Source organism: Proteiniborus sp. MB09-C3 (genome assembly GCF_030263895.1).
Lineage (GTDB): Bacteria > Bacillota > Clostridia > Tissierellales > Proteiniboraceae > Proteiniborus.
The window spans coordinates 1,038,089-1,153,431 of record NZ_CP127161.1; the positions used below are offsets into that span (position 1 = coordinate 1,038,089).

The window sequence follows — 115,343 nt, forward strand, 5'->3', positions numbered from 1 at the left end:
AAATCTTGGGCCTATGACATATGGTTCTGATGATGATGAAGTATTTATAGGCAGAGACCTAGCAAGGAGCAGAAATTATAGTGAAGAAGTTGCAGCAGCTATAGACAAAGAAATGAGAAGAATAATAGACAAAGCTTATAGCGATGCAGAGACTATTTTAAAAGAAAATATAGATAAGCTTCATAAAGTAGCAGAAGCATTACTTGAAAAAGAAACATTAGATGCAAAAGAATTTGAAGCATTATTTGAAGTTGCATAAATTAATATTAAAAGGTTCTTTGTAAATCACAAGGTAGGTGCTCTATAGAGTACCTACCTTATTATATATTTTTAATTATCTCTCTATCAAAGACTTCTTAGAAAATTAATATATATTTTGAAAAAATAATTTTACAAGCAAAATATTTCCTTGATTCATGAATTGCAATAATATCATTGATTTAATATTGCATCCGGCTTTTGGGGTGAAATACTTTGAAATATAATTATTGCAATTCATATATTTGATATAATCGAAGGTAATATTTTTTGTTTTAACTTTAACATTCAATACTATAAAAATCGTTATTAAAACATTTGTATGATACATAAACGTATCTCAATTTGATACATTTATGTATCGTGATGAAAAATGACTTATTTCATCCTTATATGTAAAATTTTAAAGCAGTTCTATTATTTTGATACTTTTTTGTATCGAGATAATGGACTGCTTTATTTTGTTGGTTGGGTTTAACAGTTGTACCAGCATTTTAAGCTATGGCATGGTTAATGCATTATACTTATCCATAAAAGAAATTTGGAATCCAAAATCATTATTTCAAAGTCTATATGTATTTAACAATCAGCTTATTAAACAAAAACAAATAGGAAGGGGATGTAAGAATAAAAGGCAGTAATAAGTATATTATTAAAACTAGCAACAATAACCAAAGATTAGATCATTTACTAATGAGAAAATCAGCTTAAAATTATAAATAAGCTACTAACGATGTCTGGAAAACGTTATCCCTAATTACATTAGACATTATTCAGAGCACTTTTATTGAAAAAGCAACACTTAATCTATTAGTTATATGAGTTATTTTTAATACCAAACTTTAAGGGAGGAAAATTTATGATAACTTTAATTAGTGCAGATAATATATGGGCACTTTGGGCAGTTTTAACAGCAATAGCAGCAATTAGCATTTGGTTAGAGCAAAAATACAAATGGGCAGGTAAAGTTACTGGATGTGTTTTAGCACTTATATTTGCAATGATATTATCTAATTTAAGAGTGATACCTGTTGATGCTCCGACTTATGATAATGTATGGAGTTATGTAGTACCTTTGGCAATTCCAATGCTACTTTTCAATGCTAATGTCAAAAAGATATGGAGAGAAAGTGGAAGGCTACTTGTAATTTATCTATTAAGCGGACTAGGAACTATTGCTGGAGCTTTTATTGCTTCAAGTCTTTTAAAAAACGTTATTCCTGAAATATACAAACCTGCTGCAATGATGACAGGAACATATACTGGTGGAAGTGTAAACCTTGTAGCAATGGCTGATGCTTTTGGTGCTACTGGAGACATAGTTACTGCTTCTGTTGTTGCAGATAACTTATTAATGGCATTATATTTCTTTGTTTTAATAGCAATTCCAACAATGAATTTCTTCTTAAAGAAATACCCTCATCCAATAATAGATCAAATTGAAAAAGAAGGAGTATCAGAAGAAGGCAAGACTCGTGCAGCACAATTCTGGTCCCCAAAGAATGTATCCCTTTTGAATATTGCATCTATTATTGCTATTTCATTCGTAATCGTAGCAGTTTCATCTGCTATAGCAGATTTCTTCTCAAAAGTAATACCTACAGGAAACTTAGGTTTGGATCTATTAAATGGACTTTTAGGCAATAAGTATATGATTATCACAACTATTACAATGTTATTGGCTACAAAGTTTTCTGGTTTCTTTGGTAAAATCGGCGGTGCTCAAGAAATTGGCACATTCTTAATTCATATATTCTTTGCAGTAATAGGTGTTCCAGCTTCAATTAGCCTTATAGTAACAAAATCACCTATACTTTTAGTATTCTGTGCAATAATTGTTTTTACAAATTTAGTTGTAACCTTATTATTTGGAAAGCTTTTGAAGTTTAACTTGGAAGAAATGATGCTAGCTGCCAATGCAAATGTAGGAGGACCTACAACATCTGCTGCAATGGCTATTGCAAAGGGGTGGGATAAATTAATAATTCCAACAATACTATGCGGTACCTTAGGATATGTCATTGGTAATTACTATGGAGTATTAGTGGGGAATATAATAAAAGGGTGGTAACATAAACCTATTTTCAATGATTAAGGAGGGTCTAATCCCTCCTTAATCATTGTTATATTTTTATTTAATTTATAATTAATTATTAATATGATAAAATATATAAAAAGAATGTAATGATAATGATTTTTGATGCGTTTGGAGATGCCTAGATAAATGTAATGTTTATGAGATAGAGTATTTGAAAGCTAATGCTGATTATAGTTAGAGACAATAAGACGTGGATTTAGTTAGAATATTTTGAAAATTATGGATATTAAAGACGTAAAAAACTAATATGGAACTTTTAATGAGAACAAAGATAATATTTAAAATTAAAGAAATTAGAAAAAACAATTAAATTATAGTATATTATTGTGCACTTGATTGATGTTTCTTACAAATAGAACCAACTGATATAGGGCTTAAATGTATTCTAATATTATTATCCTGATTATATAGATATAATAATGAGGGGGAACAGTTTGATGAATACACAAAATATTGAGAGCTCAGTTAGGAGTATTTTAGATAAAAATAATCAAGGACAGAAAGACAATGACAAGGATAAATATTTGAATGATATAGCAAAATCTATGCTTAATTCAATGCAAGACGGAATATATATAACAGATAAAAATGGCTATACACTTTTTGTCAATGAAGCCTATGAAAGAATTAGTGGTCTTAAAAGAGAACAGCTTATAGGAAAACATATGGTGGACTTAATAATGTTAGGGTATTTTGATGATTCGGCGAGCCTAAAAGTATTGAGAGAAAATAAACCTATGTCTATTATTGATAATTTTGAGGGTGGTAGAAGATGCTTAGTAACTAGCAGTCCAGTTTATGACAAGGAAGGAAATATCCTACTAATTATAACAAATTTAAGATATATGACAGAGCTTCATGACCTTCAGGCTAAGCTTGAAATGACAGAAGAATTAAATAGCAAATATTCCTGTGAAATAAACGAACTAAGAAAAGAAAACATAAATAGAGATAATATTATAGGAAATAGTAAATCGATGAAGTTAGTTTATGAGACCATAGATAGAATATCAGAAGTGGATACAACGGTACTGATATTGGGAGAAACAGGAGTAGGTAAAGAGGTAATAGCTAAGGAGATTCATAAAAGAAGTTTAAGAAAGAGCGGACCATTTATTAAGGTTAATTGTGCTTCAATCCCAGATACATTATTTGAATCAGAATTATTTGGCTACGAAAAAGGAGCATTTACTGGAGCAATGAATACTGGAAAGCCTGGCTTATTTGAATTGGCAGAAGAAGGAACTATTCTATTAGATGAAATCGGTGAAATTTCTTTAGCATCGCAGACAAAATTATTAAGAGTTTTACAGGAAAAACAAACACTGAGGCTTGGAGGGACTACTCCAAAGGAGATAGATGTTAGGATTATTGCAGCTACAAATAAAGATTTAAAAGATCTAGTGGATAAAGGTAAATTTAGAGAGGATTTATATTATAGATTAAATGTTATTCCAATAAGAGTACCATCACTTAGAGAAAGAAATGAGGATATAATATTTTTTGCTTTTCACTTTTTAGAAGAATTTAATTTAAAATATAAGAAGAATAAAAGCTTAAATTATAAGGCATATGAAATATTGAAGTCATATTATTGGCCAGGTAACGTAAGACAGCTAAAAAATTTAATAGAGAGAATAGTATTAATATGTCCGACAGAAGTAATTGATGAAACATATATTAATAACATACTTGGCAATAACAATTTAATTAACAATTATATCCTAGAAGACAATATCACATTGGAAGAGGCTGTATCAGATTTAGAAAAACAGCTTATATATAAGGCCCTAAGAAGTCATGGGAGTACTAGGAAAGCTGCTGAAGCTTTAGGTGTTAGCCAACCAACAGTAGTGAGAAAAGCTAAAAGATATAATATTAAAGCTAAGTGATACATTTCTGAAACGTTAAGATACATTTTTGAATAAAAATAATTAGGCTATAATGTCTAAATATAGCTTATAAGAAAAAAATACAGTAATTTGATTCATTAACAAATCAAATTACTGTATTTTTTTCTTAAAGTTCATCTTATAATCTAGCTTTATCCACCTTTTTATATTGGCATAGTAATTGCTTTATAAATTAGGGACATGAAATAGTAGCGGAGATACTTAAAACTAACTAATGTTAATCAAGCTGTCGGCATCAAATAAAGAGGGGAGGATGATGTTTTGCGTAACTTAAATAATTATGCTAAAGGTCATTACGGATAGTAGCTGAATAGAGGACATTATTTATTATCAATCTATATAAAAAGGGGGAGAATTTACATGGAATGTAATAATAATGTTGGGTCCTCGCTGAATCTGAAACATTCATTCATGAGAAACTTTTTAGTATTCTTAATAGGATCAGCGATAGGTATATTTATTTTCTTCGTTCCGGCATTCAATGGAAAAATGCCTTTTGAAATACTGCAAAAAACATTAGTAATAAATCCCTTAGGAGATAAAGTACCATATGTCATCATTGGTATAGTTGCATTTAACTTATTTGGCTATATTTACGGGAAAACGTTAGCAAGAGAAGGCAGTTACTTTAATAAAAAATTTGCTAATAATTCAAAAATAAAGGGTTTAAATTACTTCCTAGCATTTGTTTTTGTTATTATGGCTCTTACACAGAAAGGAATACCTTTTCTTTATCATGAGACAACAGTACCTTATATGATAAGAGAGATATTTCCATTTACCATCGGATGTTTAACAGTTGGTGGACTAGTTCTTCCTTTACTGACTTCCTATGGAATACTAGAACTAGCTGGAGTAATGCTTGAGCCTATTATGAGACCAGTTCTAAAGTTACCTGGTAAAGCAGCAATAGACTCTTTAGCTTCAATAGTAGGGGCAGCAGTAGTAGGAATTTTTTTAACAACATCACTTTATCATGACAATCAATATACAGATAAAGAAGCTTTAAGTATTGCATCTGGATTTAGCTTAAACTCAGTTGGATATTGTGCATTTTTAGTAAGTTATGTTGGTTTAAGTGCAAGATTTAACAGCATGTTTTTAATATATTTACTAATTGCATATATAATTGCAGCAATAATTGTTAGAATACCACCTATTTGTAGACATTCTGACACTTATGAAAACGGTGCCATACAGACAGAAGAAATGAGAAGAGAAAATAAAAAATTTACAAAAGGTCAATTTAGAAGAGGATTCGTAAAAGCTATCGAAAAGGCTGATACATCAGATAACGTAGTAAAGGACTTGATATTTGGTGCATTTAATGGATTTATGGTTGTTGTTGAAATAATACCTATGATGGTTGTAATAGGCGGACTAATGTTAGCGGTATATAATTTTACTCCAATAATACAGATTGCAAGCAGACCTTTAATACCGCTTATCTCTTTAGTAGGAGTTCCAGAAGCAGCATTAGCTGCAGAATCAATATTTTTAGGTGGGATCGAATTATTTATGCCATCAATAGCAGTAACAGCTGGGACTGCTAATGAAGCTGTTAGATATTTTGTAGTTATGGTTTCCATGGTACAAGTGCTATATATTACAGAAACTATGCTTCCACTTATTAGCTTTGGGTTGCCAGTGAAATTTTGGGAGCTAATTGTAATATGGCTAGAGAGGACTTTAATAGCCATACCTTTAGTAGCAATAGCTATGCATCTTGTATTTTAACTTATATAAAAGGAGGTTTTACAATGTTAGCAATTGTTAAAGACAAAAAAGGTCCAGGTTATGTTTTTAAAGAGGTAGAAATTCCTAAAATCAAGGATGATGAGGTATTGATTAGGGTGAAGGCTGTTGGTATCTGCGGAACAGATGTACCAATCCTAAAAGGAATTAGGGAAGTACCTATACCGCTAATTCCAGGTCATGAATTCGCAGGAGACATAGTTGAAGTAGGAAGCAAGGTTAAGGGCTTTAAAGTTGGCGATAGAGTTACTCCAGCAATTGTTATTGGCTGTGGACATTGCTATTACTGTAGAAACGGAATGGAAACACTATGTGACAATATTATAGAAACAGGTATTCATGTTGACGGAGCCTTTGCTGAGTATGTAAAAGTACCAGAGAAGGTTGTTCACAAGCTACCAGAAAATATGACATATGAGCAAGGGGCTTCTATAGACCCAATTGCTTCAGCTTATCACCCTGTCAAAAAAGCTTCTATAGGCAGTGAAGATATAGTAGTTGTTTTTGGACCTGGTCCAATAGGCTTGTATGCTACTCAAATTGCAAGAGCTGAAGGAGCAAAGAAGATTATAACTGTAGGAATAAAAGGTGATGAAGAAAGATTAAAATTAGCAAAAAAACTTGGTGCAGATGAAACAATTATTTCAGATGAAAACTTGTTAGCAAATATCAATAAGCTTACTGATGGAAGAATGGCAGATGTAGTAATTGAAGCTACTGGTCATCCAAGTGTGTTTGAGATGGCCCTTAGTTCAGTAAGAAAACATGGAACAGTAATTATGATTGGTATATTCCATGCACCAGCTACAGCAAATATAGCACAAATAGTTAGACGTGAAATTCAAATAAAGGGTAGCATATGTTATTCTTGGACAGACTATAAGGAATGTATTGATTTAGTTGAATCAGGAAAAGTTAAAATAGAGCCTATGATTTCTCATACATTTGATTTGAAAGATATGGACAAGGCATTGGAAGTAATAGATCAACGAAAAGCAATAAAGATAATACTGCATCCATAGAGATAAATAAAGCAGCAATAAAAAGGAAGAGCATCTCAAAAAAGATGTTCTTCCTAAAACCAACCAGAGCATAGTCAAAAGTGAGGAGGGTTAATATGAATAATAAGAAAAACATAGTCTATCCTTATATGCCTAATAGTGTAGAACACATAAAAAAAGAAATGATGGACGAGTTAGGAATAAAAAGTATTGAAGAACTATATTCGTATATACCAAAGCATTTAAGAGCACCAGAAAAAATGAATCTACCAGAACCATTACTTTCTGAAATTGAATTAAAAGAACATGTTGAAGGTATATTATCAAAGAACACATCCTGTAGTGAGAACATAAGCTTTCTAGGAGCAGGCTGCTACAGACACTATGTGCCTGTAATATGTGATGAAATAAATTCAAGAAGCGAATTTTTGACAGCATACTGTGGTGAAACCTATGCTGACCATGGTAAATGTCAGGCTATATTTGAATTTACAAGCTTAATGGGTGAGCTAGTTGATATGGATGTAGTTGGCTTAGCAACATATGATGGCGGACAAGCTACCTGTACATCACTACGTATGACAAATCGTATAACTGGCAGAAAAGAGCTGCTAGTGCCTAAAACAATGAACCCAGAGATTCTATTACAGTTGAGAAATTTCTGCGATTTTATGACTATAACAGAAGTTGACTATAATCCAAAGACAGGACAAATGGATTTAAATGACTTGAAGAATAAAATTTCAGATAATACAGCAGGAGTATTTATTGAAAATCCATCATATTTAGGCTTTATTGAAGAACATGGTGAAGAAATAGGAAGGATTGCCCATGAAAATGGTGCAGTATTTGTAGTATCTGCGGACCCTTCATCTCTAGGTATATTAGAAGCGCCAGTAAACTATGGAGCAGATGTAACCTGTGGAGACATACAATGTCTAGGTATGCACATGGGATACGGCAGTGGACAATCGGGATATATAGCGAGTAAGGATGATCCTAAGTTTATAATGAATTTTCCTAACCATTTTTATAGCTTATATGAAAATGATAGAGGAGAATTTGGATTTTCCCGTTCATTAAATCAGAGGACTAGCTATGGTGTTAGAGAAAAAGCTGTAGAGTATTTAGGAACAAATACTGGTCTATGGGCAATAACTGCTGCAGTATATCTATCTCTAATGGGACCAGAAGGCATGTATGAATTAGGGAAAAACATTATGTATAAAGCTAAATATGCATCAAAAGTATTATCAGAAGTAAAAGGTGTCAAAGTGGTGTTTAACGGCAGTACGAGCTTTAAAGAATTTATCCTAAACTTTGATGAATCAAATAAATCTGTAGAAAAGATAAATAAAGAGTTATTAAAAAAAGGCATCTTTGGTGGAAAGAACATATCTAAAGAGTTTAAAGAATTAGGAAACAGTGCACTATACTGTGTTACTGAACTTACTAAGAAATCTGATATAGACAGATTAGTTAAAGAATTATCAGATATATTAAAATGAAAATCTTTATTAATTAAATATGAATACATCAAAGAAAGGAATGGTGTAGATGAGTAAAGATGTAGAAGTCAGAGATTTCCATCAAGCAAAATGGGATGAGCCTATTATATTTGAATTAAGTACTTCTGGACAAAGGGGAATATTATTTCCAGAAGCAGATAATGAAATCAAGAACAAAGCTGGAGATATAGAAAAAATAGTACCAAAAAGTATTAAGAGAGGCAGAAAGCCTGCATTACCAGAACTAGCACAGCCACAAGTTCTTAGGCATTTTTTAAGATTATCACAAGAAACATTAGGTCAAGAGCTTAATATTGACATAGGTTTAGGGACTTGTACTATGAAATATAGTCCAAAAATAAATGAGCAATTTGTGAGAAATCCTAAATTTTCAGAGCTTCATCCACTACAAGATGAAAAGACTACACAAGGAACTCTTGAAATAATATACAAGATGGAAGAGTTTTTAAAGGCTATCTCTGGTATGGACGCTTTTACATTCCAGCCAGGTGGTGGAGCTCAAGCAGTATTTTCAAATGCTTCAATATTAAAGGCATATCATACTGATAGGGGAGAAGGAGAGCAGAGAAATGAAATAATAACTACCATATTATCTCATCCTGTAAATGCAGCTTCTCCACATACAAAAGGTTTTAAAGTAATTACTTTAATGCCAGATGAAAAAACTGGATATCCAAGCATAGAGGCTCTAAAAGCAGTTGTATCAGAAAGAACTGCTGGAATGTTCTTAACAAATCCAGAAGATACAGGCATATTTAATCCTCATGTTAAGGAAATGGTTGATATAGTACATGAAGCAGGAGGACTATGTATTGCAGATATAGCAGATGCTAATGGATTGTTTGGGATCTCAAGATCAAAAGAAGTAGGCTATGATATGTGTCATTATAACTTGCACAAAGCCTTCTCATCACCTCATGGCTCAATGGGACCATGCTGTGGAGCTCAGGGAGTAAAAGATTTCTTAGCTAAATATTTACCAGTGCCAGTAGTTAAATTAAATGGCAAGAAGTACTATTTAGACTATGATAGGCCAGATAGCATCGGTAAAATAAGAAAATTTTACGGAGTAATAGCTGCAGTTCTAAGGGCATATTCCTGGATAATGGCTATTGGTGCTGATGGATTAAAGGAAGTATCTGAGTTATCTATACTAAACAATAATTATTTGATGAAGAGACTTCTTTCTGAGGTTAAGGGTATATCTGCACCGTGGGTCGAAGGACAGTTTAGAATGGAGCAAGTGCGATACAGCTGGGAAAAATTAAAAGAAGATACAGGTGTAGGAACTGATGACGTAGATAGAAGATGTAGTGACTATGGCTTGCAGGGATATTTCCAAAGCCACCATCCATGGATAATACCAGAACCATTTACTCCAGAACCAAACGAAACCTATTCAAAAATGGAAATTGATGAATATGCAAATATATTTAAAAAAATCTCAGAAGAAGCTTATGAAAATCCAGAGCTAGTAAAAACTGCTCCACATAATACTCCAATATCATTAATATCTAAAGAAGCAATAACAGATCCTAAGGATTTAATTGTAACCTGGAGAGCTTATAAAAGAAAAAGAGCATCAAAATAACTGAGGTGAATACATGATAAAAAGACTTGGTCTTATCGTAAATCCAATTGCAGGAATGGGTGGAAGAGTAGGCTTAAAGGGAACAGACGGAGAAGATACCTTAAAGAAAGCACTATTTCTTGGGGCTAAAAGAGAAGCACCAAGAAAAGTGAATAAGGCTTTAGATTATATTAAAAAAAATGCCCCTGAGATAGAGATAATAACCTATCCTGGGGATATGGGTGAAGAAGAATGTATTGACTCAGGGATTATCCCAACAGTTATAGGAGACATTGATGGTAAAATAACCACCTATAAAGACACAGAAGAAGCTGCTTTAAAAATGGTAGAAAGTAAAGTGGACTTGCTCCTATTTGCAGGAGGAGATGGAACAGCTAGAAATGTTTATAACTCAATAGGAGATAAAATACCTGTAATAGGGATACCTGCTGGGGTTAAAATACATTCAGCTGTATTTGCTACGAACCCATTAAATGCTGGAAAAGTTGTTGAGAATTTTTTGAAAAGCAAGAGCATTGAGCTAAGAGAATCAGAAGTTATGGATATAGATGAGGAACGCTTCAGAGAAGGAAAGGTAGTAGCCAAATTATATGGATATATGAAAGTTCCTTATGAAAAGGAGTATGTCCAATCTCTAAAGGCTGGTGGAATATACAGCGACAATATCTGCTTAGAAGGTATAGCGGATTATGTTATTGACAGCATGGAAAAGGATTATATTTATCTCATAGGCTCTGGGACAACTACAAGAAAAATACTAGAACGAATGAATCTGCCATGCACATTGCTCGGAGTAGATATTTTAAAAAACAAGCAGTTAATATTAAACGATGCGAACGAAGAAGACGCATTGAAGATAACGAAGGATAAAAAATTTAAAATAGTGATATCGCCTATAGGAGGCCAAGGCTATATATTTGGAAGAGGTAACCAGCAGCTAAGTCCCAAAATAATAAATGCAGCAGGAAGAGAAAACATAACAGTTATTTCAACTCCAAGTAAAATCATTGATTTAAAAGGTAGACCCTTATTAGTTGATACTGGAGATGAGGAAACTGATAGAATGCTAAAAGGTTATTTTAAGGTAATAGTTGGCTACGACGAAACTTATGTGTATAAATGTGGTTGTTAGTATACTGTGTAATAATAGATGATTTGAGAGCCTCTGTTCATACAGAGGTTCCCTATTTTCTAATGGCTAATAGTTCTAATACTCTCTTTTAAAAAACAATCTGAGTTAGAACTGTCAGTATAGGATCATCAGCTTAAGTTAAAGCATTTACTCAATAAGATCCTGTTTATTCGATAACTATTAGTTTGGAGGTGTAAGAACAGTGCTGGAAGAAAGAATAAGATGTAAAGAGCTTAGAGATAAAATAATTACAGCAGATGAAGCAGCTCTGCTATTTAAAACTGGGATGAGAGTTGGGACAAGCGGATTTACTCCTGCTGGGTATCCAAAGGCAGTACCTTTAGCTTTGGCAAAGAGGGCTGAACATGGGGATAAAATAGAGATTACATTGATGACAGGAGCATCCGTGGGAGATGAGCTAGATGGTGTCTTATGTAGGGCAGGGGTAATAAAAAGGAGATATCCGTATCAGACTAATTCTTCTTTAAGAAATAGTATAAATAATAGAGAGATAGAATATAGTGATATGCATCTGAGCAATTTCCCTCAATGGGTGAAATATGGATTTTTTGGAGATGTGGATATAGCTTTAATTGAGGCTATAGCTATAACAGAGGATGGAGGAATAGTACCATCAACATCTATAGGTAATTCCAATGTTTATGTTGAGAAGGCTCATAAGGTAATAGTAGAATTGAATACTAGTCAGCCTTTAGAGCTAGAAGGATTGCATGATATCTATAGTCCTGTTAATCCACCATTTAGGAAGTCAATTCCTATTCTTAAAACTGGCGACAGGATTGGGACTAGTTATATACCCTGTGATCCTGATAGAATAGCTGGCATTGTAGTTACAGATATAAAAGATGCTGATAAAGAATTGGCATCAATTGACGATGTTTCAAAAAGAATGGCAATGAATCTAATAGACTTCTTAGATAATGAAGTAAAACATAATAGACTGCCTGAAAACCTTCTTCCGTTGCAATCAGGAGTAGGTAGTGTTGCCAATGCAGTTTTAGCTGGATTAGTAAATTCTAAATACGAAGATTTGACAGTATATTCAGAAGTGCTGCAGGATTCTGTTCTTGACCTAATTGACTGTGGCAAGGTCACTGTGGCTTCAGCTACTTCACTTACATTATCAAAGGATAGATTAAATGATTTTTATAAAAACATAGAAAAGTATAGAGGCAAGATAGTATTGAGACCACAAGAAATAAGTAACAATCCTGAAGTCATTAGACGATTGGGGGTAATTGGTATAAATACCGCAATAGAAGTGGACCTGTATGGGAATGTAAATTCCAGCAACATAATGGGAAGTAGGATTATGAATGGAATAGGAGGTTCAGGAGACTTTGCCAGAAATTCATATATATCAATATTTGTGACACAAACGACGGCAAAAAATGGAGATATATCTTGTATAGTACCAATGGTATCTCATTGTGATCACACAGAGCACGATGTTCAAGTAATAGTAACTGAACAAGGAGTTGCAGATTTAAGAGGATTAAGTCCGAAAGAGAGAGCAAAAACTATTATAGAAAATTGTGCTTCCGGAGAATATAAGAACATGCTAAAGGACTATTATAGTAAGGCCCTAGTAGAAAGTAAATATAGGCATATACCACTCTTAATTGGAGAAGCATTGTCATGGCATAAAAGATTTTCGGAAATAGGTACGATGAAAATAAAATCAAAGAGAAAAGTAATATAGGTCTATAGATAATCATAAAATTGTTAGCGTGATAAAGTTGATATATTTTAAGATTTACTTTTTGATTTGTTAAATAATTATGACTAGTATAGTAGAATTAGCTAGATTTTTGTTTACAAATCCTATTGCTTATCAATATAAAATATATGTATAGACAGCATATAGAACTATAAAAATGCTGTTCTTAGGATATTGAGGTAAAAGAAGGATATAGAACCCGTATATTTGTGATATATTGACATATACAAAAAATCAAATTTTGTATAATAAAAGCGATATTTCCCGGGCAATGAAAATATATGTAATACAAATCGTAAAAAAACAATAAGTCTAGTAGAATTTGAAATAATATGTCAGGTAAAGAATATTAATATAGAATAATCTTTATAATGAAATATTTACTTCATAATAATTAACATTATGAAAAAAATATTGCAAAAAGCTGTTACATGTAATAGTCTATAATTGGATGCATACATGTAAATTAAAGGCGTTTATAAATATTCTATACAAATCTACTTTGACCCAAAATAAGTAAACGCTTTCATGTATCGCAACATTTTCTAGACTATTCGGAATGTGACGGAATTGAGTAATATTTATGACTAAACGTTCGAAAAGCTACTTGAATCTATTAAGATGAGGGGGTCAAAAATGTTTGATAATGAGAGCTTAAACCAAATTAAACAATCAAGAAATGAATGGGAAGAAACTCAACTAAAGAAAACACTTGCTAAATTTCCTGAAAGAAAAGAAGAATTTACAACAGTTTCAGGTGAAGTAGTAAATCCACTTTATACTCCAGAGGACATTGAATGGCTGGATTATAATAAGGATTTAGGATACCCAGGAGAATATCCTTTTACTAGAGGCGTTCAGCCTACCATGTATAGAGGAAAGCTTTGGACTATGAGAATGTACGCTGGATTTGCTACTGCGGAGGAATCAAATAATAGATATAAATACTTACTGGAACAAGGACAGACAGGATTAAGTGTGGCCTTTGATTTGCCTACACAAATTGGCTATGATTCAGATCATCCGTTAGCGGAGGGTGAAGTTGGGAAAGTTGGAGTAGCCATAGACTCCTTGGAAGATATGGAAACACTTTTTGAGGGTATTCCACTTGATAAAGTAAGTACTTCTATGACAATAAATGCACCAGCTTCAGTTCTGCTTGCCATGTATATGGCAGTAGCTGAAAAGCAAGGTGTTACACCTGATAAATTAAGAGGTACTATCCAAAATGATATATTAAAAGAATATATAGCTCGTGGAACATATATTTTCCCAGTTGAACCATCCATGAGGCTAATTACAAATATATTTGAGTATTGCTCAAAGTATGTACCAAAATGGAATACAATAAGTATTTCAGGATACCACATTAGAGAAGCAGGCTGTACAGCTGCTCAAGAAGTAGGTTTTACACTTGCTGATGGTATTGCATACGTAGAGTCAGCAATAAAAGCTGGACTTGATGTAGATGATTTTGCGCCTAGATTGTCATTCTTCTTTAATGCTCACAATGACTTGTTAGAAGAAGTTTCAAAATACAGAGCAGCTAGAAGATTATGGGCTAGAATAATGAAGGAAAGATTTGGAGCAAAAAAACCAAAATCAATGATGCTAAAATTCCACACTCAAACTGGAGGCTCTACACTAACTGCACAGCAGCCTGACAATAATATAGTACGTGTTGCTATACAAACCTTAGCTGCGGTGCTTGGTGGTACACAGTCCCTTCACACTAATTCACGAGATGAGGCACTTGCTCTTCCAACTGAGGATTCAGTTAGAATAGCTCTTAGAACACAGCAAATAGTAGGCTATGAAAGTGGAGTAACAGATACAGTTGACCCACTTGCAGGCTCATACTATATAGAAGCTAAGACTAAAGAAATAGAAGACAAGGCAATGGAATATATAAATAAGATTGATGAGCTTGGTGGAGCACCAAGAGCCATAGACATGGGATATATTCAACAGCAAATAATGGATGCAGCATATAAATATCAAAGAGAAGTAGAAACAGGTGCTAGAATAGTAGTAGGTATGAATAAATTCCAAGTAGAAGAAGAATCTCCTAAAGGACTTCTAAAAGTTGACCCTGCTGTGGGAAATCTTCAGAAGCATAAAATTTCTGACTTAAAAACAAGAAGAAACAATGAGCTAGTAAAAGAAAAGCTTGAGGCATTAAGAAGCGCTTGTGAAAGCGATGAAAATGTAATGCCACATATTCTTGAGGCGGTCAAAACATATGCAACTTTAGGAGAAATTTGTGGAGTAATGAGAGAAGTTTTCGGCGAATATCAACAATCTGTGATTATATAAAAAACTTAAAATTATAGAATTGGTGTAAAGGGAGGAATACTAAGTGAATAGTAGACCAATTAGAGTTTTAATAGCAAAACCAGGACTTGATGGACATGATAGAGGAGCAAAAGTAATTGCCAGAGCCTTAAGAGATGCGGGTATGGAAGTCATATATACAGGACTTAGACAGACACCTGAGCAAATAGTATCAGCTGCCATACAAGAGGACGTAGATGTAGTGGCTATGAGTATATTGTCAGGGGCTCACAACTACTTACTTCCTAGAGTGGTAGAACTACTAAAACAAGAAGATGCAGATGACATGCTTGTTCTAGGAGGAGGAGTAATACCAGATGAAGATATTCCAGGTCTTAAAGAAGCGGGAATAAAGGAAATATTTACTCCGGGAACACCTACAACAGCAGTTGTTGATTATATAAATGAAAATGTTAACAGACAATAGCATATTCAGGCGGTGTTAATATTGGAATATATAGATAAGCTTCTAAATGGAGACAAGAGAACCTGTGCTCGTCTAATCTCTATAGTAGAAAATAATGAAGAAGAAGCGAAAAATATAATTAAAAATATATATAAGTATACAGGTAAAGCTCATGTAATAGGTATAACAGGCCCCCCTGGCGGGGGCAAAAGTACCCTCACTGATAAGCTTGCAAAAGAGCTTAGAAACAAGGGCAAAACTGTTGGAATAATAGCTATAGACCCTACAAGTCCATTTACTGGTGGAGCTATACTTGGTGATAGGATAAGAATGCAGGATTTGGCTACAGACCCAGGTGTATTTATTAGGAGCATGGGTACTAGGGGATATTTAGGTGGATTATCAAAGGCTACCCAAAGTGCAGTGAAGATACTAGATGTATATGGAGCTGATTACATAATTATAGAAACAGTAGGGGTAGGTCAATCTGAGATAGATATAGTGAAAAATGCAGATACTGTTGTTATGGTTATGGTGCCAGGCCTTGGAGATGATATTCAGGCAATAAAAGCTGGAGTAATGGAAATCGGAGATATATTTGCAATAAATAAAAGCGATTTAGACGGAGCAGCTAGAACAGCTGCCGAAGTAAAAGCAATGCTTGATATGGGGCCTCGAAAGGATAGAAGGCCTCCTATAGTACAAGTTGTAGCTAGTTTAAACAAAGGAATAGATGGCTTGCTTGATGAGATAATGAATCATATGGAGTATTTAATAGACTCAGGAGAACTTAAGAATAGAAGAGAAGATAACATTAGAATGGAAATTATAAAGCTAATTGAAACAGAGATTATGAGGATAGTTCTACAAAAATCTCAAACAGACCGAGCCTTAGAAAAAGCAACCTCAGAAGTAGTAGATAGAAAAACAGATCCTTTTAGTGCCTCTGAATCCATAATGAAATTATTTTCAAAAAATGTATAGAAAATATTTAGGAGGGGAAGAGATGGTAAAAAAGGTAGATCATATAGGTATAGCAGTTAGTAATCTTGATGAAGCTTTAAAGTTTTATGAGGAAGTATTAGGTATGAAGCTTCAAGGAATAGAAGTAGTGGAGGAGCAAAAAGTAAAGGTTGCATTTCTTCCAATAGGAGATACAGAAATAGAATTATTAGAGTCAACTGATAAGGAGGGACCTATTGCAAAATTTATAGAAAAAAAAGGCGAAGGAATACAACATATTGCATATAGAGTAGATGACATAGAAAAAGAATTAGAAGAAATGAGACTAAAAGGTATAAGACTAATAGATGAAAAACCTAGGTATGGAGCTGGGGGAGCTAAGATAGCTTTTCTACATCCCAAAAGTACAAATGGTGTACTAATAGAGCTTTGTCAAAGGGATTAATTTAATTAATATTAAAATATATCTAAAATACGATTGCACAGTCAATCAGGGTAAGGAGGGTCTTTAAATGTCAACCATCAAGTTAGACCAGCTACGTTTAGCTAAAGAAAAAATAGCTGAAGGAGGCGGTAAAGACAGAATTGAAAAGCAACACGAAAAAGGTAAATTAACAGCAAGAGAAAGATTAAATCTATTATTCGATGAAGGAAGCTTCATAGAAATAGATGCGTTTGTAGAACACAGATGTACAAACTTTGGTATGGAAAAGACAAAGGCACCAGGAGAAGGAGTAGTATCAGGCTACGGAACAGTAAATGGAAGACTAGCATATGCATATGCTCAGGACTTTACAGTAATAGGTGGTTCACTAGGAGAAATGCACGCAGCTAAGATTTGTAAAGTACAAGACATGGCATTAAAAATGGGAGCACCATTAATAGGATTTAACGATTCAGGAGGAGCAAGAATACAAGAAGGAGTAGACGCACTAGCAGGCTACGGAAACATATTCTACAGAAATACAATAGCATCAGGAGTAATCCCACAAATATCAGTAATCATGGGACCATGTGCAGGAGGAGCAGTATACTCACCAGCCCTAACAGACTTCATATTCATGACAGACAAAACAAGCATGATGTTCATAACAGGACCACAAGTAATAAAAACAGTAACAGGAGAAAACGTAACACAAGAAGAACTAGGTGGAGCAATGACACACAATAGCACAAGCGGAGTAGCACATTTTATAGATAGGACAGAACAAGAAACAATAGAAAGAGTCAAACTACTTTTAAGCTACTTACCATCAAACAACCTAGAAGATGCTCCAGCATTTGATACAGGAGATGACCTAAATAGATTAGAAGAAAAGCTAAATGACATAATACCAGACAATCCAAACAAACCATATGATATGAAAGAAATAATAGCATCATTAGCAGACAATGGAAACTTCCTTGAAGTACAACCATACTATGCACAAAACATATTAACAGGATATATAAGACTAAATGGAAAGTCAATAGGAGTAATAGCAAGCCAACCAAAAGTATTAGCAGGCTGCTTAGATATAAACGCATCAGACAAAGCAGCAAGATTCATAAGAACATGTGATGCATTTAACATACCATTACTAACACTAGTAGACGTACCAGGATTTTTACCAGGAACAGACCAAGAATACGGAGGAATAATCAGACACGGAGCAAAAATGTTATATGCATACAGCGAAGCAACAGTACCAAAAGTAACAGTAATAACAAGAAAAGCATATGGCGGAGCATATATAGCAATGTGCTCAAGACACCTAAATGCAGATATGGTATTAGCATGGCCAACAGCAGAAATAGCAGTAATGGGGCCAGAAGGAGCAGCAAATATAATATTTAAAAACGATATAGAAAAAGCAAAAGACCCAGCAGCAATGAGAGCAGAAAAGATAAAAGAATATAGAGACACAGTATCCAACCCATATATAGCAGCAGCAAGAGGATACGTAGACGACGTAATAGAGCCACAAACAACAAGACAGAGAATAATAAGCGCATTTGATATGCTAGCAAGCAAGCGTCAAAGCTTACCATCAAAAAAACACGGCAATATGCCTTTATAAAGAGGTGATATGAATGGTTTTTCCAGAGATAATAACATTAAATGACTCATTAGTCATAACAGCATTTAGTATGCTATTAGTATTTGCTGCTTTAATAGCATTATCATATACAATAGATGGATTCAGAGTACTTGCACATAGCTTAGAAAAAAAAAATAGAAATGTAGCAGAACCTGCAAGAGAAGCAAACAAACAAGTAGTTAGCCCTGTAGTAGAGAAAACAACAAACCAAGAAGATGATTTAGAACTAGTAGCAGTAATAACAGCAAGTATAGCAGCCATGCTATCAAGACCAGCAAATAGCATAGTAGTTAGAAACATAGTAAGAGTACCTCAGACCACACCAGTATGGGGCAGTGTATCAAGACAAGAAATGATAAATAAATAATTATATACAAAACAAATTATTAAGAGATATAAGGAGGCATTATAATGAAGAAATTTATAGTAAATGTGAACGGAAAAAGCTACGAAGTAGAAGTAGAAGAAATAGGCGGACAAGTACAACAAACAACACCAAGCCCAGCACCAGCAGCACAACCAGTACCACAAGCAGCACCACAACCAAAAGCAGAAACAAAACCAGCACAAGCAGTACCACAAGGAGCAGAAGTAGTAGAAGCACCAATGCCAGGAACAATACTAGACATAAAAGTTAATCAAGGAGACACAGTTAAAAAAGGACAAGTACTACTAATACTAGAAGCAATGAAAATGGAAAACGAAATAATGGCACCTAGAGATGGAAAAGTTACAGCAGTAAACACATCAAAAGGATCATCAGTTAACGTAGGAGATCCGCTAGTTTCATTAGAATAAGCAAAAAACATGTCCGAAAGAGAGGTTTTTTAGATGTTTTTAGAAATGTTGAAAGGTTTCTGGGCAAGCACAGGCTTCGCCGCTTTGACACCAGGTCATCTAATAATGCTTACAATTTCGTTAGTATTAATTTACCTAGCGATTAGAAAAGGATTTGAGCCACTACTACTATTGCCAATAGCATTCGGAATGCTACTAGCAAACTTACCACTAGGTGGACTTACAGATGGACCAATAGTAGAGATAATAAGAGATCCAAATACAGGAGAATTAGTTTCACAAACTAAGCAAGTAGGAGGACTACTATACTACTTATACCAAGGAGTAAAGCTAGGAATATATCCACCACTAATATTCTTAGGAGTAGGAGCAATGACAGACTTCGGCCCACTAATAGCAAACCCAAGAAGCATACTATTAGGAGCAGCAGCACAATTTGGAATATTCTTCACATTCGTAGGAGCAATAGTACTAGGCTTCACAGGACCAGAAGCAGCCTCCATAGGAATAATAGGAGGAGCAGACGGACCAACAGCATTATATCTAACAAGTAAGCTAGCACCACACTTACTAGGACCAATAGCCGTAGCAGCATACTCATATATGGCATTAGTACCAATAATACAACCACCAATAATGAGAGCATTAACAACCAAAAAAGAAAGACAAGTTAAGATGGAACAACTAAGACCAGTATCAAAAACAGAAAGAATACTATTCCCAATAGTAGTAACAATGCTAGTATCACTACTACTACCATCAGCAGCAGCACTAGTAGGCTTTCTAATGCTAGGAAACCTAATAAGAGAAAGTGGAGTAGTAGAAAGACTATCAAAAACAGCCCAAAACGAATTAATGAACATAATAGTAATATTCCTAGGAATAACAGTAGGAGCAACAGCAACAGCAGAAGCATTCTGGAACTTAGGAACATTAAAAATAATAGCACTAGGACTAATAGCATTCTCAATAGGAACAGCAGCAGGAGTAATATTTGGAAAGATAATGTACAAGCTAACAGGAGGAAAAGTAAACCCACTAATAGGAGCAGCAGGAGTATCAGCAGTACCAATGGCAGCCAGAGTAGCACAAAAAGTAGGACAAGAAGAAAACCCATCAAACTTCCTACTAATGCATGCAATGGGACCAAACGTAGCAGGAGTAATAGGGTCAGCAGTAGCAGCAGGAGCACTTTTGATGTTTTTCGGTGGCTAAAATGCAGGGACGCCCATTGGGCGTCCTTAACTATTTTTTGAATAACTAATGATTTTATTATAAAATTGTTTTATTATATATGTAGGAAGCGATGTCACATTGCTCTGAATATCGTAGAGTGGAACGCCACATCAAACTGTGTGAAAGCTGTAATACTGAGATGGTAGTATAGGCTTCATTTACGAAGAGCTATCCATGAAGGAACTTTAATGGAAAATGATTTTCACACAATCTGCTGTTGCTCAACAAGCATAGAAAGGCGGTTACAAATTGAAAGAAAAAATACTAAAACTACTTAAGGACAACAAAAACGAATTTGTCTCTGGTCAAGAGATTAGTGAGCAATTAAACGTAAGCAGAACTGCTATTTGGAAATATATTAATGGTTTAAAAGAAGAAGGCTATGAGATAGAGTCTGTATCCAGAAAAGGACACATGCTTTTGTCAACGCCTGATATTCTTAATTACGAAGAAATATCTGAGTATTTGAGTACTCAACATATTGGCAGAGAAATATTTTATTATGATTCAATAGATTCTACAAACATAAAAGCTAAAGAACTTGTCTATAACAATGAAGGTCATGGAACTGTAGTCATAGCTGAAGAACAAACTCATGGAAGAGGAAGGCTTGGAAGAGACTGGTCATCTCCTAATAGGAAAGGCATATGGATGTCTATTATTCTCAAGCCACAAATAGAGCCGCAAGATGCAGCTAAAATCACTCAGATTGCTGCTGCTGCAGTATGGAAGGCAATTAATCAAATAGGAGTGATAACACAAATAAAATGGCCTAATGATATAGTTCTCAATGGCAAAAAAGTCTGTGGTATATTGACCGAAATGAGCGGAGAATTAAATAGATTAAATTATTTAGTAGTAGGCATTGGAATCAATGCTAATATAGACAATGATGAATTTCCAAAGAAAATCCTAAATATGGCTACATCACTAAAAAATGAAACAGGTAAGGAGATTAATAGAAGAGAATTAGTGGCTCTCATACTAAATAATTTTGAAGCTTTATATAATAAACTTATTAATGACAATAGCACAGAAGAAGCAATAAAAATATGTAAGGAAAACTCAGCTCTTATTGGGAAAAATGTTAGATTGATCATAAAGGGAGAGGAAAAAGAAGCCAAGGCCATAGATATTAACGAAGATGGCGAGCTAATAGTTAAAGACAAGGAAGGCAATATATCTAAAGTAATTTCTGGAGAAGTATCAGTGAGAGGACTATACGGATATATTTAAAATATGAAAAAAAATATATATTATTGCACATATGTATAAAAGTTGCTAAAATGAAATTGTAATGTAGCCAGTATCCTCTAGGAATTGGACTACATTGCTGTAAATATAATTTATAATAATTCGACTGGTATCCTTTAAGGAACTAGAGCGGGAGGCGATTTTAATGTCAAATGTTTTTGCAAAGTCATCTTTTAATGTTAGGAAGATGGCCATCGTGGGGGTGCTTGGCGCCATTTCAGCAGTGTTAGGTATGACTCCAATAGGATTTATACCAGTAGGGCCTACAAATGCAACTATAATGCACATACCAGTAATTATTGGGGCCATAGTAGAAGGCCCAATAGTAGGTATGCTTGTTGGGCTCATATTTGGTGTTTTTAGCTTAATTAGAGCTATTACTACACCAACAGTCATATCACCAGTGTTTTATAATCCATTAGTATCTATACTACCAAGAGTGTTGATAGGACTAGTATCCTATTATACATTTGTAGCTGTTAGAAAGATGAATAAAAAAACTTCCGTGTTTATCTTGATTAGTATCTGGACAGCAGTGCTAGCTTATTTATCTTTCTCATTTGTAAAGAACATAGGAGTATATTCATCAGGAAGCATTAGTCTAGGAAGGCTGATATTTAGCGGGGCTTTGGTGCTTTTTACCTTATTTATTGGTGTGATATCCTATAAAAAGCTAAATTACAATGCACTAGATGTAATGCTAAGTACTATATTAGGAACTCTTACTAATACAGTAGGGGTTTTAGGTATGATATATGTGTTCTATGGCAGATGGTTTGTGGAGATGATGGGTGGAGACCCTGATTTAGCAGGAAAGGTGATTTTAGGAGTTGGAATAGCCAACGGAATACCAGAGATTATAATTGCCGTCATAATAGTTACAAGTGTAATATTAGGAATGAGAAAACAATCAAAGTAAGAATGATATAAAACAACTTCGGATTCTCGAAGATTATATTTTACAAAAGTAGGTGGGACAATGATTTTAGTATGTGATGTAGGAAACACTAATGCGGTTCTTGGGGTTTTTCAGGGAGAAAAGCTACTTAAGGACTGGAGAATATCAACTGATAAAGATAAGACCTCAGATGAATATGGGATTATTATTGACCAGCTGTTTAAATATAATGGGTTAAATATAGAGGATGTAGAGGGTGTAATAATATCATCTGTTGTCCCTAATCTAATGCATACACTACAAGCAGTGAGTATAAAATACCTCAATAAAGAAGCCCTAATAGTGGGACCGGGAATAAAAACTGGTGTAAACATTAAATATGATAATCCTAGAGAAGTCGGAGCAGATAGAATAGTAAATGCAGTTGCAGCCTATGAAAAATATGGCGGGCCAATAATTATAGTAGATTTTGGAACAGCGACAACCTTTTGTGCTATATCGAAAGATGGAGAATACGAAGGTGGTATTATATCTCCTGGTATAATAATCTCAAGTGAAGCATTGTTCCAAAAAACTGCGAAGCTTCCTAAAATAGAAATAGTGAAGCCAGAAAAAGTAATCAATAAAAATACGGTAAGTAGCTTGCAGTCAGGGATTATATATGGATATGTGGGATTAGTAGACTATATAGTCAAGAGAATGAAAGCAGAGATGAGTGACGAAGTAAAAGCTGTAATAGCAACAGGAGGACTATCAACCTTAATTGCAAGCGAATCAGAAACCATAACTAATATAGATAGAATGCTTACTCTTGAAGGACTGAGAATGATATACGAAAAAAACAAGTAGCTTAAGCTACTTGTTTTTTTATGACCTAACCCAATTTTCTGAATGTTTCTATCAGCAAATAAATTTGTGTTGCGGGATTAATGTATTAATATGGATATAATAAAGAAAGAAAAAGGAATATAATGAGTTATAGAATTATTCATGTCCGAAATCGTGAGCATTTATTTCATTATACTTTAGATGCTGGTGACAATATACAGGGAGTGATAAGTTGAAAATAGGTAATATTGAGATAAAAAATAGAGTTTTTCTAGCTCCTATGGCTGGGGTTACAGATGTGATTTTCAGAGTAATATGCAAACAAATGGGGGCAGGACTTGTATATAGTGAAATGGTAAGTGCAAAAGGACTTTATTATAAGGATAAAAAAACAGAAGAGCTAATGATTATAGATGAAAGAGAAAGACCTTCAGTTTTACAGATATTTGGCTCTGATGTAGAAGTCATGAAAAGCGTTGTATATAATAACCTAAATAAAAGAAATGATATAGATATTGTAGACATCAACATGGGTTGTCCAACTCCTAAAATAGTGAAAAATGGAGATGGAAGCGCATTGATGAAAGAACCTAAATTAATTGGAAAAATTGTAAAAGAAGTTACGGAGGTCTCTAATAAACCTATTACAGTAAAAATTAGAGCGGGTTGGGATGATTCGAGTATAAATGCAGTGGATATTGCTAAAATTATAGAAGATAGTGGAGCCAGTGCAATAGCAGTTCATGGCAGAACTAGAGAACAGTTTTATTCTGGGGCTGCCGACTGGAATATAATAAAGAAAGTAAAAGAAAGTACAACAATACCTATTATAGGAAATGGAGATATTTGCTTACCTGAAGATGGGCTTAGGATGATAGAACAGACAGGCTGCGATGCAATAATGATAGGTAGAGGCAGTAGGGGTAATCCTTGGCTATTTAAGAGAACTGTAGCTCTATTAGAAAATGGAACTCATATTCCATTGCCTTTACCGTCAGAGCGACTAGATGTGTGTTTAGAACATTTAAGGGCATTATGTAAATTAAAAGGGGATAGAATAGGGATTAAAGAAATGAGAAAGCATATTGCATGGTATATTAAAGGTATGAGAGATTCAGCAGAAGTAAAAAATAAAATAAATACAATAGCTGATAGAGAACAGATGGAAAGGGAGCTTTTAAACTATAAAGAACTAATAAGGGAAAATTAGTCAGGGGAGGTATTGGGATGAAGAGAGTAGTTAGTATTAGTATCGGTTCATCTAGAAGAAATCACAGGGTAGAGACTAATATACTGGGTCAGGACATAATAATTGAAAGAATAGGCACAGACGGAGATAAGAAGAAGGCAATACAGCTTATCAAGGATATGGACGGAAAAGTAGATGCCTTTGGATTAGGTGGAATAGATATTTATCTAAGATGTAAAGATAAAAGATATATAATTAAGGATTCGATTCCACTAAAACAAGCTGCTTCTAAAACACCAATTTTAGATGGAACTTTTTTAAAAGATACTCTGGAAAGAAGAATAATAAGACTCATAAATAGAGAAGATATTGTAAGTTTAAAGAATAAAAAAGTTTTAATTACATCAGCACTAGATAGATATGGTATGGCCAATGCTTTTGAGGAACATGGAAGCTGTATTATATACGGAGACATAATATTTGCCTTAGGAATACCTTTAGAGATTAAGTCATATAATACCTTATACAATATCGCAAGAATCATAGCCCCACTAATACTAAAGCTGCCTTTTCATATGTTGTATCCTACTGGAAAGAGCCAAGATGCTGTTCCTAACAATAAGTTCAACAGGTTTTTTCAAGAAGCAGATATTATAGCAGGAGACTATTTGTATATAAAAAAATATATGCCAGAAACTATGGAAGGAAAAATAATTATTACAAATACAATTACATCAAGCGATATTGAAGATTTAGCAAAAAGAGGAGTAAAGCTTTTAGTCACTACCACACCTGAATTCAATGGAAGATCCTTTGGAACAAATGTAATAGAGGCGGCAATAGTGGCGTTATCTGGGAGAAATCCCGAGAATATGGAGAGCAAGGATTTTGAAAAGCTGCTAGATGAATTAGAGTTTAGACCTAGAATAGAGTATCTTAGTGGGAGAAATAATACTTCTTCATCGAATAATATAATATTGGAAGGGGATAGGAGGGTGTCAGGGTAAATTTATATATGTTTTAGAACCAAATGACTATAACAATTATTTGAGAAAAGGAATATTGAAGCACATACCTGATAACATTTTTTTATTGTTTCAGAAGAGAATAAAACCTAAAATAGTGTGTAATATTGAGAGAGATAAAGGAAATACTGTTTGTGGGTATGCAGCTGGAATTTTTATAACATATAAAAATTTATCTAAGTCAGAATATTTATCAAGGCTCATTAGTGCATTAAACCTAATTAAAACAGAAGATGCAGAAAATTTAATAATAGAAAGGATGCAAACTCTTTCTCAGGAAGATATTAAAGAGATAGAAGATAAATGTGGACTAAAGGTTCTAAAAGGCAGAAGTGAGATTATAAACTGTATTTTATATGTATTGAAAGAAATATGCAAATTAAGAAACCAATTATTAAATGATAAAGAAATGTTAATAATTAGTGATGATACAATTTTAACTGAAAAACTAGCTATTGATAGTGCAAAAGATTTAAGGTTTTTGACTATTATGAGTAAGGATATGGCTTTTGGCGAGAAATTAGGGAAAAAAGTATTAATTGAAACAGGACTATCGCTTCAATTGATAGGAAAAATAGATAAAGGAGTTCAAAATTTTGATATAATTATTAACATGGTTTCTGACGCAAAATTAGATACATATAATATTAAAAGAGGTACAATTATAATTGATGTTAGCGTAGGAAGAATACTTGAGTCTATAAATAGCAATAGAAAAGATTTAATAGTAATAACAGATTTATTATTTAGAAATAGTGGAATACTTAAAAGTAATCCTGAAACTTTTTCATTTGGAGAAAAAGTTTCTTCATATATCTATGAAGGCATAAAAAACCAGGATTATATTAATCCAATAGAACTTAGAGCCAATGGAAAGAATTATAAAATCAAAGAGCTTGTGGATATTTATTATGGTAGAAAGCGTAACAAATCCGTATTTTTATCAAAGTAAATATATGTTTTGATATACTCTTGACAATGAATGATTACTAAATTATAATAGTCATCATAAATAAAGGGTAGGCACTGTAAGATACTTACGGTGCTTCTTGTTTAACGTGGATTAAAGCGGTACTACTAGATATAATTGTTTTATAAAAATATATATTGCGATAAACATGATTGAAATTATATTGATAAATTAATTAGGAAAATGTTTCTATAACAAATCTTTTATAAAGGAGAGAGGGAAATGACAGAAAAAGAAATCTTTTTAACTGCTGAGGGGCTAAAAAAGATAGAGGAAGAATATGATGAGCTGAGAACAATTAGGAGAAAAGAAGTAGCTGATAGGATAAAGCAAGCGCTAGCTTTTGGAGATATAAGCGAGAACTCAGAATATGATGAAGCTAAAAATGAACAGGCTCGTTTAGAAGAACGTATTGCTAAACTTGAAAGGACATTAAGAAATGCTAGAGTAATAGACGATGAAGATATATCAGCTGAGATAGTGAGTATTGGCTCAAGAGTAACTGTTAAAGATATTGAATTTAATGAGGAAATCCAATATACAATAGTTGGTTCTGCAGAGGCAGATCCATATGAAGAAAGAATTTCTAATGAATCTCCAGTAGGAAGGGCCTTGATTGGAAGAAAAGCTGGTGATATAGTAGAAGTACAAGTTCCAGATGGAGTAATAAAGTACGAAATAGTATCTATTAGCAGATAACTATAGTACAAGGAATGTACTAGGAGGGGTTCAAATGATTAATGAGGAAAATAACCTTAATGAATTGCTACTTATTAGAAGAGAAAAACTAAAGAATTTAAGGGAAATAGGCAAAGACCCGTTTCTAATAGAAAAGTATAGCGTAACAGATTATAGCAGCAAAATCAAAGAGAATTTTGATGAAATGGAAGGTAAAGAAGTATCCGTGGCTGGAAGGATTATGACAAAAAGAGGCCATGGTAAGGCTAGCTTTGCAGATATACAAGACAGTGAAGGCAGGATACAGATATTTTTAAAGGTAGATATTGTAGGACAGGAAGACTATGAACTGTTTAGCACCTATGACATAGGGGACATAGTTGGAGTAAAAGGAGAAGTATTTAAGACGAAGACTGGAGAGATTTCCATAAAGGCTGCGGAAGTCGTTTTATTATCAAAATCTCTACAAATTTTACCAGAAAAATTTCATGGATTGAAAGATCCTGATTTAAGATATAGGCAAAGATATGTTGACCTAATAATGAATCCAGAGGTAAAACAAACATTCATAAAGAGAAATAGAATAATTAAAGCCATAAGAAGATTTTTAGATGATAGAGGATATTTAGAGGTGGAGACACCGATACTTACTACAGTTGCTGGTGGAGCAGCAGCCAAGCCCTTCCTTACTCATCATAATACCTTAGATTTAGATATGCAGTTAAGGATAGCAAATGAGCTCTATCTAAAAAGGCTTATAGTAGGTGGCTTTGATAAGGTCTACGAAATGGGAAAAATGTTTAGAAATGAAGGTATATCTATTAAACATAATCCGGAATTTACAAATATAGAATTATATTCAGCCTATGAAGATTATGAAGGTATGATGAAAATAACAGAAGAGCTAGTTGCATATTGTGCAGAAGAAGTAAATGGCACTACTGTAGTAAACTATCAAGGAACAGAAATAGATTTTAAACCACCTTGGAAGAGAGCATCTATGCACGACCTAGTTAAAGAGAAAACTGGTGTGGATTTTTATACTTTAGAAAGTGATGAAGAAGCTAGGAAGGTTGCAAAGGAACAACTGCATCTAGAAGTTGAAAGTCATATGACAAAGGGACATCTTGTAAATTTAGCATTTGAAGAGTTTTGCGAAAAAGATTTGATGCAGCCAACCTTTATATTGCACCATCCTGTAGAAGTTTCGCCATTAGCAAAGAGAAACCCAGACAATCCTTTAATTACAAATAGATTTGAAGCTTTTGCTAATACATGGGAGATAGCTAATGCTTTCTCAGAATTAAATGATCCAATTGATCAAAAAGAAAGATTCGAAGAACAGCTTAGACAACGTGAATCAGGTGATGAAGAAGCACATCCAATGGACGAAGACTTCATCAATGCTTTAGAGGTAGGGCTTCCACCTACAGGCGGGCTGGGAATAGGCGTAGATAGATTAATAATGCTTCTTACTAACGCAGCATCTATTAGAGATATAATATTGTTCCCTACAATGAAGCCAATAGATAAGTAGTGAATGAAAGTACCCTTATGGGTCTGAAATTAAAATTTAATAGGTGAAACTATAGTTACTTTGTTTAAAACACATGTGATGTAGAAAAGCATCATATGTGTTTTTGTTTTTCTGATCATTTTTATATTAAAATTGGTTGTTGACATAGTATAAATTACATGGTATATTAGTAATTGCCCTAAAAAACAGGGAGAAAATAAAAAGCAAAAAAGTAGTTGACTAAGAATAAAAAATGTGTTATATTAATAAAGTCGTCACCAAACGACAGAGTAAAAAACACAAAAAAAGTTTTTAAAAAAGTGTTGACAAATAAGATTGAAAATGCTAAACTATAAAAGTTGTCTCTAGTAAATCTTCTCAAAGAGGATCTTAACGAAGGATGACAAAATTGGTCCTAATGGACACTCATAACAATAGCCCTAACGGGCGAAATAATAGTTGGTCTTTGAAAACTGAACAGTGAGAAGTCACAAGCAAACATCCAAAATTTCAAATTTTGAGATACGCTTAAAAATACATGTCAACGTCATAACGAGTGACAGGAAAACAAAAGCTTTTATATGAGAGTTTGATCCTGGCTCAGGATGAACGCTGGCGGCGTGCTTAACACATGCAAGTCGAACGAACTATATTAATGGAAGTCTTCGGATTGAAATTAATATAGTTAGTGGCGGACGGGTGAGTAACGCGTGGGAAACCTGCCCTATACAGGGGGATAGCCTCGGGAAACCGGGATTAATACCCCATGAAGCTCAAGTATCGCATGATACGTGAGTCAAAGATTTATCGGTATGGGATGGTCCCGCGTCTGATTAGCTAGTTGGTGAGGTAACGGCTCACCAAGGCGACGATCAGTAGCCGGCCTGAGAGGGTGAACGGCCACACTGGAACTGAGACACGGTCCAGACTCCTACGGGAGGCAGCAGTGGGGAATATTGCACAATGGGGGAAACCCTGATGCAGCGACGCCGCGTGAGCGAAGAAGGCCTTCGGGTCGTAAAGCTCTGTCCTAAGGGAAGAAACGGACGGTACCTTAGGAGGAAGCCCCGGCTAACTACGTGCCAGCAGCCGCGGTAATACGTAGGGGGCGAGCGTTATCCGGAATTACTGGGCGTAAAGGGTGCGTAGGCGGCCTTTTAAGTCAGATGTGAAAGGCTACGGCTTAACCGTAGTTAGCATTTGAAACTAAAGGGCTTGAGTGCAGGAGAGGAGAGTGGAATTCCTAGTGTAGCGGTGAAATGCGTAGATATTAGGAGGAACACCAGTGGCGAAGGCGACTCTCTGGACTGCAACTGACGCTGATGCACGAAAGCGTGGGTAGCGAACAGGATTAGATACCCTGGTAGTCCACGCCGTAAACGATGAGTGCTAGGTGTTGGTGGAGACATCCATCAGTGCCGCAGCTAACGCATTAAGCACTCCGCCTGGGGAGTACGGTCGCAAGACTGAAACTCAAAGGAATTGACGGGGACCCGCACAAGCAGCGGAGCATGTGGTTTAATTCGACGCAACGCGAAGAACCTTACCAGGGCTTGACATCCCTCTGATCGGATTAGAGATAATCCTTTATCTTCGGATACAGAGGAGACAGGTGGTGCATGGTTGTCGTCAGCTCGTGTCGTGAGATGTTGGGTTAAGTCCCGCAACGAGCGCAACCCTTGCCTTTAGTTGATAACAGGTAAAGCTGATAACTCTAGAGGGACTGCCGGTGACAAACCGGAGGAAGGTGGGGATGACGTCAAATCATCATGCCCCTTATGTCCTGGGCTACACACGTGCTACAATGGTCGGTACAACGGGAAGCAAGACTGTGAAGTTAAGCAAATCCCAATAAGCCGATCCCAGTTCGGATTGTAGGCTGCAACTCGCCTACATGAAGTCGGAGTTGCTAGTAATCGCGAATCAGCACGTCGCGGTGAATGCGTTCCCGGGTCTTGTACACACCGCCCGTCACACCATGAGAGTCGGTAACACCCGAAGCCAGTGAGCTAACCGAAAGGAGGCAGCTGTCGAAGGTGGGATCGATGATTGGGGTGAAGTCGTAACAAGGTAGCCGTATCGGAAGGTGCGGCTGGATCACCTCCTTTCTAAGGAGAAGTACCTTTTCACTGTTCAGTTTTGAGAGGCTAACAAAGTCTTTCAACTTAATTGACAACACAGGTTGTCAACTTGTACCTTGAAAACTACACAGCGTAAGAAAGTTTTAAAATCAAGACAGAATTGATAAATAAAGCTACAATTTTTAACTGGTCAAGATACTAAGAGCATAGGGTGAATGCCTTGGCACTAGGAGCCGAAGAAGGACGGGATAAGCACCGAAATGCTACGGGGAGTCGCAAGTAGACATAGATCCGTAGATATCCGAATGGGGAAACCCACCTAAGGAGAACCTTAGGAATCATCTACTGAATCCATAGGTAGATAGAAGGCAGACCAGGGGAACTGAAACATCTAAGTACCCTGAGGAAGAGAAAGAAACATCGATTCCCTAAGTAGCGGCGAGCGAACGGGGAAGAGCCCAAACCAGTAGAGGTAACTTTACTGGGGTTGCGGACCAGCATAACGGTAGGGAAAATCTATAGTAGAAGAGGTCTGGAAAGGCCCACCACAGAAGGTGAAAGTCCAGTATACGAAATAGATAACCCACCAGCTGAGATCCAGAGTACCACGAGACACGAGAAACCTTGTGGGAAGCAGGGGGGCCCACCCCCCAAGGCTAAATACTACCTAGTGACCGATAGAGAATAGTACCGTGAGGGAAAGGTGAAAAGAACCCCGGAGGGGAGTGAAAAAGAACCTGAAACCCTATGTTTACAAGCAGTGGAAGTTCTATATATGAACGACCGCGTACTTTTTGTAGAACGGGCCAACGAGTTACGATATGCAGCAAGGTTAAGTACTTAAGGTATGGAGCCGTAGGGAAACCGAGTCTAAATAGGGCGATTAAGTTGCATGTCGTAGACCCGAAACCGGGTGACCTACCCATGGGCAGGTTGAAGTTGAGGTAAAACTCAATGGAGGACCGAACCGCTTAGCGTTTAAAAGCTATCGGATGACCTGTGGGTAGCGGTGAAATTCCAATCGAACCCGGATATAGCTGGTTCTCCTCGAAATAGCTTTAGGGCTAGCCTCAAGGAAAGTGACGTGGAGGTAGAGCACTGACTGGTCTAGGGGCGCGCATGCGTTACCAAAACCTATCAAACTCCGAATGCCACAGTCATATACTTGGGAGTCAGACTATGTGAGATAAGTTTCATAGTCAAAAGGGAAACAGCCCAGACCACCATCTAAGGTCCCAAAGTACAAGTTAAGTGGGAAAGGATGTAAGACTACACAGACAACCAGGATGTTGGCTTAGAAGCAGCCACACATTCAAAGAGTGCGTAATAGCTCACTGGTCGAGTGGTCTTGCGCCGAAGATTACCGGGGCTCAAACTAGTCACCGAAGATGTGGGATACGTAAGTATCGGTAGAGGAGCATTGTATACAGGTAGAAGCTATACCGAAAGGAGTAGTGGACAGTATACAAGAGAGAATGTTGGCATGAGTAGCGAGAGGTGAGTGAGAATCTCACCCATCGAAAGCCTAAGGTTTCCTGAGGAAGGCTCGTCCACTCAGGGTTAGTCGGGACCTAAGCCCAGGCCAAAAGGCGTAGGCGATGGACAACAGGTTGAAATTCCTGTACTACCAGAAGGCGCTAAAAGAGAAGGAGTGACGCAGGAGGATAGGTTAAGCACACCGTTGGTTGAGTGTGCCTAAGCAAGTAGGGAGTATCTAAAGGCAAATCCGTAGATACAATATCCTGAGAAGTGATGGGGAGCGAAATACAAGTAGCGAACTAACTGAATCCACACTGCCAAGAAAAGCTTCTATCAAGCCTAAAGGTACCCGTACCGCAAACCGACACAGGTAGGCGAGGAGAGAATCCTAAGATGAGCGGAAGAACTCTTGTTAAGGAACTCGGCAAATTAACCCCGTAACTTCGGGAGAAGGGGTGCCGAGGGAGGTGAAGTGCAAGCCACATAAGCCTCCTTCGGCCGCAGTGAATAGGCCCAGGCGACTGTTTACCAAAAACACAGGTCTCTGCTAAATCGAAAGATGAAGTATAGGGGCTGACACCTGCCCGGTGCTGGAAGGTTAAGGGGAATGCTTAGCGCAAGCGAAGGTAAGAACTTAAGCCCCAGTAAACGGCGGCCGTAACTATAACGGTCCTAAGGTAGCGAAATTCCTTGTCGGGTAAGTTCCGACCCGCACGAAAGGTGTAACGATCTGGGCACTGTCTCAACAAGAGATCCGGTGAAATTGTAGTACTCGTGAAGATGCGAGTTACCCGCGACTAGACGGAAAGACCCCGTGGAGCTTTACTGCAAGCTGACATTGGATTTTGGTATCCTATGTACAGAATAGGTGGGAGACAGAGAAATCAGTGCGCCAGCATTGGTGGAGTCGTCGTTGGGATACCACCCTTATGATACTGAAGTTCTAACCATAGGCCATGAAACTGGTTTTGGGACACTGTCAGTTGGGCAGTTTGACTGGGGCGGTCGCCTCCTAAAAAGTAACGGAGGCGCTCAAAGGTTCCCTCAGCACGGTCGGAAATCGTGCGAAGAGTGTAAAGGCAGAAGGGAGCTTGACTGCGAGACCTACAAGTCGAGCAGGAACGAAAGTTGGACTTAGTGATCCGGTGGCGCCGAGTGGAAGGGCCATCGCTCAACGGATAAAAGCTACCCCGGGGATAACAGGCTTATCTCCCCCAAGAGTCCACATCGACGGGGAGGTTTGGCACCTCGATGTCGGCTCGTCTCATCCTGGAGCTGTAGCAGGTTCCAAGGGTTGGGCTGTTCGCCCATTAAAGAGGCACGCGAGCTGGGTTCAGAACGTCGTGAGACAGTTCGGTCCCTATCTGTCGTGGGCGTAGGAAATTTGAAAGGAGCTGTTCCTAGTACGAGAGGACCGGAATGGACAGACCACTAGTGTATCAGTTGTCCTGCCAAGGGCATGGCTGAGTAGCCAAGTCTGGTAGGGATAAGCGCTGAAGGCATCTAAGCGCGAAGCCCCCCTTAAGAAAAGATTTCCCATCTGGTAAACAGAGTAAGACCCCAGAAAGACTAACTGGTTGATAGGTCGTAGGTGTAAGAGCAGCAATGCTTTAAGCTAAACGATACTAATAGGTCGAGGGCTTGACCAGAAATATGGACGCTGTGTAGTTTTTAAGGTATAAGCCTTAAATTAAATATATGAAGCCTTATTAAATTAGGGCATAAATCCAGTGACAATAGCGAAGGGGTCACACCTGTTCCCATACCGAACACAGAAGTTAAGCCCTTCAGCGCTGATGGTACTTGGTGGGAGACCGCCTGGGAGAGTAGGACGTTGCTGGATTTATTGTTTTTTGGGAAATTAAAACTATGTACAGCCAGTAATATACTCGTGCTGGATTTTTTTATTTTTTGAACATTTTCTCTTTATTCCACATAATACTAGTTGATTTTAAAATAATATGTATTATAATTTAATAAAAAAAGAAATACAATTTAGCAGGATAGTTTTTATATATCATGGTTTTTTATATATTATAAGGGGGGAATATAAGTGAATGGTTTTGAACTATTTTCTGTAGGCATGTCATTTGATGAGTTTGTAAATACCGATACCAGTACTTATAAAGAAAAGACCTTAGAGATTCTTAATTCCATCAGCTTTGAGGATGAATACATAGAAAGAATTAAATCTATTGATAAGGTTATAAACATACTCGTATGTGCTGAAATGTGGTGTCCTGATTGCATGATAAATGTACCTGTATTAGAAAAAATGAAAGAGCTAAATCCAAATATTAATATTTCTATCGTTAAAAAAGATGGAAATGAAGGCTTTTTCAGCAGATATACTCATAATGGAATTGTTAAAGTACCTACTTTTGTTTTTTATGATGAAAACTTTAAAGAATTAGGCAGTTTTGTTGAACATCCAAAAAAAGTAACGGAAGTAGTATCTAAAGGAAATCAACCTAATATAATAGTAACCATGAGGAAATACAGAAAAGGTGAATATGCACAGGAAACTTTAAAAGATATTCTTGAAATAATCTAAAGGAGCAAAAGCTCCTTTTTTGTTTACTAAACATGCTTCCTGAGTAAGTACTCTATTTAATTCATGAGCATCATTAAAGGACGCTTAATCCTATATTAAAAAAACCTGCCTTTACGATTATCAACCGGTAAATGGTATGTATTCAGTTCCAGATAAGCCTGGAATTAGGCAGGAATTAAGTCAAACAAATACTTAATTCAGAGGTATTTTTATAGAGGGTAACTGAAATAATATGAAATAAAATACTCTTCTTATGTAGGGGCTAGCGGAATTAATTTATATTGTTACTTTAGTCTCGTTTTTTTATTATAAGTCAACAACTTTGCTTAAATTATTGAAAAATACATACTTGTATTCAGGACATCTACCAAAATTATGTATTGCTGTCATTGACACTAAAAACATGAGATGGTACAATATCTAGTATATAAACATAACAATTACACTAAATGTAGTTTGCGGAGGTGGCTTAATGCAATTAGGTGAAAATGCAATTAAGGTATTAGAGAGACGATATCTAACTAAAGATATAGAGGGTAATGTAATAGAAACTCCTGAAGATATGTTTAAGAGAGTTGCAAAGCACATTGCTCAGGCAGATAAAATATATGATGAAAGTGCAGATATAGAAGATACAGAGAATGTTTTTCTTGATATGATGACTAATCTAGAATTTATACCAAATTCACCAACTCTTATGAATGCAGGAAGAGAATTAGGACAGTTATCAGCATGCTTTGTATTACCTATTGAAGATTCCATGGAAGGTATATTTGATGCCATAAAAAATGCGGCATTAATACATAAAAGTGGCGGAGGAACAGGCTTTAGTTTTACAAGATTAAGACCTAGAGGCTCATCAGTTAAGTCAACTGGAGGAGTAGCTTCAGGACCAATTAGTTTTATGAAGGTTTTTAATTCAGCAACTGAGGCAGTAAAACAAGGAGGAACACGAAGAGGAGCCAATATGGGAATCCTTAGAGTAGACCATCCTGACATAATGGAATTTATTAAATGTAAACAAGATACAAGTGAAATTACTAACTTTAACATAAGCGTTGGATTAACCGAAAAATTTATGGAAGCTGTAGAAAAAGGCGAAAGTTATGAATTAATAGATCCGCATACTAAGCAGCCAGTGAGTTCACTAAATGCAAAAGAAGTATTTGATAATATAGTTAGTATGGCTTGGAATAATGGAGAACCTGGAATAATATTTTTAGACAGAATAAATAAAGCTAATCCAACACCTGGATTAGGGGAGATGGAAAGTACTAATCCCTGTGGAGAGCAGCCATTACTTCCTTATGAATCTTGTAACTTAGGTTCAATTAATTTAGTTAAGATGATTAAGAAAAATGGCTTAAAATATGAACTAGATTATGCAAGACTTGGAGAAACAGTAGATAAAGCTGTACATTTTTTAGACAATGTAATTGATGTAAATAAATATCCACTAGAAGAAATAGATAATATGACTAAATCCACTAGAAAAATAGGCCTAGGAATAATGGGCTTTGCAGATATATTATTTTATTTAGGACTGCCATATAATTCAGATGAAGCTGTAGAATTAGCAGAAAAAATCATGGAGTTTATAGATAAAAGATCAAAGAAGAAGTCGTCTGAACTAGCTGCTCAGAGGGGGACTTTTCCTGCACACGAAAAAAGCATATTTAAGGCAAATGGTATTGAGCTAAGAAACTCCACTACTACTACAATTGCACCAACTGGAACTATAAGCATCATAGCAGGAGCTAGCAGCGGAATAGAACCATTATTTGCAATTTCATTTGTACGTAATGTAATGGATAATGACAAGCTTGTAGAGGTACATCCTTATTTTGAAGAAGTAGCAAAGGAGAGGGGATTTTATTCAGATGAGCTAATGGAGAGAATAGCTTCTGAGGGTACATTAGCACATATAGATGAGATTCCGGAGGATGTAAAGAATGTTTTTGTAACAGCACATGACATATCTCCTATATGGCATATAAAGATGCAGGCTGCCTTCCAAAACCATGTAGATAATGCTGTATCAAAAACCGTAAACTTTAAGCATGAAGCAACAAAAGAAGATGTTGAGGAAGTATATACTTTAGCATATAAGCTTGGCTGTAAAGGCGTTACTATCTATAGAGATGGCAGTAGACAAGATCAAGTGCTAAGTACGGCAAAAAAAGAAGAGTCAAAGAAAGATAAGGAACAGAATAATGAAAATGCCATAAAGCCTAGAATGAGACCTGCAATAACTCAAGGCATGACTGAAAAGGTTAGAATAGGCTGTGGCAACCTATATATTACTGTTAACTACGATGAAAACGGAATATGTGAAGTATTTACTAATGTAGGTAGAGCAGGAGGGTGTCCAAGTCAAAGTGAAGCCACAAGTAGATTAGTTTCAATAGCACTTAGATCAGGAATGGATGTTAAATCAGTGGTGGAACAATTAAAAGGTATTAGATGTCATTCAACTCTACGCCAAAGGGGTACTAATAAGGATATCAAGGTTCTTTCATGTCCTGATGCTATAGGTAAAGCACTAGAGAGAGTAATGAACACCTATGTAGATGAAGAGCATCCAACTGTAAATGATATAGCAATGGAGATTGAAAGAGAGACAAAGAATATTTCAGACTCATGCTGCTGTGCTCCTAATAATGAAATATTAGGAGAAGGTGAGATTTCAGTAAGCCTTGAAACAAAACCTCAATCAAAAGGCAACACATGTCCTGAATGCGGCAATGGTCTTGAACACGAAGGTGGATGTGTAATCTGCCGCAGCTGTGGGTTTTCTAAATGCGGTTAGAACTATAATGCTTGAAACTAGTATACAAAATAAAACCTGTTTTTAAAGTTAATTCTTAATAATAAGTATTATAAGCCATCTAAGAATATAGATATGAACTCTAATTCTAGATGGCTTTTTTATTGAAAAAGCATAATTATACAAAGAGAATTATGCTAAGGTACTAATGATAAAGTTCTATATATACTTCACTAATAAATCATTTAATTCTGCCATTATCTTTTTATTATTCAATTTTGCTGCTATAGGTGAAAATATATCTAACATTTGCTTTGCCTTATTTTTCTATGGCTTTCATTCATAAATTCAATTTTTTCATGTTATGAAGTTTCAAGGCTTTGTATTTTTACCAATTATTATCTTGACGTATAGAAATTATTTGATATAGTATAATTATGGTAATGAAAGAGAGGTATAATCTAATGTTTATTTACTAATCTATATTAGCATAACTGCTAAAGGGGCAAATAAAAGTCTTTGAAAGTGGCACTAAAAAGTAACCATTGATTTTGTTGCACATTTTGCTCTATGGATTAGTAATATTATACGTTTTAAGGTGTATAGTCGCTATTTTAGTGATAATATAGACATGTATTTTATTACGCAATCCATCCGAAAAAAGGAGGGATTTTTTTATTTTAGAGGCATGTTGCCTAGCTCATGATTTGTATGTTATGATGTCACTTTAATAAATATGATAAAAATGAGAGGTAATACATGGCTAAGAACTAAGGAAAAGGACATAATTCCTTATTAGACTATATTTAATATATACAAGACACAAATAATTAAATATAATAAATCTAAGGTTGTAAATATGGATTAGTCACAAAGATTTAATAGGAGGTTATACATGTCAAAGCAATTAAAAGCAGATATAGCACTATTACTCGTAACTATAGGATGGGGAGCCTCTTTTTTATTGATTAAAAGCTCATTGTCTGAATTAAGTACATTTAATTTTCTTGCTCTTAGATTTTCTATAGCTTTTATTTTATCCTTAATTGTTTTCTTCAAGAAAATAATTAAGGCTGATAAAAAAACTCTCAAACATGGAATAGTCTTAGGTATTGTAGTATATGCCACATATGGACTTCAAACAATAGGCCTTAATTATACTACAGCTTCAAAATCAGCATTTATAACAGGATTCAATGTAATATTAGTTCCAATATTTTCAACACTACTCATGAAAAAGCTTCCTGATAAAAAAGTATTTTTTAGTGTATTCATAGCATTTATAGGATTAGGGTTATTGACTTTAAATAAAAATGTATCAGGAATAAATATTGGCGATATATATACTTTTATATGTGCAATAACATGTGCAGTTCATATATTACTTATAGGAAAATATACAAAGGAATGTGATTCCGTTGCACTTGCAATTATTCAAATAGGAGTTTGTGCTATACTGAGTTTAATAACATCATTAACCTTTGAAAGTCCTATAATTCCATCAAACTATGATGTATGGATAAATATAATAATACTAAGCGTAGTCTGTACCTTGGGAGTTTTTATTGTTCAAAGTGTGGCACAAAAATATACTAGCCCTACCCATGCAGCATTAATATTTACGGGTGAGCCTGTATTTGCAGCTGTATTCGGATATATCATATTGGGAGAAGTACTGAGCAGTCAAGGCTTTATTGGAGCTATATTGATACTAATTGGGATGGTAATAACTGAAATAGATTTCAAAGTAGCTTTTAAGGAAGTCGCATAAGTTGTTTTATGAACAATGAGAATGGAAAATTAATAGTATAGCGTTAAGGGGGCCAAACATGTTAACTACAGAAAGATTAAAACTCATTCCTTTAACTGCTGATAATCTTAAGCTTTGCATAGAAAACAAATCCGAAATGGAAAAGAAATTAGGATTAGCTGTAACTGGAAAGCAGCTTACTGAAATGATGAAGGGGATATATCAAATAAAGATTGGCTGTATACGCAGAGATAGGGAGAATTTATTGTATTATACCTATTGGCAGATTGTGCCTAAGGATAAGAACTATATAGTTGGTGAAATTGGATTTAAGGATGCACCTAATAGCTTTGGAGAAATTGAAGTAGGCTATGGATTAGACCAAGAGCATAGGGGTAATGGATATATGACAGAAGCACTAATTGAACTTACAAAATGGGCATTTTCACAGACCGATATTAGTGCTATAATAGCAGTGACTCTAAATAATAATATTCCTTCTCATAGGGTCCTGACAAGAGCCGGTTTTATGATGCAGGGCTGTGATTATAAATATATCTATTGGAGATTAGAAAACAATAATAAATTTTCCCACAGATAAACAGGAGGTTTTGAAATGACTAAAAACGCTTTAGCAAGAGAATTGCTGTCTTGGATAAAAAGCATAGGGATTGCGTTTGTTTTAGCCTTGCTTATAAATGTATTTATTTTTGAAATGACTGGAGTAGATGGACCGTCTATGAATCCTACTCTAGAGCATGGAGATAGACTATTCGCAGTAAAAATCAATCAAATATTTAAAAATGTTCCTAAACGAGGATCCATAGTAATAGTAGACGGCAATACTATGAGAGATAGGACCTTAATGGATGAAGTTAAAGACAGTGCCATAGTAAGTACAATTTTAAGACGAAAAAATAGAGACTTACTTATAAAAAGAGTTATTGGTGTGCCTGGAGATGTATTGGAATTCAGAGATAATAGATTGTATAGAAATGGGGAATTATTAGAAGAAGATTATATACTGGAAGAGATGATTGTGGAAAATAAAAGTATAAAAGTTCCAGAGGATCATGTGTTTGTCATGGGTGACAATAGAAATAATAGTAGAGATAGTAGGTCTATAGGGCCTATTCCTTTGAAAAATGTAAGGGCAAAAGTAATTGTTAGATTATTTCCCTTTAATAAAATAGGCTTACTATAGAATAAAACCTGAATCTTAAGAGGTGAAATTACAGTGAAATATAAGGATTATTATGAATTGTTAGGAGTATCAAAAAGCGCAACTAATAGCGAAATAAAGAAGGCTTATAAAAAGCTAGCTAAAAAATATCATCCTGATTTAAATCCTGGAGATAAATCTGCAGAAGAAAAGTTTAAAGAAATAAATGAAGCCCATGAGGTTTTGGGCGATGAAGGAAAGAGAAAAAAATATGATACATTTGGCCAAAACTATAATTTTCAAAATGGAGCAGATTTTGATCCCTCTCAATATGGTTTTGGCAATGGTGGGTATCAATACTATTCAACAGGCAATGCTTCTGATTTTAGTGATTTTTTTAATATGTTTTTTGGAGGACATGGAGGAAGCAGAGCTTCAGGATTTGATTTAGGAAGCATGTTCTCAAATAGAAAAAGCAAAAGTGTCAAGGGTGAAGATGTTGAATCTGAAATAGAGATAAATCTATTAGAAGCATACGAAGGTGCAAGCAAGACTATAAGCATTAATGCGTTAGGAGAAGCCAAGACGATTTCAGTGAAAATACCTGCTGGCATACTTCCAGGGAAAAAGATAAAGATAAGAGAACAAGGCGGCAAAGGCTCAAAGGGTGGTAAAAATGGAGACTTATTATTAAAAATCAAAATTCAAGATGAGAAGGATTTAAAACTAGAAGGAATTGATTTGATAAAAGAACTATCGCTTACGCCGTGGGAAGCTGCTCTAGGCTGTGATGTGCTGGTAAAAGGGCTAAAAGATAAAGTAAGGATAAAAGTTCCAGTGGGAATACAAACTGATGAGAAAATCAAGCTTAAAGGCTTAGGATACAAGGATATGAATGGAAATAAGGGTGATATGTACGTAAGGATAAAAATCGTAAATCCACCACATCTAACTGATGAAGAAAAAGGGTTATATCAACGACTACAGGAGATTTCCACATTCAAACCTAGGGGATAGAAGCATTTTCTATCTCCTTGTTTTCATTTAAGCCGATTTTCTGAATGCTTCTATCAGAAATAAATTTGTGTTGCGAGACTGCGACTTTTTACATCGAAATGATAAATATGAAAAATAAGTAATTTATGATAAAATAATTTGTATACTGTAAATATATAACTGTTTTAAATACAACTGTATGTGAGGGATGTTCTAATGAATGATGAAAGATATGGAGCTATGACTGTTACCCAGATGCTAGATAGGTCTGTTTATTTGCATAAGAAAAATATAGGTGCATCTGCCCTGTATTTATTTGTTATGAGTATATTAATTTTAGTAATTGGATTTATTTTTTCTTTCATAATTTTATTGCCCTTTGGTGTTATGACGGTGCTGAATAATAACACATTTGAATTAGGATTTTTTATATCGATTTTTATGTTTGCATTAATCATAGCAGTACTATATTATTCCTTAGATGCAATTAGACAGAGCGGAATTATAGCCATAGGTTCAAATAGCTTTTTAGGTAAAAAAGTAGATGTGTCTGATGCTATTATGAGCGCTTTCAAAAATATTCTTAGGGTATTAAGTGTTGTAGTAGCTGGAGGCTTAATGTTTTCACCTGTTTTTTTAATCTGTGGAGGAGCTATTACTTCACTTTTATTGAATTATAAATATGGTACATGGGGACTTAATGCTGTAATTATTCTAATATCAATCATATTCATAGCTGCATTTATTTATTTTATGACAGTTCATGCATTTTCTGTTCAGATAGCAATTATTGAGAAAGCTTATTTTTTCAAGGCATTAAAAAAGAGCAGGAAGCTTGTAAAGGGCAGGTTCTGGAAGATTCTTGGCTGCTTTATATCAGCTACTCTATCTGTATTATTTATAAACCTTTCAATTTACGCTGTTTTTGCATTAATTGGCGGAATAATCTATGCTGTATTAGGGTCTTCAAATCTTAATGACGATTTGTCAGCCGTACTCTTAATGCTAGGAAACATAGTGAGAACACCGCTTCAGATACTAGTCTCTCTTTTTGTATCTCCTATAATTGGGATTTTTATGACAATCTTATACTATAACATGCGCTTTGAGAAAGAAGGCTATGATATAGAGCTTAATATTTCAAGACTTAAAAATTTGCAGTGAAGCAGAGAGGAAGAAAAACATGAACTTCATTTACTATATAAATGCTATGATTAGGAAAGATGAATTTGACAGGATAGTGAATCAAGTATTCAAAAAGCCAGAATATAGACGTTTGCGCGGTGACTATATAGATATAGCAGATAGAATAAGAAGTATAATAACAAAATGGGTAGAGGCTTGGCTCGAAAAGCTTTTTGATGCAGGAGATAAGCTAGGAACATCTGCGTTTGGAATATCTAACGTTATAGTTATTATAGGGTCTATAATTCTTGTAATCTTTGTAATTATATTGTTTTTATCTATAAGAAAAATTTTAGGAAAGAATAAAAAAGTTAAAACGATATATGGAGAAGAAATTAATTCAACAACTACAGCTGAGGGCCTAAGAATTAAGGCAGGAGAATATAAAAAGCATGGTGATTATAGAGAGGCTATTAGGATTGGATTTATTTCATTGTTATTGAAAATGAGCGAAAAAAGCCTTTTATATTTAGATGAGACAAGGACTAATAGTGAAATAACTGAAATACTAAAAAATATAGGCTTTAAATATACAGGACTTTTTCAAAGCCTAACATACTTATTTAATGAGGTATGGTTTGGTCACAAGAAAATCTATGAAGATGAGTATATCTTGTGGGAAAAAAAGATGGATGAGCTGTGGAATGGGGTGTTGTGTATTGAAAACAAAGGATAAAAGAAACTTAATCATTTTGTTCATACTCCTTCCAGTATTTCTGTGGTTGACCTTAACCTTTACAGATGATAATGAGAAGACTTTTAAGCCCTATTCAATATTGAACAAGGGCAAGGAAGGAGCCAGTATAATATATGAAGTACTTACGGAACTGGGATATACTACCGATCTTGTTCTAACAGAGGTTAATTCTCAAGACATAAATACAGCACAAATAGTCATAGAGCCTAAGAGTCCTTATAGGCTGGAATTAGATCAGGACAGCATAAAGAATTGGATTGGAAGTGGTGGAACCCTTATATATCTAACACCTACATGGGGGGAATTAGAGCTTGACTATGGAGAAGAGATAGATAGTTATGATTCAAATGAGTTAAGTCATGCCAAAACCTATTCTTATAATAAGGGGTCATTAATCATAGGAGATCCAAAGATTCTAAGCAATAAAACATTAATGACTGATACTGATGGGGCGTACTGGATTATCACACAATTAGAAAATAAAAATATAGATGGCATTTGTTTTAATGAGTACTACCATTATTTTGAGGGACATAGGCCTTCATTGTGGAGAGATATACCAACAGGGATTAAAATTGTTATATATCAGATTATTTTAGTTATAGCAATTATTATTTATTATTATGGGAAACGATTTGGAAAAGTAGTTCCTCTTTATGATGAAGTTGAAAGAATTGAAAATGAATATATATATTCAGCAGCATCTCTTTTTAAAAAGAGAGAATTAAGAGAAGATGTAATTTTAAGTTTTTATAATGATTTTTTGTATTCATTCCAAGATGGCATTGGATATAAAAACATAGGAGGAGCTGAAAATTGGGTTGAAGTTTGGGAGCAGGAAAAGCTGTCAAATGTCGAAGCTGCAAAAAAATTATATGGATTTATTGATACTATGAAGGATGCAAAAAAAATAAGTTCAAAGGAGATGCTTGAAATCATAGGCATAATTGAGCAACTGAAAAAAATTGCTGTTAAAGGGAGAGAAGTTCATTGGAAAGAGCAGAAAAAGGATATACAAAGTATATAGTAGATAAAATTAAAAATGAAATAGCCAAGGTAATAGTTGAGCAGGAAGAAATGCTTAAATTTTGTATGGTTGGGCTTTTTTGTGGAGGTCACGTACTTTTAGAGGGAGTACCAGGCCTTGCAAAAACTCTAATGGTTAGGACACTGGCTAAGACAATGAGTGTAGATTTTAAAAGAATCCAGTTTACACCGGATTTAATGCCTTCTGATGTTACAGGAACTAAGATATTCAACATGCAGACTAGGGAATTTGAGCTAAAGAAGGGACCTATATTTACTAATTTTCTACTGGCTGATGAAATCAATCGTACTCCTCCAAAGACACAGGCAGGTCTATTAGAAGCCATGGAGGAGCAGGCAGTGACAATAGATGGAGAAAATATTCACCTACCATCCCCGTATATGGTTTTCGCTACACAAAACCCACTGGAATATGAGGGAACCTATCCACTGCCAGAGGCATTACTGGATAGATTTTTAATGAAGATTTTAATAGACTACCCGTCTTCTCAGGCTGAAAAAGCAGTATTAGAAAGATATCATGAAGGCTTTAATAGCATAGATTTAGATAACTCGGGAGTAGAGGCAGTTTGCAGCGGAGAGGATATATTAAGATGCAGGGAAGAAATCAAAAAGGTCCAAGTAGACAATAGTATTTTTGACTATATAATACAAATTGTCAGAGAAACTAGAAGCTATTCCTCTATTGAAGTGGGAAGTAGTCCAAGAGGCTCTATTGCATTATTACAGTCTGCGAAGGCCTATGCAGTAATAGAAGGAAGAGATTATGTGATACCTGAAGATATAAAGACAGTAGCATACCCTGTACTTAGGCATCGTATAGCCCTAAGACCAGAGCTTACTATCGAGGGAATAAAGGAAGATAAGATTATAGATAATATTTTAATACAAATTAAGGTGCCAAGATAATTTTAACTATAGTTAGACACATCCATAAGGTAATTATAATCAGGATTTTTAAAAAATACTAAAGGAACATTTGCAGAATATGAAACAGCCTGTCATTCTGAACGTAGTGAAGAATCTAATAAGAGATACGTTCGCTTCGCTCAGTATGACATAATGGCACTTTATTTCAGTCCTGTATACCAGAAAGGAAGGTGAACCATATGACAATCACAAAGCGTTTCATACTACTAATAGGTCTTGGGATTATATTAACTTTTATTGCTTATTTCTTTGGCTTAGCACTAACTACATTTATACTATACAATATAATCTGCTTTTCCTTATTAATCATTGACTACATGATTTCACCTTCTCCAGATTCATTTGAAATAGAGAGATTAAACGGTGAAAAGCTATCTCTGTTTGAAAATGAAAAGATAGGGATAAGCGTATACAATAAAAGCGATAAAAAAATATATGCTGAAATAAAGGATGAAGTGCCTGATTTTCATTTTGACATTCAAAACTCAGCCATAGACAAATATATAGCTCCCCATGGAAAAGAAGTATTTGAATATGAGATTGTACCTAAAAAAAGAGGAGCATTTAAATTTGGTAAACTCCATATGAGATATGATGGGCAGCTTAAGCTGTGTAGGAAACAGTTCAGCTCAAATATAGAAAAAGAATATAAGGTATATCCGAATCTTAAGGATCTAAGAAAGCATAAGTTAGCAGCTTATAACAGTTTAATATATAAAGATGGTAGAAAGAGGCTTAGAATTTTAGGTAAAGGTACTGAGTTTGAAAGTCTAAGGGAGTACGTTTCTGGAGACGAATATAGGAAAATCAACTGGAATGCTACTGCGAGAGAAAATAAACCTATAGTAAATCAGTACGAGCCTGAAAAAAATCAGCATGTATATGTGCTAATAGATGCTGGAAGGCCTATGAGCTATTCTATAAGAGGCCACAGCAAACTTGACATTGCCATCAACACAGGACTTATTCTATGTGATATAGTAAATCAAAATGGTGATCAATCAGGTCTAATGGCGTTTAACACAGACATAGAGGCTTTCATTCCTCCAGGAAAGGGGAGCGGCCATAGAAATAGGCTCATGGAGGCACTCTACCATATAGAGCATAGTAAATCTACATCTAATTATGAGGAAGCCTTTTACTTTTTTAAAGAAAAAGAAAGGCGAAGAAGCCTGATATGTTTGTTTACAGACTTTGATACTATAGAAGAAGCTGAGGATATGATTAGAGTTCTTCCAGCAATATTAAAAAACAATATAGTAATTATAGTACTTATCAATGATGAGAAGCTTGAAAAGATTGTCTCAAAAACTGTGAAAAAGGAAGAGGAGGCATATATAAAATCTATTGCTATTGAAATGCTTAAGGATAGGAAAAAATTGATAAGTCTTCTTAATACTAAAGGGATAATGTGTATTGAATGTGAGCCCGAAAAGATTACATCTGATGTGATAAATAAATATATATATGCAAAAAATCGGATGCACTTCTAGAAGTCTAATGAGAGAGCTTGTTCCGTTATACTGAGCATTGGCGAAGGATCTCAAACCGAGATTCTTCGCTTGCCCAGAATGACAATTTTAATAATAACACCTTTTTAGCCTTCTAAACCTTTGATATTTGCTCTTAAATACGGTATTGCAAAATAAGCAATGATCATTATCAAAGTAAGACCTGCAAATATTAGCTTATAAACAGGAGAGATATTTATAGGAGTAAAGAAGCCTTCAATAATTCCAGCAATTATAAGAAAGATTATTACGCCCAGCATTAGGCTTATAGCTTCTTTAGCACCCTTTATAATGGAATGCCTTCTAGAATATTCCCTTGGAATTAAAATAGAGCGAGCTAGCATGAATCCAGCACCTCCAGCTATAAAAATGGCTGTAAGCTCTAATATTCCATGAGGTAGTATTAAAGACCAATATCCTATTGGGTTCCCATTATGATATACTAAGCCTGTAAGAGCACCTAGCAGTGCACCATTTGAGAAGAGAATATAAAAGGTTCCTATACCTAGAGTAATGCCTAATACAAAAGCCTTAAAGGCTACGGAGATATTATTTGTCATTATATAGCTCGACATGACTGGATAATCCCATTGATTAGATGCATCCATGTTCCAATTAACGCCTTCTATCATTTCTTTAGGCATAAAATAGGCCGCGTTTTGAGGATTATTAGCTACTAGCAGCCAGCTAAGAGCAAAGCTAAATAAGAAAATTGCTGTAGCAATCAATATATAATTTTTATATTTCTTAATATTATAAGGAAGGTCAAAGCTGAAAAAACTACCTACCTCAGAAAAATCATATTTTTTAACAGAATATATATGATTATGTGAATTAGCAACTAATGAATTAATATATGGTATTACTTCACTGCCAGGGTAGTGGGTCCTTGCATAAGCCAATTGATGACTTGATTGCCGGAAAAGGTATAGATAATGTTTAAGCTGCTTAGAATCAAGATGTTTAATACCTTTTTTGTCTATTAGTTCAGTAAGATTTTTAAATTCTGTCCACAATGGGGAATTTTTCGCAATAAATTGTTCAATATTCAATATTTTTCACCTCTAAAGCTATTGTATCAGATAAAAGAGATTACAGAAAGGAGCGAAATAATGAAAACCATTAAAGTCACTACACCAGAGAATATAGAAGTGGAGTATACACTTGCGGCATTGGGCTCACGTACTGCTGCTGCTGGTATTGATGTTTTAATTCAGATGGTTTTAATAGGAGCAATATTGATTACAGTGCTACTTATGGGACTTACGCCAGCTGAGCTTTATGATAGATACAAAAGCTGGGTAATAGCAATATCCTTGCTTTTAATATTCATAATTAACTATGGATATTTCATAATCTTTGAGATGATTATGAATGGAAAAACACCTGGGAAAAAGATATTTGGTCTGCGTACCATAAGGACTAACGGGCAGCCCATAGCATTTAAGCACTCGGTTATAAGAAATTTATTTCGCATTATAGTAGATATATATGGTGTAGGTGTAATATTAATCTTCTTTACAGAGTCTCATAAAAGATTAGGGGATTATCTAGCATCTACCATAGTAGTTGCAGAAGAAAAAAGAGAAGCCATATATGATATTAAGCTAGAAAATGAAAAAGTGAATTATAAGTATTCTCTATCTCATGAAGAATACCAGCTTCTAAGAGAATATTTCAAAAGAAGGGATTCTCTAGGAGAAAAGAGTAATAGAATAGAAAAAGAACTGGGAGAATACTTTGTAGATAAATATAAAATTGAGTGGCCTGACTACAGCTATAATAAGCTGTTGGTTGAATTACTTAATGGAATTGTGTAAGAAGTACAATAGGAATATTAATTGCACTTCTAAGACTTAAAATAAATCTAATTGCGAGGGAGAGAAGTATGGATAAAGAGCCTATTATAACAATAAAAGATTTAAGAATGAATTATGGAGATGGTGAAGATATTTTGAAAGGGATAAATCTAGAGGTTTATCCAGGACAGATAATAGGATATATAGGTCCCAATGGAGCAGGAAAAAGTACAACAGTTAAAATACTACTGGGGATAATAAATCAATATAGAGGAGAAGTAAAAATATTTGGAAATAATATATTAGAGGATAGAGTGGAGTATAAAAAAAGAATTGGTTATGTTCCTGAAACAGCAGAAATATATGAAAATCTAACTGCTCATGAATATTTGACATTTCTAGGAGAAATATATGATATGGATAATGAAAAGGTAAATGAAAAGGCACAAAGGCTTATGGAGCTGTTTGGGATAAAAGAGCATTATTATTCCAGAATATCTTCCTATTCAAAAGGAATGAAACAAAAGCTATTGATAATTGCCAGCATGATTCACAACCCAGATATATTATTTTTAGATGAACCTTTAGGTGGACTTGATGCTAACAGCGTTATGATATTTAAAGAGGTTCTGGCATTATTAGCTGAGCAGGGTAAAACCATATTCTATTCATCTCATATCATGGAGATAGTAGAAAAGATAAGCGATAGAATACTCCTTATAAATAATGGGCAAATAGTTGCAGATGGTACTTTTGAGGAATTGAAGGAAAAGAGCATGGAAGGCTCTCTTGAGCAGATATTTAATCAGCTTACTGGATTTACTAAGCACAAAGAAATAGCTAATGAGTTTGTATCTCTTCTAGAGGAGGTATAAAATGAGGAAGTTTAAATCTTTAAAAATTCTTGATAAATTTAGCTTTTTATTTGAAAAAATGGGAGTAAATTATAAGGTCATGCGTTCGATTCTGGAGATCAAGCTGACCATGGATGAAAGAAGAGTACCAGTGGCATTAGGAAATACTAATAATAAGGATAAAGATGACAACTTATTTAAAAAATCCTTGATTTCTTATGGAATAATGGGTTTATTCATAATGTTTTTCATAATTGTTCCTATTCCAATATATGCAGGTATGAGTATAAGCTTTGGAATGCTGATGTTTATGCTGCTAACCACAATGATAGCAGACTTTTCATCAGTTTTGCTGGATATCAAGAGTAAAAACATTCTTTTATCGAGGCCAATAGACGAGAAGACCTATAATATGTCAAAAATAGTTCATATATTCATATACATGTTTACAATTACAGTAGTAATGGCAGGACCTTCTCTAATTGCGGGAACCATAAAACATGGAATACTATTTTTCCTAATATATTTTATAGAGCTAATACTTATTGCTGGATTAGTAGTTTTCTTAACATCATTGCTATATAGCCTTATTCTTAAATATTTTGACGGTGAAAAGCTAAAGGATATTATAAATTATTTTCAAATAATCCTTTCCATAATAATGATTGTAGGATATCAGTTAATAGGGCGAATGTTTAACTTGATAGATGTAAAAATCGTTGCAAATCCTAAATGGTGGAATTTTTTGATTCCTCCTGCGTGGTTTGCAGCACCATTTGAAGTCTTTATAAACAGCAATTATAAAGGATGGTATGTGTACTTAAGCCTAGTGGCTCTAATAATACCTATACTTTCCTTATTAATTCATTCAAAAGTGGTAATGCCAAGTTTTGAAAGCAATCTTTTAAAGCTAAATAGCAGCGGTGAAAAAGGCAGCTCTTCTGCAGAGAGAAAACAAAAACTTCACAAAAAAATCGCAGGCTTCTTTTGCTTTAATAAAACAGAGAGAACTTTTTTTAGATTTTCACAAAACCTATTATCAAATGAGAGAAAGCTTAAGCTTAAGGTATATCCAACATTAGCTTTTGCTGCTGTTTTTCCCTTCTTAACCTTACTTAACTATGTTAGAAGAGGAACCACATTTGCAGAAATACTTTCTTCATTAAGTCAAGGGAAAGCATATCTTGGGTTATATCTAAGCATATTTATGTTAAGTAGCACTGTTATGCTCATAGAGTTAAGTGAGAATTATAAAGGAGCTTGGATATATAAAGCTTTACCAATAGAATCACCAGAATTTATCTACAAGGGAGCTATTAAGGGATATATTTTTAAATATTGCGTAGGTATTTTGTCATTTGTCAGTTTGATATTTCTAATTTTATATAAATTTAGTATAATACTTGATGTAGTGCTAATGTTTATCAATATGATGCTTATAATAGCCATAATGTTTAAAAGTGGGAGAAAAAGACTTCCCTTTAGTGAGAATATAGATAAAATAGAAAAGCAAAACACGGGCTCCTTCTTATTATTGCTGCTGATTATTGGAGTAACCGCTGGACTTCATTTTCTTACGAGGATCAATACATTAATATTTTATGCTTATATAGTAGCAGCGTTAATAGCTACAATAATTATGTGGAGAAAAGTTTTTAAGGTTAATTGGGAAGCATTTAATTAACTTAAACTTAACCTTAAATTGAGGTGATTTAATGAGTAAATTAGCTGGAAAAGGCTGTGAGACAGTAATACCGTCTTCAGATAGAAAACCATTAGAAGAGATAGAAAGAAGTATAATAAAAAAATATAGAAAGCAAATATGGTCAAAGTTCATTAAAGCCGTAAAGGATTATAGCTTAGTAAATGAAGGAGATAGAGTTGCAGTTGCCATATCTGGAGGAAAGGACAGCCTTCTAATGGCAAAGCTGTTTCAAGAGCTTAAAATGCATGGAAATGTTCAATTTGAAGTGGAATATATAGCAATGGATCCAGGCTATCATTCTGACATTAAGGAGCTTTTAATAGAGAATTGTAAGTATTTAAATATACCTATTCATATTTTTGAATCTGGCATATTTGAAATAGCCGACAAAATGGCACAGGACTATCCTTGCTATATGTGTGCAAGGATGAGAAGGGGAGCATTATATAATAAGACTAAGGAATTAGGCTGCAATAAACTAGCACTAGGGCATCACTTTAATGATGTAATAGAAACCACATTACTGAATGTACTATATGCAGGTAATTTTAAGACTATGCTTCCAAAGCTTAAGGCAGCCAATTTTGAGGGTATAGAGCTTATCAGGCCGCTGTACTATATTGAAGAAGCTAGTATTAGACGCTTCATCGAATATAGCGGTATCTGGCCTTTAAATTGCGCATGTATGGTAGCTGCTGAGAGGATAGGAAATAAACGATATGAGATTAAGGATTTAATAGAAGAGCTTAAAAAGAATTTTGCTAATGTAGATAAGTCTATATTCAAGGCAGCAGAAAATGTAAACATGAACTCCATACTAGGCTGGGAAAAAGATGGAGAAAAACATTCATATTTAGATTTTTTTGAGTAATTGATGGTCTCAGACTACTCTCTGTTACATCATGTTACCTGTAGATTACTTTAAGGGGGAATGAAGTATGGATAAAAATACAATGTTTGTTATTGATGAAAGAGTTAAAAGGACCATTGCAAATTTAGAAAAAAATGACATGAACGGATATTATGTCCAAACAGAAGAAGAGGCTCTTGAAAAAGTGAAGGAGCTAATATCAGAAGGAGATACAGTATCTGTTGGTGGTTCAATGACACTCTTTGAAACAGGTGTTATTGAGTTGCTTAGAAGTGGTAAATACCAATTTCTTGATAGATACAAGGAGGGTCTAAGCCCTTCTGAAATAAAAGAAGTATTTAGGAAGAGCTTTTTTGCAGATGCATATTTTACGGGAACAAATGCAATTACTGAAAATGGTGAGCTCTATAATGTAGATGGCACTGGTAATAGAGTAGCAGCCATGTTATATGGACCAGAAAAAGTAATAGTAATAGCAGGCAGAAATAAAATAGTAAAGGATTTAGACCAAGCTATCCTAAGGGTTAAGGAGACAGCTGCTCCTGCAAATAATGTAAGACTCAATAAGAATAATCCTTGTACTAAGACCGGATATTGTATGGACTGCAAGCAGGAAAGCAGAATATGCAATGAATACACAGTAATCAAAAGACAAAGCGATAAAAATAGGATTCATGTAATCATTATCAATAAAGAATTAGGATATTAAAAAATCTTTAAAAATAAAAAGTCTGCAAAATTGTTTTTTACAAAATTGCAGACTTTTTTGTATAGATAGCTTTTTAAAATTATTTTAAAGCATTGGTAAGATTTATTTAAAAGCTTGGCTTCTCTATCCTATTTCCAGCTACATATCTTTCAACTATATTCCTATCATCGCCTAGATAAATGAATCTTTGTAGACGTTCCTCAAGAGTTAGGTTATCACCAAGAAAGCTAGAATCATCTATTACAAGAGCATCAAACTCGTATCCCTCTTCAAAGCTTCCTACTTTACCAAAGAATTTGCCTCCACCCTTAGTACCTAGATAGAATACCTCTGAGGTTGTGAGAGGGGCAAGCTCCTTGTTAGTTTCGAGCCATTTAATTTTAGAAATTTGAGCAGCAATTGCCATTACACTTGGAATAGACATTTTATGTCCACCACTTATATCTGAGCCTAACCCAACATTTACACCTTTATCAAGAAAGTGTCTAACAGGCATTATTCCACTAGACAGATTTAAATTAGAATATGGACAATGTGCAGCATAAACCTCATTATTCCTCATTAGGATAACTTCTTCTTCAGTATTGTATATACAGTGAGCCATTATAGTAGGCTTTTGACCAAACAGACTATAACAGTCATATACATCTGCATAATTTCCATGCTCTGGATGCAGCTCTTTAACCCATTCAACCTCACCCATGTTTTCAGAAAGGTGGGACTGTATAGGTACATCAAATTCATTTGCCATTTTACCAAGTTCTTCGAGTATTCCTGCAGAGCAAGTAGGTACAAATCTAGGAGTGATAATTGGTTTAACATGCTCTGATTTATTTACATGTGTCTCTAAGTATTCTCTTGTATCTTTTAATGATTGCTGAGTATCCTCTATTATGATATCAGGACAATTTCTGTCCATATTTACTTTACCTACATAAGCACCTAGTCCTGCTTTTACAAGTAAATCAAATAATAGGGCTGTGGCTTCCTTATGAACACTTGCAAAGATAACTGCACGCGTAGTTCCATTTTTCCAAAGCTCCTCTACAACTCGGGAATAAACCTTTTTTGCATAGCCTGTATCCTTGTACTTTGCTTCTTCTGGGAAAGTGTATTCTTCAAGCCAAGGAAGCAGCTCTTTATCAAGGCCTAATCCAGCGTTAGGAAATTGCGGCGCATGCAAATGTAGATCAACAAATCCAGGAATGATTATTCTATTGCCAAAATCTTTAACTGAAATGTTTTTATATTCATCAGGTATTTTCGATACTACCTTCTTCACTATGTTATTTTCAACGATTATGAAACCATTTTCCACTGTATTGAATCTCTCAGGTGATTCTGTAAAGATTACATGTCCTTTATAGATTTTAATACTGTCTTCCTTTAGCTTTTGGTTCATAAAACCAGCTCCTTACTAATAATAATTTTATTTATTATTATGTTTCTAGCTTAATTATACCCTATTTAATATGGATGATTCAAGAAATGGAGTTATATATGCCAAGGCATTGAAAACACACGTATAGGATCACCTTTTTCCTAAATATTCATTATATATAGATAATAGACAAAAAAATTCAAAAAAAACTAGTGAAATACTTACAAATAGCCTTGTTGCCTATTATAAGCCTTTTAGCCAGAATTTATTATTTTATTCATGAGATTATCTTTGAAGGAATATAGCAAAAGTTGTAGAATTTATACTAAACGTAACCTCGTAGCAACTGTTATTAGCCAGTATAGTAGATAAATTAGATCATATGTTTTATTCAGCTATTTAAAGCTCTAGATGAGGTGAAAACCTCCTCGGATAAGACATAACTTAGTGCATAAGGGGGGAAAAAGTTGGGAGACATAATAATACAAAAAGTTGTCACAAAAAAGCATGAAAAAAATTTCATCAGATTTCTTTGGGAAATTTATGCTGATGATGAATGTTGGGTACCACAATTAATATCTGATTACAAAAAAACTATAAGAGGTAAAAACAACTCATTAGTACAAAGTGGCCCGTTTGAACATATAATTGCCTATAGAAATCATGAAATCTGTGGTAGGCTATGCGTAGGCATCAATGAGGAACTAAATAATGCCAAAAATTATAAGGAAGGATATATTTCTTTATTTGAGTGCATCGATGACTATAAAGTTGCTAAGGAAATGTTTAACTACGCTAGCAATTGGCTTAGTGAAAGGGGAATGGAGAGAATTATTGGACCAATATCACTTCCAAATGGTGATGACAATAGAGGACTTATAATAGATAATTTTACTGATCCGACACTTGTAATGAATACATATAATAAAAGCTATTATAGAGAGTTTTTTGAGAAGTATGGGTTTTATAAATATTGGGATTGCTATGCATATCGTTATGATATAGAAGATGAAATAGAAGATAGATATAGAAAATATGTGCCCTATGCAATGGAAAAATATAAGTTTAGAGTAGATAAAATAGACTTGAAAAATATAGAGAAAGAGATGAAGGATGTAAAGCAAATAATAGATGAGGCTATGCCAAAGGAATGGGATGATTTTATACCTCCCACAGATGAAGAAATAGAGATTATAGGGAAAAGCTTAGTACCCGTAGCAGACCCAGACCTAATTTACATAGCTAGAACAGAAGAAGGAAAGCCAATAGGCTTTAATATAGCTTTACCTGACTATAATCAAGTGCTGAAAAAAATGAATGGAAGGCTTTTTCCAATAGGGTTTATAAAGTTTCTTTATTATAAGAAAAAAATAGACAGGGCAAGACTGTTTGTATTATTCGTTATACCAGAGTATAGAAGAAAGGGAGTACCTTCAGCTATTTATTTGAATTTATTTGATTCAGCTAAAAAGAAAGGCTATAAATATGGTGAAGGCTCTACTGTATGGGAATATAACAAGATTATGCAGAGAGACATAGAAAAGTTTGGGGGTAAGATATATAAGACCTATAGAATTTATAAAAAGGACTTATAGATGTTCAATTGGCGTATTATTTATATACAATACTGTTAAAATATGTGTCTGATTTTAAGACAGTGTACAAATTGTAAACAAAATTTAATCCCCAATAATTTAGAATGAGGTTACATGATATTATTGCAATGAGCTTATAATTAAGGCTACTATAATATTTTTTAACAAAGTGTACTATTATTTGCACACTTATATTAAGTTGTTAAATTGAAAATCAGAATTCAGCAATTTATCCTTGGAATTGTGTATAAAATGCTAAATAAATAAAGTTATAACTGAATCAGTATTGTCATTTTGTTAATGATAATACTGATTTTCTACATATATTGACAAATAAAGACAAAATAATAAATATATCCTCACCTATTTAGAAAAATGGCATGGAAATTGCTTTGATTTTTTACAAGGCTCTAGACTATAAAGTAAAAAATAAAAAACGAAAAGAAAAATAGGGAGGTTTTTATTTTGAAAAAAGCATTATCTTTGTTACTTGTGATAACGTTTTCATTATCACTGTTCCTAGCTGGTTGTACAGGTAATACAAATAAGCCAGCTCAAACACCACCGACAAATGAGGAGAATGGAGCAAATGGAGGGACAGAATCAAAGGATCCAATTATAATTGGAGCTCTTACATCCTTAAGTGGAGCTTTACAAGATTATGGCAAGCAAAATAAACAGGGCTTTATGCTAGGACTAGAGTATGCTACTAATGGAACTATGGAAGTAGCAGGCAGACCAATTGAAGTTATATGGGAAGATACTACTAACGTACCTGATGTAGCAAGAGAAAGGGCACTAAAACTACTAGACAAAGACAAAGTTGATATATTAATGGGTTGTGCTTCATCCTCAGATGCAGCAGCTATATTAGACCTTGCAAAAGAATTTAAGACTATTTACGTAATTGAGCCTGCAGCAGCAGACTTTTTAACTGGAGATAGCTGGAACAAGTACATATTCCGTACAGGGAGAAACTCTGCACAGGACGCAGCTGCTATGGCAGATGTAATTATAAATAGCAAGGCTGGTGCAAGGGTTGCTACATTAGCACCAGACAGTGCATTTGGCCGTTCTATGGTTGATCCAATTGTTAATGAATTAATTGAACGTGGAGGAGAACTAGTACATCAAGAGTTTCCACCAGCAGAAACAACAGACTTTTCTCCATATATTATGAGAATTAGAGAAGCTAAACCTGACTATTTATATGTTATTTGGGCAGGAGCCAATAATCCTTGGTCACAATTAATGGAATTTAAACTTGAAAGCTATGGAATTAAAGTAACTACAGGTGCACCAGAAATAGCTGCTTTAAAGAGTATGACTCCAATGATAGGAATGCAAGGATTTAGCGTATATCACCATACTCTTCCTCAAAACAATCCAGCTAATGAGTGGCTGATTAAGGAAATGAAGGCAAGATATGATGAAGTTCCAGATTTATTTACACCAGGTGGTATGTCTGCCGCTATAGCAATTGTTACAGCTCTAGAGAAAACAGGCGGAAATACTGACTCAGAGGTATTAATTGAAACAATGGAGGACATGGAATATGAAAGCCCAACTGGAAAGAGATATTTCCGTAAGGAAGACCATCAATCAATACAACCACTATATGAAATAATACTTAGAGAAGTAGAGGGTGTAGATTATCCAGTGCCAGAATTTGTTCGTGAGATTCCAGCAGAAGATATTGCACCTCCTATAACAGCACCAGGTAGATAAAAGTACAAGCCAATATTAAAAGATATATACGGTCAATTATAGAAAGGATGTATATAATGGGTGAAACATTAATTAAAACTGAAAAATTAGGCATAAGTTTCGGAGCCCATAAAGCAGTATACAACGTGGATCTCGAATTAGAGAAAAATGTGTTTACTACCATCCTCGGTCCAAATGGAGCAGGTAAGACAACCTTATTTAATTTAATAAGTGGTCTTTTAAAACCAACAGATGGGAAAATATATTTTAAAGGGACGGACATCACTAGTCTGTCCCCTATTGACCGAGTTAAGATGGGCATGGGTCGATCATTTCAATTGACAAATGTTTTTCCAAGTCTAACAGCATATGAGAATGTTAGATTATCTATGCAAGCACGTGAAAACATTGGTTACAAGATTTTTACTGACCATAGAAAATTTAAGCAGTTGAATAAGAAAACAGATGAGATACTAGAGAGAATATTGTTAATAGACAAAAAAGACTTTAGAGCAAGTGAATTAAGTCATGGTGAGCAAAGAAAACTGGAGTTGGGCATGGTTTTAGCTCTTGAACCAGAAGTTTTATTATTAGATGAACCTACTGCTGGTATGGCCATAGAAGAAGTGCCAACAATGATAGATATTCTTCAGGATACGAAGAAACAAGGAACTACTATAATTCTAATTGAGCATAAAATGGATATGGTGAAGACGTTATCGGATAAATTGATTATCATAGTAAATGGCATGAAGCTAATAGAGGGAGACCCAGAGACTGTTTCAAAGGACCCTGAAGTACTAAAAGCATATTTGGGAGGAGGGGTTCTAAATGACATCAATTCTTAAAGTAGAGGATTTAGTTTCGTATATTGGACTATATACAATACTTCAAGGAGTAAATGTAGAGGTTGAAAAAGGAGAGGCTATTGCAATACTGGGGAGAAATGGTGCAGGAAAAACCACTTTTCTAAAATCTATTATGGGATTAGTAAATACAAGAAGTGGATCAATTTTGCTAGAAAATGAATCCTTAGTAGGTATGCCAACTTATAATATAGCCAAGAAGGGAATAGGATATGTTCCTGAAGACTACGGAGTATTTGATGAATTGACTATAGAGGAAAATCTGAGATTGTCCGTTCGAAAGGATACTAATGATGGGAAGGACAGGATAGCTAAAGTATTTGATTTATTTCCAGACTTAAAAATTGCTTATAAGAGATTAGCCAAGACTCTTAGTGGCGGTCAGCGACAAATGTTATCTATATCAAGATCATTAGTCAATGATAACAAGATAATCTTAATTGATGAGCCTAGTAAAGGGCTAGCACCTGTTATCATTGAAAGCCTTGGTCTGGCTCTAAGAGAAATTAGCAAGGAGAGTACAATTCTATTAGTGGAGCAAAACTTTTCTTTGGCTTGTGCTGTAGCATCCAGGTACTACATTATTGATGAAGGAAAAACAGTGCTTAATGGAACTATTAAAGACTTAATCAAGGATAAAGAGCTACAAGCAAAGCACCTTGGTATTTAGAGGGAGAGGATACTATGGATATTTTCTTAACACTTATAATCAACGGTTTGTCAGAGGGAGCATTGATTTTTTTAATGGCCTCAGGTTTATCTATTATTTGTGGTTTAATGGGAGTTGTAAATTTCTCTCATGGTACCTTGTTCATATGGGGTGGATATACCTTTGTATGGATTTATAAGATGACCAATAGCTTTGTATTAGGGATACTAGTAGCTGTTATCTCTGTATTCCTGTTAGGAATAATTTTTGAAAGGTTTTTTGTCAATAAAGTGTATGGAAATGCACCGGCACAGATACTGATAACACTAGGACTCCAGATTATATTCACAGATTTAGTGCGTTTATTCTGGGGAGCTACACCAATTGCAGTAGGCAGACCAGCATATTTGGCAGGGACTACTATAATCGGCGGAGTTACTATAGTTCATTATAGGATATTTCTAATTGTTGTAGGGCTAATAGTGGCATTTGCTGTTGGCTATATATTAAATAATAGTAAGGCTGGTATGGTAATAAGAGCAGGAGTTCAAAGGCCAGATATGGTTCAGGCATTGGGAATTAATATAAAGCTATACTTTACATTAGTATTTGCAGCAGGAGCTGCATTAGCAGGACTAGGAGGTGCTCTTTATGCTCCTTTAGTAGGAAATGTAGTATCTACAGCAGGAGCTTATAATCAGATATTAGCCTTTATTGTGGTAGTTATAGGAGGACTAGGAAACTTTGTTGGTACAGCAAAAGGGTGTATTTTCCTAGGTATAATGGGATCCTTTGTTGCCTGGTTCGCTCCGCCTCTAGCTGTTGTAGCTAATGTTGGTTTGATGGCAGTAGTATTAGCCCTTAAACCAGAAGGATTATTTGGAACGGCGGTGAAGAAATGAAAACATTGGGAAAAGACATAGATAGAAGAGGTTCAATAGCTTTAATCGTTTTATTTATTATTTTGTTAATAGTTCCAAAGTTTTCTTCATATACTTCTTTAAATCTTTTTACAAGAATATATATTTTGTCAGTGTATGCTATGAGTTATGATATACTAAGAGGGTATACAGGTTTTATAAACTTAGGACATGCTGCTTTCTTCGGAGGAGGAGCATACATAGGAGGAATACTCTTTAAACAACTTCAACCAACCTTCCCAGTATTTTTACTAGCAATTATAGTGACGGTAATATATTCATCATTAGGTGCCTATCTTATGGGAAAAATCTCATTAAGAAAGGGTGGTAGTGTACTTACTGCTACGATGATAACGTTAGCACTAGGAGAAATAGTAAGAAATACTGCAGAAAAATGGAGAAGTGTTACAAATGGAGCAGATGGGCTTACATTTGAAATTCCAGGTTTTTTTCAAAATAGGTTTGCATACTATTATGTTGCCTTAATATTTTTAGTTGTAATGGCAATAGCTTTGAGAAAATTTATTATGTCTCCTGCTGGAAGAGTATTGCTTGCTATTCGTGAAAATGAGCAAAGAGTAGAATTTTTAGGATATAATGTTGAAAAATATAAATTGATTTCCTTGCAAGTTGCAGCTATTGCTGGAGGACTTGCAGGGATAATGTTTGGAATATTCAATAGATTTGCTAATACAGAGCTATTGAGCACAAATCAAACAATAAATGCATTATTATATACATTAGTTGGTGGCACTGGAACACTATATGGTGGAATTGTCGGCAGCACAGTAGTAAATCTATTCCAGAACTTTTTATTAAATCTTCGTCATATACATCCTATTTTTGAAAGATGGTTAATATTTTCAGGTGCTTTATATGTTGTAGTAGTTTTATTTATGCCAAAGGGTATAGTTGGTCTATGGCTTCAATATTTTGAAAACAAGACTAGAAAAAAACGAAAAGTACTAGAGTTAGAAAAAAGTTCTAGTAAACAATCTGTCTGAAAATACAAAATGAGGTGATTTTATGAGAGAGGTAGTAATAGTTGGTGCTGCAAGAACACCAATAGGAAGCTTTGGCGGCAGTTTAGCTTCGCTATCTGCAATTGACCTAGGAGTTATTGCAGCTAAAGAAGCAATTAAGAGGGCAGGCATAAAGCCTGAAATCATTGATGAGGTCATCATTGGTAACGTTTTATCAGCAGGATTAGGTCAAAACCCAGCAAGACAAGTTGCTATAGGAGCAGGACTTCCAGATGCTATACCTGCAACCACAATAAACAAAGTATGTGGCTCAGGGCTAAGAACAGTAAGTATGGCAGCTCAGTTCATTATGCTAGGAGATGCAGATGTAATACTGGCAGGAGGAACAGAAAGCATGTCAAATGCACCTTATTTGATCCCAGGAGCAAGATGGGGACAGAGAATGGGAGATGGGAAAATAGTAGACTACATGGTTCATGATGGATTAACAGACATATTCAACAACTATCACATGGGAATCACAGCAGAAAATATAGCAGAACAGTGGAATATTACCAGAGAGGATCAAGATAAGTTCTCATTAGAAAGCCAAATCAGAGCAGAAAGAGCACAAAAAGAAGGAAAGTTCAAAGACGAAATAGTCCCAGTAGAAGTACCACAAAGAAAAGGAGATCCAATAATTGTAGCAGACGATGAGTATCCAAAGCATGGCACTACAATAGAAAATCTAGCAAAATTAAGACCAGCATTTAAAAAAGATGGAACAGTAACAGCAGGAAATGCATCAGGAATAAACGACGGAGCAGCAATTCTAATAATCATGTCAAAAGAAAAAGCAGAAGAATTAGGATTAAAACCATTAGTTACAATAAAATCCTACGCATCAGCAGGAGTAGATCCAAAGATAATGGGATATGGTCCAGTACCAGCAACTAAAAAAGCACTAGAAAGAGCAGGACTTACAGTAGAAGATTTAGACTTAATAGAAGCAAACGAAGCGTTTGCAGCACAATCAGTATCAGTAGTAAAGGATTTAGGATTAAATCCTGAGAAAGTAAACGTAAATGGTGGAGCAATAGCATTAGGTCACCCAATAGGGGCCTCAGGAGCAAGAATCCTAATATCCCTAATATATGAAATGAACAGAAGAGAAGCAAAAACAGGTTTAGCAACACTTTGTATAGGTGGAGGACAAGGAACAGCTGTTATAGTGGAAAGATAGCACGAGACCGTTAGGCTTGTGACTATTATATATAAAATTATCAAATAATGAGTTGAGAAATAGCATGAGACTGCAAAAGGCTTGTGACTATTTCTCAACTCAAAAAAGTTTAAAAATACAGGGAGGGTTTTATATGAGATTAAAAGATAAGGTTGCTGTAATAACAGGAGGAGCAAGAGGATTAGGGGGAGCAATGGCAGAGCTGTTTGCTAAAGAAGGTGCAAAGGTAGTAGCAGTAGATATGGGTGAGCTTTCCTATTCAAATCCTAATGTAGAAGGATACGTATTAAATGTTACTGACACAGAAAAATGCAAAGAATTTTTTGACTATGTTACAAAGAAGTATGGAAAAATTGATGTATTAGTTAATAATGCAGGAATCACAAGAGATACATTGACAAGAAAAATGACAGATGAACAATGGGATATGGTAATAGACGTAAATCTAAAAGGTGTATTTAATCTAACTAGATACATTGGACCACATATGCAGGCAAATGGAGGAGGCTCTATTATAAATATTTCTTCTGTTGTAGGAGAATATGGAAACATAGGTCAAGCAAACTATGCTGCTACAAAAGCTGGTATTATAGGTCTTACTAAGACATGGGCAAAGGAATTTGCTATGAAGGGTGGAAATGTTAGAGTTAATGCAATTGCACCAGGTTATACAATGACAGATATATTGAAAACTGTTCCACAAGATTTATTAGATAAGTTTGCAGCACAGACTATGCTTGGAAGATTAGCACAGCCAGAAGAAATTGCATACCCAGCACTATTCCTTGCTTCAGATGAAGCTTCATATGTAACAGGCCATGTACTTAGCGTAAATGGTGGAATGAGACTATAAAGCAGTCTCGCAACTCAAATTTATTTGTTTGCTATCGCTCACATAAATTTGGTTCTAACGGACACTCCTATCATAAACCTACAACAGGGTTGGCGTTCGTTGCGTTTGACCTACCTACGATTTTTCGATAGAGGCATTCGAAAAAATCGGGTTAGGTCATAAAAAGAGTTAAACTTGCTTTTAAGTAAAAAAGCCTGCTTGATATAATAAAGTGTCAAGCAGGCTTTTTCAATATTACTTTTATTTTCCAAGAACCTCTATAAGCTTTTCGATAAATAATCTATTTTCATCCATAGTCCCTATACTAACTCTTATCCAATCTCCAGCCATAGGTCTTATGATAACTCCCCTTTTTTGAAGCTCGACAAATACTTCGTTTCCATTTCTTTCAACATTAACGAATATGTGATTTGTCTCAGATGGAGCGTATTTTAGATTTAATTTATTAAACTCTTCATAGAGATAGTTTTTACCTTCCACATTCATTTCGTAGGTTTTCTTTAGAAAATCTTCGTCTTCTAAGGCTGCGATTGCAGCGACTTGTGCTAATGTATTTACATTAAAGGGTCCCCTTACCTTATTTATATTTGAAATTATTTCTTCACTTGCCATAGTATATCCTACTCTCAATGCGGCAAGTCCATAAATTTTTGAAAACGTTTTCAAGATAATGATATTCGGATACTTGTCTAGCAATGGGAGACTATTTCTAGGATAATCATCTCTAGTTACGAATTCATTGTACGCTTCATCATAAACTACAATTATGTTTTCAGGTACCTTATCTAAGAAATCGACTAATTCTCTTTTGGTAAACATTGTTCCAGTAGGGTTATTTGGATTGCATAGCCAAATAAGCTTTGTCTTTTCTGTTATGGCATCTAACATGCCCTTAAGGTCATAAGTCCAGTCTACTAAAGGTACTATGACAGGCTTTGCTCCCATCATCATAGTAGTAGATATGTATCTTGGAAAAGTTACGTCAGCCATTATTACTTCGTTATCCTTCTTAAAGAAGGTTTTAGCAAGAAGATCCATCATTTCATCTAAACCACTGCTTAGTATAATTTTATTGACACTAAGATTTAATTTTTTGGAAAGAGCTTCTTTCAATAATGTACAGTTTCCATCTGGATATAAGGCCAGCTTATCTAAGGCATTCTTAATTGCCTCTATTGCTTTAGGTGAACAACCAAGTGGATTTTCATTTGATGCAAGCTTTATTACATCTTGCAATCCATATTCCCTTTTTACATCGTCTATTGGTTTACCTGGCTTGTAAGGACTTAAATTAGCAAGCTCTTCTCTAAACTGAATTGACAAATATAACGCCCCCTTATATTTAAAATTAAAAGTTGTAATTTAATATAATTATAGCATAATTCTGAATAGTTCTTTTAGATATTTCATTTTATTAACAAATAAACAGTAAAAAATATGTTTTAGAATAAAAATGCAGAAAATGGGGATATTTTCTATATGGAAATAATAATAAGATAGTGACATTAAAATAATAAAAAAGAAGGTATTTAAAAATATGTGTAGAATTATAAATATTAACAATTGTCTGAAAAAGTCAAAATTATAATCATGCAAGGGGGAAGTTAGATGAAGGAATATCAAACTGACAAAATAAGAAACGTAGCTTTTTTAGGTCATGGAAGTTGTGGTAAAACTACATTAACAGAAGCCATATTATTTGCAGCAGGATTAGCAAAAAGAAAGGGTAGAGTAGAAGATGGAAATACTACTTCCGACTATGACAAAGAGGAGATTGCAAGACAATTTTCTATAGGAACTTCTATAATCCCAGTGGAGTGGAGGGATATAAAATATAATATTTTAGATACTCCAGGATATTTTGATTTTGTAGGTGAAGTAAATAGTGCTTTAAGAGTGGCGGCAGGAGCAGTACTAATCGAAGATGCTTCAGCAGGAATAGAAGTAGGCTTTGAGAAGGCTTGGAGCTACACAGAAAAAGCAAGGAAGCCAAAGATAATTTTTCTAAACAAGATGGATAAAGAAAACATTAACTATGATAAGCTCATTAACGAACTTAGAGACAAGTTTGGCAATAAAATAGTACCTTTTGCAGTTCCTATAGGTGAATCTGAATCCTTTAAAGGATTTGTTAATATAGTTGATATGGTTGGTAGGGTATACAACGGAAAAGACTGTACAGATGCGCCTGTGCCAGAGGGCATGGAAAGTACAATAGAGCCTCTTAGAGAAATGCTTATGGAATCAGTAGCAGAAGCTGATGAAGCACTTATGGAAAAATATTTTGAAGGTGAAGCCTTTACAGTAGAAGAAATTCGTACTGGACTTAGAAAAGGCGTGTTAAATTGTGACTTAGTTCCAGTGGTTATAGGCTCTGCTCAAAATAATATTGGAATTCATACTCTTCTTGACGTGATAAATGCTTACTTGCCCTCACCAAGTGATATTGGCGCTTATGAGGGAATTAAGCCTGACACAACAGACAAAGTACAAAGAAAAATAAGCAAGAGCGAACCGTTTTCCGCGTTCGTATTTAAGACTATAGTAGACCCATTTGTAGGTAAAATCTCATTATTTAATGTATGTTCGGGAAAATTAGCAAAAGATATGGACGTATTAAATACAAATAAGGATGAAACTGAAAGAATAGGCAGCTTGTTCCTATTGAGAGGAAAAAATCAAATAGAAGTTAGTGAACTAGTTGCAGGAGATATAGGTGCCACAGCTAAGCTTCAGTTTACAGAAACAGGAGATACTATCTGTGATAAAAATGCTCCTGTACAATATGAGAAAATAAAATATCCAGAACCATGCCTATTTTTAGCTGTAGAACCAAAGACTAAAGGCGATGAGGAAAAGATAGGCTCTTCTCTTACTAGAATGACTGAGGAGGACCCAACCTTCATTGTTCAAAGAAATGCAGAGACAAAACAGTTGTTAATAGGTGGTCAGGGCAATATGCAGCTTGCTGTTATCACTAATAAGCTAAAGAATATATTTGGTGTAGAGGTAGAGCTTAAGGATCCAAGAGTTCCTTACAGAGAGACTATAAAAGGCATATCAAGCGTTCAAGGAAAGCATAAGAAACAATCTGGTGGTGCAGGACAGTACGGTGATGTTCATATAAGATTTGAACCTTCACAATCAGATTTTGAATTTGATGAAGAGATATTCGGTGGAGCAGTACCTAGACAATATATTCCGGCAGTAGAAAAAGGCTTGAGGGAATCTATTGAAAAGGGAGTATTAGCTGGATATCCTGTAGTTAACATGAAGGCTGTATTATTTGATGGCTCATATCACCCTGTTGACTCAAATGAAATGGCATTTAAGATTGCTGCTTCACTTGCATTCAAGAAAGGAATGGAGCAAGCTAAACCAGTATTGCTAGAGCCTATTGTGAAAGTTGAGATACTTATCCCTGAGGATTATATGGGAGATATAATGGGAGATATGAATAAGAGAAGAGGTAGAATATTAGGAATGGAGCAGCAAGAAGATGGGAATCAGCTTGTAATTGCAGAAGCTCCACAAACAGAAATGTTCAAATACGCAATAGACTTAAGATCAATGACTCAAGCAAGAGGCAGCTTCAGAATGGAATTTGCCAGATACGATGAAGTACCTCAAAATATCAGCGAAAAAATAATTGCTGAATCAAAGGCTGAATAAAAATAATATATAAAGATAAGGGAGCACTAGAAAATGGTGCTCCCTTTTTATGACCTAACCCGATTTTCTGAATGCTTCTATCAGAAAATCGATGGTAGGTCAAACGTAACGAGCGCCAAATTTATGTGAGCGATAGCGAGCAAATAAATTTGTGCAGCGAGACTACGGAAAATGACCTAACCCGATTTTCTGAATGCTTCTATCAGAAAATCGATGGTAGGTCAAACGTAACGAGACTGGGATTTTTAAATTTTATGATGAATAATTAAAATAATTCTTGAAAAAAATTATAAAAGATATAAAATATTAGTAAGGGCAAAGAAAGTCAAAGTCAGAAAAGGAGTGAAATAATGTCAAAGCTAAGTAACCTTATAGAAGACTTTATTAAAAAACTATTAGAGGATGCTAATAATGGGGTTATTGAGATACAAAGAAATGAACTGGCACAATATTTTGACTGCGCACCATCTCAAATAAACTATGTATTGACTACGAGATTTTCTTCAGATAGAGGCTATTATATTGAGAGTAGAAGAGGTGGAGGTGGGTATATTAAGATAATAAAGGTAAATATTAATAGGGATAAATATATCCAAGATCTCATATTAAACATAATAGGAGATTCTATAACTAAATCAAAGGCATACGGAATAATAGAAAGTTTTTTTGAGGAGGATATTGTTACTGAAAGAGAGTATAGCCTTATGAAGGTTGCACTTTCTGATAGAACCTTGAGTAGTGTAAATTGTGAAAAAAATATAATTAGAGCAGATATTTTAAAGAATATGCTGCTTGTATTATTAAAATAAGGTATTGGAGGGGAAGAATATGCTCTGTGAGGAATGCGGGAAAAATCAAGCTACTGTTCATATGAAAAAAATAATAAACAATCATGCAACAGAATCATACTTATGTGAGGAATGTGCTAAGAAAAACAACAGCTTCGGATTAGATACATCATTTTCTATACAAAATATTTTAGCTGGGCTTATTGATAGCTCTTATGATGGACCTGTAAAAGTTGAACATATAAAAGCATTAACCTGCGATAATTGTGGGTTAACCTATGGTAAGTTCAGACAGACAGGCAAGTTTGGCTGTAGCAATTGTTATGATTCTTTTAGAGAAAAGCTAATTCCTCTGTTCAAGAAAATACACGGTCACGATTCTCATGTTGGAAAAATACCTAGAAAAGCAGGCCAAAATATAAGTACAAAGAGAGTGATTGATAAACTTAAAGAAGAACTAGATTTAGCTGTTGGCAAAGAAGAGTTCGAAAAAGCTGCTCAATTAAGAGATAAAATAAGAGATCTTCAAAGAGCATCTGAAAGGGGCAGTGAGCAATATGATTAGTTGGCTAGAGGGAGAGGGTAAAGAAAAAGATATTGTATTGAGCAGTAGAATAAGGCTTGCTAGAAATATAGAAAATATTAAATTACCATATTTAATGACTGTACCAGAAGCAAAGAAAGTAATAAAGATTGTTGAAGAAGCAATAATTACTAACAATAAATCTACAGACAATAAATTTGAAATATATGAAATAGAGAAGCTATCTCCATTAGAAAGAAATATCTTTGTTGAAAAACATATAATTAGTCCGAGTTTACTGGAGAAACCTAATCTAAGTGCTTTTTTACTTAGAAATGATGAGAAGGTTACAATAATGGTAAATGAGGAGGATCACATAAGGATACAAGTATTGCTTCCGGGGTTTAATATTGAAGAAGGATGGAAGATAGGCAGTGAAATAGATGATTTGTTAGAATCTAATACTATATATGCTTTTGATGAAAGGTTTGGATATATGACATGCTGTCCTACTAACGCAGGAACTGGCTTGAGGGCTTCTGTTATGGTACATCTGCCGGGTCTTGTATTGACAGGCTATATTAACCAGGTTCTTCAAGCAGTAAACCAAATTGGTTTAACAGTGAGAGGGCTTTATGGTGAAGGCAGCAGTGCTCTTGGAAATCTTTTTCAAATATCTAACCAGACTACATTAGGAGAAAGTGAAGAAGATATAATGGGTAAGCTTAGAAGCATAGTTCTGCAGATAATTACAAAAGAAAGGTATGCAATGCTGAGCCTTTTAAATAGTAGAAAAGTCGAAATCGAAGATAAGGTATTTAGGTCTCTTGGAATATTACAAAATTCAAGGATAATCTCTTCAAAAGAGAGTATGGAGCTATTATCTAACGTAAGAATGGGAATAAACATGAATATGCTGAAAAGCATAAATTTAAACACTATAAATAATCTAATGATAGAGACTCAGCCTGCAAACATACAAAATCAATCGGAGCATGAATTGACAGTCACCGAGAGAGATATAAAAAGATCTGAAATAATAAGAGATAAAATTAAGATATAGGAGGGACATACATGTCTATGTTTGGTAGATTTACTGAAAGAGCTCAAAAAGCTATTTATCTAGCTCAAGAAGAAGCAAAACAATTGATGCACAATTATGTAGGAACAGAGCATTTGTTACTAGGACTAATAAGAGAAAAAGATGGAATTGCTGCAAATGTTCTTATAAATATGGGAGCAGACCTGGATTCTGTAAGGAATTTTGTTATAAATATAATTGGATATGGTGATGAAGGCGGAGAAGTGCAAGGCTACACTCCTAGAACGAAGAGAGTTTTTGAGCTGAGCTTTGTAGAAGCAAGGAACTTAGGGCATAATTATATAGGAACAGAGCATCTTCTTTTAGGACTTATGAGAGAATCAGAAGGTGTTGCCGCAGTTATACTCAAGGGAATGGGTATAGAGCTAGATAAAGTAAGGGAAGAAGTAATCGATCTGTTAAAGGGTAATCATAGCAGACAGGGGCAGGGAAGTAGTCCTAACAAAGCAGGTAATACCCCTACCTTGAATAAGTTTGGCAGGGATCTTACTGCTCTAGCTAGTGAAGAAAAGCTAGATCCTGTAATAGGCAGAGATAAGGAAATAGAGAGATTAATACAGGTATTAAGCAGGCGAACTAAGAATAATCCATGCCTAATAGGAGAACCAGGAGTAGGAAAGACTGCTGTTGCAGAAGGATTAGCTCAGCTGATTAATAGCGGAGATGTTCCTGAGCTGTTGAAAGATAAGAGGGTAGTTAGCCTAGATTTAGCCTCAATGGTTGCAGGAGCAAAATATAGAGGTGAATTTGAGGAAAGACTGAAGAAGGTTATGGAAGAAATAAGAGAAGCTAAAAATATAATATTATTCATTGATGAGATGCACACAATAATTGGTGCTGGTGGAGCAGAGGGTGCCATTGATGCTTCAAATATACTTAAGCCTGCACTAGCAAGAGGCGAAATTCAAGCAATAGGCGCAACAACTATTGATGAATATAGAAAACATATCGAAAAAGATACAGCACTAGAAAGAAGATTTCAACCGATTATGGTTGAAGAACCTACTGTTGAGGATACAATAAAGATTTTAGAGGGCTTAAGGGATAAATATGAAGCACATCACAGAGTTAAGATAACTGATGAAGCTATAAAGGCAGCTGCAGAGCTTTCAGCTAGGTATATTACTGATAGATTCCTGCCCGATAAGGCAATAGACCTTATTGACGAAGCAGCCTCAAGAGTTAGAATTAAAACAGTAACAGCTCCGCCAGATTTAAATCAATTAGAGTCAAAGCTAGAAGAGCTATCTCAAGAGAAGGAAGCAGCTATTAGTTCACAGGATTATGAGAAAGCTGCTAAAATAAGAGATGAAGAAAAAAGAATAAAAGGAGAGCTTAAGGAAAAGCAGGATGGATGGAAGCAACAGAAGCAGTCGGCTTCAAGTGAAGTTGGTTATGAGGAAATTGCCTATGTAGTATCTATATGGACTGGAATTCCTGTTAAGAAGATGTCCATAGAGGAATCAGAAAAGCTTCTAAATCTTGAAGAAATTCTACACAAAAGAGTAATAGGCCAAGAGCAGGCTGTGACAGCTTTATCTAGCGCTGTTAGAAGAGCTAGAGTAGGGCTAAAAGACCCAGGTAAGCCTATAGGTTCATTTATATTTGTAGGACCAACAGGAGTAGGAAAGACTTATCTTGCAAAATCCTTAGCAGAAGCTTTATTTGGTGATGAAGAAGCAGTTATTAGGATCGATATGTCGGAATATATGGAGAAACATTCTGTATCCAAGCTAATAGGTTCACCTCCTGGTTATGTAGGCTATGATGAGGGAGGGCAGCTTACAGAAAAGGTGAGAAGAAGGCCTTATTCAGTCATATTATTTGATGAGATAGAAAAGGCTCACCCAGATGTATTCAATATCTTACTTCAGCTTCTTGATGACGGAAGACTAACTGACTCTAAGGGAAGGGTTGTGGATTTTAAGAATACAGTAGTCATAATGACATCAAATGTAGGAGCTACAACTTTAAGGAAGCAAAAAACTCTTGGATTTGCTGCACCTTCAGATGCAGAAAAGGCCGAGTATGAAAAGATGAAGGATAATATTACTGAAGAGCTTAGGAGAACATTTAGACCTGAGTTTCTCAATAGAGTAGATGAAGTCATTGTATTCCATCCTCTTGGTGAAGAGCATATCAAGAGAATAGTCGATATAATGGTTAAGGATTTAGAGAGAAGACTTGAAAGACTCAACCTACACCTTGATATAACTGAAGGAGCAAGGGATTATATAGGAAAAGAAGGCTTCGATCCTTCCTTTGGCGCCAGACCACTTGAGAGAGCTATTAGAAAGCTAGTAGAGGATCAGATTTCTGAGGAAATGCTAAAGGGTAACATTAGTAGAGACGATACTATATTAATTGGCTTTAATGGTGATAAGTTGACATTCAATAAAAAATAGTGAGGACTTTGTCCTTACTATTTTTTATTGAAACCGATCTTTGCTCTGTTTTAAAGCTATGGCAAAAAAATTAGAAATCTGATAATATTTTCATAGAATATAAAGCGGAAGGGGAGAGCAGATGAAAAAGATACTTGTTGATAATATGGAGCTCTTGGTAGAGAACTATAATAGAGATTATATAAAAAGCAAAAAAATTGCGTATGCATAAATACATTATCTATAATAAAATGTAAAAAGTGGTATAATACAAATGAGCTTAACAGATAAGTTAATCTGTTGTGCTAGTTAAATACGAGGGGGATGGGTATGGCAAAGCTTAAGGTCAAATATATATGCCAGGAATGTGGATATGAGGCTTATAAATGGTTGGGAAAGTGTCCATCCTGTAATGAATGGAACTCCTTTGTAGAAGAGGTATTTGATAAAGCTTCTAAGGTGCCTAGCATAAATGTAGAAGCTAAAATAGAGAAGATTGTAGATATTAAAACCGATGAAGAGTTTAGGACTACAACAGGACTTGAAGAGCTGGATAGAGTCTTAGGCGGAGGGTTAGTTAAAGGCTCACTCATTCTTGTAGGTGGAGATCCCGGAATAGGAAAATCAACACTTCTTATACAAGTTGCAAATAATATTTCTAGAATGGGTCTTAAGGTACTATATGTATCGGCGGAAGAGTCTGCAAGGCAGATTAAATTAAGATCGGATAGACTTAGCGTACAGGCAAAGGAATTATATTTATTATCCGAAACTAATATGGATATTGTGACGAATGCAATTGACAGTTTAAATCCTGATTTATTAGTGATTGACTCAATACAGACTGTATATAGTCCTAGCTTGGAGTCAGCACCAGGAAGTGTAAGTCAGGTTAGAGAAACTACAGCTACATTGATGAGGCTAGCCAAAACTAGAGATATGGCAACATTTATTGTAGGTCATGTTACAAAGGAAGGCTCAATAGCAGGACCAAGGGTTCTTGAGCATATGGTAGATACTGTTTTATATTTTGAGGGAGAAAGACACCATACCTACAGAGTCTTAAGAGGAGTTAAAAACAGATTTGGGTCAACTAATGAAATAGGAATATTTGAGATGAGAGACATAGGCCTTATTCAGGTTGAAAATCCTTCTGAGATGCTTCTGGCAGGCAGACCGCTCCATACAGCAGGGACCATAGTAGTTCCTAGTATGGAAGGTACACGTCCTATGCTAGTGGAGGTTCAGGCATTAGTAAGCCATACCGCATTTGGAATGCCAAGAAGAGTAGCTACAGGAATAGATTATAATAGAGTAGTTCTTATGCTTGCAGTATTAGAAAAAAAAGCTGGACTAGAAATGCAGAGCTACGATGCCTATATCAATATAGTAGGGGGAATTCAGATAAAAGAGCCTGCTATAGATTTAGGAATAGTATGTGCACTAGCATCTAGCTTTAAGGATAGAGAAATAGATTCTAAAACCATAGCAATAGGAGAAGTAGGACTAACAGGAGAATTGAGGACCGTAAGCTTTATAGAGCAAAGATTAAAGGAAGCTAGTAAGCTTGGTTTTAAAACAGCAGTTGTTCCAAAATCTAATCTTAAAGGATTAGGCAATATCGGAGATATAAATGTGATAGGAGTAACAAACATTATCGATGCCTTAGATAATGTATTAGGAGGATAGCACTATAGATGAGAGATGAAGTTATTAAAAAAGATATGATGACAGAATCGTTGAAAATTGTTGCACCTGGAACTACCCTTAGAGATGGGCTAGAGAATATTGTAAGAGCAAAAACAGGGGCCTTAATAGTTGTTGGTGACAAGGAGGGAGTGATGAATATTGTTGATGGAGGCTTCAAAATCAACACTGAAATTACACCTGCAAATTTATATGAGCTTGCAAAAATGGATGGAGCAATTGTATTAAGTAATGATACAAAAAGAATCCTTATAGCAAATGCACAGCTTGTACCAGATCCATCTATTTCTTCTAAAGAGACAGGAACAAGACATAGAACTGCTGAAAGAGTGGCTAAACAAACTGGTGAACTAGTGATTTCGATTTCTCAAAGAAGGAATGTGATTTCACTTTACAAAGGCAATTATAAATATGTTTTAAAGGATGTAAACGAGATACTAAATAAGGCAAATCAAGCTATACAGACTCTCGAAAAATACAAGGTAGTATTGAATCAAGCAATGATTAATCTAAGTGCATTAGAATTTGAAAATTTAGCCACGGTATTTGATGCTACAAAGGTTTTACAAAGAACGGAAATGGTCATGAGAATTGGAGTAGAGGTTGAAAGATATATTCTAGAGCTAGGTAATGAAGGCAGACTTATTCAAATGCAGCTAGAAGAGCTGACCAATGGTGTAGAGGATGATGGAATCAATATTATTAAGGATTATTATATAGATAAGGCTAATAATAGTCTTGAATCTATAATAAATCAGCTTAGAGCATTAAACTCAGAAGAACTGTTGGATTTGTCTATAATAGCAAAGCTTCTAGGATATGATGAGGGAATGAATGCTTTAGATTTAACAGTTTCTCCTAAGGGATACAGGATACTCAGTAAAATTCCTAGGATACCTTCCTCTGTATTAGAAAATACAATACAGATGTTTAGTTCCCTAGAGCAAGTATTGAAGGCATCTATTTCTCAGTTGGATGCAGTTGAGGGAATAGGCGAAGTCAGGGCACGATCTATTAAGGAGGGGCTTAGAAGACTACAGGAGCAATCTATGGTAGATAGGCATATCTAATAAACAAACCACATTCAAAACTATAAGAATGTGGTTTGCATTTTTATAACAAACTATAAATACCTAAGGTTTTCAGCTTATTCATTTCCCTTGAGGTAATTTCACCTAAATTTAAATCAAATGAATTGCATAACGAAGCTATGTAAAACATATGGTTTCCTATTTCCTCTTCTATTTTTTCTCTGCAGTTATCACATAGCTCTCCTTCTATATGATTTTTCAAAGAATCTTTAATTTCTACAAAAGAGCCCTGGCTATAATCCTGTTTGGTGGCATTTATTGATATACAGCCGCAGGATGTTGCAGATTTAACTATAGCTCTATTAATTCTAGAGTTTGATTCCTCGAGTTTGGTTATTATATCTAAAATACTCTTATGTCTTATTAAAACATTGGAAACTGTTTTTTGAAGACTATTACAAACATTATCACTATCCATCAAATCACCTCTATTTTATGTGCATTTCTATTACTCTAATTATACTTTTATAAGTATGATTTTGTCAATTCAAAATTAAGTTGACAACCTTTCAAGGAATGTGGTAAAATAAATGATTTGACATTCTATGGGGAATATTGTATACTATAAATTAGGACGTTATGGTTTTTCGTTAAGCTTAACTAGCTAAAGGATAAAATATCATCCCATCCTAGCTAAGTTCCACTTCATTTTGGGAGGTGTGCTTTATGTTCAATATAGGCGATAAAATAGTTTACCCAATGCATGGGGCAGGGATAATAATTGCAATAGAGGAAAAAGAGATACTAGGTAAAAAAAGAAAATATTATATAATGAAGATGCCCATGGGAGACATGAAGGTAATGGTTCCCATAGATAGTATTGAAGACATTGGAATAAGAGAAGTAATAAATGACGAAGAAATCGAACAGGTTCTCGCAGTATTGGGTGATCATAAAACTAAAATGCCGCAGAATTGGAACAGAAGATATAGAGCTAATATGGATAAGATTAAAAGTGGAGACATCTACGAGATTGCAAGTGTGGTGAGGAATCTTATAATCAGAGATAGAGAAAAAGGCTTATCTACTGGAGAGAGAAAGATGCTTAATAATGCAAAGCAAATGCTAATAAGTGAAATTGTACTTGCAAAAGATATAGAACAATTCGAAGCCGAAGACCTAATTGAAAATATTGTAAGGTAGGCGTCTTATTAATAGACGCTTGTTTTTTTATAATGAAAAGAAGTATAATCTCATCTAACATAAACATGACTTTAAGCGCATTTCAAAAAAATCTCACTTGATTTAAAATGTTTATATATGTTTCTTAATGTATATAGATTTTTTAAGACACTTGTCCGAATAATATTACATTTTTATGACAAAAAACGAAATAATGCATTTACTAATGCAATTTGTGGTAAATTAGTTATAGTATATTGATATTGTGGTAATAACTATAGTAGGAGGTGAAATGTAAATGGCAGATAAAGCAAAAATAGTGAGTAGAATAATAAGAGTTATTTTAACAATTCTTGGTATATCACTAGGAATAGGCATAATGGCTTTACTAGAGTCCATAAAATTGCTTGATTTTTTAGAGAACCTAAGGATAAGGCCGCATAGTTATGTGGGAGTAGGTTTGATTTTCGGTATTATATTTTTTATTCTTTCTCCTAAGATAATGAAATTTGGAAAAAAGGTAGTCTCTGTTATAGAAAATGAGATACAAAAAATACCCGCATCTGATATAATTCTTGGAGTAGTAGGATTGGTTTCAGGATTATTAATCGCTAATCTTGTAAGTCCCTTGTTTCATATGATTCCTTTTGTTGGTCCTGTATTATCAATACTTTTTTATATCATTTTTGGATATTTTGGAGTGATTGTTCCAACAAGGAAGAAGGATGATTTTACTAATGCGTTAAACTCCTTAAAGAGGAGTGGAAGTAAGGAAAAGTCACCTAAAGGAGCAAGTCCAGTATTGCCTAAAATATTAGATACTAGTGTTATTATTGATGGAAGAATAGCAGATATATGCAAAACAGGTTTTGTAGAGGGACCATTAGTCATACCTGAATTTGTATTGGAAGAGCTCCAAAGAATAGCTGATTCTTCAGACTCCCTTAAGAGAAATAGGGGACGACGAGGACTTGATATTTTAAATAAGATACAAAAGGAACTAGATATAGAGGTTGTTATACATGAAAAGGATTTTGACGATATTGCAGAAGTAGATACTAAACTATTAAAATTAGCACAATTTATTAAAGGAAAGGTAGTTACTAACGATTACAATCTCAATAAAGTAGCAGAATTTCATGGAGTTGAAGTGCTAAATATAAATGAATTGGCAAATGCTATTAAACCAGTTGTTCTTCCTGGGGAAGAAATGATTGTTCAAGTCATAAAAGACGGGAAGGAATCAGGTCAAGGCGTAGCATATTTAGATGATGGCACTATGATAGTAGTAGATGGAGGAAAAAAACATATTGGTGACACTATAGGAGTGCTAGTAACAAGTGTTTTGCAAACTGCAGCAGGTAGGATGATATTTGCAAAGCCTAAGTCAGCTACTGACAAAGCGGTATAGTGAAGTAAATATATAAACATTTCGGAATTAAAAACCCAGCCTATGCTGGGTTTTTGAGATGTTTAGAAGATATATCCTCTTAATATTCTATTGTATTTTAATATATTATGTTATAATGTCATGGAGGTGATATTATTGTCTTATAATGGGAAATACATATCTGTAGTTATAGTAGCAGCTGGAATGGGAAAAAGAATGAATTCAAACATTAATAAACAGTATCTTCTTTTAAAAGAAAAACCTATTTTAGCTTATACTATAGAAAAATTTGATAATAATGAGTATATAGACGAACTAATTATAGTGACAAGAGAAGAAGAAAAAGAATATTGCCTTAATGAAGTAGTAAAAAAATATGGCTTTAAGAAAGTGGCTAATATAGTAGGTGGAGGAGCTGAAAGGCAGGACTCTGTTTATAAAGGACTTTTGGCAGTGAAGGATTTATGTAACATTATCATTATACACGATGGGGTAAGGCCTTTTATAAGAGATGAGGATATCATAAATAGTGTTGATGGAGTAATTAAATATGGGGCTTGCGTAATGGGAACTCCTGTAAAAGATACAATAAAGACAGTTAGCGTTGAAGGAGATATTATAAACACACCTGATCGGAATACCCTATGGGCAATACAGACTCCTCAATCTTTTTCTTATGAGATTATACTAAAAGCATACCGAGAGGCCATAGAAGGTAAAGTCACTGCTACTGACGATAGTATGCTAGTTGAAAAATTGGGGTATAAGGTAAAGGTCATAGAGGGCTCATATTCTAATATAAAAATCACTACACCAGAAGACTTAAAGCTAGCTGAGTTGTTACTATAATAGCTATAGAGAATGATTTACTTGTAGTTTCATTATGCAAAAACTAAACGGGAGAAGGGGAGATGACACTTATGGAAAGAACGTTTGTAATTATTAAGCCAGATGGTGTTGAAAGAGGATTGATTGGAGAGGTTATTAGTAGATATGAAAGAAAGGGCTTAAAAGTCATAGAATGTAAAATGCTGCGTGCTGATAGGGCTACATTGGAAAGACACTACATAGAGCATAAAGAAAAGCCATTTTATGAAGAATTAATCTCTTATATGCTGCAGGGAAATATTTTAGCAATGATAGTGGAAGGTAATAATGCTATAAAACTAGTTAGAAATATAAATGGGAAAACTAATCCTGTAGAAGCAGAACCAGGAACCATAAGAGGAGATTATGCAAATACAATGACTGAAAACATTGTTCATGCTTCAGATTCTACAGAATCAGCTGAGAGGGAGATTTCCATATGGTTTTAATCTATAAGGAGTGAAATATAGTGAGAATAGGTATAGGATATGATGTACACAAAATGGCTGAGGGAAGAAAGCTAATAATTGGCGGAGTAGAGATACCACACGAAAAGGGCCTGCTAGGTCATTCCGATGCTGATGTTTTAGTACATGCAATAATGGATAGTATTTTAGGTGCATTAGCATCAGGAGATATAGGAAAGCATTTCCCAGATACAGATGAAGCTTATAAAGATATAAATAGTATGAAACTACTTGAAAAAACATATGATTTAATGTTAGAATCTGGGTATGTGGTCGGCAATATTGATTGTGTAGTTGCTGCTCAGAGACCTAAGCTAGCCCCTTATATAAATATTATGAGAGAGAAGATTGCCAGAGTGCTTAACACCTCTATAAATAATATAAATGTAAAGGCCACCACAACTGAAAAATTAGGCTTTGAAGGGCGAGAAGAAGGAATATCATCGCAAGTAGTATGTCTACTAGTAAAAAACTAAAAAATAGAGGAAATTAGGATTGGGGGGAAAAAATTGATACAAGTTAAAAATTTAACTAAGAAATACAAAGAGGTAGAGGCAGTTAAAGGAGTATCTTTTACAGTTGAGGAAGGAACTGTTTTTGGGTTACTTGGTGAAAATGGAGCTGGCAAAACTACTACATTAAGAATGCTAGCCACTATGATTAAGCCAACATCAGGTACAGCATTAATTAATGAACTTGATTTAGTAGATGAACCTGATAATGTAAGAGGCAGAATAGGAATATTATTTGGCGGAGATACTGGTCTTTATGACAGACTAACTGCTAGAGAAAATATCGAATATTTTGGACTTCTCAATGGAATGAGCAAATCAGATATATCCAAAAGAGTTGATGAGTTATCTAAAAAGCTAGACATGGAGGAGTATATAGATAGGAGAGTAGGTAAATTTTCAAAGGGTATGAAACAGAAGGTATCTATAGCGAGAAGTATAGTTCATGACCCAAATATAATGCTGCTTGACGAGCCTACGACTGGTCTAGATGTAACATCGGTGAGGATAGTGCATGAATTCATATTGGATCAGAAAAATGAGGGAAAAACCATTATTTTTTCTAGTCATTCAATGAGTGAAGTAGAAAAATTATGTGATGTAGTAGGAATAATAAATAAAGGAAAACTAATCGAAATATCTACTTTAGATGGTTTAAAAAATAAATTTAATAATAATAACCTAGAAGATATATTTGTTGAATTGGTAGGTGAGAAAAGTGAATATTAAGTATGCTATGATTGTATTAAAAAAAGAGCTTAAGGATACCTTTAGGGACAAGAAGACAATATTTTCAAGTATTATTATACCAATATTAATCTTTCCTATTATGGCATTCGCTTTAGGCTTTGGAACGTCTGAAATAATAAATGATGAGCAGAAACCCGTAGACATAGCATTAATAAGCAATGGAGAGACAAAACTAGAAACGTATTTCAAGGAGTCAGGTCAGATAAACATAGTAGACATTGATGATCCTGATAAAGCCTTAGAAGATTTGACTGTGAAAGCCATAGTTAAAATTGAGGAAGGCTTTGATGCTAAAATTGAAAGCGGAACTATGGGAAATGTGGAGGTTATCTATGATCAATCAAGTCAAAAGTCGGATATGGCCACTTCAAGACTTAATCGTATTATAGAAAGCTACTCTCAGGCTATTACAAATGAAAGGCTAAAGGCTATTGGTGTAGATTTAGATGCTTTAAAGGCAGTAGCTATAAATACTACCTCTGTTTCTAAAGATGGTGGAATGGGACTAATGATATTTTCTATGGTTTTCCCTATGCTAATAACAATATATTCTGCAATAAGTGGTTTGGCAACTGCTACAGATTTAGGAGCAGGAGAAAAGGAAAGACAAACCCTTGAGCCCTTGCTAACTACTAAAGCAAGCAGGCTATCTATACTTGGTGGAAAATTCTTTGCAGTATTCATATCAGGAGTAATTGGAACTGCTGCATCCTTATTAGGCTTCTTTATAGCTTCAAAAATGAATCCAGATTTCTTGGGAACTGGTGTAGCATTACCTCTAACTCCTATACTAGTAATAGGATTATTCTGTGCAGGACTTAACTTAGTATTCAGTGGACTAGAGCTTACAATAAGCTTCTATGCAAGGAATTTTAAAGAAGCACAGACATATTTAGCACCATTATCGGTAATACTATTGATACCTGCTTATATGACAATGTATTTAGATGGAAAGGCAATACCAGAAGTATATTTCCATATTCCAATAATAAATACAATAGCAATTATTAAAGAGGCTTTAGTTCAAATAATAGACCCTGTTCATATACTAATAGTATTAGTATGGACTTTAGTATATATATTTGGTTCATTATTCTTGACAGTAAGCATGTTCAAAAAAGAATCAGTGATATTCAGAGCGTAGGTGGTAAGGGAAGACAGACAAGAAAACTGTCAACCTAAGACGAGTAGGATAAACTGACACGCACTTTGTCATACTGAGACGGGCAGGATGAGTTTTACTAACGAAGGATCTACTAATAAAGGATTTCAATAAAAATAATTGACAAACCAATTATTTTTTAGTAATATAAGCTTTAATCATTATAAGTAAATATTAAAAGCACAGAAGGGAAATAGTAGATATTTAAGGTCTACAGAGAAGAAATCCTAGGCTGAAAGATTTCTAACCCAATGAATATTGAACCCATCCCAGAGCTTCTAGACAGAATATAGTAAGTCTAGACGGTCTTTACCGTTATTTATTTCGAGTGGACTATTATTTTAATTTAAATAGTCTATTAGGGTGGTACCACGGATTATAACCTTCGTCCCTTTCTGGGATGAAGGTTTTTTTTATGACCTAACCCGATTGTTTCGGATGCTTTTCCGAAAGAATCGCTGGTAGGTCAAATGCAACGAGAACCAAATTTGCACGACCGAAGGGAGTAAGCAAATTTGAGTTGCGAGACTGCTTATGACCTAACCCGATTGTTTCGGATGCTTTTCCGAAAGAATCGCTGGTAGGTCAAACGCAATGAGAACCAAATTTGTACGACCGAATGGGAGTAAGCAAATTTGTGTTTCGAAACTGCGGAAAATGACCTAACCCGATTTACTCACTGGGCACCAGATTTATTTTAAATGGAGAGTGATATATATGAAAATGTCAAAGCTTTATATGCCAACATTAAGAGAAGTACCTTCAGAGGCAGAGCTTCCAAGTCATCAGCTTTTATTGAGAGCAGGAATGATTAGGAAACTAGTATCAGGAGTATATTCTTATTTACCTCTTGGAATTAGAGTACTAAAAAAGGTTGAAAAAATCGTTAGAGAAGAAATGGATGCAATAGACTCTCAAGAAGTCCTTATGTCTGCAATACAACCTGCTGAGCTTTGGAAGGAGTCAGGCAGATGGGATGATTTTGGTCCTGAGATGTTTAGGCTATATGATAGAAATCAAAGAGAGTTTTGTCTAGGACCTACACATGAAGAAATATTCACAGACCTTATTAGACATGAGGTAAAATCCTATAAGCAGCTTCCACTTAGTCTTTACCAAATACAAACCAAGTATAGAGATGAAAAAAGACCTAGATTTGGTCTTATGAGAGCAAGGGAATTTATAATGAAGGATGCTTATACCTTTGATATTGATGAAGAGGGCATGAGGAAATCTTATGAGGATATGTGGAAAGCTTATGAAAAAATATTCACAAGATGTGGATTAAATTTTAAAGTTGTTGAAGGTGATTCAGGAGCCATGGGAGGAAGTGACTCTCATGAATTTATGGCAATGTCAGAGTATGGAGAAAGTGCTATAGCTTATTGTGATAGCTGCGATTATGCTGCCACAGATGAAAAAGCAAACTGTCTATATGAAGTGGAAGGTGCTTCTTCAGAAAAACTCCAGCTCGAGAAAGCTCATACACCAAATGCTAAAACTATAGAGGAAGTATCGAAGTTCTTTAATACATCTGCTGAAAGCTTTGTAAAGACTTTGTTATACATGGCTAAAGACAAAGTAGTAGCGGTATTGATACCAGGAAACAGAGAATTAAATGAAATAAAACTAGTTAAAGTATTAGAAATACCAGAGCATGAGCTAATAATGGCAGATGCAGAAACTGTAAAGGCAGTCACAGGAGCAGAGGTAGGATTTGCTGGTCCAATTAATTTAAAGAAAGATATTAGAGTTATAGTTGATTCTAGAGTTACAAAGATGAGCAATTTTATAGTAGGAGCTAACGAAACCGACTATCATATTAAGAATGTAAACTACGGCAGAGACTTTGAAGGAGAAGTAGTAGAGGATCTTTTACTAGTTCAAGAGGGGGATAAATGTCCGAAGTGTGGTGCACCACTTAAAACTGATAGAGGAATAGAGGTAGGCAATATATTTCAGCTAGGACTAAAATATAGTAGTGCACTAAATGCAACATTCTTAGATGAAAATGGCAAGGAGAAAAAAATATACATGGGTTCCCATGGCGTAGGAGTATCTAGAACAGCTGCTGCTGTAATAGAACAATGCCATGATGAAAATGGAATCATATGGCCACTAGCATTAGCTCCATATCATGCTATCATTACAGTAGTAAATGTAAAAAGCGAAGAGCAAACTGCTTTAGGAGAAAGCCTATATAGCCAGCTTTCAAAGTTAGGATTAGAAGTATTAATCGACGATAGAAACGAAAGAGCAGGAGTTAAGTTCAAGGATGCAGATTTAATTGGTATACCAATAAGAATTACAGTTGGGAAAAGGGCAAATGAGGAGATAGTAGAGTTTTCTTTAAGAAGAGATGGAGAAAAGACTGAAATAAATGTAAATGAAATAATGGATAAGATAAAAGCAGAATTTAGTTACCAAGGATTAGAGCTTTAAAAAAGAAGGCTACCGTTAATGGCGGTAGCTTTTGCTATTTTTAATAATAGTCATCTATAAATAAACCTATTCCTATGGTAAAATAATCCTAGGGTGATTAGTCGTGTAAAAATCATATAAGGGGGATAAGTATATGTATATTGGAGTAGATATAGGTGGAACAAATGTTACTGCTGGATTAGTTTCTATTGACGGTGAGATATTATTTCAGAACAGCTGTCCTACTTTACCTTCTAGGGGATGGGATATGGTTATACAGGATATTATTAATCTAATCAGAGAAATTATTAACCAAGCTTCGAATAACAAAAATGTATTGGGAATAGGTATTGGGGTACCGGGAGTAGCCGATCCCAATACAGGAAATGTTGTTCATTGCGTTAATCTGGGATGGGAAAATGTGCCGCTGGGGAAGACCTTAGAAAAGGAATTCAATAAGCCTGTTTACATAGACAACGATGCTTCAGTAGCTGCACTGGCTGAGTTTGAAAATGGAGCGCTTAAGGGTACTCAAAACTCTATTCTCATCACTCTTGGTACTGGAATAGGTGGAGGATTTATAATCAACGGAAGGCTTTATAGCGGAACAAGCAATATTGGATCAGAAATAGGTCATACAGTAATCGGTGAAAACTTTTATGATTGTAACTGCGGGAAAAATGGTTGCTTTGAGACCTTTTCCTCTGCTACTGCATTGATAAGGTATACAAAAAAACTAATGGAAGAAGCGAGAGAAAATACTGTCATAGGAAATTATATTGATAATGATTTGGATAAACTCAATGCCAAAGTAATATTTGATTGTGCTAAAGCAGGTGATAAACTGGCCTTAAGCTCAGTCAATAGATTGGTGGACTATCTAATAATTGGTATCACTAATTTAATAAATCTTCTTGATCCAGAAATAATTGCTATAGGCGGCGGAATATCAAAGGCTGGAGATTATTTGCTAGAGCTAATTAGCCATAGAATACATGAAAAGATATTATTTAAGGATATGCCTTATAGCAAAATTGCCATAGCCAAGCACGGCAACGATGCAGGTATAATTGGTTCAGCAATGTTATGTAAACACAGCTAAAATTTTTTAATTGATATTAATAAATGTATTTTGTTTAACTTTTCAGTCACTTTTTCACTATCTATAGAATTTTTAGAATATACATCCTCCATTTTGTAAAACCTAGCATTATCTATATGTTATTAGGAGGAGAAAAATGGAGAGAAATAGAAGAAGAACAGATTATAAAGGCAGATTTACATTCTTATCATTAGGGTGGTGGATATTACATATCGCTTTATTGCTGCTGGTTTTTTACCTTATTAGAAGATTTTAAGGCAGGATTATTTCTTGATACTGCAAGGTTAGTATTATATAATATACAGATATGAAGAGGAAAATTTTTTAGGAGGTTTTAAGATGTCTGAGGTGAGAGTCAGATTTGCACCTAGTCCTACAGGGTATTTACATATTGGTAGTCTAAGAACAGCTCTTTATGATTATCTGTATGCAAAAAATAAAGGTGGGAAATATATACTTAGAATTGAGGATACAGATCAGTCAAGATATGTAGATGATTCTATAGAGAAGATGATTAAGTCTTTAACATGGTCTGGAGTAATTCATGATGAGGGAGTTTTTATTGAAGATGGCAAATTAGTTCAAAAAGGTGAATATGGGCCATATATTCAATCAGAGAGACTTGATATATACAAAAAATATATAGAGGAATTATTGGAAAAAGGACATGCTTATTATTGCTTTTGTAACAAGGAAAGACTTGAGAAAATTAGAGAAGAGCAAAAAGAAAAAGGATTAATGCTTGGATATGATGGGCATTGTAGAGATATAAGCATTGAGGAAGCGAAAAAAAGAATTGAAGCAGGAGAAGAATATGTAATCCGACTTAAGCTTCCTAAAAATAGGGATATAGTATTTAATGATATCATAAGAGGTAAGATTACAATAAATACAAAAGATTTAGATGATCAGGTTCTTATTAAATCTGATGGATTTCCTACTTACCATTTTGCTGTGGTAGTAGATGATTATCTCATGAAGATAACTCATATAGTAAGAGGGGAAGAATGGTTGCCATCAGCGCCAAAGCATGCATATTTATTTGAAGCATTTGGATGGAAAGCACCAGAATTTGTCCACTTGCCAACAGTGCTAAACAAAGAAAAGAAAAAGCTTAGTAAAAGACATGGAGATGTTTCAGTAGAAGATTTTAGAGCTAAAGGGTATTTGCCAGAAGGACTCGTCAATTACCTTGCATTAGTAGGATGGAGTCCAGAGAGCAATCAAGAATTCTTTACAATGGATGAACTAATTGAACAATTTTCATTTGATAGAGTCTCAAATACTGGCGGAGTTTTTGATAAAGATAAGCTTGATTGGATAAATGGACATTATATAAGAAATGCAAATGTAGATGAAATTACAAAATTAGCTATACCACATCTTTTAAGTGCAGGTTATATTTCTGAAGAGGATGTAAACAATAGATATGATTGGATAAAGCTTTTAGTTTCAACTCTTCAAGAAAGAATATCATATGTGGCAGAGATAGTAGAAAAGGCGCAGTTTTATTTTGATAATGAAGTAAAGCCAGAAAATGAGGAAGTAAGTGAGACACTAAAAGGAGAGCAAGTACCTTCCTTACTTGAAGCATTTAAAGCAGAACTTTCACAAATAGATGAGGTAGACGAAGAATTCTCTACTACAGTAATGAAAAAAATACAGAAAAGCACAGGAGTAAAGGGTAAAAACTTATTTATGCCAATAAGGTCTACATTAACTGGACAGCTTCATGGCCCAGATTTAGATAAAATTATTCTGATTTTAGGGAAACAAAATATACTTAGACGCATAGAATATGTAGAAAAACATATCAAATAATTTTTGCTGACTTTATCATGTAAAATAGCTAAATAGGTATTGAAAAATATATTGACATCTAGTAATATATATAACAACATTATTATATTTAATTAATGTTAAAGGTTATGATAAGGTAAAGTAAATCTAATACACTTACAGAGAGAGGTTTTTATAAGCTGAGAGAAGCCTTATGTCAATATTAGATTGAAGTGCACCTTTGAACCGTTGCCTGAAGTCATAAGTAGGGTTAACCGGTAGCACCGTTATAGCTTTTACGAGGTGGGGCATATATGCCCAATTAGAGTGGACCCGCGGAATAAAACCGTCTCTTTACGAATAGTATTGAGGCGGTTATTTTTTATGACCTAACCCAATTGTTTCGGATGCTTTTCCGAAAGAATTGATGGTAGGTCAAACGCACCAAGCACCAAATTTATGTGAGCGATAGCGAGCGAATAAATTTGTGTTGCTTGACTGCGAAATGCCTAACCCAATTGTTTCGAATGCTTTTCCGAAAGAATTGATGGTAGGTCAAATGCAACGAGCACCAACCTTATTGTAGGTTTATGATAGGAGTGTCCGTTAGGACCAAATTTATGTAAGCGATAGCGAGCGAATAAATTTGTGTTGCTTGACTGCCTATGACCTAATGTAAAAATATAAATTAGATTAAGTAATAGAAAGGAAAGAGGGAATTTATGTTCAAACATTTGAAAGCAGATGTCAGAGCAGTGAGAGAAAGAGACCCAGCAGCTAAAAGCTTACCAGAGGTACTATTTTGTTATCCAGGACTTCATGCCATAATGTTTCATAGAGTTTCCCATTGGCTCTATGAAAGAAAGCTCTTTTTCATAGCCAGATTTATATCAACAATAGCTAGATTTTTAACTGCAATAGACATACATCCAGGGGCTAAAATAGGAGAAGGAGTTTTTATTGACCACGGAATAGGTGTAGTAATAGGCGAAACTGCAGAAGTAGGAAATGACGTAACTATATATCAAGGAGTAACCCTCGGAGGAACAGGAAAGGATACAGGCAAAAGACATCCTACTATAGGAAACAATGTAATGGTGAGCAGTGGTGCCAAAGTGCTTGGACCCTTTAAAGTAGGAGATAATTCTAAAATAGGCGCAGGCTCTGTAGTGCTGAAGGAGGTGCCGCCAAACTGTACTGTAGTCGGAGTTCCAGGTAGAATTGTGGTAAAGGAAAATAAAATCAGTTCATTAGAAGAAAGGTGCATCGATCTTGATCAGATAAAGCTTCCTGACCCTGTAGCACAAGAGCTAGAAAGCTTAAGAAAAAGAATAGTTGAGCTGGAGAACCGCGTTTATAATTTAATTGGGAGGGATAATAATGAGGTTTTATAATACACTGACGAGAAAAAAGGAAGAGTTTAAGCCAATTAAACAAGACAAAGTTACTATTTATGTGTGTGGGCCTACTGTATATAATTATATTCATGTAGGAAATGCACGACCCCTAGTAGTTTTTGACGTATTACGAAGATATTTAGAATATAAAAATTTTACTGTAGATTATTTAGTGAATTTTACAGATATTGATGATAAACTTATAAATAAAGCTAATGAAGATGGAACTACTGTAAAAGAGATTGCAGAAAAATTTATTGAAGAGTATCTAAATGATGCAAGAGGACTTATGCTCAAGGAAGAATCTACAAACCATCCAAAGGCTACTGAGCATATAACAGATATAGTGAACTTTATTCAGGAGCTTGTAGAGAAAGGATATGCTTATAGTGCTAATGGTGATGTGTATTTTGACATAGCTAAGCTGGACGACTATGGAAAATTATCAAAGAAAAATATTGAGGATTTAGTATCGGGAGCTAGAGTAGAAGTAAATGAATTAAAAAGAAATCCTATGGACTTTACTCTATGGAAAAGCGCAAAGCCAGGAGAACCTTCATGGGATAGTCCTTGGGGCATGGGCAGGCCAGGATGGCATATAGAATGCTCTGTAATGGCAAGAAGGTATTTAGGAGATACTATTGACATACATGCCGGTGGGGAAGATTTACAATTTCCCCACCATGAGAATGAAATAGCACAAAGCGAAAGCCTTACAGGGAAGCCTTTTGCAAACTATTGGCTTCATAATGCTATGATTAATGTGGAAAATCAAAAAATGTCAAAATCCTTAATGAATTTCTTTACAGTCAGAGAAATAAGTAAGGAGTTTGATTTAGAAGTATTAAGATTCTTTATACTTTCAGCTCATTATAGAAAGCCTGTGAACTTTAGCAGAGAATTTGTAGAGCAGGCTAAAAATGGCCTTGATAGATTGTATAATGGTAAGAAAAACCTTGAATATTTGATCAATAATACTGAGGAAAAAACATTAATAGATAAGGACAATGAAATAAAAGAGGAAATAATTGAACTAAAGAAAAAGTTTATAGACAGTATGGAGGATGACATAAATACTGCTGATGCAATATCATCTCTATTTGAAATAGTAAAGGTAGGCAATTCTAAATTAAATCAAGATTCACCTAAAGAACTAGCAGTATTTGCTTATGATATTTTGATGGAGCTTAGCGGAATTTTGGGTATATTGAATAAAGAAGATGAACTATTAGATGAAGAAATTGCTGAACTCATAGATAAAAGGGCAGAGGCTAGAAAGAATAAAGATTTTAAACTAGCTGATCAAATAAGAGATAATTTAAAAGAAAAAGGAATAATACTTGAAGACACAAAAGATGGAGTAAAGTGGAAGAGGGTTAGATAGCACAATGGAGAAAGATTTATTTGATGGATTTAAAAGCATATGTAAAGACTGGGGAGTAGACCTTAAAATGTTATCTCCCCTGCAGCTTGCTTATATAGGAGATGCAGTATATGAGCTTTTCATAAGAACATTTTTAATAGGTAAGAAAAACATATCTGTTAACGAGCTTCATAAAGAAGCCATAGAATATGTAAATGCTAAAGCTCAGGCAGATATAACCCATTATTTAGAGGATAAGCTCACAGAAGAAGAATGGCAAATGGTTAAGAGAGGCAGAAATGCAAAATCAGGCTCTGCGCCTAAAAATGCAAACCTTTTGGACTATAGATATGCAACTGGTTTTGAAACCCTAATAGGTTTTTTGTATCTTAACGGAAAGTACGAAAGAATTTTGGAGATTTTTGGTATGATAATAAACGAGAATGGGTGCGAATAATAAGGGGGAAATAATAATGCTTAAGGTAAGCTTACTAAGATATACTCAAGATGCAGAAAAACTCATAGCTGCTGCGGCAAAGCTATGCTATTCATCAGTAGGAGTAGCAGACATTGAAGAAAAGCTTGATGATGAAAAGACTCAAAGCTTTATAGAAATGCTTATGGAACTAGGACATGAATCGCCAATCGAGCATGTTTCATTTACCTTTGGAGTTGAAGGAGTAAGTAGAGTCTTAACTCATCAATTAGTAAGACATAGAATTGGAGCTTCTTATTCTCAGCAATCTCAAAGATATGTGAAGCTTCAACAATTTGATTATATAATTCCACCATCAATAGAAGCTATACCAGAAGCTAAGGTAATGTTTATCGAGGCTATGGAGCAGGATCAAAAATACTATAATGAATTGACAGATATACTGTTTACAAAGCATTATGAAAGACTTAGACAAGCAGGAAGCAGCGAGAACAAGGCTAGAAAAGATGCAGAAAAAATGGCTATTGAAGATGCTAGATATGTATTTCCTAACGCATGTGAAACAAAGATTGTATTTACAATGAATGCGAGGGCACTATTTAACTTTTTTAATAAAAGATGCTGTAATAGAGCACAATGGGAAATAAGAGAGCTAGCTACAGAGATGTTAAGGCTCGTAAAAGAAGTTGCACCATCACTTTTCAAATATTCAGGCCCAGGCTGTATAAACGGACAATGCCCAGAAGGAAAAATGACTTGTGGAAAGATTAAAGAAGTAAGAGAAAAATTTGGGAACTTGTAGATAAGGAAAACTTAAACAAAATACACACTCACGGTTTCGGTCACGAATAATTCTATAGCTCATTCCGGTAAAAAATCCTACAACTTGCAAACTCGCTACGCTCAAACAGTGCAAGTTGCTTAACGGATTTTTTAACTGCATTCGCTAAGAATTATAGTCGTGCCCTGCAAATGTTCGCTTAGTATTTTGTTTAAGTTTTCAACATGCGGGTGCTAAATTACTAAATTTTATCAAAATAAAGGTAAGAGGTGGAAACATATGAGAGAAGAAGGCTATGTAGAAGGACGTAATCCAGTAATAGAAGCCATAAAAGGCGAAAGAGAAATAGATAAGATACTAATTGCAAAAGGCTCAGAGCAAGGCTCAATACAAAAAATAATAGGAATGGCAAAGGATAAAAAAATTGTAATACAATACGTAGAAAAAGCAAAGCTAGATGCAATGTCAGAAACTAAAGCTCATCAAGGAGTAATAGCATTAGTTACACCATATTCATACAAAACAGTAGATGACATAATGAAAACAGCAGAAGATAAAAATGAAGATCCTTTTATAATAATATTAGATGAAATAGAAGACCCTCATAATCTTGGTGCAATTATCCGAACAGCAGAATGTGCAGGAGCTCATGGTGTAATAATACCTAAAAGAAGAGCCGTAGGACTAACTCCTGTAGTTATAAAAGCCTCAGCAGGAGCAGTAGAGCATATGAATATTGCAAAGGTGTCTAATATTGCTTCTACAATTGAAGAGCTTAAAGAAAGAGGAGTATGGATATATGGGGCAGATATGGGAGGAGAACAAGATTATTTCCAAAGAGATCTAACTGGTCCTATAGCAATAGTAGTTGGAAGTGAAGGAAAAGGAATAGGCAGATTAATAAAAGAAAAGTGCGATTTTCTAATTAAAATACCTATGGCAGGAAAAGTAGCTTCACTAAATGCTTCAGTTGCTGCTTCTGTAATGATGTATGAAGTATTGAGACAAAGAGGTTTAAAAGAATGACATGAGAAGCAATGCTAAAGAGTACCTGTTTGTTGATGGGTACAATATCATAAACAATTGGAGCAACCTAAGAGAATTGTCAAAGCAGAGCCTAGAGATTTCTAGGAATGAATTGATTGAGATATTGGCTGAGTATCAATCATATACAGGAATAAAGGTTGTTATAGTCTTTGATGCACATTTTGTAAAAGGAAGTATGGAGAAAAAAGAGACCTTTAAAGGCGTTGACATTGTCTATACAAAGGAGAAGGAAAGTGCGGATCATTATATTGAACGAACATTAGATGCCATTGGAAGGACAAAAAAAGTAAGAGTAGCTACATCAGACTGGATCGAACAACAGGTGGTAATGGGCAGGGGAGGAACTAGGATTTCAGCTAGGGAGCTAAAGCTTGAAGTAGAGCATTATAAAGATATGATTAGGAAAAAAAATAAAGTAACTAACGAAACAAACGATCTTTTAATAGGGCGATTAGATAAAGCAACTTTAGAAAAGCTTGAAAAGCTTAGAAAGAATAAGTAAATGCCTTGACTATAATATTAAATATATATATAATGATTGTATGCATGGAACGTTTCAACATTTTGCTGGAGGGGATGCTAGTGGGATTAAGTATATATAAAGATTTATCGGCAGATGAATATGATGCTATGGATGACGAAAAGATAATTGATGATGCTAGAGATGGTGACCCTGAGGCGCTAGAATATCTTATAAAGAAGTACAAAAATTTTGTACGGGCTAAGGCAAGATCATATTTTCTAATTGGGGCAGATAAAGAGGACATCATTCAAGAGGGGATGATAGGTCTTTATAAAGCAATACGCGACTATAATCAGGACAAGCTTACCTCTTTTAGAGCTTTTGCTGAGCTGTGTATAACTCGACAAATAATAACTGCTATTAAAACTGCAACTAGACAAAAACATATACCTTTAAATTCATATGTATCATTAAATAAGCCTATTTATGATGAAGAATCAGACAGAACTCTTCTTGATGTACTTACAGGAGCTAAGATAACAGATCCAGAAGAATTGATAATAAGTAGAGAAGAGCTGCAAAGTATTGAGAGCAAAATAGGCGAGATTCTAAGTGATCTTGAATGGGAAGTATTGATGTCATATCTTCAAGGTAAGTCTTACCAAGAGATAGCAGTAGATTTAAATAGACATGTTAAATCAATTGACAATGCTCTTCAAAGAGTAAAGAGAAAACTAGAAAGATATTTAGAAATTAAAGATGCCTAATTTTTATTCAATATTTTGACTATTGACATAAAATCAGGCTAATAGTAAACTTATCTAAGTGATGGCTATAAATGCCCATGTAGCTCAGGAGGTAGAGCACTTGCATGGTAAGCAAGAGGTCAGCGGTTCGAGTCCGCTCGTGGGCTCCACTAAAGATAAGTAATTGACACCTTTACAGGTGTTTTTTTATTTTTTGAATTAGCTTAATAATATGATAAAAAATACATACATAGCTAACACGTAGCTAACAAATTACTTAACCTTCTAAACCTTTAATTATAATTTTTCCATAGTTATAATATTACTAACAATAGTTGTTGATCCAGCAATAAAAATACCTAATGGCCATATTTCTTTTTTCATTAATAATCCAATACATCCACTTGCTATAAGTATAGTCCCAATACCTAGTCCAACTAAACAACCCTTATATTTAACTTCTGATGGTATCTTAGATATTTTTTCTGCTCTTTCAATTGCTTTTTCTGTTTTAGATAGTGCTTTTTTGTTATCTGTAAAAGTTTTTCATTAATAGTATTCATTTTTATAGCCATTCCTTTCGCTTCGCTCAAGGCACAAAACGTAATGAAAAAGTGCTTTTGAGCGTTATTTGTTTTATAATTAACCCCATAGGGATTTCGGTAAACTACAAATCACGGGGAGGTGAGTGGGCTGTCTGACTTGTCAGATGACCGTATTTTTATATGTGTAGAACGCCTTTTCAAGCACAAATAAGTGTACCTTAGAGTACGTAACCTTATCTTTGTTTAAACAATCTCGTTTAAATGCCAGGCGTTCAGTCAATGCCGTATCTCCCTATAATTCTTATGAACTTTCTAGTTCAGAAAGGAGTCCCTATGGCTTTAAAAATCGTGTACAAAATCTGCTGCGGAATTGATGTTCACAAAACTTTTGTTGTAGCCTGCATCGCTTCCACCGATAAACAAGGTGTTACCACCTACAAGAGCCATCGCTTTTCCACCTACACCAAAGGTCTGAAAGAGCTGTTACAATGGCTGCTTGAATCTAATTGTAAGGATGTCTGCATGGAATCTACAGGTAAATACTGGATTCCCGTGTACAACGTCTTGGAAAAAGACTGTTCTATTGTGCTTGCACATCCTAAATACGTTAAGGCTATTCGTGGTAAAAACTGACAAGAAAGATGCTAAATGGATTGCTGACCTGTTTAAGCATGATCTTGTTGCCGGTAGCTTTATGCCCCCTGCTGATATTCGCCAGCTACGCGACCTTATGCGCTATCGTTACAAACTAACCTGCTTTATGTCCAGTGAAAAGAACCGTCTTCAAAACTGTCTCACGGTTTCCAACATTCAATTGTCTTCCGTTGTCTCCGACACTTTTGGTAAAAGTGCTCAAAAGATTCTGAATAAGATTCTTGAAAATCCTCTAGATACTTCATTCGATATTGAACCTTTAATTCACGGCTCTATGAAGGGTAAAATTCCTGAATTACAGCTCGCCGTTGATGGGCATATCTCCCCGCAACAGGCTGGTAAATTAAAGATTATCAAGAAGCACTTTGAAGATTTGGAATCCCGGAAATCAGAGTTAGAAGAACTGATTCTTGTGCTCGCCAGCCCCTATCAACAAGAACTCGACCTAATCCTAACCGCTCCATCTTTTAAAAACATCTTCTCTGCAATCACAATCATTTCAGAGATTGGTGTTAATATGGAGGCTTTTCCTTCGGCGAAACACTTGTGTTCATGGGCAGGGCTTACACCTACCAACAATGAAAGTGCAGGGAAGAAAAAATCTGTCCGGGTTTCCAAAGCTGGATGCTATATTAAACCACTTCTTGTTCAATGTGCCAACTCTGTGGTTAAAAGTGAAAAGCATCCAGAAATCCGTAACCGCTACCTTCGTTTAAGAAAGCGTCGTGGTCACAAGAAGGCAATCATTGCAATAGCAAGAATGCTTCTAACAGCATTATACAACATGTTGAAGAAAAATGAACCATACAATGCTGAACTTTACAGAAACTCTGACGTTATTCCTGTCAATCGCGAGATTACTGTAGAGCAGGCTATACAATTAGCAAAATTCCAAGGTTACAGAATTAAGTCAGCTACTGAATAACCTTAATTTTGTCTATATATTCAATTTTTTGAAGCCACCGCAAGATGGCTTGTTTGCTATGCCCTTAAGTGAAGTGCCAATCCCTAGTTTTCTTTTTCAACCTTATCCTCCATTATATATGAATGTTTTTCTAAAATCTGTTTAATGAGTTTATCACTTATAATATCAACTCCAAGTTGTTTCATTAATATTTGTAAGAACTTTAATCTATTTAATGTTTCAGAAATAGTGCGATTAAATAACACCGGGTTTATCCAAATATTAATAAGTAACATGAATATCTCAGCACATTCATTTGGAAACTCCGTATTAATAGAACCATCTTCTATTCCTTCGTGTATTATTTCACTTAAAATAGGTGCATCATTGTTAATTTTTGTTTTAATGCCAAAAACTACAAATTGTGAGTTTTTGATTTGACTAATTACCTAAGTTTCGTACAAACGAAACAGCTTTGGTTTCAATAATATTCCATATGCATTCTTCCAAAAAATAACTAAAGGATAATACCAAGCCTTGAAGTATAATTTTCTTACTAGAGAAAAATTAAAGAAAGGCAGGTATTATCCTATGAATAATGTTACCTTTTCTCAGGCTAAATGTAAAGAAGAAACTACTTCCACATGGCTTGCTGCTGTTATGAATTTTGGCATAAAAATCAACTTTTTTAAACCTTTAGAGGGTTTTAAGTTGAAAATGAAAAAAGTAAATTACTCAGTTTATCAGAAACTTATTACAATAATTATGTCTATAGCCATAGGATGCGAATACGTGAAAGATATTAATGAGAAACTCGCCCCAGAGACTTTAGTAGCAAATATGTTTGGCATGGATAAAATTCCAGACCAATCTCAAATTAATGAACTTTTAACTCGTATGAATGATGATAACATCAAACAACTTAAAGATATTCATCACAAAACATTTATTAATAACAGTGGTTCTATCTCCTCCGCAAAAATGGTGGTCGTAGATATCGACCAATCAGGTTTAATAGCTAACGGTAAAACCTATGAACTTGCTGATAAAGGTTTTTTTGCCAAGAAAAAAATCAAAGAGGCTATCAGTTATCTGCTGCTTTCACGGGTGAAACCTCAGAAACTATTGCTATGAAGCTTGATTCCGACAATACCCATTGCACAGAGCATTATGATGAACTAATAAATGATATTTTATCAAAATATCAAGATCAACTTCATACCGGTAATTTACCTTAAGAACCGATAGTGGTTTTGGCTCTATGGAGAATATCGAAAAATTAATGAGTATTAAAGGATTAAAGTTTATTACAAAAGGATATTCTACGAAATCCGCAGCAAACTTGGCAAAGAATATACCATATTCCGAGTATACTCAAGCCGATAATTCAGTTTGGGTATATGAATTGCCCGGAGAAACAGGGTTACGAAAGATTATTGTTCAAACCCTTTCTAAAAGCGGTAAAATCACATACTCCTTACTCATAACTAATATATCAAAAAGCCAAATGAGTGCAATAAAGGCATTTCACTTTTACAATGAACGTCAAACCATTGAAGCCTTCTTTAAAATGGCTAAGAATGTATACCATATAAAAAATCTTAGAACCACAAAGTTTCATGGTATTTATGCATTTCTTTGGCTAGTGTTTATAACTCATAACTTGATAAGTTGCTTCAAATTAACTGTTCTAGCAGGTACAGAACTAGAAAATGTAGGTGTAGGGGTTATAATAAAAAAAGTTGGGAACATTAGAGGATTTGTAAAAAGGACCTCTAAAAGAATAGAGGTTCAAATCCCAACAATTAGTCATTTAGCAAGACTTATTACCGATGCATTAAGTGAACCCCGGTATATACAATTAAGTTTCCTATGATAACTTTTACCATAGTATCTAAAATAGAATAGTTTTCCTTATATGGTAAAGTGGCATTTACCTTTTATTTTGATACGCATTTTCGGTTTTCCATGTTCTTACAACAACCTAAACTCGAATTTTAAGCTGCTCTATGGAGTATTATACCAGAATTTCACTGTTATATTTTTGAAAAAACTAGTTTTTCATTTGTACAAAATCTAGATAATTACTAAATGTCAATAACATTTTTTAAATTTGTTCTTTAAAGGCGAATATAAGGATTGAAAATAATGAATACTGGGGAGTAATCCTCGGCTTTTGCTTTTGATTAAAGCGAAATCTGGTATTTTGATTGACTTTATAGAAGTTAAGCTATAAAATAAAAATATGGTAAAGTTGCTAAATTATAAGAATTGGGAATATATAATAGATGAAAAAGCAAATTATAATATTTAAAAAATATATTTCTATTTTAGATGAATTAAAGCATAAGCTTTCATATTTACAATAAAAGAAAAGTGATGTTAGTATAATATTATAGACACGATTTTCCGAATACTATAAAATATAGAAAAGGAAGGAAGTGTCTAGAATGTCAAAAAGATATACAGAAGAATATAAAAACACCATTGTAGAACTTTATAATTCCGGTAAAACACTTGCTGAGCTTAATAGTGAATATGGCCTACCTAAATCTACAATATTAACATGGGTAAAGAAAGCTGAACCCATAGCAGTAGATAACAATAAAACAATTACACAAGCTGATTATCAAGCCATGCTTAAGAAGATGGCTAGAATAGAAGAGGAAAACGAAATATTAAAAAAAGCCATGGCCATATTTGCAAAGAAGTAAGCTCAATATATAAGTTCATTACTGACAATAAAGATATTCATGATATAAAACTAATGTGTGAAGTGTTAAAAGTATCTAGAAGTTCATATTACAAGAACCTCAATAAAAAAGAAAGCAAAAGAAGTATTGAAAATAGATTTCTAGAAAATGAAATTCTAAATATATATAAAGCTAGTAAATCCCGGTATGGAGCTCCAAAGATATATGAAAGATTAAGGGCTAATGGTGTATTTATAAGTCTTAAGAGAACTCAAAGGCTTATGAACAAGCTAGGCATAAAATCAATAGTATGTAAGAAATTCAGACCATTTTCATCAAAAAACAAAGTTGAAAATAGAGAAAATATAATCAAGAGAGACTTCTCTACAACTGGTATCAATCAGAAATAGGTAACTGATATTACATATATTCATACAATTAAAGATGGCTGGTGCTATCTTGCTTCTGTTATGGATCTTGGCAGTAGGAAGATAGTTGGATACTCTATGTCTAAAAATATAGATACTACATTGGCTATAAAAGCTTTAGATAATGCATATAAGCTTCAGAAACCTGCTGAAGGTATAATTTCTTCATAGTGATTTAGGAAGTCCATATACAAGTTATTAATTTGAAAAATATGTTAAAGAGCACAAACTAATTCACTCCTTTAGCAGTAAGGGAAACCCCTATGATAATGCTTGTATAGAATCCTTTCACTCAGTATTGAAGAAAGAAGAAGTTAATCTAGTTAAATATTTCGATTTTGATGTTGCTAGACTTGCAATATTTGAGTATATAGAGTCATGGTATAACAGAGAAAGAATACATAGCTCTCTAGGCTATATCACTCCCCAAGAATGGGAAGATAAATCTAAGAGGGTTGCATAAAATTTATTCGAGAAAATGTGTCTACTATATTGACATAGGTCCAAAGAATGTTGTGATTGTTAGTGATTTATGCGAGGATTTCGCGATGCTAATTTCAAAAATTATACGAAATAAAATTTTCGAAGTTATTAGGATAGATATATAATAAATTTAAATTTTCAAGTGGATATAGGAGAAAAATTAAATAGTAATTTAAGTATGCTATATATAAAAATAACTACTAGAATATTATAATAGAGAAAGCTGAATGTAACAAAATAACTTTGGCTATACCCCTAAGGACTCATGATAAACCAATAAATATTAAAGAAAGGTTTGTAGTTTGTTTTTTATACTTACTTTGAATATAATGTATTATGACATACAGTTCAGCTGATTATTAAAATTAGAAATCAGTCATCAAATATAAACTTTTATATTGGTTTTAGTATATAATCATAGGAAATAGTATATATTCATTTTGCATACACGATATTAAGATATTTTAAGATGAATATTTATTGTCTATTATATAGACAAAATACAGTTCATTATATTAAAGGGGGATATTTAATGAAAAGGATATTATTTTCGACAGCTTCAAAATGTTTAAGTGGTTGCTCTTATTGTTTTGCACAATGGGAATCATATGACTCACAGCCGCTATTTATTGAATCAAACGGCCAAGAAGACTACGAAATAATTTATCCATGTTGTGACGGAGAATTTTTTAAAGACTCAGAAAATATAGAAGGATTAGAACACTATGTTTTTAATAAAAATTCTCCTATAATAATTAGTTTTTCGACTAAGAATGACATAAGTAATCTTACTTTAAAAAGGATTTCAAAACTTAACGAAAGACTTGTTGCTCAAAATAAAGGTTTTATAAAAATAAGCACATCAATAACAAACATTTCCATGATAAGTGAACTTGAGCCCTTCACAATTTCATATATAAAGAGAATTGAACTTTTAAAGAAAATTTATGAGAATGGAATTCCTACATCTTTAGTATTGAAGCCAATATTACCATTTATATGTGAAGAAGAATATCATAAAATAATTGACGATTCGTTAAAATATACGAGGCTAATATTAATAGGAGATTTATATGTTAACAAAAATACAGACTTTTACGATAAATATGTTAGGCACTACAGTTATGAGCAAAGATTGGTGAATTGGTTAGATTCTAGACCTGTATGGAACGTTATTGAATCAAGTAAAATAAAACATAATTTAATAAGTTATATAGAAAGTAAATCTGCATTAAGTTTTGAAAACGATATAGACCTTTTAAAATATATACATAATGTTCAAATACTGAATCAAGAAGGGGCATAAACAATGGAGATCAACTTAAATATGATTATTTTATTTATATTAAGTTTGACAACACTTAGGGATATAGTCGCCATGACAGGATGGATTTCCTTTAATAGTAAGTTTGCTCCATTAGTTTATGGAAGATATGATAAAGAAATAATTAAAAAATGTTTGCAGGAATTAGGATTTTCGCCATCAAAATCTAACGAAATATGTATAGCATTAGAAATTATTTCTAGAGAAAATCGGGTAGAAGATAGTTTATGTGAGGATAAAGTAAACTTATATAAGTTAATTGAACTAATATCTAAATATATAGTATGCTTTGATAATTATATACAGTATGGAAAGATTACACCTACAAGCAGTAAATATTATGTTAGTACAATGGAAGCATCAAAAAATGATGAAGATTTAATGAAAATGGCTTATATAATCAGTCATTTAATTAATACAGATTTCATCAAGCAGAAAATAGATAGAACACCTGACTTTATACTAACTCCGAAAAGTGGAAATCCGTTATTAGGAAGTAAAGTTGCTGAAATAAATAAGTATATTTCGGTATTTAGGAAATCACCTGAAGACGAATCATCGTCTAGAATCTCTCGTAAAGAATATTATAAAGAACTAATGACAAATTATGAGGGGACTTGGGAATTATTAGAGAAGTCTAGCAAAAGCGATAAAAAACTTTTTGGTGTTGCGATTGATTGTAATTTATCGGGTGGAAAACAAATAATAAATATGATGGAACATTTTAATAATATAATTGAAAATGAAAAATTAAATATAGACAAAGTTAAGAATGCATACGTATTATTTAGAGCTGATAGCGATGGAGAAGATATTAAAGAAAAATTTAATGCCTATGGATTTACTATTTCCAAATATTTTGATTTGGATGAAAACGTTAAAAAGTTATTATATGAATATAAAAATAAAAGCACGAATGGCAATTATCTCAATATGTTTATTGGAGAAGACAAAGAAAAGATTGAAGAAATAATAGGGCGCCTTAAGCATGTAAACGTATGTAAAATGGTGGTATAGACTATAGATAATAAGGTAGCAACTAGCGCTACCTTATTTGTTATAATATAACATATAAATTATTTTATAAATAGTTGAAATATATTTGTCCAAATAGTATAATATACCCATATGGCATGTTTACAAAGCTAACCAAGCAGCCTGCAAGCCGCATAAATACACATCAGACCTCTGCATGGTGAGCAAGAGGTCAGCGGTTCGAGTCCGTTCGTGGGCTCCATTTAGCATAAATATCACGAAACACCCGGATGTGTTTACTATGACCTATATTAGTTTATGACATAATAGATGCTAAGAATACACTTTTTATTTACTGATGCTAATACATATTAGCTATATTTTAAATCTTTATATTAAGGAGGAATAGAAAATGGCAAAAGCAAAATATGAAAGAAATAAACCACACGTTAATATTGGAACAATAGGACACGTTGACCATGGTAAAACAACATTAACAGCAGCAATAACAGCAGTATTAAACAAAAGATATGGCACAGGCGAATTCATTGACTATGCAAACATAGACAAAGCACCAGAAGAAAGAGAAAGAGGAATTACAATATCAACGTCACACGTAGAGTATGAAACACCAAATAGACACTACGCACACGTTGACTGTCCAGGCCATGCTGACTACGTTAAGAACATGATAACAGGAGCAGCACAAATGGACGGAGCAATACTAGTATGTTCAGCAGCAGATGGCCCAATGCCACAAACAAGAGAGCATATACTACTATCAAGACAAGTTGGAGTACCAACAATAGTAGTATTCCTAAACAAAGCTGACATGGTAGATGACGAAGAACTAATCGAACTAGTAGAAATGGAAGTAAGAGAATTACTTTCAGAATATGAATTTGATGGAGACAATGCACCAATAATAGTAGGATCAGCATTAAAAGCATTAGAAGACCCAGACGGAAAATGGGGAGACAAAATATTGGAATTAATGGAAGCGGTAGACGCAACAATCCCAACTCCAGTAAGAGCAACAGATAAGCCATTCCTAATGCCAGTAGAAGACGTATTTACAATCACAGGAAGAGGAACAGTAGCAACAGGAAGAGTAGAAAGAGGAATATTAAAAGTACAAGACCAAGTACAAATAGTAGGCTTAACAGACGAACCAAGAACAGTAGTATGTACAGGAGTAGAAATGTTCAGAAAGATGTTAGACGAAGCACAAGCAGGAGATAACATAGGAGCATTACTAAGAGGAGTACAAAGAAGTGAAATAGAAAGAGGTCAAGTACTAGCAAAGCCAGGAAGTATAATACCACATACAAAATTCAAAGCAGAGGTATACGTACTAACAAAAGAAGAGGGTGGAAGACATACACCATTCTTTGATGGCTATAGACCACAATTCTACTTCAGAACAACAGACGTAACAGGATCAATCAAGCTACCAGAAGGCGTAGAGATGGTAATGCCAGGAGATAACGCAACATTTACAATAGAACTAATAACACCAATCGCAATGGAAGAAGGATTAAAATTCTCAATTCGTGAAGGTGGAAGAACAGTAGGAGCTGGAGTCGTAGCTGAGATAGCAAAATAATTATAGAGACTAGGTCTTTTAGACCTAGTCTTTTTAAGGAAATGAACGATAATATTAGGTATTGATTACAGTATTGTGGAAATACTAAAGGCTGAATATATTATACGTTTATAAGTTGCCTATAATTGTATTTTTTTATTGACAGACTATTTAATTTATGATAGTTTATATAAAGTAATAATGTAGCTATTATTGGGTAACTATGCCCCAATATAATAATTATATTTGTATAGACTTAACTGGGTTAAGCGTGGGAGGTGTGTTTGATGAGAGTTAAAGTTGTTATGGCATGCACAGAATGTAAGCAAAGAAACTATAATACAATAAAAAATAAAAAAACTAATACTGAAAGAATTGAGCTAAAAAAATACTGCAAATTCTGTCATACTCATACAGTCCATAAAGAGACTAAATAGTTTTTTGAAAAACTTTTTAATAAGGATGTGAAGTGGATGGCGGCTCAAACGGGTGCTGAAAAGGGAACAAAAAGATTAAGCAACTACTTCAAGGGAGTAAGAGCTGAATTAAAGAAAGTTAGTTGGCCTAGTAGAAAGGAGCTAATTAACTATACTATAGTAGTATTAGTTATCTGTACAATTATTTCTTTAGCAGTATGGCTAATTGACTCAGGCTTACATCAAATATTAAAATTTATAATTGGATAAAAGATGAAGGAGGGAAGGACCTAGCATTAGGGTCCCCGTAAGCTATGACAGATAAGTCGGATAAAGGAAAATGGTACGTAGCCCATACCTATTCGGGTCACGAAAATAAGGTTAAAGCCAATATTGAGAAGCTAGTAGAAAATAGAGGAATGCAAGACGTAATTTTCGAAGTAAGAGTTCCGGTTGAAGAATATATTGAAACTAAAAATGGCAAGAAAAAAGTCAAAGAAAGAAAGATGTTTCCGGGATATGTAATGGTTAAAATGATAATGACAGATGAATCCTGGTATTTAGTGAGGAATACAAGAGGAGTTACTGGTTTTGTCGGACCAGGATCTAAACCTGTACCACTTACTAATGAAGAAGTAAAACTATTGGGAGTACAAGAGCCATTGCCTGAAGTTAACGTCAATATTGGAGAGGTTATAAAAATAACATCAGGTTACTTTGAAAACTTTATTGGAACAGTTGAAAACGTAAATATAGAGAAGAGAAAGCTCAAAGTTTTTGTATCTATGTTTGGAAGAGAAACACTTGTAGAGTTGGACTTTGATCAGATTGAAAGGCTATAGTATTGGTAACAAAGCATATGCTTTATTATAGATAGATTATTAGACACATATGGATTAGCCTTTAGGCTTTTCCGACATAGTAAGGAGGTGTAAAAATGGCAAAAAAGGTTATAGCTATGGTTAAATTACAAATTCCAGCTGGTAAAGCAACTCCAGCACCACCAGTAGGTACAGCTTTAGGACCTCATGGTGTAAATATCATGCAGTTTACAAAAGAATTCAATGCAAAAACTGCTGATCAAGCTGGTATGATAATTCCAGTTGTTTTAACAGTTTACCAAGATAGATCTTTCTCATTCATAACTAAGACTCCTCCGGTAGCAGTATTGCTAAAAAAAGCAGTAGGAATAGAATCAGGCTCCGGAGTGCCAAACAAAACAAAAGTTGCAAAAATATCACAAGCTAAGGTTAGAGAGATTGCAGAGATTAAAATGCCAGACTTAAATGCAGGCAGTATAGAAGCTGCTATGAGCATGGTAGCAGGAACTGCAAGAAGTATGGGAATTGTTGTTGAAGAATAATTTTTAAGTGGGAGGTAACAACCGCTAATACCACAAGGAGGAATATGAAATGGCAAAGAAGGGTAAAAACTACCAAGAGAGTTCAAAGCTAATAGATAAAGAAAACTTTTATGATGTAAATGAAGCTATTGAACTTGCACAAAAAACAGCAAAGGCTAAATTTGATGAAACTGTAGAATTGCATATAAGACTTGGGGTAGACTCAAGACACGCAGATCAACAAGTTAGAGGTGCTGTAGTTTTACCACATGGTACTGGTAAAACAAGAAAAGTTTTAGTATTTGCTAAAGGCGATAAAGCTAAAGAAGCAGAAAATGCAGGCGCTGATTATGTAGGTGCAGAAGAACTTGTAACTAAGATTCAATCAGAAAACTGGTTTGATTATGATGTTGTTGTAGCAACACCTGATATGATGGGTGTAGTAGGAAGATTAGGTAGGGTATTAGGACCAAAAGGTTTAATGCCAAACCCAAAATCAGGAACAGTTACTTTTGATGTTGAAAAAGCAGTTAATGATATTAAAGCTGGTAAAGTTGAATACAGAGTTGACAAAACTAATATAATTCACGTTCCAATAGGAAAAGTATCATTTGGAACAGATAAATTAAAAGATAATTTCAATACTTTGATGGATGCAGTTATTAAAGCTAAACCAGCAGCATCAAAAGGAAGATATTTAAAAAATGTAACTATTTCTAGTACAATGGGTCCTGGAATTAAAATAAATTCATCAAAAATAATGGATTAAAACTGTTGACATTATATTGATATACTGATATTATAACTAATGTTACAATTTTATAAATGTTCCGTAGACAGTAGGTACCTAAAAGGTTTAATGTTTTGCCTACCGAGGATGGACTAAATGACTACTTATGAAATCAAAGGTCTCTCTATGTCTACGGAGGGACCTTATTATATTTTTTAGGATAAGTTAAGCAATAAGGAGGTGGACTAGAATGAGCGCAGTATTAGATCAAAAGAAACAAGTCGTAGAAGAAATAAGATCCAAGATTAAAGATGCAAAATCAATTGTACTTGTTGATTATAGAGGCCTTACTGTTGAGGAAGTTACTGAATTAAGAAAGAAGTATACTCAAGCAGGAGTAGATTACAAGGTATACAAAAATACAATGATGAGATTTGCATTTAAAGAAGAAGGATACGAGGCTTTCAATGAATTTTTAGTTGGACCAAATGCTATAGCTATATCTAAAGATGATGTTGTAGCTCCTGCTAGAATTGCAAATGATTTTGTTAAAGAACATAAAAACTTAGAATTTAAAGCGGGTATTGTTGAAGGTGAAATTGTAGGCGTAGATAAGATTAAGGCTATAGGCGAATTACCATCTAAAGAAGTTCTACTTACTCAATTAGTTATTGCATTGAATTCACCTATTTCCAAGTTTGCTAGAACAATACAAGCAATAGTTGATAAAGAACCACAAGAAGCTTAATAAAAAATGAAAAATGGAGGTATATTATAATGAGTGAAAAAATCACAAAATTAATAGAAGACGTAAAATCATTATCAGTTTTAGAATTATCAGAGTTAGTTAAAGCTTTAGAAGAGGAATTTGGTGTAAGTGCAGCAGCTCCTGTAATGGTAGCAGGCGGAGCAGCTCCAGCAGCAGGTGCAGCAGCTGAAGAAAAAACAGAATTTGATGTAGTTTTAGCAAGTGCTGGCGGAGAAAAAATTAAGGTTATCAAAGTAGTTAGAGAAATAACTGGCTTAGGACTAAAAGAAGCTAAAGACTTAGTAGATGGTGCTCCTAAGACACTAAAAGAAGGAGCTTCAAAAGACGAAGCTGAACAAATGAAAGCTAAGCTTTCAGAAGTAGGCGCAACTGTAGAAATAAAATAATAATCATATAACATGATAAAAAAAGGTTTCATTAAAAACAATGAAGCCTTTTTTTATGGCCTAAGCCGATTTTCTAAATATATTTGTCTGAAAACCGATAGTAGGTCAAATGCAACGAGCACCAAATTTATAGGAGTGATAACGAGTAAATAAATTTGTGTTGCGAGACTGCTTTATGACCTAACCCGATTTTCCGAATGCTTTTGTCGGGAAATCGCTGGTAGGTCAAATGCAACGAGCACCAAATTTATAGGAGTGATAACGAGTAAATAAATTTGTGTTGCGAGACTGCTTATGGTATGATAATATGTCAGGCTTGAAAATAAATTTTTATTATTATACCTATATAATTTGTGAATTTTTAAAAATGTAGTCAAATATTTTTGTTAAAAAAACATAATAAGAGCAGATGATTTCCATGCTTGACAACTATATTTTTGTATGATAATATTATAAAATGCATAATAGGCGATTTTTGGCATAAACTTTGAATATTTGATAAAGTTTGTGGCAATATTATAATAGGTGTGTTTATATTCAAAAAATTACCATGGGAGTAGTACCCAATGAACTTAAGCATAGCGAAGGTGAATTTTAGGTACTATCCTTGTCAGAGTTGGCAAGGTTCATAACGACCGGTGGGAGTTAGGAACCTGTGACTTAGGGCTTCAAATATTGGTAATTTGTTTTTAACTACTTAAGTTTTATTAAGGGGTGGTAATAATGGTGCATCCTGTTTCGTATGGAAAACGGGTTCGTATGAGCTATTCTAGGATTGATGAGGTTCTAGAACTACCAGATTTAATTGAGGTACAGAAAAGGTCCTATGATTGGTTTATTACTGAAGGACTTAAAGAAGTATTCGAAGATATTTCTCCAATCCAAGATTACACAGGAAATCTAATTTTAGAGTTTGTTGATTATAGTATTGGTGATGAAGCAAAATATGAAGAAGAAGAGTCTAAAGAAAGAGATGTTAATTTTGCTGCACCACTAAAAGTTAAGGTTAGACTAATCAATAAGGAAACGGGAGAGGTTAAAGAACAAGAAGTGTTTATGGGAGATTTCCCTTTAATGACAGAAAAGGGAACCTTCATAATCAATGGAGCAGAGAGGGTAATAGTAAGCCAGTTGGTTAGATCACCTGGAGTTTATTTTGCTGAAGACATAGATAAGACAGGTAAAAGACTGTATTCTTCCACTGTAATACCTAATAGAGGTGCTTGGTTAGAATACGAAAGCGACTCAAATGATGTAGTATATGTTAGAGTAGATAGAACTAGAAAACTTCCCCTTACTATTTTACTTAGGGCATTAGGATATGGTTCTAATGCAGAAATTTTAGAACTTTTAGGTGAAACTGAACAGGTTTTAAAAACCCTTGAAAAGGATAGTACAAAAACACATGATGAAGGATTACTTGAAATATATAAAAGGCTTAGACCAGGCGAGCCGCCAACAGTAGATAGTGCTAGATCACTTATTAATACACTATTTTTTGACCCGAAAAGATATGATTTAGCTAAAGTTGGTAGATATAAATTTAATAAAAAGCTATCTCTTTACAATAGAATCGCAAATAGAAGAGCCGCTAACACGATAGTTGATGAAAATACAGGAGAAATCTTAGCAGAAAAAAATGAAAAGATTTCTAGGAAAAAGGCTATTGAAATAGAGAATGCAGGTATAAATGTTGTAGATGTATTAACTGATGATAACAAGACTGTAAGAGTTATGGGTAATCATTTCGTAAACATTAAAGCATTTAATCTGCCTTTTTCTGTTGAGGATATTGGACTAAAAGAGAAAGTATATTATCCAGTGATGAAGGAATTAATAGAAAAGCACGGAAAAACCGAGGAACTAAAAGAAGCTATAAAAGAAAGAATCAGAGAGCTATCTCCAAAGCATATAATAAATTCAGATATAATAGCATCAGTTAATTATGAATTCAATCTATTTTTTGGCATTGGAAATACTGATGATATAGATCACCTTGGAAACAGGCGACTTCGTTCTGTAGGAGAGCTTTTGCAGAACCAATTTAGAATAGGTTTATCAAGGATGGAAAGAGTAGTCAGAGAAAGAATGACTATTCAAGATATAGATGTAGTTACACCACAGGCTTTAATTAACATCAGACCAGTTGCCGCAGCTATAAAGGAATTCTTTGGTAGCAGCCAGTTATCACAGTTCATGGATCAAACAAACCCATTAGCAGAGCTCACACATAAACGAAGAATGTCAGCATTAGGCCCGGGAGGACTTAGTAGAGATAGAGCCGGCTTTGAAGTAAGAGACGTTCATCACTCACACTACGGAAGAATGTGTCCTATAGAAACACCTGAAGGACCAAACATCGGACTTATCACGTCGCTTACTACCTATGCTAGAATAAATGACTATGGATTTATAGAGGCACCATATAGAAGAGTTGACAAAGAAGCTGGAGTAGTCACAAATGAGATTGATTACTTAACGGCAGATGTTGAAGATGAATTTATCATTGCCCAATCAAATGAGCCATTAGATGCTGAAGGTAAGTTTGTCAATAAAAGAGCACTAGCTAGAGCGAAATATGGAAGCATTGAAGTAGTACCAGTAGACGAAGTGGATTACATGGACGTATCACCTAAGCAAATAGTTGCTGTGGCTACTGCTATGATACCATTTTTGGAGAATGATGACGCCAATAGAGCGCTGATGGGTGCAAACATGCAGCGTCAGGCTGTACCGCTATTAAAAACAGAAGCTCCAATTATAGGTACAGGAATGGAATATAGAGCTGCAAAGGATTCAGGAGTAGTATCAGTTGCAAAAAATGCTGGAGTTGTCCTTAGGGTAGCAACAGATGAAATATTAATAAGAAGAGATGAAGACGGACAAATAGATAAATATAAACTGTTGAAGTTTAAACGTTCAAACCAAGGAACATGTATAAATCAAAGACCTATTGTAAGAAAGCATGAAAGAGTTAAAAAAGGTCAGGTTATAGCAGACGGTCCTTCAACAGATCAAGGCGAAATTGCACTTGGTAAAAACCTACTTATTGGATTTATGACATGGGAAGGCTATAACTACGAAGATGCTATTTTGTTGAATGAAAAGGTTGTAAGAGAAGACATATTAACCTCAGTTCACATAGAAGAGTATGAATCAGAGGCTAGAGATACAAAGCTTGGACCAGAAGAGATTACAAGAGATATACCAAATGTGGGAGAAGATTCATTAAAGGACCTGGATGAAAGAGGAATTATCAGAATAGGTGCAGAGGTTGAAGCAAATGACATATTAGTAGGCAAGGTTACACCAAAGGGAGAGACAGAGCTTACTGCTGAAGAAAGATTATTAAGAGCAATATTTGGTGAAAAGGCTAGGGAAGTTAGAGATACTTCACTGAGAGTGCCTCACGGAGAGACAGGAATAATTGTAGATGTAAAAGTATTTACAAGGGAAAATGGAGATGAATTACCTCCAGGAGTCAATCAACTTGTCAGAGTATATATAGCAACAAAACGTAAAATCAATGTTGGAGATAAGATGTGTGGTAGGCATGGTAATAAGGGTGTTGTTTCTAGGATTCTTCCTGAAGAGGATATGCCTTTCTTGCCAGATGGAACACCACTAGAGGTTGTTCTTAATCCACTGGGAGTTCCTTCTCGTATGAACATTGGTCAGGTATTGGAGGTACATCTAGGATTAGCTGCAAAAAAAGCAGGCTGGCATGTTGCTACTCCAGTATTTGATGGAGCTAATGAAAATGATATATGGGATGCTTTAAAGGACGTGGGATATCCAGAAAGCGGAAAAATAAACCTTAGAGACGGTAGATCAGGAAAGGCCTTTGACAATCCAGTTACAGTTGGATACATGTATATGCTTAAGCTTCACCATTTAGTTGATGATAAAATTCACGCTAGATCTACAGGCCCTTATTCTCTAGTTACTCAACAGCCATTAGGAGGTAAAGCTCAGTTTGGTGGCCAGAGATTTGGTGAGATGGAGGTATGGGCATTAGAGGCTTATGGTGCTTCCCATACTCTTCAAGAGATATTGACAGTTAAATCGGATGACGTAGTAGGACGTGTGAAGACATATGAAGCAATAGTTAAAGGAGAGAATATTCCTGAACCAGGAATTCCAGAATCATTTAAGGTTCTTATAAAAGAACTGCAAAGTTTAGCATTAGATGTTAAAGTAATAACTGATGATAAGGAAATAGAAATCAAAGAATCAGTAGATGATGAAATTGGCGATTTAAATATTGGCTTCGATGTGGAAGATAAAGATAGCGAGTTTGAAAGTGAATATTATAATGATTATGATGAGACTAATGTAGAAAATGTTGAGGAAGATCTTGAAAGTGAGGAATCTGACGATGATAAGTTCATCTTTGAAGATGATGAATTGTTTGATGAAGATTTCGATGACTAGTTTTAGACTTAAACTAATTTTATGAAGGGAGAGAAAGCCCCTTGTTCGAGCTTGATAATTTTGATTCAATCAGGATTGGTTTAGCATCACCTGAAAAAATACGACAATGGTCAAAAGGAGAAGTAAAAAAGCCTGAAACCATAAATTATAGAACCTTAAAGCCTGAAAAAGAAGGTCTATTTTGTGAGAAAATATTTGGACCTACAAAAGACTGGGAATGCCATTGTGGAAAATATAAGAGAGTAAGGTACAAAGGAGTAGTTTGTGACAGGTGTGGAGTTGAAGTCACAAAGGCTAAAGTAAGAAGAGAAAGAATGGGGCACATAGAGCTTGCTGCTCCAGTTTCTCATATTTGGTATTTTAAAGGTATACCAAGTAGAATGGGACTTATATTAGATATGTCCCCTAGAGCTTTGGAGAAGATTCTCTATTTTGCTTCTTATGTAGTAATAGATGTTGGTGATACATCTCTTTCTGAAAAACAACTATTAAGTGAAAAAGAATATAGAGATGCTATTGATAAATATGGCAGAAGATTTAAAGCTTCTATGGGAGCTGAGGCAATAAAAGAGCTTCTATCTAAAATAGATTTAGAAGGAGAAGCAAAGGACCTAAGAACTCAGCTAAAAGAAAGTTCAGGACAAAAGAAGATTAGAATCATAAGAAGACTAGAAGTCGTAGAAGCTTTTAGACAATCAGGAAATAAGCCTGAATGGATGATATTGGATGTAATACCTGTTATTCCACCAGACCTAAGACCTATGGTACAGCTTGACGGCGGCAGGTTTGCGACATCAGATTTAAACGATCTTTATAGAAGAGTAATAAATAGAAATAACAGATTAAAAAGACTGTTGGATTTAGGTGCTCCAGATATTATAGTTAGAAATGAAAAGAGAATGCTTCAAGAAGCTGTGGATGCTTTGATAGACAATGGAAGAAGGGGAAGACCTGTAACAGGACCTGGTAACAGACCATTAAAATCATTGTCTGATATGTTAAAAGGTAAACAGGGAAGATTTAGACAAAACCTTCTTGGTAAGAGAGTTGACTATTCAGGACGTTCTGTTATAGTTGTTGGACCAGAGCTTAAATTTTATCAGTGTGGACTTCCTAAGAAGATGGCATTGGAACTATTTAAGCCATTTGTAATGAAGAGATTAGTAAATGAAGGCCATGCACATAATATCAAGAGTGCAAAGAGAATGGTAGAAAAGGTTAAGCCAGTTGTATGGGATGTATTAGATTCAGTTATAAAAGAACATCCAGTACTATTAAACCGTGCCCCTACTCTACATAGACTTGGAATTCAAGCTTTTGAACCAATTCTTGTAGAGGGTAAGGCAATTAAGCTGCATCCACTTGTATGTACAGCTTATAACGCAGACTTTGATGGAGACCAAATGGCTGTTCACGTGCCTCTTTCTATGGAAGCACAAGCAGAGGCAAGATTCCTTATGCTATCAGTGAACAATATTCTTGCGCCAAAGGATGGCAAACCTATTACAACTCCTACTCAGGATATGGTATTAGGAAGCTATTATTTGACTGTAGAAAAACCAGGAGAACCAGGCGAAGGAATGATTTTTAAAGACTACGATGAATTGCTTCTTGCATATTATGATGGGGCAATAGATCTACATTCCAGAGTTAAAGTCAGAGTAAAGCTTGATGAAAACGACAGAGGCAAGCTAGTAGAAAGTACAGTAGGTAGATTTATATTTAACCAAAACATTCCACAAGATTTAGGATTTGTAGATAGAGAGAAAGACAAATACTCTTTAGAAATAGATGATATTGTAGATAAGAAAAAGTTAGGGATAATCATAGAAAAATGCTTCAGAAAACATGGAAATACAATAACAGCAGTAGTACTAGATAATATTAAGGCAACTGGATTCCATTTTTCTACAATTGGTGCTATTACAGTAAGTATTGATGATATAGTAGTTCCTGAAGCAAAAGAAATACTGATATCTGAAGCAGAAGAAAAAGTCGATAAATATGAAAAATCCTATAGAAGAGGACTTATATCAGACGAAGAAAGATATGAAAGAGTTATAGAGGTTTGGAATAGAACGACAGAACAGGTTACTGAAGCACTTATGGATAATCTAGATCCTCTTAACAATATATTCATAATGGCTCAGTCAGGAGCAAGAGGTAGTAAAAATCAGATTAGACAGCTTGCAGGTATGAGGGGCCTTATGGCAAATGCTTCGGGTAAAACTGTTGAGCAGCCTATTAGAGCAAACTTTAGAGAAGGACTTACAGTACTTGAGTTCTTTACTTCAACACACGGCTCTAGAAAAGGTCTTGCAGATACGGCTTTAAGAACAGCTGACTCAGGATATTTGACAAGAAGGCTAGTTGATGTTAGCCAGGATGTAATAGTAAGAGAAGACGATTGTGGAACTGATCACTATGTAACAATTAAAGCATTTAAAGATGGAAGAGAAGTTATAGAAGACTTATGGGATAGAATTGAAGGCAGATATGCATTCGATGATATAGCAGATCCAAATACAGGTGAAGTAATTGTAAAAGCAGGAGAACTAATCACCGAAGGAGCAGCAGATAGAATTGTCGCTTCTGGAATTGAAGAGGTCAGGGCAAGATCTGTATTAGGATGTAAAACAAGACATGGAGTATGTTCAAAATGCTATGGAAGAAATCTTGCTACTGGACATATAGTAAATATTGGAGAAGCAGTAGGAATCATAGCAGCCCAATCTATAGGTGAGCCTGGTACTCAGCTTACAATGCGTACCTTCCATACAGGTGGAGTTGCTGGAGCAGATATTACTCAAGGTCTTCCAAGGGTTGAAGAGCTTTTTGAAGCTAGAAAACCAAAAGGTCTTGCTATCATTACAGAGATTTCAGGTACTGTTTCATTGAATGAGTCAAAAAGAAGGAAAGAAGCAATAGTAACTGCTGCAGATGGTGAAGCAAGAACATATACTATACCATATGGTTCTAGATTAAAAGTTAAAGCTGGAGATTTTATTGAGGCTGGAGATGAAATAACTGAAGGTTCAGTTAACCCACATGATATATTAAAAATAAAAGGGATTTCTGGAGTTCAATCATATCTTGTAAAAGAAGTTCAAAGAGTTTACAGAATGCAAGGTGTTGATATAAACGACAAACACATTGAGGTTATAGTTAGACAGATGTTAAATAAAGTTAAGATTGAAGATTCAGGTGATACAGATTTTCTTCCAGGTGGATTAGTAAATATATTTGATTTTGAAGAGACAAATGGGAAAATAGAAGAGGGACTAGGAAAACCAGCAGTAGGAAGAAGAGTATTACTAGGAATTACCAAGGCATCATTAGCCACTGAATCCTTCTTATCAGCTGCATCCTTCCAAGAAACTACAAGAGTACTGACAGAAGCAGCAATAAAAGGAAAAGAGGATGGGCTAATAGGATTAAAGGAAAATGTGCTTATTGGTAAACTTATACCAGCAGGTACTGGTATGAGAAAATATAAGGATATTGCTCTGAAGCGTGAGGATGAAGAAGCAGAGGAAGAAATAAGCCTTGAATAATATAAATGTTGACACTCGTTATAACAGATGTTAAAATATATAAGTGTGTAAAATTGCAGGTTGACTCTTTTGAATCAATGAAGATTATGAGGCTTTAGCCTCATAATCTTCTGGATGTTAAATGAAGGAGGAAACTAAAATGCTAACTAATCTTAAAGATACTAAAAAGGTTGTTGGTATAAAGCAGGCCAGAAGAGCAATAAATAATGGTGAAATTCAAACAGTATATATTGCAGAAGACGCAGAGCCTAAAGTAGTACAGGACATTATTCATTTATGCAATGAAAAATCTATAGAAATTATCTACGCTTCAAGTATGAAGGAATTAGGTAAGGCCTGTGGTATTGATGTAAGTGCAGCAGTTGCTGCGATTTTGAAATAGTTAAATTTTGGAAGGAGGTGCTTCGATGCCAACAATTAGCCAATTAGTAAAAAAAGGTAGAGAAGAAGTTGTCTACAAATCTAAATCAGCTCACTTAGGAGTAGGATTAAACTCTCTAAAGAAAAGAACAACTAAGGTTAATTCTCCACAAAAAAGAGGGGTATGTATAGCAGTTAGAACTGTAACACCTAAGAAACCTAACTCCGCTTTAAGAAAGATTGCCAGAGTTAGACTTACAAATGGTTTAGAGGTTAATGCTTACATCCCAGGTATAGGCCATAACTTACAAGAGCATAGTGTTGTTCTTATAAGAGGTGGAAGGGTTAAAGACTTACCAGGGGTTAGATACCATATCATTAGAGGAACATTAGACTCAGCTGGTGTAGACAAGAGGATGCAATCCAGGTCAAAATATGGTGCAAAGAAACCTAAGAAAAAATAATGCTGCCAGGTACGGAAATGCGGGGTTTTAGCGTCATGAGCTAAAGGCTGTTTATATAAATGCATTTTAGTGCGCTGACGACAAGCTTCAAATGTCGAGTACCTATGAATTAATCTTAAATGTTTAAGGAGGGAAGAATAGTGCCAAGAAAAGGACATATTCCAAAAAGACAAGTTAGTCCAGATCCAATATATAAGGATAAAGTAGTTACAAAATTAATAAATCAAATCATGCTCGATGGGAAAAAAGGTGTAGCACAAAGAATAGTGTATGATGCCTTTGATTTCATAGGAGAAAAAACAGGTGAAGACCCACTAGAAGTTTTCTACAAAGGCTTTAACAACATAATGCCTGTACTTGAAGTAAAGGCAAGACGTGTTGGTGGGGCAACATACCAAGTGCCAATTGAAGTTAGACCAGATAGAAGACAAACTTTAGGATTGAGATGGCTAGCAGAATACTCTAGAAAAAGAGGAGAAAAAACTATGAGTGAAAAACTAGCTAAGGAAATCATGGATGCAGCTAACAACACAGGTGCGAGCGTTAAAAAGAGAGAAGATACTCATAAAATGGCTGAAGCTAATAAAGCTTTTGCACATTACAGATGGTAATAAATATAGATATTTATGGTTAAAATCAAAGTTGAATAAAAGTAAAAAAAATAAAATAAGTAACAGAAAGGAGGATTACTGTGCCTAGAGAATTTTCTTTAGAAAAAACTCGAAATATTGGTATAATGGCTCACATAGATGCAGGTA

97 protein-coding genes, 1 tRNA gene, 3 rRNA genes, 2 pseudogenes and 3 other annotated features (2 of these 106 running past the window's edge) are annotated in these 115,343 nt (G+C 34.5%); of the genes and pseudogenes, 97 read left to right on the forward strand and 6 right to left on the reverse strand.

The features are described from left to right. The 39 genes from ftsH to QO263_RS05095 form a co-directional block, all read left to right on the forward strand. Positions 1–259 carry the 3' end of an ATP-dependent zinc metalloprotease FtsH gene (gene ftsH / locus QO263_RS04905; RefSeq protein ID WP_285627094.1) on the forward strand. Its footprint begins 1,556 nt before the window's first position, so only the last 259 of its 1,815 coding nucleotides appear in the window; the start codon falls outside the window, past its left edge; its stop codon occupies positions 257–259. A gap of 858 nt (positions 260–1,117) precedes the next feature. Then, positions 1,118–2,329, forward strand: a complete 1,212-nt coding sequence (locus QO263_RS04910; protein WP_285627096.1) for a DUF819 family protein — start codon at positions 1,118–1,120, stop codon at positions 2,327–2,329. A gap of 464 nt (positions 2,330–2,793) precedes the next feature. Then, positions 2,794–4,248 carry a sigma-54 interaction domain-containing protein gene (locus QO263_RS04915; RefSeq protein ID WP_285627099.1) on the forward strand — a complete coding sequence of 485 codons (1,455 nt, stop codon included), beginning with the start codon at positions 2,794–2,796 and terminating at the stop codon, positions 4,246–4,248. A 381-nt stretch (positions 4,249–4,629) separates the two neighbouring features. Further along, complete coding sequence (locus QO263_RS04920) at positions 4,630–6,006, forward strand: YjiH family protein (protein ID WP_285627102.1); 1,377 nt, start codon at positions 4,630–4,632, stop codon at positions 6,004–6,006. Between the two features lie 23 nt (positions 6,007–6,029). Continuing rightward, positions 6,030–7,046 carry a zinc-dependent alcohol dehydrogenase gene (locus QO263_RS04925; protein WP_285627105.1) on the forward strand — a complete coding sequence of 339 codons (1,017 nt, stop codon included), beginning with the start codon at positions 6,030–6,032 and terminating at the stop codon, positions 7,044–7,046. A 95-nt stretch (positions 7,047–7,141) separates the two neighbouring features. Continuing rightward, on the forward strand, positions 7,142–8,533 hold the full coding sequence (gcvPA, locus tag QO263_RS04930) for an aminomethyl-transferring glycine dehydrogenase subunit GcvPA (protein WP_285627108.1): 1,392 nt from the start codon (positions 7,142–7,144) through the stop codon (positions 8,531–8,533). A gap of 49 nt (positions 8,534–8,582) precedes the next feature. Continuing rightward, a complete protein-coding gene (gene gcvPB / locus QO263_RS04935; RefSeq protein ID WP_285627110.1) occupies positions 8,583–10,145 on the forward strand; it encodes an aminomethyl-transferring glycine dehydrogenase subunit GcvPB in 1,563 nt (520 codons plus the stop codon). A gap of 13 nt (positions 10,146–10,158) precedes the next feature. Further along, the gene (locus QO263_RS04940; RefSeq protein ID WP_285627112.1) at positions 10,159–11,277 is read left to right on the forward strand and encodes an ATP-NAD kinase family protein; all 1,119 of its coding nucleotides are present in this window, start codon (positions 10,159–10,161) and stop codon (positions 11,275–11,277) included. A 202-nt stretch (positions 11,278–11,479) separates the two neighbouring features. Next, positions 11,480–13,000: a succinyl-CoA:acetate CoA-transferase ScpC gene (scpC, locus tag QO263_RS04945; RefSeq protein ID WP_285627115.1), complete on the forward strand. Its 1,521-nt coding sequence runs from the start codon at positions 11,480–11,482 to the stop codon at positions 12,998–13,000. Between the two features lie 654 nt (positions 13,001–13,654). Further along, positions 13,655–15,334, forward strand: a complete 1,680-nt coding sequence (locus tag QO263_RS04950) for an acyl-CoA mutase large subunit family protein (RefSeq protein WP_285627118.1) — start codon at positions 13,655–13,657, stop codon at positions 15,332–15,334. Between the two features lie 43 nt (positions 15,335–15,377). Beyond that, positions 15,378–15,779, forward strand: coding sequence for a cobalamin B12-binding domain-containing protein (locus QO263_RS04955; protein WP_285627120.1), 402 nt, complete (start codon positions 15,378–15,380; stop codon positions 15,777–15,779). Positions 15,780–15,791: 12 nt separating this feature from the next. Next, positions 15,792–16,742 carry a methylmalonyl Co-A mutase-associated GTPase MeaB gene (gene meaB, locus QO263_RS04960; protein ID WP_285627123.1) on the forward strand — a complete coding sequence of 317 codons (951 nt, stop codon included), beginning with the start codon at positions 15,792–15,794 and terminating at the stop codon, positions 16,740–16,742. A gap of 22 nt (positions 16,743–16,764) precedes the next feature. Further along, complete coding sequence (mce, locus tag QO263_RS04965) at positions 16,765–17,166, forward strand: methylmalonyl-CoA epimerase (protein ID WP_285627126.1); 402 nt, start codon at positions 16,765–16,767, stop codon at positions 17,164–17,166. 67 nt (positions 17,167–17,233) lie between these two features. Further along, positions 17,234–18,781: an acyl-CoA carboxylase subunit beta gene (locus QO263_RS04970; RefSeq protein WP_285627129.1), complete on the forward strand. Its 1,548-nt coding sequence runs from the start codon at positions 17,234–17,236 to the stop codon at positions 18,779–18,781. Between the two features lie 13 nt (positions 18,782–18,794). Further along, complete coding sequence (locus tag QO263_RS04975) at positions 18,795–19,169, forward strand: OadG family protein (RefSeq protein WP_285627132.1); 375 nt, start codon at positions 18,795–18,797, stop codon at positions 19,167–19,169. A 44-nt stretch (positions 19,170–19,213) separates the two neighbouring features. Next, the gene (locus QO263_RS04980; RefSeq protein WP_285627135.1) at positions 19,214–19,600 is read left to right on the forward strand and encodes a biotin/lipoyl-containing protein; all 387 of its coding nucleotides are present in this window, start codon (positions 19,214–19,216) and stop codon (positions 19,598–19,600) included. Between the two features lie 33 nt (positions 19,601–19,633). Further along, positions 19,634–20,815 (forward strand): sodium ion-translocating decarboxylase subunit beta, encoded by a 1,182-nt coding sequence (locus QO263_RS04985; protein ID WP_285627138.1) that lies wholly within the window; start codon positions 19,634–19,636, stop codon positions 20,813–20,815. A 270-nt stretch (positions 20,816–21,085) separates the two neighbouring features. Then, positions 21,086–22,072, forward strand: coding sequence for a biotin--[acetyl-CoA-carboxylase] ligase (locus QO263_RS04990; protein ID WP_285627140.1), 987 nt, complete (start codon positions 21,086–21,088; stop codon positions 22,070–22,072). A gap of 163 nt (positions 22,073–22,235) precedes the next feature. Next, entirely contained in the window at positions 22,236–23,009 is a 774-nt protein-coding gene (locus QO263_RS04995; protein WP_285627143.1) for an ECF transporter S component, read from the forward strand. Between the two features lie 60 nt (positions 23,010–23,069). Next, complete coding sequence (locus QO263_RS05000; protein ID WP_285627145.1) at positions 23,070–23,837, forward strand: type III pantothenate kinase; 768 nt, start codon at positions 23,070–23,072, stop codon at positions 23,835–23,837. A 211-nt stretch (positions 23,838–24,048) separates the two neighbouring features. Beyond that, positions 24,049–25,026 (forward strand): tRNA dihydrouridine synthase DusB, encoded by a 978-nt coding sequence (gene dusB, locus QO263_RS05005; protein ID WP_285627147.1) that lies wholly within the window; start codon positions 24,049–24,051, stop codon positions 25,024–25,026. Positions 25,027–25,043: 17 nt separating this feature from the next. Then, positions 25,044–26,012, forward strand: a complete 969-nt coding sequence (locus tag QO263_RS05010) for a DUF8754 domain-containing protein (protein ID WP_285627149.1) — start codon at positions 25,044–25,046, stop codon at positions 26,010–26,012. A 115-nt stretch (positions 26,013–26,127) separates the two neighbouring features. Then, positions 26,128–26,982, forward strand: a complete 855-nt coding sequence (locus tag QO263_RS05015) for a hypothetical protein (protein WP_285627152.1) — start codon at positions 26,128–26,130, stop codon at positions 26,980–26,982. Between the two features lie 240 nt (positions 26,983–27,222). Continuing rightward, the gene (gene greA, locus QO263_RS05020; protein ID WP_285627153.1) at positions 27,223–27,699 is read left to right on the forward strand and encodes a transcription elongation factor GreA; all 477 of its coding nucleotides are present in this window, start codon (positions 27,223–27,225) and stop codon (positions 27,697–27,699) included. Positions 27,700–27,733: 34 nt separating this feature from the next. Next, the gene (gene lysS, locus QO263_RS05025; RefSeq protein ID WP_285627155.1) at positions 27,734–29,215 is read left to right on the forward strand and encodes a lysine--tRNA ligase; all 1,482 of its coding nucleotides are present in this window, start codon (positions 27,734–27,736) and stop codon (positions 29,213–29,215) included. A 556-nt stretch (positions 29,216–29,771) separates the two neighbouring features. After that, positions 29,772–31,302: ribosomal RNA gene (locus QO263_RS05030) — 16S ribosomal RNA — on the forward strand. A 161-nt stretch (positions 31,303–31,463) separates the two neighbouring features. Next, positions 31,464–34,403 (forward strand): 23S ribosomal RNA (locus tag QO263_RS05035). Positions 34,404–34,480: 77 nt separating this feature from the next. Beyond that, positions 34,481–34,597 (forward strand): 5S ribosomal RNA (gene rrf / locus QO263_RS05040). The 16S, 23S and 5S rRNA genes sit together here, the layout of an rRNA operon. Positions 34,598–34,807: 210 nt before the next feature. Next, on the forward strand, positions 34,808–35,308 hold the full coding sequence (locus tag QO263_RS05045; protein WP_285627157.1) for a thioredoxin family protein: 501 nt from the start codon (positions 34,808–34,810) through the stop codon (positions 35,306–35,308). A gap of 472 nt (positions 35,309–35,780) precedes the next feature. Next, positions 35,781–38,117, forward strand: coding sequence for a vitamin B12-dependent ribonucleotide reductase (locus QO263_RS05050; protein ID WP_285627159.1), 2,337 nt, complete (start codon positions 35,781–35,783; stop codon positions 38,115–38,117). 853 nt (positions 38,118–38,970) lie between these two features. Continuing rightward, positions 38,971–39,846, forward strand: coding sequence for a DMT family transporter (locus QO263_RS05055; protein WP_285627161.1), 876 nt, complete (start codon positions 38,971–38,973; stop codon positions 39,844–39,846). Positions 39,847–39,904: 58 nt separating this feature from the next. Continuing rightward, entirely contained in the window at positions 39,905–40,426 is a 522-nt protein-coding gene (locus QO263_RS05060) for a GNAT family N-acetyltransferase (protein WP_285627163.1), read from the forward strand. A gap of 15 nt (positions 40,427–40,441) precedes the next feature. Next, entirely contained in the window at positions 40,442–41,029 is a 588-nt protein-coding gene (gene lepB, locus QO263_RS05065) for a signal peptidase I (protein WP_285627165.1), read from the forward strand. Between the two features lie 33 nt (positions 41,030–41,062). Beyond that, positions 41,063–42,004 (forward strand): DnaJ C-terminal domain-containing protein, encoded by a 942-nt coding sequence (locus tag QO263_RS05070; RefSeq protein WP_285627167.1) that lies wholly within the window; start codon positions 41,063–41,065, stop codon positions 42,002–42,004. A gap of 195 nt (positions 42,005–42,199) precedes the next feature. Beyond that, a complete protein-coding gene (locus QO263_RS05075) occupies positions 42,200–43,147 on the forward strand; it encodes a glycerophosphoryl diester phosphodiesterase membrane domain-containing protein (RefSeq protein ID WP_285627169.1) in 948 nt (315 codons plus the stop codon). A gap of 19 nt (positions 43,148–43,166) precedes the next feature. Continuing rightward, a complete protein-coding gene (locus QO263_RS05080) occupies positions 43,167–43,844 on the forward strand; it encodes a hypothetical protein (RefSeq protein WP_285627171.1) in 678 nt (225 codons plus the stop codon). Continuing rightward, on the forward strand, positions 43,828–44,892 hold the full coding sequence (locus QO263_RS05085) for a hypothetical protein (protein ID WP_285627173.1): 1,065 nt from the start codon (positions 43,828–43,830) through the stop codon (positions 44,890–44,892). Before QO263_RS05080 ends, QO263_RS05085 begins: the two co-directional genes overlap by 17 nt. Continuing rightward, on the forward strand, positions 44,856–45,821 hold the full coding sequence (locus tag QO263_RS05090) for an AAA family ATPase (RefSeq protein ID WP_285627175.1): 966 nt from the start codon (positions 44,856–44,858) through the stop codon (positions 45,819–45,821). The genes QO263_RS05085 and QO263_RS05090 overlap by 37 nt, the downstream gene beginning before the upstream one ends. Positions 45,822–46,021: 200 nt before the next feature. Then, entirely contained in the window at positions 46,022–47,335 is a 1,314-nt protein-coding gene (locus QO263_RS05095) for a DUF58 domain-containing protein (RefSeq protein ID WP_285627177.1), read from the forward strand. 104 nt (positions 47,336–47,439) lie between these two features. On the opposite strand, the gene QO263_RS05100 is transcribed toward QO263_RS05095, so the two are convergent. Further along, on the reverse strand, positions 47,440–48,405 hold the full coding sequence (locus QO263_RS05100; RefSeq protein ID WP_285627179.1) for a stage II sporulation protein M: 966 nt from the start codon (positions 48,403–48,405) through the stop codon (positions 47,440–47,442). Positions 48,406–48,465: 60 nt separating this feature from the next. On the opposite strand from QO263_RS05100, the gene QO263_RS05105 reads away from it, so the two are divergent. The 5 genes from QO263_RS05105 (at position 48,466) to QO263_RS05125 (ending at position 53,291) form a co-directional block, all read left to right on the forward strand. Continuing rightward, positions 48,466–49,173, forward strand: a complete 708-nt coding sequence (locus tag QO263_RS05105) for an RDD family protein (protein ID WP_285627181.1) — start codon at positions 48,466–48,468, stop codon at positions 49,171–49,173. A gap of 68 nt (positions 49,174–49,241) precedes the next feature. Further along, positions 49,242–50,027, forward strand: a complete 786-nt coding sequence (locus QO263_RS05110; protein ID WP_285627183.1) for an ABC transporter ATP-binding protein — start codon at positions 49,242–49,244, stop codon at positions 50,025–50,027. A 1-nt stretch (position 50,028) separates the two neighbouring features. Beyond that, positions 50,029–51,690, forward strand: a complete 1,662-nt coding sequence (locus QO263_RS05115; protein ID WP_285627184.1) for an ABC-2 family transporter permease — start codon at positions 50,029–50,031, stop codon at positions 51,688–51,690. A 31-nt stretch (positions 51,691–51,721) separates the two neighbouring features. Next, the gene (locus QO263_RS05120) at positions 51,722–52,582 is read left to right on the forward strand and encodes a tRNA 2-thiocytidine biosynthesis TtcA family protein (RefSeq protein WP_285627186.1); all 861 of its coding nucleotides are present in this window, start codon (positions 51,722–51,724) and stop codon (positions 52,580–52,582) included. Between the two features lie 67 nt (positions 52,583–52,649). After that, complete coding sequence (locus QO263_RS05125; RefSeq protein WP_285627188.1) at positions 52,650–53,291, forward strand: lactate utilization protein; 642 nt, start codon at positions 52,650–52,652, stop codon at positions 53,289–53,291. Between the two features lie 106 nt (positions 53,292–53,397). Here the strand turns inward: QO263_RS05125 and guaD are convergent, their stop codons facing one another. Beyond that, positions 53,398–54,693 carry a guanine deaminase gene (gene guaD, locus QO263_RS05130; protein ID WP_285627190.1) on the reverse strand — a complete coding sequence of 432 codons (1,296 nt, stop codon included), beginning with the start codon at positions 54,691–54,693 and terminating at the stop codon, positions 53,398–53,400. A gap of 446 nt (positions 54,694–55,139) precedes the next feature. Here guaD and QO263_RS05135 point away from each other — a divergent pair, with 446 nt between their 5' ends. From QO263_RS05135 to QO263_RS05170, 8 genes are all read left to right on the forward strand, one after another. Continuing rightward, positions 55,140–56,267 carry a GNAT family N-acetyltransferase gene (locus QO263_RS05135; RefSeq protein WP_285627192.1) on the forward strand — a complete coding sequence of 376 codons (1,128 nt, stop codon included), beginning with the start codon at positions 55,140–55,142 and terminating at the stop codon, positions 56,265–56,267. Between the two features lie 465 nt (positions 56,268–56,732). Further along, positions 56,733–57,995, forward strand: a complete 1,263-nt coding sequence (locus tag QO263_RS05140; RefSeq protein ID WP_285627194.1) for a substrate-binding domain-containing protein — start codon at positions 56,733–56,735, stop codon at positions 57,993–57,995. Positions 57,996–58,051: 56 nt separating this feature from the next. After that, positions 58,052–58,822 carry an ABC transporter ATP-binding protein gene (locus tag QO263_RS05145; protein WP_285627195.1) on the forward strand — a complete coding sequence of 257 codons (771 nt, stop codon included), beginning with the start codon at positions 58,052–58,054 and terminating at the stop codon, positions 58,820–58,822. Further along, the gene (locus QO263_RS05150) at positions 58,806–59,510 is read left to right on the forward strand and encodes an ABC transporter ATP-binding protein (RefSeq protein WP_285627197.1); all 705 of its coding nucleotides are present in this window, start codon (positions 58,806–58,808) and stop codon (positions 59,508–59,510) included. Before QO263_RS05145 ends, QO263_RS05150 begins: the two co-directional genes overlap by 17 nt. A gap of 14 nt (positions 59,511–59,524) precedes the next feature. Further along, on the forward strand, positions 59,525–60,391 hold the full coding sequence (locus tag QO263_RS05155; protein ID WP_285627200.1) for a branched-chain amino acid ABC transporter permease: 867 nt from the start codon (positions 59,525–59,527) through the stop codon (positions 60,389–60,391). Continuing rightward, positions 60,388–61,413, forward strand: a complete 1,026-nt coding sequence (locus QO263_RS05160) for a branched-chain amino acid ABC transporter permease (RefSeq protein WP_285627204.1) — start codon at positions 60,388–60,390, stop codon at positions 61,411–61,413. Before QO263_RS05155 ends, QO263_RS05160 begins: the two co-directional genes overlap by 4 nt. 22 nt (positions 61,414–61,435) lie before the next feature. After that, a complete protein-coding gene (locus tag QO263_RS05165) occupies positions 61,436–62,614 on the forward strand; it encodes an acetyl-CoA C-acetyltransferase (protein WP_285627207.1) in 1,179 nt (392 codons plus the stop codon). Positions 62,615–62,747: 133 nt separating this feature from the next. Then, positions 62,748–63,467: a beta-ketoacyl-ACP reductase gene (locus tag QO263_RS05170; RefSeq protein WP_285627209.1), complete on the forward strand. Its 720-nt coding sequence runs from the start codon at positions 62,748–62,750 to the stop codon at positions 63,465–63,467. A 240-nt stretch (positions 63,468–63,707) separates the two neighbouring features. On the opposite strand, the gene hisC is transcribed toward QO263_RS05170, so the two are convergent. Further along, positions 63,708–64,790, reverse strand: coding sequence for a histidinol-phosphate transaminase (gene hisC / locus QO263_RS05175; protein WP_285627212.1), 1,083 nt, complete (start codon positions 64,788–64,790; stop codon positions 63,708–63,710). 285 nt (positions 64,791–65,075) lie between these two features. On the opposite strand from hisC, the gene fusA (QO263_RS05180) reads away from it, so the two are divergent. The 7 genes from fusA (QO263_RS05180) (at position 65,076) to disA (ending at position 74,713) form a co-directional block, all read left to right on the forward strand. Continuing rightward, positions 65,076–67,139, forward strand: coding sequence for an elongation factor G (gene fusA, locus QO263_RS05180; protein WP_285627215.1), 2,064 nt, complete (start codon positions 65,076–65,078; stop codon positions 67,137–67,139). Positions 67,140–67,489: 350 nt separating this feature from the next. Further along, entirely contained in the window at positions 67,490–67,948 is a 459-nt protein-coding gene (locus QO263_RS05185; protein WP_285627218.1) for a CtsR family transcriptional regulator, read from the forward strand. A gap of 19 nt (positions 67,949–67,967) precedes the next feature. Further along, complete coding sequence (locus QO263_RS05190; protein ID WP_285627221.1) at positions 67,968–68,492, forward strand: UvrB/UvrC motif-containing protein; 525 nt, start codon at positions 67,968–67,970, stop codon at positions 68,490–68,492. After that, positions 68,485–69,513: a protein arginine kinase gene (locus QO263_RS05195; protein WP_285627224.1), complete on the forward strand. Its 1,029-nt coding sequence runs from the start codon at positions 68,485–68,487 to the stop codon at positions 69,511–69,513. Before QO263_RS05190 ends, QO263_RS05195 begins: the two co-directional genes overlap by 8 nt. A 17-nt stretch (positions 69,514–69,530) precedes the next feature. Next, the gene (locus QO263_RS05200; RefSeq protein WP_285629206.1) at positions 69,531–71,957 is read left to right on the forward strand and encodes an ATP-dependent Clp protease ATP-binding subunit; all 2,427 of its coding nucleotides are present in this window, start codon (positions 69,531–69,533) and stop codon (positions 71,955–71,957) included. Positions 71,958–72,266: 309 nt separating this feature from the next. Next, complete coding sequence (gene radA, locus QO263_RS05205; RefSeq protein ID WP_285627227.1) at positions 72,267–73,625, forward strand: DNA repair protein RadA; 1,359 nt, start codon at positions 72,267–72,269, stop codon at positions 73,623–73,625. A gap of 8 nt (positions 73,626–73,633) precedes the next feature. Further along, positions 73,634–74,713, forward strand: coding sequence for a DNA integrity scanning diadenylate cyclase DisA (disA, locus tag QO263_RS05210; protein WP_285627230.1), 1,080 nt, complete (start codon positions 73,634–73,636; stop codon positions 74,711–74,713). Between the two features lie 43 nt (positions 74,714–74,756). Here the strand turns inward: disA and QO263_RS05215 are convergent, their stop codons facing one another. Continuing rightward, positions 74,757–75,152, reverse strand: a complete 396-nt coding sequence (locus tag QO263_RS05215) for a nucleoside triphosphate pyrophosphohydrolase family protein (RefSeq protein WP_285627233.1) — start codon at positions 75,150–75,152, stop codon at positions 74,757–74,759. Positions 75,153–75,400: 248 nt separating this feature from the next. On the opposite strand from QO263_RS05215, the gene QO263_RS05220 reads away from it, so the two are divergent. The 18 genes from QO263_RS05220 (at position 75,401) to QO263_RS05305 (ending at position 92,709) form a co-directional block, all read left to right on the forward strand. Beyond that, positions 75,401–75,877 (forward strand): CarD family transcriptional regulator, encoded by a 477-nt coding sequence (locus tag QO263_RS05220; protein ID WP_285627236.1) that lies wholly within the window; start codon positions 75,401–75,403, stop codon positions 75,875–75,877. Between the two features lie 295 nt (positions 75,878–76,172). Further along, a complete protein-coding gene (locus tag QO263_RS05225; RefSeq protein WP_285629207.1) occupies positions 76,173–77,267 on the forward strand; it encodes a PIN/TRAM domain-containing protein in 1,095 nt (364 codons plus the stop codon). Positions 77,268–77,402: 135 nt separating this feature from the next. Next, positions 77,403–78,095 carry a 2-C-methyl-D-erythritol 4-phosphate cytidylyltransferase gene (gene ispD, locus QO263_RS05230; RefSeq protein ID WP_285627240.1) on the forward strand — a complete coding sequence of 231 codons (693 nt, stop codon included), beginning with the start codon at positions 77,403–77,405 and terminating at the stop codon, positions 78,093–78,095. A 71-nt stretch (positions 78,096–78,166) separates the two neighbouring features. Continuing rightward, entirely contained in the window at positions 78,167–78,562 is a 396-nt protein-coding gene (gene ndk / locus QO263_RS05235) for a nucleoside-diphosphate kinase (protein WP_285627242.1), read from the forward strand. A gap of 17 nt (positions 78,563–78,579) precedes the next feature. Further along, positions 78,580–79,056: a 2-C-methyl-D-erythritol 2,4-cyclodiphosphate synthase gene (ispF, locus tag QO263_RS05240; RefSeq protein ID WP_285629209.1), complete on the forward strand. Its 477-nt coding sequence runs from the start codon at positions 78,580–78,582 to the stop codon at positions 79,054–79,056. A gap of 33 nt (positions 79,057–79,089) precedes the next feature. After that, positions 79,090–79,821 (forward strand): ABC transporter ATP-binding protein, encoded by a 732-nt coding sequence (locus QO263_RS05245; RefSeq protein ID WP_285627245.1) that lies wholly within the window; start codon positions 79,090–79,092, stop codon positions 79,819–79,821. Continuing rightward, positions 79,811–80,986, forward strand: a complete 1,176-nt coding sequence (locus QO263_RS05250) for an ABC transporter permease (protein WP_285627247.1) — start codon at positions 79,811–79,813, stop codon at positions 80,984–80,986. The genes QO263_RS05245 and QO263_RS05250 overlap by 11 nt, the downstream gene beginning before the upstream one ends. Before the next feature lie 192 nt (positions 80,987–81,178). After that, positions 81,179–81,400: a binding site (T-box leader), on the forward strand. Between the two features lie 321 nt (positions 81,401–81,721). After that, a complete protein-coding gene (locus QO263_RS05255; RefSeq protein WP_285627250.1) occupies positions 81,722–83,446 on the forward strand; it encodes a proline--tRNA ligase in 1,725 nt (574 codons plus the stop codon). Between the two features lie 133 nt (positions 83,447–83,579). Next, positions 83,580–84,527: an ROK family protein gene (locus tag QO263_RS05260; RefSeq protein WP_285627253.1), complete on the forward strand. Its 948-nt coding sequence runs from the start codon at positions 83,580–83,582 to the stop codon at positions 84,525–84,527. Between the two features lie 339 nt (positions 84,528–84,866). Further along, entirely contained in the window at positions 84,867–86,348 is a 1,482-nt protein-coding gene (gene gltX, locus QO263_RS05265) for a glutamate--tRNA ligase (RefSeq protein ID WP_285627256.1), read from the forward strand. A 98-nt stretch (positions 86,349–86,446) separates the two neighbouring features. After that, positions 86,447–86,663: a binding site (T-box leader), on the forward strand. Positions 86,664–87,028: 365 nt separating this feature from the next. Further along, positions 87,029–87,700 (forward strand): serine O-acetyltransferase, encoded by a 672-nt coding sequence (gene cysE, locus QO263_RS05270; protein ID WP_285627258.1) that lies wholly within the window; start codon positions 87,029–87,031, stop codon positions 87,698–87,700. Further along, positions 87,687–89,087, forward strand: a complete 1,401-nt coding sequence (gene cysS / locus QO263_RS05275) for a cysteine--tRNA ligase (RefSeq protein WP_285627261.1) — start codon at positions 87,687–87,689, stop codon at positions 89,085–89,087. Before cysE ends, cysS begins: the two co-directional genes overlap by 14 nt. 4 nt (positions 89,088–89,091) lie before the next feature. Beyond that, positions 89,092–89,523 (forward strand): Mini-ribonuclease 3, encoded by a 432-nt coding sequence (locus QO263_RS05280; RefSeq protein ID WP_285627264.1) that lies wholly within the window; start codon positions 89,092–89,094, stop codon positions 89,521–89,523. Positions 89,524–89,539: 16 nt separating this feature from the next. Continuing rightward, positions 89,540–90,304: an FAD-dependent thymidylate synthase gene (gene thyX, locus QO263_RS05285; protein ID WP_285627267.1), complete on the forward strand. Its 765-nt coding sequence runs from the start codon at positions 89,540–89,542 to the stop codon at positions 90,302–90,304. Positions 90,305–90,562: 258 nt separating this feature from the next. Continuing rightward, on the forward strand, positions 90,563–91,309 hold the full coding sequence (rlmB, locus tag QO263_RS05290) for a 23S rRNA (guanosine(2251)-2'-O)-methyltransferase RlmB (protein WP_285627270.1): 747 nt from the start codon (positions 90,563–90,565) through the stop codon (positions 91,307–91,309). A gap of 1 nt (position 91,310) precedes the next feature. Further along, positions 91,311–91,832, forward strand: coding sequence for an NYN domain-containing protein (locus tag QO263_RS05295; protein WP_285627273.1), 522 nt, complete (start codon positions 91,311–91,313; stop codon positions 91,830–91,832). Positions 91,833–91,912: 80 nt separating this feature from the next. Next, positions 91,913–92,560, forward strand: coding sequence for an RNA polymerase sporulation sigma factor SigH (gene sigH / locus QO263_RS05300; RefSeq protein ID WP_502928696.1), 648 nt, complete (start codon positions 91,913–91,915; stop codon positions 92,558–92,560). A 73-nt stretch (positions 92,561–92,633) separates the two neighbouring features. Beyond that, positions 92,634–92,709: transfer RNA gene (locus QO263_RS05305), tRNA-Thr, on the forward strand. Between the two features lie 267 nt (positions 92,710–92,976). Here QO263_RS05305 and QO263_RS05310 read toward each other — a convergent pair. Further along, entirely contained in the window at positions 92,977–93,114 is a 138-nt protein-coding gene (locus QO263_RS05310) for a hypothetical protein (RefSeq protein WP_285627278.1), read from the reverse strand. 303 nt (positions 93,115–93,417) lie between these two features. On the opposite strand from QO263_RS05310, the pseudogene QO263_RS05315 reads away from it, so the two are divergent. Beyond that, positions 93,418–94,663, forward strand: a pseudogene (locus tag QO263_RS05315) (IS110 family RNA-guided transposase). A gap of 83 nt (positions 94,664–94,746) precedes the next feature. On the opposite strand, the gene QO263_RS19125 reads toward QO263_RS05315, so the two are convergent. Further along, on the reverse strand, positions 94,747–94,908 hold the full coding sequence (locus tag QO263_RS19125; RefSeq protein ID WP_285627281.1) for a hypothetical protein: 162 nt from the start codon (positions 94,906–94,908) through the stop codon (positions 94,747–94,749). A 325-nt stretch (positions 94,909–95,233) separates the two neighbouring features. Here QO263_RS19125 and QO263_RS05325 point away from each other — a divergent pair, with 325 nt between their 5' ends. The 19 genes and pseudogenes from QO263_RS05325 to fusA (QO263_RS05415) form a co-directional block, all read left to right on the forward strand. Beyond that, positions 95,234–95,776 (forward strand): hypothetical protein, encoded by a 543-nt coding sequence (locus tag QO263_RS05325; protein WP_285627284.1) that lies wholly within the window; start codon positions 95,234–95,236, stop codon positions 95,774–95,776. Positions 95,777–95,903: 127 nt separating this feature from the next. Beyond that, positions 95,904–96,518 carry a transposase gene (locus QO263_RS05330; RefSeq protein ID WP_285627287.1) on the forward strand — a complete coding sequence of 205 codons (615 nt, stop codon included), beginning with the start codon at positions 95,904–95,906 and terminating at the stop codon, positions 96,516–96,518. 574 nt (positions 96,519–97,092) lie between these two features. Further along, a pseudogene (locus QO263_RS05335) lies at positions 97,093–98,226 on the forward strand (IS3 family transposase). A gap of 552 nt (positions 98,227–98,778) precedes the next feature. Beyond that, a complete protein-coding gene (locus QO263_RS05340) occupies positions 98,779–99,552 on the forward strand; it encodes a radical SAM family protein (protein WP_285627290.1) in 774 nt (257 codons plus the stop codon). 3 nt (positions 99,553–99,555) lie between these two features. After that, entirely contained in the window at positions 99,556–100,587 is a 1,032-nt protein-coding gene (locus QO263_RS05345; RefSeq protein ID WP_285627292.1) for a hypothetical protein, read from the forward strand. A 370-nt stretch (positions 100,588–100,957) separates the two neighbouring features. Next, positions 100,958–102,151 carry an elongation factor Tu gene (gene tuf / locus QO263_RS05350; protein WP_285627297.1) on the forward strand — a complete coding sequence of 398 codons (1,194 nt, stop codon included), beginning with the start codon at positions 100,958–100,960 and terminating at the stop codon, positions 102,149–102,151. Between the two features lie 266 nt (positions 102,152–102,417). After that, entirely contained in the window at positions 102,418–102,567 is a 150-nt protein-coding gene (gene rpmG, locus QO263_RS05355) for a 50S ribosomal protein L33 (protein WP_285627300.1), read from the forward strand. Positions 102,568–102,603: 36 nt separating this feature from the next. Continuing rightward, positions 102,604–102,816, forward strand: a complete 213-nt coding sequence (gene secE, locus QO263_RS05360) for a preprotein translocase subunit SecE (protein ID WP_285627303.1) — start codon at positions 102,604–102,606, stop codon at positions 102,814–102,816. A gap of 44 nt (positions 102,817–102,860) precedes the next feature. Next, positions 102,861–103,388 carry a transcription termination/antitermination protein NusG gene (nusG, locus tag QO263_RS05365; protein WP_285627305.1) on the forward strand — a complete coding sequence of 176 codons (528 nt, stop codon included), beginning with the start codon at positions 102,861–102,863 and terminating at the stop codon, positions 103,386–103,388. Between the two features lie 95 nt (positions 103,389–103,483). After that, on the forward strand, positions 103,484–103,909 hold the full coding sequence (rplK, locus tag QO263_RS05370; protein ID WP_285627308.1) for a 50S ribosomal protein L11: 426 nt from the start codon (positions 103,484–103,486) through the stop codon (positions 103,907–103,909). A 49-nt stretch (positions 103,910–103,958) separates the two neighbouring features. Beyond that, a complete protein-coding gene (gene rplA / locus QO263_RS05375; protein WP_285627310.1) occupies positions 103,959–104,657 on the forward strand; it encodes a 50S ribosomal protein L1 in 699 nt (232 codons plus the stop codon). Between the two features lie 43 nt (positions 104,658–104,700). Continuing rightward, positions 104,701–104,836 (forward strand) — a sequence feature (ribosomal protein L10 leader region). Between the two features lie 32 nt (positions 104,837–104,868). Beyond that, complete coding sequence (gene rplJ, locus QO263_RS05380) at positions 104,869–105,366, forward strand: 50S ribosomal protein L10 (RefSeq protein ID WP_285627312.1); 498 nt, start codon at positions 104,869–104,871, stop codon at positions 105,364–105,366. 29 nt (positions 105,367–105,395) lie between these two features. Next, the gene (rplL, locus tag QO263_RS05385; RefSeq protein WP_502928697.1) at positions 105,396–105,773 is read left to right on the forward strand and encodes a 50S ribosomal protein L7/L12; all 378 of its coding nucleotides are present in this window, start codon (positions 105,396–105,398) and stop codon (positions 105,771–105,773) included. A gap of 723 nt (positions 105,774–106,496) precedes the next feature. After that, positions 106,497–110,207 (forward strand): DNA-directed RNA polymerase subunit beta, encoded by a 3,711-nt coding sequence (rpoB, locus tag QO263_RS05390; RefSeq protein WP_285627315.1) that lies wholly within the window; start codon positions 106,497–106,499, stop codon positions 110,205–110,207. Positions 110,208–110,248: 41 nt separating this feature from the next. Next, positions 110,249–113,761 (forward strand): DNA-directed RNA polymerase subunit beta', encoded by a 3,513-nt coding sequence (gene rpoC / locus QO263_RS05395; protein ID WP_285627317.1) that lies wholly within the window; start codon positions 110,249–110,251, stop codon positions 113,759–113,761. Positions 113,762–113,900: 139 nt separating this feature from the next. Further along, complete coding sequence (locus tag QO263_RS05400; RefSeq protein WP_285627320.1) at positions 113,901–114,143, forward strand: ribosomal L7Ae/L30e/S12e/Gadd45 family protein; 243 nt, start codon at positions 113,901–113,903, stop codon at positions 114,141–114,143. Positions 114,144–114,168: 25 nt separating this feature from the next. Beyond that, positions 114,169–114,585 (forward strand): 30S ribosomal protein S12, encoded by a 417-nt coding sequence (gene rpsL / locus QO263_RS05405; RefSeq protein WP_285627323.1) that lies wholly within the window; start codon positions 114,169–114,171, stop codon positions 114,583–114,585. Positions 114,586–114,725: 140 nt separating this feature from the next. Beyond that, entirely contained in the window at positions 114,726–115,196 is a 471-nt protein-coding gene (gene rpsG, locus QO263_RS05410) for a 30S ribosomal protein S7 (RefSeq protein WP_285627326.1), read from the forward strand. An 80-nt stretch (positions 115,197–115,276) separates the two neighbouring features. Next, on the forward strand, positions 115,277–115,343 hold the 5' portion of the coding sequence (gene fusA, locus QO263_RS05415) for an elongation factor G (protein WP_285627328.1). Its footprint extends 2,000 nt past the window's final position; only the first 67 of its 2,067 coding nucleotides appear in the window; the start codon lies at positions 115,277–115,279; the stop codon falls past the right edge of the window.

Coding starts and splice junctions, on each gene's coding strand:
- QO263_RS04970 (WP_285627129.1), top strand. CDS start 17,234: ATGTCAACCATCAAGTTAGACCAGCTACGTTTAGCTAAAGAAAAAATA.
- QO263_RS05190 (WP_285627221.1), top strand. CDS start 67,968: ATGCTCTGTGAGGAATGCGGGAAAAATCAAGCTACTGTTCATATGAAA.
- QO263_RS05215 (WP_285627233.1), bottom strand. CDS start 75,152: ATGGATAGTGATAATGTTTGTAATAGTCTTCAAAAAACAGTTTCCAAT.
- secE (WP_285627303.1), top strand. CDS start 102,604: ATGGCGGCTCAAACGGGTGCTGAAAAGGGAACAAAAAGATTAAGCAAC.
- lysS (WP_285627155.1), top strand. CDS start 27,734: ATGATTAATGAGGAAAATAACCTTAATGAATTGCTACTTATTAGAAGA.
- nusG (WP_285627305.1), top strand. CDS start 102,861: ATGACAGATAAGTCGGATAAAGGAAAATGGTACGTAGCCCATACCTAT.
- QO263_RS04940 (WP_285627112.1), top strand. CDS start 10,159: ATGATAAAAAGACTTGGTCTTATCGTAAATCCAATTGCAGGAATGGGT.
- mce (WP_285627126.1), top strand. CDS start 16,765: ATGGTAAAAAAGGTAGATCATATAGGTATAGCAGTTAGTAATCTTGAT.
- QO263_RS04980 (WP_285627135.1), top strand. CDS start 19,214: ATGAAGAAATTTATAGTAAATGTGAACGGAAAAAGCTACGAAGTAGAA.
- rplL (WP_502928697.1), top strand. CDS start 105,396: ATGAGTGAAAAAATCACAAAATTAATAGAAGACGTAAAATCATTATCA.
- QO263_RS04925 (WP_285627105.1), top strand. CDS start 6,030: ATGTTAGCAATTGTTAAAGACAAAAAAGGTCCAGGTTATGTTTTTAAA.
- QO263_RS04915 (WP_285627099.1), top strand. CDS start 2,794: ATGAATACACAAAATATTGAGAGCTCAGTTAGGAGTATTTTAGATAAA.
- QO263_RS05325 (WP_285627284.1), top strand. CDS start 95,234: ATGAATAATGTTACCTTTTCTCAGGCTAAATGTAAAGAAGAAACTACT.
- QO263_RS04985 (WP_285627138.1), top strand. CDS start 19,634: ATGTTTTTAGAAATGTTGAAAGGTTTCTGGGCAAGCACAGGCTTCGCC.
- QO263_RS04995 (WP_285627143.1), top strand. CDS start 22,236: ATGTCAAATGTTTTTGCAAAGTCATCTTTTAATGTTAGGAAGATGGCC.
- QO263_RS05340 (WP_285627290.1), top strand. CDS start 98,779: ATGAAAAGGATATTATTTTCGACAGCTTCAAAATGTTTAAGTGGTTGC.
- rlmB (WP_285627270.1), top strand. CDS start 90,563: ATGAGAGAAGAAGGCTATGTAGAAGGACGTAATCCAGTAATAGAAGCC.
- rpsL (WP_285627323.1), top strand. CDS start 114,169: ATGCCAACAATTAGCCAATTAGTAAAAAAAGGTAGAGAAGAAGTTGTC.
- QO263_RS05000 (WP_285627145.1), top strand. CDS start 23,070: ATGATTTTAGTATGTGATGTAGGAAACACTAATGCGGTTCTTGGGGTT.
- QO263_RS05115 (WP_285627184.1), top strand. CDS start 50,029: ATGAGGAAGTTTAAATCTTTAAAAATTCTTGATAAATTTAGCTTTTTA.
- QO263_RS05400 (WP_285627320.1), top strand. CDS start 113,901: ATGCTAACTAATCTTAAAGATACTAAAAAGGTTGTTGGTATAAAGCAG.
- greA (WP_285627153.1), top strand. CDS start 27,223: ATGACAGAAAAAGAAATCTTTTTAACTGCTGAGGGGCTAAAAAAGATA.
- ndk (WP_285627242.1), top strand. CDS start 78,167: ATGGAAAGAACGTTTGTAATTATTAAGCCAGATGGTGTTGAAAGAGGA.
- fusA (WP_285627215.1), top strand. CDS start 65,076: ATGAAGGAATATCAAACTGACAAAATAAGAAACGTAGCTTTTTTAGGT.
- gltX (WP_285627256.1), top strand. CDS start 84,867: ATGTCTGAGGTGAGAGTCAGATTTGCACCTAGTCCTACAGGGTATTTA.
- QO263_RS04920 (WP_285627102.1), top strand. CDS start 4,630: ATGGAATGTAATAATAATGTTGGGTCCTCGCTGAATCTGAAACATTCA.
- QO263_RS05330 (WP_285627287.1), top strand. CDS start 95,904: ATGGAGAATATCGAAAAATTAATGAGTATTAAAGGATTAAAGTTTATT.
- tuf (WP_285627297.1), top strand. CDS start 100,958: ATGGCAAAAGCAAAATATGAAAGAAATAAACCACACGTTAATATTGGA.
- lepB (WP_285627165.1), top strand. CDS start 40,442: ATGACTAAAAACGCTTTAGCAAGAGAATTGCTGTCTTGGATAAAAAGC.
- QO263_RS05095 (WP_285627177.1), top strand. CDS start 46,022: ATGACAATCACAAAGCGTTTCATACTACTAATAGGTCTTGGGATTATA.
- QO263_RS05155 (WP_285627200.1), top strand. CDS start 59,525: ATGGATATTTTCTTAACACTTATAATCAACGGTTTGTCAGAGGGAGCA.
- QO263_RS04975 (WP_285627132.1), top strand. CDS start 18,795: ATGGTTTTTCCAGAGATAATAACATTAAATGACTCATTAGTCATAACA.
- QO263_RS05195 (WP_285627224.1), top strand. CDS start 68,485: ATGATTAGTTGGCTAGAGGGAGAGGGTAAAGAAAAAGATATTGTATTG.
- QO263_RS05010 (WP_285627149.1), top strand. CDS start 25,044: ATGAAGAGAGTAGTTAGTATTAGTATCGGTTCATCTAGAAGAAATCAC.
- QO263_RS05310 (WP_285627278.1), bottom strand. CDS start 93,114: ATGGCTATAAAAATGAATACTATTAATGAAAAACTTTTACAGATAACA.
- QO263_RS05255 (WP_285627250.1), top strand. CDS start 81,722: ATGAAAATGTCAAAGCTTTATATGCCAACATTAAGAGAAGTACCTTCA.
- QO263_RS05160 (WP_285627204.1), top strand. CDS start 60,388: ATGAAAACATTGGGAAAAGACATAGATAGAAGAGGTTCAATAGCTTTA.
- gcvPA (WP_285627108.1), top strand. CDS start 7,142: ATGAATAATAAGAAAAACATAGTCTATCCTTATATGCCTAATAGTGTA.
- QO263_RS05150 (WP_285627197.1), top strand. CDS start 58,806: ATGACATCAATTCTTAAAGTAGAGGATTTAGTTTCGTATATTGGACTA.
- QO263_RS05105 (WP_285627181.1), top strand. CDS start 48,466: ATGAAAACCATTAAAGTCACTACACCAGAGAATATAGAAGTGGAGTAT.
- gcvPB (WP_285627110.1), top strand. CDS start 8,583: ATGAGTAAAGATGTAGAAGTCAGAGATTTCCATCAAGCAAAATGGGAT.
- QO263_RS05145 (WP_285627195.1), top strand. CDS start 58,052: ATGGGTGAAACATTAATTAAAACTGAAAAATTAGGCATAAGTTTCGGA.
- QO263_RS05220 (WP_285627236.1), top strand. CDS start 75,401: ATGTTCAATATAGGCGATAAAATAGTTTACCCAATGCATGGGGCAGGG.
- QO263_RS05200 (WP_285629206.1), top strand. CDS start 69,531: ATGTTTGGTAGATTTACTGAAAGAGCTCAAAAAGCTATTTATCTAGCT.
- QO263_RS05185 (WP_285627218.1), top strand. CDS start 67,490: ATGTCAAAGCTAAGTAACCTTATAGAAGACTTTATTAAAAAACTATTA.
- QO263_RS05260 (WP_285627253.1), top strand. CDS start 83,580: ATGTATATTGGAGTAGATATAGGTGGAACAAATGTTACTGCTGGATTA.
- cysE (WP_285627258.1), top strand. CDS start 87,029: ATGTTCAAACATTTGAAAGCAGATGTCAGAGCAGTGAGAGAAAGAGAC.
- QO263_RS05050 (WP_285627159.1), top strand. CDS start 35,781: ATGCAATTAGGTGAAAATGCAATTAAGGTATTAGAGAGACGATATCTA.
- QO263_RS05060 (WP_285627163.1), top strand. CDS start 39,905: ATGTTAACTACAGAAAGATTAAAACTCATTCCTTTAACTGCTGATAAT.
- QO263_RS05280 (WP_285627264.1), top strand. CDS start 89,092: ATGGAGAAAGATTTATTTGATGGATTTAAAAGCATATGTAAAGACTGG.
- QO263_RS05345 (WP_285627292.1), top strand. CDS start 99,556: ATGGAGATCAACTTAAATATGATTATTTTATTTATATTAAGTTTGACA.
- rplJ (WP_285627312.1), top strand. CDS start 104,869: ATGAGCGCAGTATTAGATCAAAAGAAACAAGTCGTAGAAGAAATAAGA.
- cysS (WP_285627261.1), top strand. CDS start 87,687: ATGAGGTTTTATAATACACTGACGAGAAAAAAGGAAGAGTTTAAGCCA.
- thyX (WP_285627267.1), top strand. CDS start 89,540: ATGCTTAAGGTAAGCTTACTAAGATATACTCAAGATGCAGAAAAACTC.
- radA (WP_285627227.1), top strand. CDS start 72,267: ATGGCAAAGCTTAAGGTCAAATATATATGCCAGGAATGTGGATATGAG.
- rplK (WP_285627308.1), top strand. CDS start 103,484: ATGGCAAAAAAGGTTATAGCTATGGTTAAATTACAAATTCCAGCTGGT.
- QO263_RS05055 (WP_285627161.1), top strand. CDS start 38,971: ATGTCAAAGCAATTAAAAGCAGATATAGCACTATTACTCGTAACTATA.
- rplA (WP_285627310.1), top strand. CDS start 103,959: ATGGCAAAGAAGGGTAAAAACTACCAAGAGAGTTCAAAGCTAATAGAT.
- disA (WP_285627230.1), top strand. CDS start 73,634: ATGAGAGATGAAGTTATTAAAAAAGATATGATGACAGAATCGTTGAAA.
- QO263_RS05075 (WP_285627169.1), top strand. CDS start 42,200: ATGAATGATGAAAGATATGGAGCTATGACTGTTACCCAGATGCTAGAT.
- QO263_RS05125 (WP_285627188.1), top strand. CDS start 52,650: ATGGATAAAAATACAATGTTTGTTATTGATGAAAGAGTTAAAAGGACC.
- rpmG (WP_285627300.1), top strand. CDS start 102,418: ATGAGAGTTAAAGTTGTTATGGCATGCACAGAATGTAAGCAAAGAAAC.
- QO263_RS04950 (WP_285627118.1), top strand. CDS start 13,655: ATGTTTGATAATGAGAGCTTAAACCAAATTAAACAATCAAGAAATGAA.
- QO263_RS05295 (WP_285627273.1), top strand. CDS start 91,311: ATGAGAAGCAATGCTAAAGAGTACCTGTTTGTTGATGGGTACAATATC.
- QO263_RS04910 (WP_285627096.1), top strand. CDS start 1,118: ATGATAACTTTAATTAGTGCAGATAATATATGGGCACTTTGGGCAGTT.
- guaD (WP_285627190.1), bottom strand. CDS start 54,693: ATGAACCAAAAGCTAAAGGAAGACAGTATTAAAATCTATAAAGGACAT.
- QO263_RS05120 (WP_285627186.1), top strand. CDS start 51,722: ATGAGTAAATTAGCTGGAAAAGGCTGTGAGACAGTAATACCGTCTTCA.
- QO263_RS05165 (WP_285627207.1), top strand. CDS start 61,436: ATGAGAGAGGTAGTAATAGTTGGTGCTGCAAGAACACCAATAGGAAGC.
- QO263_RS05170 (WP_285627209.1), top strand. CDS start 62,748: ATGAGATTAAAAGATAAGGTTGCTGTAATAACAGGAGGAGCAAGAGGA.
- QO263_RS05080 (WP_285627171.1), top strand. CDS start 43,167: ATGAACTTCATTTACTATATAAATGCTATGATTAGGAAAGATGAATTT.
- QO263_RS05110 (WP_285627183.1), top strand. CDS start 49,242: ATGGATAAAGAGCCTATTATAACAATAAAAGATTTAAGAATGAATTAT.
- rpoB (WP_285627315.1), top strand. CDS start 106,497: ATGGTGCATCCTGTTTCGTATGGAAAACGGGTTCGTATGAGCTATTCT.